The organism is Gemmatimonas aurantiaca T-27 (assembly GCF_000010305.1).
GTDB lineage: Bacteria > Gemmatimonadota > Gemmatimonadetes > Gemmatimonadales > Gemmatimonadaceae > Gemmatimonas > Gemmatimonas aurantiaca.
The window spans coordinates 459,723-575,065 of sequence record NC_012489.1; the positions used below are offsets into that span (position 1 = coordinate 459,723).

The 115,343-nt window shown below is 64.6% G+C and carries 101 protein-coding genes and 1 riboswitch (2 of these 102 cut by a window edge); of the genes, 37 read left to right on the forward strand and 64 right to left on the reverse strand.

Annotated features, from left to right (window positions below; genetic code table 11):
* On the forward strand, positions 1–1,266 hold the 3' portion of the coding sequence (locus GAU_RS02045; RefSeq protein WP_012681890.1) for a TldD/PmbA family protein. The gene continues 123 nt to the left of window position 1, outside the view; 1,266 of the gene's 1,389 nt are visible here — the last part of the coding sequence; its start codon lies beyond the left edge, outside the window; its stop codon occupies positions 1,264–1,266.
* A 125-nt stretch (positions 1,267–1,391) separates the two neighbouring features.
* Here the strand turns inward: GAU_RS02045 and GAU_RS02050 are convergent, their stop codons facing one another.
* From GAU_RS02050 to GAU_RS02135, 18 genes are all read right to left on the reverse strand, one after another.
* Positions 1,392–2,111 carry a hypothetical protein gene (locus GAU_RS02050; protein ID WP_012681891.1) on the reverse strand — a complete coding sequence of 240 codons (720 nt, stop codon included), beginning with the start codon at positions 2,109–2,111 and terminating at the stop codon, positions 1,392–1,394.
* Between the two features lie 110 nt (positions 2,112–2,221).
* Positions 2,222–4,390 carry a TonB-dependent receptor gene (locus GAU_RS02055; protein WP_012681892.1) on the reverse strand — a complete coding sequence of 723 codons (2,169 nt, stop codon included), beginning with the start codon at positions 4,388–4,390 and terminating at the stop codon, positions 2,222–2,224.
* 8 nt (positions 4,391–4,398) lie between these two features.
* The gene (gene hypE / locus GAU_RS02060; protein WP_012681893.1) at positions 4,399–5,478 is read right to left on the reverse strand and encodes a hydrogenase expression/formation protein HypE; all 1,080 of its coding nucleotides are present in this window, start codon (positions 5,476–5,478) and stop codon (positions 4,399–4,401) included.
* Positions 5,475–6,590, reverse strand: a complete 1,116-nt coding sequence (gene hypD, locus GAU_RS02065; protein ID WP_012681894.1) for a hydrogenase formation protein HypD — start codon at positions 6,588–6,590, stop codon at positions 5,475–5,477. The genes hypE and hypD overlap by 4 nt, the downstream gene beginning before the upstream one ends.
* On the reverse strand, positions 6,587–6,892 hold the full coding sequence (locus GAU_RS02070; RefSeq protein WP_012681895.1) for a HypC/HybG/HupF family hydrogenase formation chaperone: 306 nt from the start codon (positions 6,890–6,892) through the stop codon (positions 6,587–6,589). The genes hypD and GAU_RS02070 overlap by 4 nt, the downstream gene beginning before the upstream one ends.
* 2 nt (positions 6,893–6,894) lie before the next feature.
* Positions 6,895–8,091, reverse strand: a complete 1,197-nt coding sequence (locus GAU_RS02075) for an NHL repeat-containing protein (RefSeq protein WP_012681896.1) — start codon at positions 8,089–8,091, stop codon at positions 6,895–6,897.
* Positions 8,091–8,981 carry a NifU family protein gene (locus GAU_RS02080; RefSeq protein WP_012681897.1) on the reverse strand — a complete coding sequence of 297 codons (891 nt, stop codon included), beginning with the start codon at positions 8,979–8,981 and terminating at the stop codon, positions 8,091–8,093. The genes GAU_RS02075 and GAU_RS02080 overlap by 1 nt, the downstream gene beginning before the upstream one ends.
* A 5-nt stretch (positions 8,982–8,986) precedes the next feature.
* Positions 8,987–9,376, reverse strand: coding sequence for a hypothetical protein (locus GAU_RS02085; protein ID WP_012681898.1), 390 nt, complete (start codon positions 9,374–9,376; stop codon positions 8,987–8,989).
* Positions 9,373–10,578, reverse strand: a complete 1,206-nt coding sequence (locus tag GAU_RS02090) for a hypothetical protein (protein WP_012681899.1) — start codon at positions 10,576–10,578, stop codon at positions 9,373–9,375. The genes GAU_RS02085 and GAU_RS02090 overlap by 4 nt, the downstream gene beginning before the upstream one ends.
* Positions 10,575–10,931: a hypothetical protein gene (locus tag GAU_RS02095; protein ID WP_012681900.1), complete on the reverse strand. Its 357-nt coding sequence runs from the start codon at positions 10,929–10,931 to the stop codon at positions 10,575–10,577. The genes GAU_RS02090 and GAU_RS02095 overlap by 4 nt, the downstream gene beginning before the upstream one ends.
* Entirely contained in the window at positions 10,928–11,422 is a 495-nt protein-coding gene (locus tag GAU_RS02100; protein ID WP_012681901.1) for a hydrogenase maturation protease, read from the reverse strand. The genes GAU_RS02095 and GAU_RS02100 overlap by 4 nt, the downstream gene beginning before the upstream one ends.
* 21 nt (positions 11,423–11,443) lie before the next feature.
* Positions 11,444–13,069 carry a nickel-dependent hydrogenase large subunit gene (locus tag GAU_RS02105; RefSeq protein ID WP_156798862.1) on the reverse strand — a complete coding sequence of 542 codons (1,626 nt, stop codon included), beginning with the start codon at positions 13,067–13,069 and terminating at the stop codon, positions 11,444–11,446.
* A 41-nt stretch (positions 13,070–13,110) separates the two neighbouring features.
* A complete protein-coding gene (locus tag GAU_RS02110) occupies positions 13,111–14,082 on the reverse strand; it encodes a hydrogenase (RefSeq protein WP_012681903.1) in 972 nt (323 codons plus the stop codon).
* A gap of 163 nt (positions 14,083–14,245) precedes the next feature.
* Complete coding sequence (locus GAU_RS02115; RefSeq protein WP_012681904.1) at positions 14,246–14,887, reverse strand: response regulator; 642 nt, start codon at positions 14,885–14,887, stop codon at positions 14,246–14,248.
* Complete coding sequence (locus tag GAU_RS20220) at positions 14,884–16,560, reverse strand: sensor histidine kinase (RefSeq protein WP_012681905.1); 1,677 nt, start codon at positions 16,558–16,560, stop codon at positions 14,884–14,886. Before GAU_RS20220 ends, GAU_RS02115 begins: the two co-directional genes overlap by 4 nt.
* 19 nt (positions 16,561–16,579) lie before the next feature.
* Positions 16,580–17,293: a hydrogenase nickel incorporation protein HypB gene (gene hypB, locus GAU_RS02125; protein ID WP_012681906.1), complete on the reverse strand. Its 714-nt coding sequence runs from the start codon at positions 17,291–17,293 to the stop codon at positions 16,580–16,582.
* The gene (locus GAU_RS02130; protein ID WP_012681907.1) at positions 17,290–17,715 is read right to left on the reverse strand and encodes a hydrogenase maturation nickel metallochaperone HypA; all 426 of its coding nucleotides are present in this window, start codon (positions 17,713–17,715) and stop codon (positions 17,290–17,292) included. Before GAU_RS02130 ends, hypB begins: the two co-directional genes overlap by 4 nt.
* Before the next feature lie 12 nt (positions 17,716–17,727).
* On the reverse strand, positions 17,728–18,516 hold the full coding sequence (locus GAU_RS02135; RefSeq protein WP_041265170.1) for a DUF1641 domain-containing protein: 789 nt from the start codon (positions 18,514–18,516) through the stop codon (positions 17,728–17,730).
* Between the two features lie 121 nt (positions 18,517–18,637).
* Here GAU_RS02135 and hypF point away from each other — a divergent pair, with 121 nt between their 5' ends.
* Both hypF and GAU_RS02145 read left to right on the forward strand, forming a co-directional pair.
* Positions 18,638–21,217: a carbamoyltransferase HypF gene (hypF, locus tag GAU_RS02140; RefSeq protein ID WP_012681909.1), complete on the forward strand. Its 2,580-nt coding sequence runs from the start codon at positions 18,638–18,640 to the stop codon at positions 21,215–21,217.
* 5 nt (positions 21,218–21,222) lie between these two features.
* Positions 21,223–21,906 (forward strand): high-affinity nickel-transporter protein, encoded by a 684-nt coding sequence (locus GAU_RS02145; protein ID WP_012681910.1) that lies wholly within the window; start codon positions 21,223–21,225, stop codon positions 21,904–21,906.
* On the opposite strand, the gene GAU_RS02150 is transcribed toward GAU_RS02145, so the two are convergent.
* Positions 21,893–22,744: a GNAT family N-acetyltransferase gene (locus GAU_RS02150; protein WP_012681911.1), complete on the reverse strand. Its 852-nt coding sequence runs from the start codon at positions 22,742–22,744 to the stop codon at positions 21,893–21,895. The genes GAU_RS02145 and GAU_RS02150 overlap by 14 nt on opposite strands.
* Before the next feature lie 17 nt (positions 22,745–22,761).
* Here GAU_RS02150 and GAU_RS02155 point away from each other — a divergent pair, with 17 nt between their 5' ends.
* A complete protein-coding gene (locus tag GAU_RS02155; RefSeq protein ID WP_012681912.1) occupies positions 22,762–23,076 on the forward strand; it encodes a superinfection immunity protein in 315 nt (104 codons plus the stop codon).
* A 23-nt stretch (positions 23,077–23,099) separates the two neighbouring features.
* Here GAU_RS02155 and malQ read toward each other — a convergent pair whose 3' ends face one another.
* Entirely contained in the window at positions 23,100–24,560 is a 1,461-nt protein-coding gene (malQ, locus tag GAU_RS02160) for a 4-alpha-glucanotransferase (RefSeq protein ID WP_012681913.1), read from the reverse strand.
* 120 nt (positions 24,561–24,680) lie between these two features.
* Here malQ and GAU_RS02165 point away from each other — a divergent pair, with 120 nt between their 5' ends.
* Positions 24,681–25,631 carry a hypothetical protein gene (locus tag GAU_RS02165; RefSeq protein ID WP_012681914.1) on the forward strand — a complete coding sequence of 317 codons (951 nt, stop codon included), beginning with the start codon at positions 24,681–24,683 and terminating at the stop codon, positions 25,629–25,631.
* Positions 25,632–25,667: 36 nt separating this feature from the next.
* The gene (locus GAU_RS02170) at positions 25,668–27,656 is read left to right on the forward strand and encodes an ABC transporter ATP-binding protein (protein WP_012681915.1); all 1,989 of its coding nucleotides are present in this window, start codon (positions 25,668–25,670) and stop codon (positions 27,654–27,656) included.
* Here the strand turns inward: GAU_RS02170 and GAU_RS20225 are convergent.
* From GAU_RS20225 to GAU_RS02210, 8 genes are read right to left on the reverse strand one after another with little or no spacing between them, the layout of a single operon-like run.
* Positions 27,628–28,932, reverse strand: a complete 1,305-nt coding sequence (locus tag GAU_RS20225; RefSeq protein ID WP_052574188.1) for an MFS transporter — start codon at positions 28,930–28,932, stop codon at positions 27,628–27,630. The genes GAU_RS02170 and GAU_RS20225 overlap by 29 nt on opposite strands.
* 36 nt (positions 28,933–28,968) lie before the next feature.
* Positions 28,969–29,847, reverse strand: a complete 879-nt coding sequence (locus tag GAU_RS02180) for an ABC transporter permease (protein WP_012681917.1) — start codon at positions 29,845–29,847, stop codon at positions 28,969–28,971.
* A complete protein-coding gene (locus GAU_RS02185) occupies positions 29,844–30,953 on the reverse strand; it encodes an ABC transporter permease (protein ID WP_197526032.1) in 1,110 nt (369 codons plus the stop codon). Before GAU_RS02185 ends, GAU_RS02180 begins: the two co-directional genes overlap by 4 nt.
* Complete coding sequence (locus tag GAU_RS02190; RefSeq protein WP_012681919.1) at positions 30,950–32,548, reverse strand: ABC transporter ATP-binding protein; 1,599 nt, start codon at positions 32,546–32,548, stop codon at positions 30,950–30,952. Before GAU_RS02190 ends, GAU_RS02185 begins: the two co-directional genes overlap by 4 nt.
* Before the next feature lie 2 nt (positions 32,549–32,550).
* Positions 32,551–33,597 (reverse strand): BMP family lipoprotein, encoded by a 1,047-nt coding sequence (locus GAU_RS02195; protein ID WP_012681920.1) that lies wholly within the window; start codon positions 33,595–33,597, stop codon positions 32,551–32,553.
* A gap of 57 nt (positions 33,598–33,654) precedes the next feature.
* On the reverse strand, positions 33,655–34,872 hold the full coding sequence (locus tag GAU_RS02200; protein ID WP_169307564.1) for an LVIVD repeat-containing protein: 1,218 nt from the start codon (positions 34,870–34,872) through the stop codon (positions 33,655–33,657).
* A gap of 35 nt (positions 34,873–34,907) precedes the next feature.
* Positions 34,908–36,230: a hypothetical protein gene (locus tag GAU_RS02205; RefSeq protein ID WP_012681922.1), complete on the reverse strand. Its 1,323-nt coding sequence runs from the start codon at positions 36,228–36,230 to the stop codon at positions 34,908–34,910.
* 41 nt (positions 36,231–36,271) lie between these two features.
* Positions 36,272–37,777: a tetratricopeptide repeat protein gene (locus GAU_RS02210; RefSeq protein ID WP_012681923.1), complete on the reverse strand. Its 1,506-nt coding sequence runs from the start codon at positions 37,775–37,777 to the stop codon at positions 36,272–36,274.
* A gap of 117 nt (positions 37,778–37,894) precedes the next feature.
* On the opposite strand from GAU_RS02210, the gene GAU_RS02215 reads away from it, so the two are divergent.
* From GAU_RS02215 to GAU_RS02240, 6 genes are all read left to right on the forward strand, one after another.
* Positions 37,895–39,418: an L-aspartate oxidase gene (locus GAU_RS02215; protein ID WP_052574189.1), complete on the forward strand. Its 1,524-nt coding sequence runs from the start codon at positions 37,895–37,897 to the stop codon at positions 39,416–39,418.
* Positions 39,419–39,481: 63 nt separating this feature from the next.
* Complete coding sequence (gene nadA, locus GAU_RS02220; protein WP_052574190.1) at positions 39,482–40,492, forward strand: quinolinate synthase NadA; 1,011 nt, start codon at positions 39,482–39,484, stop codon at positions 40,490–40,492.
* Entirely contained in the window at positions 40,489–41,448 is a 960-nt protein-coding gene (gene nadC, locus GAU_RS02225) for a carboxylating nicotinate-nucleotide diphosphorylase (RefSeq protein WP_012681926.1), read from the forward strand. The genes nadA and nadC overlap by 4 nt, the downstream gene beginning before the upstream one ends.
* Before the next feature lie 5 nt (positions 41,449–41,453).
* Positions 41,454–42,395: a hypothetical protein gene (locus tag GAU_RS02230; protein WP_012681927.1), complete on the forward strand. Its 942-nt coding sequence runs from the start codon at positions 41,454–41,456 to the stop codon at positions 42,393–42,395.
* Between the two features lie 88 nt (positions 42,396–42,483).
* Positions 42,484–43,785, forward strand: a complete 1,302-nt coding sequence (fahA, locus tag GAU_RS02235; RefSeq protein WP_012681928.1) for a fumarylacetoacetase — start codon at positions 42,484–42,486, stop codon at positions 43,783–43,785.
* 47 nt (positions 43,786–43,832) lie between these two features.
* The gene (locus GAU_RS02240; RefSeq protein WP_012681929.1) at positions 43,833–44,528 is read left to right on the forward strand and encodes a response regulator; all 696 of its coding nucleotides are present in this window, start codon (positions 43,833–43,835) and stop codon (positions 44,526–44,528) included.
* 235 nt (positions 44,529–44,763) lie between these two features.
* On the opposite strand, the gene GAU_RS02245 is transcribed toward GAU_RS02240, so the two are convergent.
* Complete coding sequence (locus tag GAU_RS02245) at positions 44,764–46,626, reverse strand: acyl-CoA dehydrogenase family protein (protein WP_012681930.1); 1,863 nt, start codon at positions 46,624–46,626, stop codon at positions 44,764–44,766.
* Between the two features lie 183 nt (positions 46,627–46,809).
* Positions 46,810–48,531, reverse strand: a complete 1,722-nt coding sequence (locus GAU_RS02250; protein WP_041265174.1) for an Ig-like domain-containing protein — start codon at positions 48,529–48,531, stop codon at positions 46,810–46,812.
* 226 nt (positions 48,532–48,757) lie between these two features.
* On the opposite strand from GAU_RS02250, the gene GAU_RS02255 reads away from it, so the two are divergent.
* The 3 genes from GAU_RS02255 (at position 48,758) to GAU_RS02265 (ending at position 52,302) form a co-directional block, all read left to right on the forward strand.
* Positions 48,758–50,374 (forward strand): glycosyltransferase family 39 protein, encoded by a 1,617-nt coding sequence (locus GAU_RS02255; protein ID WP_169307565.1) that lies wholly within the window; start codon positions 48,758–48,760, stop codon positions 50,372–50,374.
* A 12-nt stretch (positions 50,375–50,386) separates the two neighbouring features.
* Entirely contained in the window at positions 50,387–50,782 is a 396-nt protein-coding gene (crcB, locus tag GAU_RS02260; protein ID WP_012681933.1) for a fluoride efflux transporter CrcB, read from the forward strand.
* 119 nt (positions 50,783–50,901) lie between these two features.
* Complete coding sequence (locus GAU_RS02265) at positions 50,902–52,302, forward strand: dipeptidase (RefSeq protein WP_012681934.1); 1,401 nt, start codon at positions 50,902–50,904, stop codon at positions 52,300–52,302.
* 29 nt (positions 52,303–52,331) lie between these two features.
* On the opposite strand, the gene GAU_RS20230 is transcribed toward GAU_RS02265, so the two are convergent.
* A complete protein-coding gene (locus GAU_RS20230; RefSeq protein WP_052574191.1) occupies positions 52,332–54,500 on the reverse strand; it encodes a methyl-accepting chemotaxis protein in 2,169 nt (722 codons plus the stop codon).
* Between the two features lie 288 nt (positions 54,501–54,788).
* Complete coding sequence (rho, locus tag GAU_RS02275) at positions 54,789–56,633, reverse strand: transcription termination factor Rho (RefSeq protein WP_052574192.1); 1,845 nt, start codon at positions 56,631–56,633, stop codon at positions 54,789–54,791.
* Between the two features lie 806 nt (positions 56,634–57,439).
* On the opposite strand from rho, the gene GAU_RS02280 reads away from it, so the two are divergent.
* The 4 genes from GAU_RS02280 (at position 57,440) to GAU_RS02295 (ending at position 59,545) form a co-directional block, all read left to right on the forward strand.
* Positions 57,440–58,033 (forward strand): hypothetical protein, encoded by a 594-nt coding sequence (locus tag GAU_RS02280; protein WP_012681937.1) that lies wholly within the window; start codon positions 57,440–57,442, stop codon positions 58,031–58,033.
* Positions 58,034–58,154: 121 nt separating this feature from the next.
* Complete coding sequence (locus GAU_RS02285) at positions 58,155–58,463, forward strand: carboxymuconolactone decarboxylase family protein (protein WP_083765816.1); 309 nt, start codon at positions 58,155–58,157, stop codon at positions 58,461–58,463.
* Between the two features lie 54 nt (positions 58,464–58,517).
* A complete protein-coding gene (locus GAU_RS02290) occupies positions 58,518–59,102 on the forward strand; it encodes a hypothetical protein (RefSeq protein WP_012681939.1) in 585 nt (194 codons plus the stop codon).
* 89 nt (positions 59,103–59,191) lie between these two features.
* Complete coding sequence (locus GAU_RS02295) at positions 59,192–59,545, forward strand: hypothetical protein (protein WP_041265175.1); 354 nt, start codon at positions 59,192–59,194, stop codon at positions 59,543–59,545.
* A gap of 303 nt (positions 59,546–59,848) precedes the next feature.
* Here the strand turns inward: GAU_RS02295 and GAU_RS02300 are convergent, their stop codons facing one another.
* On the reverse strand, positions 59,849–61,009 hold the full coding sequence (locus GAU_RS02300) for a polysaccharide deacetylase family protein (protein WP_012681941.1): 1,161 nt from the start codon (positions 61,007–61,009) through the stop codon (positions 59,849–59,851).
* A 41-nt stretch (positions 61,010–61,050) separates the two neighbouring features.
* On the opposite strand from GAU_RS02300, the gene GAU_RS02305 reads away from it, so the two are divergent.
* Positions 61,051–63,465, forward strand: coding sequence for a penicillin-binding protein 1A (locus GAU_RS02305; protein ID WP_012681942.1), 2,415 nt, complete (start codon positions 61,051–61,053; stop codon positions 63,463–63,465).
* A gap of 130 nt (positions 63,466–63,595) precedes the next feature.
* Here the strand turns inward: GAU_RS02305 and GAU_RS02310 are convergent, their stop codons facing one another.
* A complete protein-coding gene (locus tag GAU_RS02310) occupies positions 63,596–64,879 on the reverse strand; it encodes a DUF1501 domain-containing protein (protein ID WP_012681943.1) in 1,284 nt (427 codons plus the stop codon).
* A gap of 35 nt (positions 64,880–64,914) precedes the next feature.
* Positions 64,915–66,756 (reverse strand): DUF1800 domain-containing protein, encoded by a 1,842-nt coding sequence (locus GAU_RS02315; protein ID WP_169307566.1) that lies wholly within the window; start codon positions 66,754–66,756, stop codon positions 64,915–64,917.
* 145 nt (positions 66,757–66,901) lie between these two features.
* On the opposite strand from GAU_RS02315, the gene GAU_RS02320 reads away from it, so the two are divergent.
* The 3 genes from GAU_RS02320 (at position 66,902) to GAU_RS02330 (ending at position 70,878) form a co-directional block, all read left to right on the forward strand.
* On the forward strand, positions 66,902–67,441 hold the full coding sequence (locus tag GAU_RS02320; RefSeq protein WP_012681945.1) for a hypothetical protein: 540 nt from the start codon (positions 66,902–66,904) through the stop codon (positions 67,439–67,441).
* 217 nt (positions 67,442–67,658) lie between these two features.
* The gene (locus tag GAU_RS02325) at positions 67,659–68,216 is read left to right on the forward strand and encodes a hypothetical protein (RefSeq protein WP_012681946.1); all 558 of its coding nucleotides are present in this window, start codon (positions 67,659–67,661) and stop codon (positions 68,214–68,216) included.
* 565 nt (positions 68,217–68,781) lie between these two features.
* A complete protein-coding gene (locus GAU_RS02330) occupies positions 68,782–70,878 on the forward strand; it encodes an elongation factor G (protein WP_012681947.1) in 2,097 nt (698 codons plus the stop codon).
* 244 nt (positions 70,879–71,122) lie between these two features.
* Here the strand turns inward: GAU_RS02330 and thyX are convergent, their stop codons facing one another.
* Positions 71,123–71,890, reverse strand: coding sequence for an FAD-dependent thymidylate synthase (thyX, locus tag GAU_RS02335; RefSeq protein WP_012681948.1), 768 nt, complete (start codon positions 71,888–71,890; stop codon positions 71,123–71,125).
* An 80-nt stretch (positions 71,891–71,970) separates the two neighbouring features.
* Between thyX and GAU_RS02340 the strand changes: the two genes are divergently transcribed.
* A complete protein-coding gene (locus GAU_RS02340) occupies positions 71,971–72,459 on the forward strand; it encodes a MarR family winged helix-turn-helix transcriptional regulator (RefSeq protein ID WP_012681949.1) in 489 nt (162 codons plus the stop codon).
* Here the strand turns inward: GAU_RS02340 and GAU_RS02345 are convergent, their stop codons facing one another.
* Positions 72,460–74,118, reverse strand: coding sequence for an FAD-binding oxidoreductase (locus GAU_RS02345; RefSeq protein WP_169307567.1), 1,659 nt, complete (start codon positions 74,116–74,118; stop codon positions 72,460–72,462).
* Between the two features lie 112 nt (positions 74,119–74,230).
* On the opposite strand from GAU_RS02345, the gene GAU_RS02350 reads away from it, so the two are divergent.
* Positions 74,231–75,289: a phytoene/squalene synthase family protein gene (locus GAU_RS02350; protein WP_012681951.1), complete on the forward strand. Its 1,059-nt coding sequence runs from the start codon at positions 74,231–74,233 to the stop codon at positions 75,287–75,289.
* A gap of 164 nt (positions 75,290–75,453) precedes the next feature.
* On the opposite strand, the gene GAU_RS21715 is transcribed toward GAU_RS02350, so the two are convergent.
* The 10 genes from GAU_RS21715 to GAU_RS22580 form a co-directional block, all read right to left on the reverse strand.
* A protein-coding gene (locus GAU_RS21715) for an IS3-like element ISGau1 family transposase (RefSeq protein ID WP_156798865.1) occupies positions 75,454–76,625 on the reverse strand; the annotation gives its coding sequence in 2 pieces (ribosomal slippage) (positions 75,454–76,325 and positions 76,325–76,625; 1,173 coding nt in all).
* Positions 76,626–76,789: 164 nt separating this feature from the next.
* Positions 76,790–77,620 carry a hypothetical protein gene (locus GAU_RS02365; RefSeq protein ID WP_012681953.1) on the reverse strand — a complete coding sequence of 277 codons (831 nt, stop codon included), beginning with the start codon at positions 77,618–77,620 and terminating at the stop codon, positions 76,790–76,792.
* Between the two features lie 6 nt (positions 77,621–77,626).
* Positions 77,627–78,841 (reverse strand): hypothetical protein, encoded by a 1,215-nt coding sequence (locus GAU_RS02370; RefSeq protein ID WP_012681954.1) that lies wholly within the window; start codon positions 78,839–78,841, stop codon positions 77,627–77,629.
* A gap of 78 nt (positions 78,842–78,919) precedes the next feature.
* Positions 78,920–79,687 carry a zinc ribbon domain-containing protein gene (locus GAU_RS02375; protein WP_012681955.1) on the reverse strand — a complete coding sequence of 256 codons (768 nt, stop codon included), beginning with the start codon at positions 79,685–79,687 and terminating at the stop codon, positions 78,920–78,922.
* Positions 79,684–79,866, reverse strand: coding sequence for a hypothetical protein (locus GAU_RS02380; protein ID WP_012681956.1), 183 nt, complete (start codon positions 79,864–79,866; stop codon positions 79,684–79,686). Before GAU_RS02380 ends, GAU_RS02375 begins: the two co-directional genes overlap by 4 nt.
* 39 nt (positions 79,867–79,905) lie before the next feature.
* Positions 79,906–80,541, reverse strand: a complete 636-nt coding sequence (locus GAU_RS02385) for a ribonuclease H family protein (RefSeq protein WP_012681957.1) — start codon at positions 80,539–80,541, stop codon at positions 79,906–79,908.
* Positions 80,538–80,753 carry a hypothetical protein gene (locus GAU_RS22380; RefSeq protein WP_012681958.1) on the reverse strand — a complete coding sequence of 72 codons (216 nt, stop codon included), beginning with the start codon at positions 80,751–80,753 and terminating at the stop codon, positions 80,538–80,540. Before GAU_RS22380 ends, GAU_RS02385 begins: the two co-directional genes overlap by 4 nt.
* A 228-nt stretch (positions 80,754–80,981) precedes the next feature.
* Positions 80,982–82,136 (reverse strand): ArgE/DapE family deacylase, encoded by a 1,155-nt coding sequence (locus GAU_RS02395; protein WP_012681959.1) that lies wholly within the window; start codon positions 82,134–82,136, stop codon positions 80,982–80,984.
* Between the two features lie 2 nt (positions 82,137–82,138).
* Positions 82,139–83,119, reverse strand: a complete 981-nt coding sequence (locus GAU_RS02400; RefSeq protein ID WP_012681960.1) for a sugar kinase — start codon at positions 83,117–83,119, stop codon at positions 82,139–82,141.
* A gap of 9 nt (positions 83,120–83,128) precedes the next feature.
* The gene (locus tag GAU_RS22580; protein WP_052574195.1) at positions 83,129–83,944 is read right to left on the reverse strand and encodes a hypothetical protein; all 816 of its coding nucleotides are present in this window, start codon (positions 83,942–83,944) and stop codon (positions 83,129–83,131) included.
* 220 nt (positions 83,945–84,164) lie between these two features.
* Here GAU_RS22580 and GAU_RS02410 point away from each other — a divergent pair, with 220 nt between their 5' ends.
* The 3 genes from GAU_RS02410 to GAU_RS02420 all read left to right on the forward strand — a co-directional run bounded on the left by GAU_RS02410 (position 84,165) and on the right by GAU_RS02420 (position 86,507).
* Entirely contained in the window at positions 84,165–85,355 is a 1,191-nt protein-coding gene (locus GAU_RS02410) for a CaiB/BaiF CoA transferase family protein (protein WP_083765393.1), read from the forward strand.
* 124 nt (positions 85,356–85,479) lie between these two features.
* Positions 85,480–86,040 carry an RNA polymerase sigma factor gene (locus GAU_RS02415; protein WP_012681963.1) on the forward strand — a complete coding sequence of 187 codons (561 nt, stop codon included), beginning with the start codon at positions 85,480–85,482 and terminating at the stop codon, positions 86,038–86,040.
* A complete protein-coding gene (locus tag GAU_RS02420; RefSeq protein WP_012681964.1) occupies positions 86,040–86,507 on the forward strand; it encodes a hypothetical protein in 468 nt (155 codons plus the stop codon). Before GAU_RS02415 ends, GAU_RS02420 begins: the two co-directional genes overlap by 1 nt.
* 102 nt (positions 86,508–86,609) lie before the next feature.
* Here GAU_RS02420 and lpdA read toward each other — a convergent pair whose 3' ends face one another.
* The 3 genes from lpdA to GAU_RS02435 are packed head-to-tail and all read right to left on the reverse strand — an operon-like array spanning position 86,610 to position 89,465.
* Positions 86,610–88,022 carry a dihydrolipoyl dehydrogenase gene (lpdA, locus tag GAU_RS02425; protein ID WP_012681965.1) on the reverse strand — a complete coding sequence of 471 codons (1,413 nt, stop codon included), beginning with the start codon at positions 88,020–88,022 and terminating at the stop codon, positions 86,610–86,612.
* Between the two features lie 22 nt (positions 88,023–88,044).
* Positions 88,045–89,046, reverse strand: coding sequence for a DUF72 domain-containing protein (locus tag GAU_RS02430; protein ID WP_041265178.1), 1,002 nt, complete (start codon positions 89,044–89,046; stop codon positions 88,045–88,047).
* A gap of 56 nt (positions 89,047–89,102) precedes the next feature.
* A complete protein-coding gene (locus GAU_RS02435) occupies positions 89,103–89,465 on the reverse strand; it encodes a hypothetical protein (protein ID WP_012681967.1) in 363 nt (120 codons plus the stop codon).
* A 428-nt stretch (positions 89,466–89,893) separates the two neighbouring features.
* Here GAU_RS02435 and GAU_RS02440 point away from each other — a divergent pair, with 428 nt between their 5' ends.
* On the forward strand, positions 89,894–90,754 hold the full coding sequence (locus GAU_RS02440; RefSeq protein WP_197526033.1) for an alpha/beta fold hydrolase: 861 nt from the start codon (positions 89,894–89,896) through the stop codon (positions 90,752–90,754).
* Between the two features lie 82 nt (positions 90,755–90,836).
* On the opposite strand, the gene odhB is transcribed toward GAU_RS02440, so the two are convergent.
* Positions 90,837–92,066 carry a 2-oxoglutarate dehydrogenase complex dihydrolipoyllysine-residue succinyltransferase gene (odhB, locus tag GAU_RS02445; protein ID WP_012681969.1) on the reverse strand — a complete coding sequence of 410 codons (1,230 nt, stop codon included), beginning with the start codon at positions 92,064–92,066 and terminating at the stop codon, positions 90,837–90,839.
* A gap of 152 nt (positions 92,067–92,218) precedes the next feature.
* Between odhB and GAU_RS02450 the strand changes: the two genes are divergently transcribed.
* From GAU_RS02450 to GAU_RS02470, 5 genes are all read left to right on the forward strand, one after another.
* Positions 92,219–93,256 (forward strand): zinc-binding dehydrogenase, encoded by a 1,038-nt coding sequence (locus tag GAU_RS02450; protein WP_012681970.1) that lies wholly within the window; start codon positions 92,219–92,221, stop codon positions 93,254–93,256.
* Positions 93,257–93,277: 21 nt separating this feature from the next.
* Positions 93,278–93,502, forward strand: a complete 225-nt coding sequence (locus GAU_RS02455) for a hypothetical protein (protein ID WP_012681971.1) — start codon at positions 93,278–93,280, stop codon at positions 93,500–93,502.
* Between the two features lie 126 nt (positions 93,503–93,628).
* Positions 93,629–94,549, forward strand: a complete 921-nt coding sequence (locus GAU_RS02460; protein ID WP_012681972.1) for a mechanosensitive ion channel family protein — start codon at positions 93,629–93,631, stop codon at positions 94,547–94,549.
* 161 nt (positions 94,550–94,710) lie between these two features.
* Positions 94,711–97,224, forward strand: a complete 2,514-nt coding sequence (gene gyrA, locus GAU_RS02465; protein WP_012681973.1) for a DNA gyrase subunit A — start codon at positions 94,711–94,713, stop codon at positions 97,222–97,224.
* Positions 97,225–97,307: 83 nt separating this feature from the next.
* Positions 97,308–98,783, forward strand: a complete 1,476-nt coding sequence (locus GAU_RS02470; RefSeq protein ID WP_012681974.1) for a diguanylate cyclase — start codon at positions 97,308–97,310, stop codon at positions 98,781–98,783.
* A 7-nt stretch (positions 98,784–98,790) separates the two neighbouring features.
* Here GAU_RS02470 and GAU_RS02475 read toward each other — a convergent pair whose 3' ends face one another.
* The 12 genes from GAU_RS02475 to GAU_RS02530 are packed head-to-tail and all read right to left on the reverse strand — an operon-like array spanning position 98,791 to position 111,432.
* Positions 98,791–99,444, reverse strand: coding sequence for a histidine phosphatase family protein (locus GAU_RS02475; protein WP_041265179.1), 654 nt, complete (start codon positions 99,442–99,444; stop codon positions 98,791–98,793).
* Positions 99,444–100,250: an adenosylcobinamide-GDP ribazoletransferase gene (locus GAU_RS02480; RefSeq protein ID WP_012681976.1), complete on the reverse strand. Its 807-nt coding sequence runs from the start codon at positions 100,248–100,250 to the stop codon at positions 99,444–99,446. The genes GAU_RS02475 and GAU_RS02480 overlap by 1 nt, the downstream gene beginning before the upstream one ends.
* The gene (gene cobT / locus GAU_RS21730) at positions 100,247–101,941 is read right to left on the reverse strand and encodes a nicotinate-nucleotide--dimethylbenzimidazole phosphoribosyltransferase (RefSeq protein ID WP_052574197.1); all 1,695 of its coding nucleotides are present in this window, start codon (positions 101,939–101,941) and stop codon (positions 100,247–100,249) included. Before cobT ends, GAU_RS02480 begins: the two co-directional genes overlap by 4 nt.
* Before the next feature lie 26 nt (positions 101,942–101,967).
* A complete protein-coding gene (gene cobO / locus GAU_RS02490; protein ID WP_012681978.1) occupies positions 101,968–102,507 on the reverse strand; it encodes a cob(I)yrinic acid a,c-diamide adenosyltransferase in 540 nt (179 codons plus the stop codon).
* A complete protein-coding gene (locus tag GAU_RS02495) occupies positions 102,504–103,226 on the reverse strand; it encodes a cob(I)yrinic acid a,c-diamide adenosyltransferase (RefSeq protein ID WP_012681979.1) in 723 nt (240 codons plus the stop codon). Before GAU_RS02495 ends, cobO begins: the two co-directional genes overlap by 4 nt.
* Positions 103,213–104,295: a pyridoxal phosphate-dependent aminotransferase gene (locus tag GAU_RS02500; RefSeq protein WP_012681980.1), complete on the reverse strand. Its 1,083-nt coding sequence runs from the start codon at positions 104,293–104,295 to the stop codon at positions 103,213–103,215. The genes GAU_RS02495 and GAU_RS02500 overlap by 14 nt, the downstream gene beginning before the upstream one ends.
* 14 nt (positions 104,296–104,309) lie before the next feature.
* A complete protein-coding gene (cbiB, locus tag GAU_RS02505; RefSeq protein WP_012681981.1) occupies positions 104,310–105,302 on the reverse strand; it encodes an adenosylcobinamide-phosphate synthase CbiB in 993 nt (330 codons plus the stop codon).
* Positions 105,303–106,418, reverse strand: a complete 1,116-nt coding sequence (locus tag GAU_RS02510) for a YncE family protein (protein WP_012681982.1) — start codon at positions 106,416–106,418, stop codon at positions 105,303–105,305.
* A gap of 16 nt (positions 106,419–106,434) precedes the next feature.
* A complete protein-coding gene (locus GAU_RS02515; protein WP_041265180.1) occupies positions 106,435–108,567 on the reverse strand; it encodes a TonB-dependent receptor in 2,133 nt (710 codons plus the stop codon).
* Between the two features lie 53 nt (positions 108,568–108,620).
* Positions 108,621–109,436, reverse strand: coding sequence for an ABC transporter ATP-binding protein (locus GAU_RS02520; protein WP_012681984.1), 816 nt, complete (start codon positions 109,434–109,436; stop codon positions 108,621–108,623).
* Entirely contained in the window at positions 109,436–110,443 is a 1,008-nt protein-coding gene (locus tag GAU_RS02525) for a FecCD family ABC transporter permease (protein WP_012681985.1), read from the reverse strand. The genes GAU_RS02520 and GAU_RS02525 overlap by 1 nt, the downstream gene beginning before the upstream one ends.
* Positions 110,443–111,432, reverse strand: coding sequence for an ABC transporter substrate-binding protein (locus GAU_RS02530; protein WP_041265181.1), 990 nt, complete (start codon positions 111,430–111,432; stop codon positions 110,443–110,445). Before GAU_RS02530 ends, GAU_RS02525 begins: the two co-directional genes overlap by 1 nt.
* A 172-nt stretch (positions 111,433–111,604) precedes the next feature.
* A riboswitch (cobalamin riboswitch) is annotated at positions 111,605–111,814 on the reverse strand.
* A gap of 58 nt (positions 111,815–111,872) precedes the next feature.
* On the opposite strand from GAU_RS02530, the gene GAU_RS02535 reads away from it, so the two are divergent.
* Entirely contained in the window at positions 111,873–113,525 is a 1,653-nt protein-coding gene (locus tag GAU_RS02535) for a cobyric acid synthase (RefSeq protein WP_197526034.1), read from the forward strand.
* Positions 113,522–114,124, forward strand: a complete 603-nt coding sequence (cobU, locus tag GAU_RS02540; RefSeq protein ID WP_070104997.1) for a bifunctional adenosylcobinamide kinase/adenosylcobinamide-phosphate guanylyltransferase — start codon at positions 113,522–113,524, stop codon at positions 114,122–114,124. The genes GAU_RS02535 and cobU overlap by 4 nt, the downstream gene beginning before the upstream one ends.
* Before the next feature lie 63 nt (positions 114,125–114,187).
* On the opposite strand, the gene GAU_RS02545 is transcribed toward cobU, so the two are convergent.
* Complete coding sequence (locus GAU_RS02545) at positions 114,188–114,676, reverse strand: CoA-binding protein (RefSeq protein WP_197526035.1); 489 nt, start codon at positions 114,674–114,676, stop codon at positions 114,188–114,190.
* 14 nt (positions 114,677–114,690) lie between these two features.
* Here GAU_RS02545 and GAU_RS02550 point away from each other — a divergent pair, with 14 nt between their 5' ends.
* Positions 114,691–115,343: the 5' portion of a saccharopine dehydrogenase family protein gene (locus GAU_RS02550; protein ID WP_012681990.1), read on the forward strand. It continues 493 nt past the right edge of the window; the window shows 653 of its 1,146 coding nt (coding positions 1–653); its start codon is at positions 114,691–114,693; its stop codon lies beyond the right edge, outside the window.

Here is a 115,343-nt window from a genome sequence, read left to right on the forward strand (position 1 = left end):
GGTGCGCGTGCCGATACGCGCTTTGCGCTGAATCAGGTCACCACGTCGGGTGAAAATCAGGACACGCAGATCACCATCACCGCGTACGTGGGCAACCGTTCGGCCAGCGTGAACACCAACCGCCTCGACGAAGCCTCGTTGGCGGCGGCGGCCAAGCAGGCGCACGAGATCGCGAAGCTCGTACCGCCCAATCCGGAGCGCATGCCGGAACTGGGCGCGCAGACGTATCCGGCGTTCCGCGAGCGTGCGCTCGATATCCCCACGCCGGCGGAACGTGCGGCGGCGGCGAAGATCGTGACCGAGCTTGCACGGGCCAACGATCTGGTGGCCACGGGTTTCATCGAATGCCGCGCTGGCGCCACGGCACTGGCCAACTCGAAGGGGCTGTTTGCGTACGACGCGTCGGCCTCGGTGTCGATGACGGCGACGGTGCGTTCGCCCGATGGCACGGGTTCCGGCTGGGCGTGCACCGATGGCAACAGCTTCGGTGAACTCGATCCCAAGCAGCTCGCCGCCACGGCGGTGCAGAAGGCCAAGGATTCGCGCAATCCGGTGGCGATTGAACCGGGTCGCTACACGGCCATTCTCGAGCCGACGGCGGTGGGCAATCTGGTGCAGCTCATTCCGGGTGCCATGCAGGCACGAGCGGCAGACGAAGGCCGTTCGTTCTTCTCGAAGCCGGGTGGTGGCAACAAGATCGGCCTCAAGGTGGTCGACGAACGTGTCACGCTGCTCACCGATCCGGCGGACTCGCCGAGTCTGAGCGGTGGGTATGACAACGACGGTGTGCCACTCGAGAAGGTGGTGTGGATCGAGAACGGGCTCGTGAAGAACCTGAACTACGATCGTTTCTGGGCCCAGAAGCAGAACGTGCCGGCCACGCGTGCCGGTGGTGGTGGCTTCGGTGGCACGCGTTCACTGCGCATGCTGGGTGGCTCGTCGAGCATCGCCGATATGATCAAGAGCACCGAGCGTGGTGTGCTGGTCACGCGCTTCTGGTACATCCGTGGCGTCGATCCGCGCACGATTCTGTACACGGGTCTCACGCGCGATGGCACGTTCCTCGTGGAGAACGGCAAGGTCACGCGTCCGATCAAGAACTTCCGCTACAACGAAAGCCCGATCTTCTTCCTGAACAACCTGGAAGCGGTGGGCGGAACGATGCGCATCAATTCGTCGGAAAGTGCGTCGACGGGTGGCGCGGTGTTCATGCCGCCGATCAAGGTGCGGGATTTCAACTTCACGTCGTTGTCGGACGCGGTGTAATAAGGAAAGGCGTTTTATTTCTAGAGGAAACAGGGGGGAGTTGGAGAGATTACAGGAAGCAGGACTGCGCCCTGCGATCTCTCCAACTCCTCCCTGTTTCCATTTGATATCAGATCATTTCCGAACTAAACGGCGTAGACAAAGGCGCAGCCCACTTCCTGGGCCAGCACGTTGGCGAAAATGCCTGAGGGCTGCATGATCAGACCCGGGACGAGCATGCTCTTCGCCTTCTCGCGGGCTTCGGCGGGCGTCAGCTTGTCCTGCTTCTGCACCGTCGACACGATGCTGCGAAACGCCAGGTTGCAGCCCAATACGACCGCGCCCTTGGCGATCTGATTGTCGAGCATGTAGGTCGCAAAGGTGCCCGTTGGTGCGGGCGCGCCAGGCGTGGGCAACACGGGGTTGTACTTCATCGTCTTGCCGTCATCGCCTTTGAGCTTGTACTGCTTGCCGACGTTGTAGTTGGCCCAGAAATCCTGATTCATCGCCAGCGGAATGCCGCTGTGTCGAATCACGATGACCGGTGACAGGTCTGCCGCGGTGACCTTGAGTGCGTCGATGTACTGGGCGCCCCAGATGGCCGCGCGAAATACACCGGCACCTCCCGCAATCTCCGGCACGTCGAACATCGCCTTGTGTTTTGCGGTGACGCGCTTGGTCCAGGTCGTGTCCCAGGCTTCCTGCGGCGGCTGTTCGAACTCTGCGAGTTCTTCCGACAGGGACAGCAGCGCCGCACGCGGGCTGTTGATCGCACCGGCTTCAGCCTTGGCCAGCGAAGGAAGAGCCGCCAGGGCGGCGGCTGAGATGCCGGCCTGCTTGAGGAACGCGCGACGCGCAGAGGACACAGAGACTCCGGGGCGATGGGTCGGGCGGGATGCAATCCGCGGGGATCCCTGAATGATGATCGACCCGGGAGGCGTTGTCACGCGTTGGCAGCGGACACCGGATGCCCGGCTCACTCCGGCGCCTGTACCGCCCCCCAGCCACCGATGCTGACCCCGAGCCGAAGCTGTCGCGGCTCCACGGGATGGAAGTGCACGTCCTCCACGCCGCCTGCCGGTTCACCACGCAGCCGCGACGCATAGAAGTACTGCACATCACGGCCGCGACTGCCCAGCAGATTCAGCACACTGGCCGTGATACGCACACCCCGCACAGGTACGCCGAGACTGGCGTTCAGCAGCGTGGTGGAGCGCCCGCGTATGGAGTTGTCTTCGATGAGCGGATGCGCGCCGAAGTGCCGCAGGCGTACTACGCCGGTCGGGCCGACCGACCACGGCGTCCACTGCACGCCGGCGGCGATGACCGATTCCAGTGCGCCTGGCACCGACTGCGCTCCTGCGGGTTCGTCCAGGTAGCGGGCTCTGGTGAACGAGACATCACCATCCAGCGCCAGCGAACGAAGCGGGCGCCAGAAATTGGCCACCGTCACGCCGGTGCGTGCACTGCGTCCCTGTGGTTCGGTGGTGCCGGCGTCACCCACGAACAGCAGCTCGCTGTCGAGGCGGAGTGTCCAGAGTGATACGGTGGTGCGCAGATCGCGTGCGCCAGAGAGGCGTAGTCCCAATTCTCCGCCACGTGACCGGACGAGCGGGTCCACCGGGTCCACGGCATCACCGCTGACCGGGTCGGTGTGAATGGTGGTACCACGGGCATCGTTGCTGTGGAAACCCAGCCCACCTCCCACGTAGAGCTCCAGGGCGGTGGTTGGCGATACGATGATGGAGGCCTTCGGGCTGGCCAGCGTGGCGTTGCGCACACCGGAGTTTTCAGGACGGTCACTGACCACATCGAATCGATATCCATCGCCGCGCACACCGGCGGTGGTTCGCAGCCAGCGGTTCCAGCGGCTTTCGATGGTGGTCCACAGGCCAAGGCTGCCTTGCTGCACCAGATCGGCACGCACCATGTCGGTGAACGCACGGTTCTGTGTGCGGGCCAAGGAAACATCGGCATCGTCGAATCGGCCCTGCACGCCGTAACGCACCAAGTGCTGCATGCCACCCAATGGCAGGATGCGCTGCTGCTGGAGATTGAGACCGAAGATCGCGCGATCGTCGCGTTGGCGGATCTGATCTCCGCCGTCTTCGTTGTCGAGGTAATACGTGAAGTTCGAGAACAGTTCGAAATCGTACCGTACGGCATACGCCTCGAGTTGAGTGCGTGTGGTGCCGGTGGTGCGTGTCCAGTCGAGTGACAGGCTGTGGCGGGCCGTGGAGCCACCTAACGACGGGTCGATCTGCCCAAACCGGTTCACGGCGCCAACATCGACCACCCGCTCGGGGATCTGATCGGACGCGTTCCAGTGATTGAGATAGCTGAGCCCCAACAGCGACAGGCTCTGCTCGCGACCTTGCCACGAATACCGCGCCACGGCCGAACGTTTTGCCAGGCCCTGCGCCACCTGCCATGGGCCGTCATAGCCCTTGGCCTCGCCGCCAATCAGCATGGTGTGCGCACCACGCGTGCGACTGCCGGCCAGCACAGCGCGTCGATAGCCCCATGCCCCACCTTCAACCTGCGCCAGCGCCCGTGGCAGGGAGCGCACCAGGTTCAACGTGGCGCCACCGGCACTGCCGAAGTCTCCGAGCTCCGCGTAGTACGGACCAAGCGAATAGCTCACATGATCCACCAACTCCGGGATGAGCAGGTTGAGATCGGTGTACCCCTGTCCATGCGCGTGCGTGGGCAGGTTGAGTGGCATCGACTCGATACGCGTCTGAAAATCCGTGCCGTGGTCGAGATTGAATCCTCGCACGAACATCTGGTTGGCTTTGCCATCGCCGCTGTGCTGCGTGAGAATCATGCCCGGAACAGCTTCGAGCAGCTCCCCTTCGCGCAGCAGCGGCCGCTGACGGAGATCGACACGTCCGATACGGCCCTGCGCGGCGCTGGTCGCGAGCCCCACGAGATTGTCACGACGCCCGCTGATCTGCATGGTGCCAAGCTGCGTCGCAGAATCGCGCGCGGTGCGAGGCGCGGTGCGAGGCGCGGTGCGAGGCGCGGTGCGACGCGTGGTGTCGGTGTTGGCGCGTTGCTGTGCGTCGACCGTGGTCGAGACGGTGACGCAGGCCAGCGTCAGCAGCAGCGCCGGTCCGTACGCGCGAAGGTCGAGCAGAGGCATGACAGATATCAGCAGATCCGGGGTAGTTGTTCGCCGATGGGCGTGGTGATGACCCGACGCGCACCCAGTCCGGTGCGGGCCACGAGCATGCCCGGGTGGTCGGCCACCACTTCGCCGATGATGGCAGCATCGACACCCAGTGCATGGGCGCGCAGTGCAGAAAGGGCGGTGTTGGCCGCATCGGCCGGCACGATGGCCAGCAGCTTGCCTTCATTGGCCACAAACAGCGGATCGAGGCCCAGCACCTCACAGGCCGCGCGCACGGCGGGGCGAATGGGAAGCGCCCGTTCTTCGAGCATGATCCCGACATTGGCATCGGCCGCAATCTCGTTGAGCGACGTGGCCACACCCCCGCGCGTGGGATCGCGCAGCACGTGCACATCGGGCACGGCGGCCCGCAAGGCATGCACCAGCGTATGCAATGCGGCCGAATCGCTGACGATGGTGGTCTCGAACTCGAGCCCTTCGCGCTGGCTCATGATGGCCATGCCATGATCGCCGATGCTGCCGCTCACGAGTACGACGTCACCCACGGTGGCGCGATCAGGACCGATGTGCACGTCGTCATCCAGCACGCCGATGCCACTGGTGTTGATGTACACGCCATCGCCGTGACCGCGCTCGACCACCTTGGTGTCCCCGCAGACGATGCGCACACCGGCCTCACGCGCCGCACGGGCCATGTCGTGCACGATGCGGGCAAGCTGCGCCATGGGCATGCCTTCTTCGATGACAAATCCCACCGTGAGCACCAGCGGACGTGCCCCACTCATCGCGAGATCGTTCACCGTACCATGCACGGCCAGTGAACCGATCGTGCCACCGGGAAACTCCAACGGCTGCACCACGAACGTATCGGTGGTATAGGCGATGCGGGATCCCGGCAGCGTGAGCACGGTGGAGTCGGTGAGCGCACTGGTATCTCCCGGCGCAAACGCCGGACGGAACAGGTGTGTCACCAGTTCGGCAGACAATTGCCCGCCGCCGCCATGGCCCATCACGATGGTCGGATAGTCCCGCAAAGGCAGTGGGCAGCTCCATTCGTCGAGCGATACGGCGGTGGGCTGCTGCGCGACGGTGGTGGTCATCGCGAGGTCCCCGCGCGCTGCAACTGCACGGTGCGCCCATAGTTGAAATACGCGGCGCAGGCGCCTTCACTGGACACCATGGTGGCCCCCAGTGGGGTGCGGGGGGTGCACTGCTCACCAAACGCCGAACAGGTCGGAGGTTTGATGGTGCCTTGCAACACCTCTCCGCTCCGGCAGAGCGCAGATTCCTGCGTGTGGATGCCGGTCACGTCAAAACGATACTCGGCATCGTAGTCGCGATACGCCTCGCTGAGGCGCCACCCGCTGTTGGGAATCACTCCGATGCCTCGCCACGCGCGGTCGCTCACGGTGAACACTCGCTCCAGCAGCTCCTGCGCCGGACGATTCCCGTCGAAGGTCACCACACGGGCGTAGGCATTCTCGACCACGTGCTGTCCATGCTCGAGCTGGGCGATGGTGCGCCGGATGCCTTCAAGCACGTCCAGCGGCTCGAAACCGGTGATGACGATGGGTACACGGTGCATCGAAGACAGCGCAGGATACTGCCAGAATCCCATCACACTGCACACATGGCCGGCGGCGAGAAACGCCTGCACACGATTGGTGGGAGACCGCATGATGGCGTCGATGGCGGGCGGCACCAGCACATGGGAGACCAGCATCGAGAAGTTGTGCAGTCGCTCCAGCTTCGCGATGTGCACCGCCATGGCATTGGCCGGCGCCGTGGTCTCGAAGCCGATGCCGAAGAACACGACCTGCCTGTTCGGGTGCTGCCGGGCGAGTGCCACGGCGTCGAGTGGCGAATACACCACGCGGACATCGCCACCTTCACTCTTCACGCGGAACAGATCACGATCCGATCCCGGCACTCGCAGCATGTCGCCGAACGAACAGAAGATCACGCCGGGAGTCGCCGCGATGGCGAGTGCCTTGTCGATGACCTCCAGTGGTGTCACACACACCGGACATCCGGGACCGTGAATGAGTTCGACCTCGGGCGGGAGCAGTTGATCGATGCCGTTGCGCATGATGCTGTGCGTCTGTCCGCCGCACACTTCCATGATGGCCCATGGCTGTGTAGTCAGTTGACGGATCTCAGCGGCGATGCGCTGCGCGATCTCGCCATCCCGGAATTCGGCCAGGTATTTCATTGCAGGCTCGATGTTGGCAACGGACAGGACGGTGGAGGCGAATACACCTCGTCAGCCACTTCTCCGAGTTCTTCTTCGAGAATGCCCAGTGAGCGGAAGTGGTGCAGTGTCTCCTGAGCCGAGGCTTCATCGATGAGACTGATGGCGAACCCCACGTGTACGATGGCGTACTGACCGACGACGGCATCGGGCAGGTACGCGAGGCACACGTTCTTGGTGATGCCACCAAAATCCAACTTGGCCATACGCACCACGCCTTCATCGAAGATCGCGGTGATGCGTCCGGGAACGGCGAGGCACATCGTCAGGCTCCTGTCAGGGAGGGGCCACAGGTCGCCGAGAGCGACCAGAGCATCACGCGATTGTTGCCGCTGTCGGCGATCGCGAGGTGATTGTCGTGCAACCAGACGCCGTACGGCCAGCAGAGCGTGTCATCGGCCACGGCTGTCCACCGGTTTTCCCCGGCTGCGTCGAAGTTGAACTGACCGAACACTTCCTGCGCCGGCGTCTGCACGCCGCGACGGGGCATGCCATGCCAGCGCAGTAGGCGATTGTTGGCCGTGTCGGCCGTGATCAGGGTGTCCTGTCGGGCCGCCACGGCGTACGGGAAACGCAATCGATGTGCGCCTTGCGGACGATGTGGTAGTTCTTCGTTGTGCGTGAAGCCTTTCTGGCCCAGCACGAGATCGGCGGGCCGGTCGGACAGCGGCGCGGGAGTCCATCCCAGCACGCGATGATTGCCCGCATCGGCCACAAACAGCGTTTGGTCGTCGCCGCTGATCGCATGTGGCCAACGAAACGATGCGGCCGATGGATCGCCGCCGCGGTTTTCATCGCCACGTGTCGCATCATCCTGCCCCAGCACGACCTGCGCAGACTCGCCGGGTTCGGGGATATGGGGCCACCCCAGCACACGACGATTGCCCGTGTCGGCGATCCAGAACCATCCACCGGCCATCCCCAACCCATACGGCCAGTAGAGGGCATTGCCGGCGATGCTGCCACCGGCATTGGGCATGGCATCGGACACGGTCGGCTGGCCAATCGCGTACGAAGGCGGCGTATCGTTGCACGTGGGGATTTCGTTCCACACGAGGATGCGATGGTGCCAGGCATCGGCCACCAGCAGTCGTCCGTGGTGCACCAGCACACCGGTTGGCAGATGCAGGCCGTTGTCACAGCCGCGGCCACCGGCCGCCGGTCCTTCCGCGTGAAAATGTGGCTGCCCCAGTACCACATCTGCGTCCGCACCATCCTGTGACGGATGTCCGTTCCAGATGAGCACCCGATGGTTGCCCGAGTCTGCCACCACGATGCGCTCATCGTCGAACCACACACCACGCGGAGCGTAGAGCTGATTCGCGGTGGGCTGCGCCGAGGGGAGCGCGAGTCCGAACGGCGAGGCCGCACCGAGGCGACGTAGCGGCATCGACGACGACGGTGATGCGGATCGGGCCGTCTGTGTGGCGTCCGACATCGTGGACAGAGCGGGCGAGATCATCAGGTTGGACGCAGTTGCACCCGACCGCCGTCCACCCGCACGGGCAGCGCTTCGAGTTGCGCCTGTGGGGCGGAGAGACATTCACCCGTTCCGCAGTCGAACCGGAACCCATGCCAGGGACAGGTGATGGTGCGCGCTTCACGGTCCACCATGCCGCCATCAATGGGCAGTCCCATGTGCGCGCACTCATTCCAGTAGGCGGTGATGGCGTCATCGAGCCGCAGGATGACGATGCTGCGCCCGTCGGCCACTTCATGACGGTAAGGGCGCGCATCCTGCAGTTCTTCGAGCAGCGGACCGTCCACCCACCCATCACCACGCGGGGCGCGGGTGAGTGTCACGAAGGCGGCAGCGGCATCGGGTTCGTTGGGCACGACCTCGATGCGCGTGATTTCGGGAACCTGTTCCTTGAGCGCCTCCTCGATGCCATTGCGCAGTGTCACCGACGACATACTGCAGCCATTGCACGAGCCGGACAGCTTCACGAACACCGTATCGCTGGTGACGTCCACGAGCGTGACATCACCGCCATGGGACTGTGTGTACGGGCGAAGGTTCTCCACCACGCGGGCCACCCGGGTGCGCATATCGGCTTTCACAATGCCGTGCAGCGAGAGGAGCGCGTACACACCCGGATCGTCGATCAACTCGAAAAGCAGTTCCTTGCCACGGGGGTCCTGCTTGAGCGCACGCACGATGGTGGTGAGCCCCGCCTTGTGAAACGCTTCGAGTGCGTCCTTGAGCGCCAGGGCACGCGTGCGTTGATCGATGGGCATACCACGCACGTCGTCGAGCGTGCGTTGCACATTTGTGGCCAGTGTTTCGAGCGTGGCGTCGCTGGTACCGGAGGGCGATGCCGATGCGACCGGCAGAGGGGCGGTGGCTGTCATGACGCTCAGTCGACCACCTGGAAGGCCAACCGCTGCTCCAGCGCTTCCTCCGCCTTCGTGGACAGGATGGTTGCGAATCCCCGTCGTGCGGTGAGTTGCATCCAGTCGCCGATGGTCCGCGCCTGGCCGTGCAACATCGCGGCATCCGCGGCGGGCAGAGGACGCCGAGCGAGTGATCCGAGCACGAAGGCCGCCCCGGCGGCATTGTCGAGCAGGAAGTCGGTGAACAGGGCGGAGACAAATTCATCCACCCAGACCCCGTCGCTGTTCGGATCGAGACGCAGCCGCGTGAGCGCGGGCACGGGACCACCACAGCGCTGCTCGATGCGCTCGACAAAACGTTCGACGGCGGTGTTGAAGAAAAAATCGAACTGCTGCCGTTCGTGCACGTTCATGAAGGAACTCCGGCGGTGGAGAGTTGTCCGTTGATCAGTTCGAGCTGCTCCAGCAGTCGCTGCGCCGCGTCGGCTTCACCATGCCAGTGCAGCAGCTTGTGGGCCTCGGTGAGCTTCTCCACGGCGTGCCCGAAAATGCCCAGATGGGCGAGCGCGTTCCCCTGATTGGCCAGGATGCGGGCATACCCCACCGGATCCATGGCACGGGGGCGTACGGTCAACAGTTCTTCATAGGCTTCGACGGCCTGCATGAGATTCTCCTGCCGATGCCCCGACGGCATGTACTGCATGGCGTTGGCCATGTTGAGCATGGTGCTGGCCCATTCATCCGCGTTGGTTTCGCGATCGTACACGCTGAGCGCTTCGCGGAAGGCCTGTACCGCAACGGCGAGGCGCAGTTTGTCTCCAGCTTCCGACATCGGCATCGCGACATAGGCAATGCCCAGGTTGGACTGAATGCGCGCCCAGAGCAGTGGATGCGATTCACGATCGATGCCGGCACGCAGGGCCTGCTGATACAGTTGTGTCGCCTCGACGAGTCGATGTCGCCGCGATTCGGCGATCTGATGCACCACCAGCGCGTACCCACACAGCAACTCTGCTTGCAGGCCCGGCAGCGGAGTGTCCCCGGCCAGCGCAATCGCGTCCTTCCAGAGCGCTTCTGCCTGCTCCCCGGCCTCCTCGAGCCCGGCACGCTGGGCGAGTAGCTGCGCGGCGAGCAGCGGAGAGACCACCCGCGCCGCGGCGATGCCAGCATCGAGCTCGGTCGCCGACGCCGTGAGATCGCCGGTCTCCAGTGCATGGCTCGCGCTCACCAGACGTGCATGGCCCGCCAGTTCGCGATCGAGCAACGACCAATCCGGTTCGCGATATTCGTCGCCCAAGACAAAAGCCGCCATCCGTGTCAGCGCAGACAGCACAGGATCGCTCCCCGCTTCAGCCTGGGCGCGCTCTGCGGGTTCCCCGGACAGCACGTAGCGGTTGTAGTGCGCAAGCTGACTGTCCTGCGACGCCAGCAACGACAGCGCGAGATCACGGTCGTTGCGACACGAGGCTTCGAAGAAATGCCAGGCCTCGGGCCAGCTCTCGGGTGTTTCACCGCGGAGCAGCGCCGTCAGCGCGGGCTGATCCGCGTCCACCGCCGGCAACAGCAACAGGCCGGTGGGATAGGGAAACACGCCGATCGGTTGGGGGCGGATCATGAGATATCCGTGAAAGAGTGCGTCGTCATCTGCGTCGTCATCGACGAAGCCGGGACCAGCGCGACGCGCAGGGCGCCACGCTCATCGTCCCAGAATGCCGGCAGGTCGCCCGTGGGGCCGTCGTCGTGCAGGACCTCGCGTACGAGCACGCTGCGATCACCGGCCGGGTTGCGCTGCTTGAGCAACAAGCCACCACCGCCTGGTCCACGGGTGGGCAACAACCAGAGTTCATTGCCACGTGGCATGGCCAACAACGTGTCGGCGGGAAAGAAGCGCTGCGCGAGTGATACCGGCAGCACGAGGTATCCGTCACTGCGCAATTGCACCGTGAACGGCGTGGCGTTGGAGGTCATGACACGGCCTCCTGCACCGCGATGGCGGCATCCACTTCCTGCATCAACAGGTCGGCCACGCGATGCATGGCCGCATCGATGGCCGGTGAGAGCGGCGCACCGGGATCGAACTGGGCTCCTTCGATGAGCCACACGTCGATACGTGGCGGGTAGTCTTCCTTGAGCGCCCACCGCGCGAACGCCAATGCGTGATCCCAGCGAAATGCATGCAGGTTCACGCCGGCCAGCGGCGGGGTTTCCGCGTCACGCCCATCCAGTCGGAAAATCGCGCCGGGTTCGGAGCCGCTGCGGCAGGCGTCCACGATGATGACGTGTGGCACGCCCCGCATCTGAAATCCGACATCCATCCCGCCCGTTCCACCGTCGGCACAACGCACGCCGTGCGGCACCCCTCGATCCCAGAGGTGCCGCACGAGAATGGGGCCGACCGCATCGTCGCCGCGCAGCAGGTTGCCGCAGCCAACGATGAGTACGCGGACCGAATCGTTCATCGAGACCTCATGCTCCGCCCCTCAGCCCATCTCTCCTATGCGGAAACGGGAGAGCTCCTTGCCGGTCTTTTCGTCATAGGCATGCACCGTGCACACGAGGCAGGAATCGTACGAACGGGCCACATGTCCCATCTCGATCGGGTCGGTGGGATCCTGAATTTCGGCGCCGATGAAGGCCGCCTCCATGGGGCCATGACGGCCCAGGCGATCGCGCGGTCCGATATTCCAGGCCGTCGGGGTGATCACCTGGTAGTTCTCGATCTTGCCGTCGCTGAGCACGATCCAGTCGGAGAGCGATCCGCGAGCGGCTTCGGTGGAGCCAAAACCACGACCACTCTCGAGTTCCACCGGCTTGTTGTAGAACCGGTCGTGCAGGTCGATCTGGTCGAGCCAGGAACGCACGAGACGGAAGTACTTGGGTGCTTCGTGCATGCGCGCCATCACGCGGGTGAGGATGCTCGGTCCCACCGTTTGAATGGCGTCGAGAATGAACGGATCGTAGTCCTGATGCGCGGCGGCATCACCACGACCGGCGATGATCTGCCGCGCCAGCGGGCCGGCTTCGAGCGGAATCGCTCCCTTGCCGGGCACGTCGTACCGCGGCGACTTCGCCCAGGAATACTTGCCCTGCTTGTGGCCATCGAGCGGATCGATGGGATCGGTCTCACCCTGCCACGGATGCAACGACTTGTCACCACGATAGAACGAATGTGCGGTGTCCTCACGCACGTTCAGGTGATCGAAGTCGTGGAACGCCGATCCGTCGTAAATGCCGGCGCGGCTCATCAGCGCGGCGTTGCGCCCTTCCACCGTGGGACGTTCGTACAACTTGGGATCGAAGAACGTGCCGGTAGAGAGAAACGCGCCCACCCCCTGACCGTACTTGTCGAGACCGGCCCGTTGCGCGAAGCGGATGAACAGGCCGCAGTCGGAGTTGCGCTGCGATTCGTTCTCTTCGGCCCAGGCGAGCATGTCGTTCCAGCTCTTGATCTCAAGCCAGCGGTCGATGGAGCAGCCGAGCCACTGCTTTTCGAGCCACTCGCGCCGCCACATATCGAGAATGGCGATGGAGCGGGTCACGTCGGACAGCGACGGCGCGCACATCACGCCGCCCGGAATCATGAAGCTCGAGTGTGGCCATTGTCCGCCGAAGATCGCGTACACTTCCACCGGCTTGGCGGATAGCGTGACCCCTGGCTCGAAGCTCGTGCCGACAAAGGGCGCAAAACGCTTCACCACCTCGTCGTACTCGGGCAGGTGCGCGTACTTCTTGTTGATCAGGTCCACCGCAAACAGCGCATAAAACCAGCGCGGGATGGACAGCAACGTTTCACACGCCTGCGCGATGTTGCGAATGAGCGTGGCGTTGTGTGGCAGGTGCGTCTTCCACGCCGTGTCCAGCGCGTAGGCCGCCTTGTAGAGGTGTGAACCGCCGCAGATGCCGCAAATGCGCGGCGTGACGATGAGACCGGCTTGCGGATCCTTGCCGCGCAGGATGATCTCGAATCCGCGGAACATGCTTGCTTCGGTCCATGCATCCGTGACAACACCGTCGCGAATCGTCACGCGCAGGTCGAGATCACCCTCCACGCGCCCGAGAGGGCTGATGCGCAGGTCGGAGGGCATGGGCTGAGTCGCCGTGGCCATGGCTATATGCTCGAAATGGAAGGTGAGAGGAGTGAGGCGGCTCAGACGACGAACATGTCTTCCTTGCTCCACTTGGGCGCCGCGATGCGTGCGGCGGCCGCATGGGCCATGTACGACACGTGGTCGGTGCCGGTGGGCACTTCCTTCGGAATCGTGCCACTCACCTTCTGTGTCTTGAACACCGTGCCAGGCTTGAGATCATGGAACGGGAATTCGGGCTCGGTGCAACCGGTGCAGGGCATGCCGGCGCGAGTCTTCGATGACTGCCGGTTCCACAGAATGCGATTGCAAGGCGAGTGGGTCATCGGACCGCGGCAGCCGAGTTCGTAGAACAGGCACCCCTGACGCGTGCCCTGACCGAACTCCATGGTGCTCTGCTTGTACTCGAAGTACTGCACCCGCGTACAACCGGTCTGCGTGAACGTCTTGAAGAACGTCTGCGGGCGCTGCAGATCGTCGAGCGCGATATCGCCCGCTCGTCCTGCGGAGATGGCCACCAGGATCTGCGTCACCCAGTCGGGGTGTGTGGGGCAACCGGGGATATTCACCACGGGCAATCCCCACTTGGAGCGGAAGTCACTGCCCAGGAACCCGCCGTGTTTCCGCTTGAGATACTGCAGGCCAACGTTGTCGACCGGATTGGGCTCGGTGGCCGGGATACCGCCCCAGCAGGCACAATCGCCGAGTGCCACCACGGCCCCCGCATGCGACGCCAGCTCTCTCACCCAGTCCATCATCGGGCGATCGGCAAACATGTTGAACCGACCGGTCTTGTTGGGACCCAGGATGACGGTGCCCTCGAACACGAAGATGTCGAGCTGCCGCTTGCCGGACGCGAGATCATTGAGCATCTGCTTCACCGGCTCGCCCATCTCATAGCCGAGTGATGGATGCCAGAGAATGTCGATGCCGAAGTCAGTCACGAGATCGCACGCGCTCGGCTCTTCGGCATTGAGGAAGGACATCGTGTTGCCGGAACACGCACCACCCTGCAGCCACAGCACCGTTGCCATGTGAGGAAGTTCTCCGGGAAACAGCCGGTCACGCCGGCAGGGAATGGGAGAGGAGGGAGGGGCCACACCGTGCAGACACTGGCGTGGGTCGGTGTCACAATGCGAAGGCCGGCAACGCGCAACAATAGCAAGAACTAGGTAGGCGCCCGGTCGTGATGGTGACTCAGGTGGGCGTTTGCAGCACGATCAATCCCTGGCTGGCCGCGATGCGCACCAGCTCCACCTGATTGTGCACATTCAGTTTCTGCATGAGGTTGGCGCGGTGTCGCGTGGCCGTGTGTGGGGAGATGTTCAGTGCCTCGGCCACGGCACTGGTTGTCAGGCCATTGGCGATCAGTTGCAGTACTTCGCGTTCGCGCGCCGTGAGAGACACCGGGCGCATGCGGGACTCCTGCAGGCGGGCCCGGTCGATGGCTGCGGCGAGATAGCGTTGGCCCCGCAGCACACTCTCGATGGCAAAGAACAGCTCATCATCCATCGAGTCCTTGAGCAGGTAGCCATCGGCACCGGCGCTCAGGGCCTGTCCCACCAGGTGAGTTTCGTCGTGCATGGACAGCACGAGGACGCGTGTCGTGAGTCCTTTGGCCCGCACGCGTCGCAACGTCTCGAGCCCGTCGATACCCGGCATGTTGAGGTCGAGAATCACGAGATCCGGGCGCTCGGCCTCAATGAGCGGAACGGCGGCCTCTCCTGTGCCCGCCTCCCCCACGACATCGTGACGACCATCGAGGCGCAGCAACACGGCGAGTCCGCGGCGCACCAGCGAATGGTCGTCCACGAGTACGACCCGTGTCCGGGTGTTCATGTGAGCGGCAACTGTACCGAGACGACCGTACCCGTGCCGGGTTGGCTTGCCACATCACAGAGCCCTCCCAACTGATGCGCGCGCTCGGCGATACCGCGCAGGCCGAGGCCAGACTGTGACCGCGTGATATCGAACCCGCAGCCGTCATCGCTGACGCGCACGAGCAGGCGCTGCGCCGTTTCACCCACACTCACGCGCACTTCCGTGGCGCCCGCATGAGCGGTGACGTTGGTGAGGGCTTCCTGCACGATCCGGAACACGGCGGTTTCGTGCAGCGGGAACCGACGTTGATCGAGACCGTCCACCTCGAGATGCACCGCAAACCCGCCCCGTTGTTCGGTATCGTGCACCAACTGGGCGAGGGCCGCCGCGAGGCCGTGCTGGTCGAGCGCCGGAGGCCTGAGACGACGCGCCAATTGCCGAAACCGTGCGGTGGCCTGATTGACCTGCAAGCGCAGCTCATCGAGCGGTGCGCGCACGTGTGGCGTGTCCGATGGCAACACGCGCGACAGGACCTGCAAGGCCAACTTCACCCCGACGAGCGCCTGACCTGCCTCATCGTGCAACTCCCGTGCGATGTGCTGACGCTCTTCCTCGATACGGTCGGCGTGCAGGGCAAACAGTTGCCGCACTTCCGCGTTCTTGCTGGCCAAGGCGGTGACCAGGCGCGAGTTCTCGATGGCCATGGCCGTGGTGTCCGCCAGCGCCTCGAGAAACGACGCATCGTTCCAGGTGAACGGGGCTCGCTCGATCGTCCGATGCAGTTCCAGAAATCCCACGACTTGATGTGACGCATCGCGGAGCGGCACACACACGGCATAGTGCACACCGTCGTGGTCCACCAGTTCTTGGTCGCGCGCCGAATCGGCCGGGTAGTCGGCGGTGAGATAGGCAAACTCGTGTTCGAGCACACGTCCGGGGATGCCTTCCCGTCGTGCCCAGGTGCGCGGAAGACGTCGCCAATGGTTCTGACTCCAGTAGCTGGTGGACACCAGCCGTGTCTCGCCGTGTTCACCCACGCTTGTCAGTCCGGCATAACCACCGTCTGCCTTGAGGAAGCGCGAGGCATGTTCCACCATCTCCTGCACCAACGCCTCGGGCTCCCGGTGTCGGTGCACCGATCCGGAGAAGGCCAACAAGGCCTCCATGCCATTCGACCATTCGGCCAACCGACCCAGGAGCTCCGCGCGATCCACGGCCACGGCCAACTGTTCGGACACGATGGTGAGCGCCCGCAGCAGAATCGCATCGAAGGCATGCTCCGATCTGGCGGCGACGAGCAGCACGGCCAGGGGGTGCCCGGCATGATGCGCCACCGGCACGGCCACGACGCTGCCCCAACCCAGCATTTGCGGCGCCACGCAGGTGCCGGGAATGACGTCCAGGGCCTCGTTGCTGAGCAGGCACTCGCGGCGCGTGGCGGCCGTGTGCATGATCGCACGCAGCGTGCGCGTGGACTGTCGTTCCGGCAGCAGTGTGCTGCCCACCAACGCAGATACTTCGCCTTCATGCACCGACGCGATCGCGACCAGTGGCACCTGCAGACAGGTCGCCATGGAGGTGCACAGGAACTCCCGCAGCGTCGCGCCATCGGGCTCGCGCGCGAGGACCGACGCGGCCACGGCCACCAACTCGAGGGCGAGACCGTCCCGCTCGGAAGGTGTGCGGATCACGTGGCGGTGGGCAGCAGACTCAGTGAGCCGCAAGCCGTTGCGCGTGCCACTCGGCACGCCACTCGGCGCGTCGGGCATCCAACAGCGCGAGCCAGTCTTCGAGCCCGGCACCGGTACGCGAGGAGCAGGACAGCACCGGCATGCCTGGCCGAACGGATGCGATGGCAGCTTCCGCGGCTTCGCGGTTGAACTCGCAGGCCACGGCAAGATCGGACTTCGTGACCATCGCGATGTCGGCCGAGTTGAACATCGTGGGATACTTGAGCGGCTTGTCCTCGCCTTCGGTCACGGAGAGCAGCACCAGCCGCAGCGCCTCGCCAAGATCATACGAAGCTGGGCACACGAGATTGCCCACATTTTCCACGAAGAGCACCTCGATATCCTCGAGTGCCCATCCGTCGAGATGGGCATCGATCATCTCGGCCTCGAGGTGGCAGCGTCCGTGGGTGTTGATCTGCCTGACCGGCGCCCCGCTGCGCGCCAGGCGCTGCGCGTCGTTGTCCGTCTCCAGATCGCCGACCAGTGCTGCCACCCGCACGCCACGCTGGTGCAGCGCTGTGAGGGTCCATTCGAGGAAAGCCGTCTTTCCTGTTCCAGGACTCGACACGAGGTTCACCACAAAAACACCGGCGGCCTCGAACCGTGCGCGCAGGCCATGTGCCAGCTCGTCATTCTTGCGAAGAATGCCGGCACGCACGGCAACGATGCGCGACGTGGGCATGGTGGAGGTCATGCAGGGATCTCCGGCGCCTGGGATGCACCCAGTGCTGACGTGTCGTGGTCGATGGAATCGAAGTCGGTCGATGCACCGTCGTCGATTTCCAGACCGGTGATGTCCAACTCACGTCCCCTTCGGATATCGCCGCTCGGTGTATCACAGACCGGGCAACGGAATCGGTTGACTCCCGGCAACTCGTGAATCGCAGCACAGGGTGCGCAATGAATGGCAATCGGAATATCCTCGATCACCAGCCGTGATCCCGCGAGCGGCGTGTCGGCAGCCACCAGCTCATAGGAGAACAGCAGCGCCCCCGGCTCGATACCGGAGAGTCGTCCTATCGCAAGGTATACCACACGAACGGACGACGCGCCAAGCCGACGCGCTTCCGCACCGGCCACATCGACGATGCTCTGAGCGATCGACAGTTCGTGCATGATGTGAGTGGATCAGCGGCCAAGTTTTTGCCCGTACGCTTTCGAAGCGTGCAGGGCAAAACTGATCGCCCGATTTACGTCGGGATCACGCAGGGCGCGCAATAGGCCAAAGATCCCAATAGGCTTTTCCGCAGCCCGGGCTTCCCGAGCTTCCTCGTACGACTCGGCCGCCGAACGCCCAATGGTGCCAAGGACTTCGACGGTCTGTGGTTCGAGCATGCCGGAGCGCACCAGCGTCTGGCCAGCGGCTACCAGCGTCGGGAGCGCCGCGAGGAGCTCCTTGAGCTTGGCAAAATCGGGTTGTGACGCGGTCTTGAGTTCATCGAGATCGGCCGAGAGCGCCGTGGCGATGGTGTCTCCACGCCGCAGGAGGCCATCGATGGCTTCGAGCGTGAACGCGGCGAGTTCGAGTCGATCGAGCACGGCTTTCACGGCCTCGATCGTTTTTTCTTCGCCGAGACGTTCGACTAATCCCGAATCAATCAGTCGTTGAAATCCGGGTGTGGCTGATACGTCGGCGAGTTGCACGCCCACGCGGGCGAGCTGGGGAATGCGACTGATCACGTCTCCGGCGGCGGTGTCGTCACCGGCCAGGCGCTTCATATCGGCCACACTCTCCGCGACGCTTTCCGCCACGACGTTGGCGCGATGCAGAAAACCGTCCAACGCGTCCGCCACGAAGGCGAGAAGGTCGAGACGATCGAGCAGGCGGTTCAGTGAATCGATGGTCTTTTCTTCCGACAGGCGGGCCAGTAGCTGCTCCTGGGCAGCGCTGGATGCGGAAGGCAAGGCAGTCCCCATGCAGTCCCTCCGGAAACGGGATCGGGGTGAGGTGCGGCTACGTTATGTGCCGGCGCCGCCCAGTGTTATGGCAAGATCATGCTATTTCCAGCGAGGTTGCCCACCGACGACGTTAGCCCACATGGCGTTTCCCTCCGCGCAGACCAATTCCACCACACCGATCGCCACGACTCGTGTCGTGGTCCGTCTGCGCGGTACGGTACAGGGCGTCGGGTTCCGTCCTTTTGTGCATCGATTGGCCATTCGACTTGGGGCGCGCGGCGAAGTCCGCAATGTCGGGGACGGCGTTCTGGTGGAGCTCGAGGGTGAGCCGGGCGTGATCGAGCAGTTTCTCGCGGCCCTGTCGCGGGAAGCGCCTCGGGCGGCGCGCATCGAGTCGATGGAAGTCCACGCCGAGCAGCCGCAGGGCGTGAAAGGGTTCCGGATTGCGGGCAGTCGTACGCACGATGAGGCGATGCCAGGCAACGGGAAGGTGTTGGCGTTCGCACGCGTTGCGGCGGTGCCACCGGACCTGGCAACCTGCTCCGACTGCTGGCGGGAGTTCCACAATCCGGCAGATCGACGGTACCGCTATCCGTTTCTCAACTGCACCCAGTGTGGGCCACGATTCACCATCGTCATCGGCGTGCCGTATGATCGGGCGCTTACCACGATGCGGCGCTTCACGATGTGTGTGGCCTGTCAGCGCGAATACGACGACCCGACCCATCGTCGTTTTCATGCGGAACCCAACGCCTGTGCCGACTGCGGTCCGCAGGTCGCATGGTCGGTCGTGCGTCGTGCCGACACGGACATGCGCGAGCCTGCACTCCCAGTCGTTCACGCGACAGATGCGCGTAACGAGAACGCGTTGCGGGCTGCGTTGACGGTACTGCGTGCCGGTGGGATCGTGGCTGCCAAGGGGATCGGCGGATACCACTTGTTGTGCGACGCACGAAATGCCGACGCGGTGGCCCGGTTGCGCCTCCGCAAGGATCGGCCGCACAAACCGTTGGCAGTGTTGGTGGACACCCTCTCCACGCTGCGCACCTTCGCGGACGTGCGTGCATCGGCGGTGGTATCGCTGGAGTCTCCAGCGCATCCCATTGTGCTGGTGCCCACCTCCAAGGGGGCGGCGCAACCGCTGGCACACAATGTGGCGCCCGGACTCGATTCCGTCGGGGTGATGTTGCCGGCGTTTCCGCTGCACGCGTTGCTTGCCGCTGACGGTCCGCTCGTATGCACCAGTGGCAATCTGAGTGATGAGCCCATCGCCTGGCGTGATGTCGATGCGCTACGGCGTCTGGCGGTGCTGGCCGACGGATTTCTCACACACAATCGCGAGATTGTTCTACCCTGTGATGATTCCGTGGTGTCGATCGGTGACGACGGGCATGAACAACCCGTTCGCCGATCGCGGGGCTATGCGCCGTATCCGATCCCCGTCGCGGCCTCGTTGCCGGCATCCATCCGTGCGTCCGCGTCAGTGCTGGCCGTGGGAGCGGAACTCAAGTCCACGGCCGCATGGCTCGCTGCCGATCAGGTGACGCTGTCGAGTCATATCGGTGATGTCGGGAGCCCCGAAACCCTCGAGGCGCTGACGCTGGCCACGGGGCAACTCGAAGCGATGCACCATGGCCGCGCCGACGTGATCGCCTGTGACCTACACCCTGAATACCACTCGTCGCGGTGGGCCGCGGAACGCGCGCGGCAGTCGGGTGCGACGCTGGTGCGGGTGCAGCACCACCATGCCCATCTCGCGGCGTTGATGGCCGAACACGGGCTTCCCGGATCCACGCCGATTCTGGCCTGCACGTTCGACGGGACAGGCTGGGGCACCGACGGCACCGTGTGGGGTGGTGAAATGCTGCTCGGGGATTGCACGGGCTTTACCCGTGTTGCCTCCCTCACGCCATTCCCCCTTGCCGGTGGTGATGCGGCCGTGCGGCAACCGTTGCGTGGTGCGCTGGGGTTGTTGCACCGACACGGTCATGACGTGTCGGACAACGCCATCGCGCCAATGCTGCACCATACGGAGCTGACGTCGGAAGCACGTCGCCTGATGATCCAGCAACTGGAGCGCGGCATCGCCTGTGTGGAGACGTCCAGCATGGGGAGGTTCCTGGATGCCTGCGCCGTCCTGTGCGGCGGTCCGGCGAAGGTGTCCTATGAAGGACAGGCGGCGATTCTGCTGGAAGTGCTCGCTCGCCAGTATCCTGGCACACGCATGCGGGCCGGGTACAACATCGACGTGCACGAGGGACCGGCATCGTCGGTCAATCGCGACGGAGTGCACGCGCCGCGGTGGTTGATGAATCCCGCGCCGATGTTGCAAGCACTGTTGTGGGACATGCAGGCCGAAGTGTCTGCATCAAGGTCGTTGAATCGCACGCAGGACGCGTGGGCGGATGCCATCGCGCCGATTGCCTGGCATGTGCACGACGCGGTGGCCCGTGTGGTGGTCGATATCGCGCTGCGTGTTCGCCGGGACCACGGCACGAACCACATCGGCCTCACCGGTGGGGTCTTTCAGAATCAATTGCTCTCCACGCTCACGGCCCGTGCGCTCGAAACCGATGGCTTCGAGGTGCTCCAGCATCGTCGCGTGCCGTGCAACGACGGTGGCCTGGCACTCGGCCAGGCGTTGATCGCTGCGCACGCGACACAGAAAATGTCACCGACGTCATCGACGTCACGACTCACTCATCACCTGGCACGGTGACCGTCATGATCTCGCTCCTGCTGTCCGCCATCGGTGTCGGCTTTCTCGTCGGGTTTCGTCATGCTTTCGAGCCGGATCACCTCGCAGCGGTCACCACATTGGCCACACACGATGGTGGGCTGCGGCGCGCCGCACGGCTCGGTGTGTCGTGGGGCGTGGGCCATACCCTGAGCGTGGGATTGGTGGCGTTGGTGCTCATCGCACTCGGTGTGCAGGTGCCCGATCGGTTCTACGCGACGGCGGAACTCGGGGTGGCGCTCATGTTGCTGGTGTTGGGTGTGGGTTCCATCGTCGCCGAGTCGCGCCGACACCGTTCATCGCAGGGGCGGCCGCATCGTCTCGCGCACGATCAGATGGCGCATCACCACCATGTTGCCGTGGGGAGTGGATTCAAGGCGCAGTTGCGGGCGCTGGGTTTTGGCGTGCTGCACGGATTGGCGGGCAGTGGCGCGGTGATCGTGCTCATCATCGCTGCGGCGCCGAGCGCTCGTGACCGCACGTTCTACCTGCTGGCGTTTGGTGTGGGCACCGTGGCAGGGATGTCCCTGGTGTCCGCCCTGTCAGGGGCGACGACCAGTGTGGTGGGTCGGCGTCACGCAACCGCGGTACACTATCTGCGCCTCGGCGCGGCCATGTTGAGTGTCGTGGTGGGACTCATGCTCGGTGGCGGCGTGATCAGGGAGTGGTGATCGCTTCCGATCGCATCCACTTGACGCGGGAATAGACGATCCCGAATCCCGCGCGCTGGGCATTTTTCTGTGAGGTGGTGCCCGGCGCGGCTACCATCATGGCCAGATCACAACCGGCGTCGGCAGCAAACTGCAAACGGGCGTCGAGCAGTGCCCGCTGTGCACCCTGGCCACGTGCCGCCGGAATCGTACTGGCGCCGGCCAGCAGGGCCACGCCTTCGTGCAGGTGGAGTGCGCCCGCTGCCACAGCCGTGCCGTCGAGTTCCGCCACGAAACAATGCGTGTCGGCGGCTCGCGCGTTGACCTGCCCCAATGCGCGGATGAACGGCACCAGTTCAGCGCTTTCGCTGCTCCACCCTTCGGCCGACAGATCTGCCCAGCTATCAGCCTCGTCGAGGGTTGTGCGACGCACAACAAGCGGACGGTTGTGTGCCGAAGGGGTGTCGGCACTGCCGGAGAGCGTCTGACACAGCACCTGTGACCATTCGATCGGCTGATAGCCACGTGCGCCAAGCAGCGGGAGCACACCGGGATCGGCCATCACGCAGATCTCGTGCATCACCTCGCTGCCGCGTGATGTGAAGAATGTTTCCAGTTGCTCGAGCTGGGTTGGCGTCACATCGGAGAACAGTCCGAGTCCGAAGGTCTGGGTGAGCGGCGAGCCGACCCCGTCGAACATCGCCCAGGTGCCGTCCACGTCGCACCGGGTGGCGCCGAGTGCAGGGGTCAGCGAAGCACGGGCATCGACGAAGGCCGCGTTGGCGTGGGCTTCGCAGCGCTCCAGGCGGCGGGCGAGCACACGATCGGCAAGTATCAGCATCTCTGGGCTATGGGGCATGGTTCTATATTTACCTCATGATCCTGCTTCGTGTCACTCAAAGCCTCGACAGTGCATCGCGAACGGCGGCGTCTGCCGTCGAGGCGCCAGCGCCGTATTCGGGGGGTGGGTTGCCGAAGGGCGGCATCATGATCGTGATCAGCGTGGCGTTGTACATCCTGCCCACGTTGCTGGCCTGGAAGAGTGGGCACCCGCGCTTTCGCAAAATTGCCCTCGTCAATCTGCTGCTGGGCTGGACCGTGATCGGTTGGATCGCCGCCATGGTCATGCTGTACATCTACACACCTCCCCCCGATGGGGAAGTGGATGTGCCGCACATCCCTGGCCAGTAGGCCCGACGTGGTGCGCGGGGGGCTCAGCGTCCGTAGGTAGAGACCAGTCCGGCCAGGCGTGTGGTGATCGCTGGCGTGAGCTGATCCCACGAAAAACGAAATCCCCAGTTGCCCGCTTGGCGGCCGGGCAAATTCATGCGCGCCGCACTGCCCAGGCCCAGCACATCTTGCATTGGCACGAGCGCGGTGTTGGCCACAGACGCCAGGGCGGCACGCATCAACGACCAATGCATCTCGCCACCATCGCAGTCGAGGTAGCGCAGCGCGAAGGCCTTTTCGCGAGTGACCTCCTCGGCAGGACGTGTAGAGTCTCCGTCGCCGCTGGACATCCACCAGCCCACGGTGGTGTCGTTGTCATGAGTGCCCGTGTACACGACGCGGTTGCGCACCAGTCGATGTGGCAGAAACTCCGACGCTTCATCGGCAAACGCGAACTGCAGGATGCTCATGCCGGGAAAGTCGTACTGATCGCGCAGCAACTCCACTTCCGGCGTGATGACTCCAAGGTCCTCGGCCACGATCGGCAAATCACCGAGGGCATCGCGCAGGGCATCGAAGAGTGCGGCGCCGGGGCCGGTGCGCCAGACGCCGTGTATGGCGGTGGTGGCGTCACCCGGGACTTCCCAGTAGGCCTCGAAGCCACGGAAGTGATCGAGACGAATCACGTCGAACTGGGTGAGCGCGGCACGCATGCGCTCGATCCACCAGGTGAACCCGGTGTCGCGCATGCGTGACCATTCGTACAGCGGGTTGCCCCAGAGCTGCCCGGTTTCGCTGAAGTAGTCGGGTGGCACACCGGCCTGCGTTTCGAGCGATCCGTCGGCGTGCAGGGCAAACAGTTCCCGATGGGCCCATACATCGGCCGAGTCGTGCGCCACATAGATGGGCACATCTCCCATCAGTGACACGCCAGCACGGCGACACGCATCGTGCAATGCCGTGTACTGTTGATGGAACACGTACTGCTCTTTGTATGTGCGTTCGATGTCCGCCGCGTGTGTGGTGCGTTGCAGGATCAGCGCGTGCGGTTCACGCAGGGCCAGTGCGGCGCCCCATGTCGTCCACGACGCATGATGGTGCGCACGCTTGAGAGCCATGAACAGCGCATAGTCGGGCAGCCAGTGCTGCTGCTGGCGCACAAACGACTCGATGGCGTCGTCGAAGGGCAGCCCGTCGAGCCAGGTGGCCAGCGCTGCGCGCTTGGCATCGGCGACGGTGCTGAAGTCGACGATGTGCTCGGGAAATGTCCCCTGCCACCCTGGCACGTGGATCAGCAACGGGTTGCCGGCAAACGCCGAAAAACACTGATACGGGGAATCACCGTATCCGGTGGGCCCCAGCGGCAACACCTGCCACAGCTTCATGCCAGTGCGCGCGAGCCAATCGACAAAGCGGTGAGCGTCTGGACCGAGATCGCCAATGCCGCCGGCGCCGGGCAGGGACGAAGGGTGCAGCAGGACACCGGCGGCGCGAGGAAACGGCATGACTGGAAACTCGTTGGTGTTTCGGAGCGCCGCCAGCGGTGCTGCGCGGACGTAGGGGCCGCTTCCGACACCAGCGATGTGCGGTAACGTACGGGGAGTATGAATCCACTCCTTGTTTGCATGTCTGCGGTGTTGCTGGTCAGCGCCGCCCAGCCGCCTGCGTCCCGCGCCACCAAACCCGTCAAGCCATCCGGCGCGCCGTCGGGTCCGTCCACGGCCGATGTGCCGGCGACCATCGCCGGAGCGCTGATCGCGGCGGATCGTAGCCACGCGGCGGCTGCCCGCACACGCCCGCTACGCGCAGCCCTCGACGCGATGTTCGCTGACGGTGTGATGATGCCCGCACCCCGTGGCCAGATCCTGAATGGGAAGGCGGCCGTACTGGATGCCATAGCCGCGACGGCCGACTCTGCGGCACGGGGTAGCTGGACGCCCATTCGTGTAGGTCTTTCGTCGGATGGACTGCACGGCTTCACGCTGGGATTCATGGTGACCACGCGTGCTGATGGTGGTCGCAGTCAGTTCAAGTATCTCGCCTACTGGGTGAGGGATAGCGTCGGCAGCAACGCGCCGTGGCGTGTGGCCGCGTGGCGTCGTCGGGCCATCGACAGCAGTGTGGCCATCGATTCCACGGTGTTGCCTCCGATCCTTCCGGCGCGGTTGCAGGTGCCTCGCCGTGGCGCGGCACTGTTCACCACACTTCGCAAAGGTCTGATCGAGGCAGAAGCCGGTTTTTCGAACGAAGCGCAGCGGGTGGGAGTCGGGGCCGCTTTTGCCGCACTGGGTACGGAGGAGTCGCTGAATGTCGGATCGGTCAACGAAGGACGCTTCACGCGCGGCGCGATCGCGATTGCCCGCGCCGTGGCTGGCGGACAGGCGCTCGACGCGCCGAGCACCATCGTGTGGAGCGCCGACACGGCGTTGGTTGCCTCCAGCGGAGATCTCGGCATCACGTTTGGTGTCATCCGCCCCAAGGGCGTGCCCGCAGGCCAGCCGGCACCAGGTACGTCTTTCTTCACGATCTGGCGCCGTGCTTCGCCCACGGCGCCGTGGCGGTACATCGCCGAATAACCGCATCCACATTGGTTGCCACACCACCGGCCGACCATGAGTCAGACACCGCAGAAACCCGCCGCCGGATCGTCGCGGGCACGCTATCGCGATTTTGTGCAACAGTATGCCGCTGGCACACTGGGGGATCGCGCGCGCGACGAAAATCCGCCGAATAAGACACAGGCGGACGCGTCATCGAACAATGGCGCCAATGTGGAGGCAAAGGGCTGGCGCGCCAAGCTGCTGCATGGCAAACGCGGCGACTATCTGCGCGACTACCTGCGGTGGCTCGCTCCGCACCGAAAGCGGTTGGCCGTCGTGTGCGTACTCGCGCTGCTGTCGGCCGCGGCGCAGTCGGTGGAGCCGTTGTTCATGCGCTTCATCGTGGACAAGGTGTTGCTCGCAGAGATTCCGGCCGCCATCAAAGCTTCACGTCTCAACATGGCCGGCGCGGGGTTCCTGTTGCTGGTGGTGCTGTCGGCGTTCATCACCATCGGCAAGGACTACACGCAGCGCATCCTGAATGTGAAGGTGGTGTTGTCGCTGCGGCGGGCGGTGTTCGATCGCTTCATGCACTTACCGCTACCCACGCTGTGGAACATGAAAACCGGTGGACTGCTGTCGCGGTTGTCCGGCGATGTGGAATCCACCAGCGGTCTGTTGCAGATGGCCATCATTTCACCGTCGATTTCGGTGATGAAGCTGCTCATGGCCATGGGCGTGTTGCTGTCGCTCAATTGGCGCCTAGCCCTGACGGCGCTGGCAGTGATTCCGGGTGCGATGTTCATGAGCTTCACGTTTGCCAAGCGCATTCGCCCCATCTATCGCGTGGTGCGCCACGACTCGGAGCAGATCGACGGCCGTGTAGGTGAGGCGTTCAGCGGCATCCGTGTGGTGCGTGCTTTCCGACAGGAAGCGCGCGAGCTGCTGGCCTACATGCAGGGTCGACACACGGTGCTGCGCAAGGAACTGTTTGCCAGCCGCCGTGAGCTCGTGCTGTGGACGTCGTGGGGATTGCTCATCGCCATCGTGAATGTGGTCATCGTGTGGTACGGTGGGCATCTCGCGCTCCGCGGCAATGCCACGGTGGGCGATATCTTCGCCTTTCAGTGGTACACGTTCCTGCTAATGGGGCCTGTCTGGAACATCGTGAACTCCTTCAGCGAGATGCAACGTGCGCTCGCGGCCATGGAACGCGTGTTCGAAATTCTCGGCATGGCGCCGGACAAGCCCGACGTTCCTGATGCCACGGTAGCGCCTGAGGTCATTGACGAGATTCGTTTTGATCACGTGACCTTCGCCTATCACGAAGGCAAGCCGGTACTGCACGATCTCGATCTCACCATTCCCGGTGGCACCGTGGTCGCCCTCGTGGGACGCAGTGGCGCCGGCAAGACCACCGTGACCGATCTGGTGGCGCGTTTCCACGACCCCACGACGGGCGCCATTCTCGTGAATGGGGTGGACATCCGGCAGATGCGGCTGGCGAGCTATCGTTCCCGCCTGGCCATCGTGCAGCAAGAAGTGTTTCTGTTCGATGGATCGGTGCGCGACAACATCGCCTATGGGCGCCACCATGCGAGCGAAGAGGACATACTCAGCGCCGCTCGGCGGGCCAATGCCCACGAGTTCATCGAGCGGCTGGTGCATGGTTACGACACGGTGGTCGGTGAGCGTGGTGTGAAGCTGTCAGGGGGACAGAAACAACGCCTCGCCATTGCCCGGGCCATGCTTGCCGATCCGCAACTGCTCATTCTCGATGAGGCCACGAGCAATCTCGACACCGAGAGCGAGCAGCTCATTCAGGCATCACTCGCCGACCTGGTGACCGGTCGCACCACGTTCATCATCGCCCATCGGCTTTCCACCATCCGCCGGGCGGATCTGATTCTCGTACTGCAGGACGGACGGGTGGTGGAGCAGGGCCGCCACGAGGCGCTGATGGCGCGTGACGGCCTCTATGCGTCGATGGTCCGCCGGCAGGATGCGGGGATGATCGACGACTTCGATGCCATCACGACGCTGTCGGCTTCTCCGGCCTGATCATGCGTGGAGCATACTGTTCGAGATCCCGTCCCATGGCCAGTGTTGCGAGCACCAGCACGGCGCTGATCAGAAAGGGTGTGGGTTGCCCGAGTGAATCGTAGGCCGCGCCCAGAATCACCGGGAAGGCGACGCGGGTGATGCCCCCATACGTCTGTTGCACACCCATGTAGAGCCCACGTTCGGTGCTGCTCACCACACGCGACAGCATGGCTGTTACGCAGGGGAACGTGAACGCCGTGCCCAGCGGCAGCATGCCCACGGCCAGCGCCAGCGTGACGTAGTCATGCGACAACGACACACCGGTCAGGCCGATGGCGAGGAAGACCACGCCAATGCGACTGAGGCGCGGTTCGCCCACGCGGTCGACCAGTCGGCCGAGGATGAGTGCGCGGACCACCACACTGAGCACGCCGATGTACATGAAGAAGTAGCCGATCGTGTCGGCTGTGACGCCGAACCGCCAACCGAGAAACAGGGCCAGAATGGCGGTGGTGCCCTGAAACGCACCGATGGCGATGGCGTAAATCAGAATGAGTCGCGATGCCGGCTCATTGGGATGTGAAATCACGCGAAACACCGCTTCGCGCGAACTGCGTCGCACTGGCTTGCTGCCATCGGCAGCCAGTCCACCGGGTTTCCGGATTTCGTTCAGGTACTTCCGGGCGAAGGCCATGTTCACGACACACAGTGCCGCCGCCACGAGGCCCGGCGTGTGCGGACTCCAGTGCTGCACCCAACTGCCGATGACTGGCCCCAGTGCCACGCCGGCGTTGGTCGCCGCCGACAGCCACCCCAGACTCTTGGCGCGGTCTTCGGGGCGTGTGGCATCGGCTACGTAGGCCTGGATGACACTGACGGTGCCGCCGCCCGCGCCCTGCACGATGCGCGAGAGAAACAACAACCACAGGCTGTCGGCGTAGGCGAACACCACGTACGCCACAGCGCTCGCGCCCAGTCCAACCATGAGCGCGGGGCGTCGACCATATCGGTCACTGAACCGACCCCACAGTGGTGCGCTGAGCAACTGCGCCACACTGAAGGAGCTCACGAGCAGGCCCACCACAAATCCGCCCGCGCCGAGGTTTTCGGCGTAGAACGGCAGGAGAGGCAGGATCATCAACAGGCCCAGCATGTCGATGAATGCCGTGACCATCAGCACGGTCAGCTTGCCGAAGGCGGTCTTCCCGCCGTCGGCTGGCAATTCGTCGTCGATGTGGGGCTCGGACGGCCCGGGTGGTGCGGCGGGAGGGGGTGAAGCGGGAGAGTCGGACATTCATGCTCGCCGATGCGAGCGGACAGTGAGGAAGAGCTAGTCGGTCTTGCCGAGTGCGGCGGGGGCGACGCTGCGCCCCACGACACCGGCGAGGGCGATGATCGTGAGCAGGTAGGGGATCATCTCGACGAACTGGCTCGGAATGAGCTGAGCGCCCTGGAGCTGGATCTGGAGTGTTTCGGCGGCCGCAAACAACACACACGCCACGGCCACGCGTACCGGTTCCCAACGACCGAAGATCACGGCCGCCAGGGCAATGAACCCGCGACCGGCCGTCATGCCGTCGGTGAACTGGTGCTGATCGAGTGCGAGATAGGCACCACCCAGGCTGGCGAGCGAGCCGGCGATGAGCAGTCCCTTGAATCGCAGCGGTGCAACCGCCACACCGAGTGAGGCGGCCGCTTCCGGCTTCTCTCCAACGGCGCGTACGCGCAATCCGAATGGCGTGTGATACAACACCCATCCGAGTACCGGCAGGGCGGCCAATCCGATCCATACCACTGGGTTTACAAAGCTGGCGAGCATGGCATTGCTGATGCCTTCGCCGCCAAAACCGGGGACGCGGGGCGAATTGCTCGCGCTGTCGAATACCAGGCGCAGGAAAAACCGGGTGCCGGCCACGACAACGAGATTGATGGCCACTCCCACGACCACCTGATTGGCCTTGAAGCGCAGGGTGGCCACAGCCAGGACTGTGGTCACGATGGCGCCGGCAACCAGCGCGCCGACCAGCCCGATCCACGGCGAATTCCCGTAGTAGCTACCCAATGCGGCGCCAAATGCGCCTGAGAGCATCAACCCCTCGAGCCCCAGGGCGATGACGCCCACTCGTTCCGACATGACACCGCCCGCCGCCGCGAGCAGGTACGGAATGGCAATGCGGATGGTCTGCAGGAGGAACATCAGGGCCATCATGCGACACCCTCCGCGCGCGAACCACGCAGCGTATTCGCCGCGCGGGCTGCGGCGGCGCGCAGTTGCGTCTGTACTTCAGGCACGGCGGTCGCCACGGCGAGAATGACCACCGCCGTGAGGATATCGGTGAGCTGCTTGGGCACGATGGCGTTCACGGCCAGGCCACCCTGTGACAGCGTGGCAAACAACAGCGCCGATGCGAGAATGCCGATGGGATGGTTCCGGCCCACCAAGGCCACCGCGATGCCGAGGAAGCCTGCACCGCCGGCGAAGCCATCTTCGTAGTAGCCTTTGTACCCGAGCACGAAGTTCACCCCACCCAATCCGGCGAGCGCGCCGGAGAGCGCCATCGTCACCAGCAGGACGCGGGGCACGCGCACGCCACCGTACTCGGCGGCATCGGGCTGCAGTCCCACTGCGCGCAGCTCATAGCCGCTGCGGGTGTGGAACAGATACCACCAGGCTGCGACGGCGGCTGCCACGGCAAATAGCAGTGTGAAGTTGGCCGCACTGCCACGGAACATCGCAAATGCATCGGCCAGCCTGGGCACGGTGCCTGCGGCAATACCGGGCGTGTGCAGCGTTTCCGGCACATGTAGCTTGGCCGATACGAACCAGTTGAGCAGCGCCAGCACGATGAAATTGAGCATGATCGTGACGATCACTTCACTGGCGCCGAATCGTGCCCGCAGCACGCCCGGTACCGCGCCAACACCGGCGCCGGTCAGCATGGCCGCTGCGACACACACCGGGACGGCCACCACGGCCGGCACACCGGCCGGCAACAACAATCCCATCACGGCTGCGCCAAAACCGCCCGCAGCCAACTGCCCTTCGGCGCCCACATTGAACAGTCCCGCGCGCGCCGCGAAGGCAAACGCGAGACCGGTGCAGGTGAGCGTGGTGGTCTTGTAGAGCACCTGCCCGATGCCGTACGCATTGCCCCAGGTGCCTTTCACCAGCAGTGAGAACACGGCTGCTGGAGCTTCACCAAAGGTGAGAATGAGCAGATCGCCCACCACCGCCGCGATGCACAGCGCCACAATGGGCGGCAGTACGGCTTCCCAGATACCACGATCCACCCGCATGCCGGTATCCGTGCTCATGCCGCGGCTCCCGTCATGAACGGTCCAAGCAACTCGGCGCTGCACGCTGCCCGTGGCAATACGGTGGCAAACCGACCCCCGTACATCACGGCAATGCGATCGGACAATGCCAGCACTTCCGTCAGGTCCGCGCTGATAAGCAGGATGCCCTTGCCAGCGTCACGGGCTGCCCGTAGCTGCGCATGAATGAACTCGATGGCGCCCACGTCCACACCGCGTGTGGGTTGGGCAGCCAGCAACACGCTGAACGAGCGACCCATCTCCCGCGCGATCACGATCTTCTGCTGATTGCCCCCCGACAGTGCCCGCGCAGGGAGCGCCGGCATGGGAGGGCGAATATCGAAGCGCCCGATCTGCTCCTTCGCGTTGGCATCGATGGCGGCATGATCCAGCTTGCCACGCGTGCCAAAATGATGCTGCCGCCCGAGGATCAGGTTGTCGGCGATGGAGTAGTCAAGCACCAGACCCCGGCGATGGCGGTCTTCCGGAATGTGCGACAATCCACGATCGGCCCGCTCGCGCACGGACAGGGTGCCAAACGCCTGGCCACCCAATTCGATGCGACCACTGCGCACCGTGCGCAGGCCGGCGATGGCTTCGAGCAGCTCCGTCTGTCCGTTGCCTTCCACACCGGCGATGCCGAAGATCTCACCGGGCCGGATATCGAACGACAGGTCGTTGACCGCGGCGAGGCCACGATCAGAAACCACTTGAAGGCCGGTGATGCGCAGTGCGGGAGCCGCGGTTGGTGCCGCCGATGCATTCGCCGATGTATCGGCCGTTGCGGAATCCACCGGCGTGTCCACCGCGCCCACCGCTTCGAGATGCAATGCCACATCGCGTCCAACCATCGCGCGGGCAATCTCGCGTGGGGTCACCCCCTGCGTGGGAAAGCGCGACACGGTCGTACCGGCCCGCATCACGGTGATGTGATCAGATACGGCGATCACTTCGTCGAGCTTGTGCGTGATGAGTACCACGGTGCCGCCATCGTCACGCAGGGCGCGCAGCACGGTCCACAGTTCCTGCACTTCCGGCGGGGACAGCACCGCCGTGGGCTCGTCGAGAATGAGGATCTTCGCGCCGCGGTACAGCGTCTTGAGAATCTCCACGCGCTGGGCTTCACCGACCGACAGATCGGCCACCTTGGCGTGGGGATCGACGTGCAGGCCACACTTGCGACACAGCGATTCCACTTCGATGGCCGCGCGATGCAGGTCCACGCGCAAGCCGTTTTGGGGCTCCACGCCCAGCACGACATTCTCGGCCACCGTGAGCGTGGGCACGAGCATGAAATGCTGGTGCACCATGCCCACACCGGCGCTGATCGCTTCGGTGGTCTTCCAGCCGGTCACGTCGCGGCCATTCACTTCCACCGAGCCGGCATCGGGCGCATAGAGGCCAGCGAGCACCCGCATCAGCGTACTCTTGCCGGCGCCGTTTTCGCCCACGAGCGCATGGATCTCGCCGGTGGCGACATCCAACGAGGCGTCGCGATTGGCGACGACCCCGCCAAACGTTTTCACGACGCCACGCATGCAGATGGCCAATGGTTTCTGCGCAGCGGAAGCGGCGGTCGGAGCAGGAGTGGTCATGCTCAACGTCCTCCGCGTGTGCTGGGCACGGTGATGCGCCCGTCGATGATCTTCGCGGTGAGCGAATCGAGCGTCACACGCACGCTGTCGGGAATGAGGGCCTTGTTGTTGTCGTCGTACACATAGCCCACGCCTTTTTCGGCCAACCCGAATTGCTGCACACCGCCCGTGAAGTGGCCTTCTTTCACCGCCTTGACGGCCTGATACACCGACTCGTCGATGCCTTTCACCATGGAGGTGAGCACGAAACCCGGGGCTTCGCTGTACTGATCGGCATCCACGCCGATAGCCAGCTTGCCCGCCGTGCGGGCGGCTTCGAACACGCCGAGTCCGGTGGAGCCGGAGGCATGGAAGATCACATTGGCGCCTTGATTGTACATGGACAGCGCCATCTCCTTGCCACGCCCCGGATTGCGGAAGGCCTCCGGGGTCACACCGGCATAGTTCACGATGACTTCGCAGTCGGGGCACACGTGCTGCACGCCCGCCTTGTAGCCGGCCTCGAACTTGTGAATGAGCGCGATGTCCATGCCGCCCACGAAGCCCACTTTCTTGCTCTTGCCCACCAGTGCCGCGAGCGCCCCGACGAGGAAGGAGCCTTCTTCCTCGCGAAACTTGAGTGCCTTGAGGTTCGAGGGCAGCGGCAACGGGTTGCCATTGGCATCCGTCGGCAGCGAGAGATCCACGTCGGCAAAGCGGACGTTCGGATACTCCTTGGCCAGCGGCAGGATGTCGTCGGTGAAGATGAAGCCCACGCCGATCACGATATCCATGCCTTCGGCGGCCAGCAGCCGAAGCCCCGCTTCACGATCCGAGCCATCACCGGGCTCGATATAGGTCACGCGTGCCCCCAGTTCCTTCGCGGCCCGCATGCCGCCGAGGTAGGCACCGTCGTTGAACGACTTGTCGCCGCGACCGCCGACATCGAACACGATGCCGACATCGAGGCCTTCAGAGGTGTCGGCGACCGTGGCCCCGGAGGGCCGGACGGTGAGCAGCGCGAGATGGGCGAGGAGGAGCGCCCCGATCAGGAAGAGGGTACGGCGCATGGCACCGAAGGTTCGCCGTCGAACACGTTCTCGGGAAGGGCCGACACGCTCCGACTGTCAGCGTTTCGCCGGCGATGCCCGGAACAGGCCGTGCAGCATATCGCTGGCAAACACGCCCGTGGGTGTCCAATGCACGCCCCACACGTACACCGGTGCCGAAAGCCCCCCGGCGTACCGCGCCTTCCATCGGCCCATTTTCTGCAGATCGCAGCGGCCATCCGCTCCACGCTGACCGGGGGCACAATTTCCCAGATCCCCCCGCACATCGAGCACCTGCACGCCGCCATTGTAGTAGGCGGCGTAGGCAAACCCATTGGCCTCGTCCACCGAGAAGTTGTGCGTGCCCGCCCCCGGCATCGTGTAGAATGCCACCTCCACGGGCAGTTGGATGTTGCTGATGTCCACCACGTGGATATCGCCGCTGCTGGTTGAGCCGATCGAACCCGGTCCTTCCTGACCCACGAGCACGTACTGCTTGTTGCCGGTCACCGGATCATGGATCCACCACATGTTGTGGACCTGGCCCCCCAGCGTGGTGATGCGGGAAATCCGGCGGGGTTGTGCCACCGACCCATTGCCGGCGCCTCCGATATCCCAGATGCCCATGCCGTCGTTCCATTCGGCCGTGAACAACAAGCCGTCACGGACGAATACGTCGTGCAGATTGGGGCGGCCCATGGCCTGCGAGAACACCGTGCGCGGTGTGGCAGGATTGGACAGGTCGAGCACCACCAGGCGGGAAGCCACATTGCTTGACGGATCGACTACACAGAAGGCGTACAGCACGCCGTTCACCCGGGCGAGTTCGGCGGTGTGCACACCGTACTGCATCTCACCCCCCGTGGTGCGCACCAGCAGTTGTGGCTTGCGGGCATCGGCCATGGAGTAGATGGCCACACCGCCATTGGGATTGCTCTCGATGGCGACCAGCATGATCGAGCCGTCGTCCGACACCTGCACATCGCCGGTGGTGGACGCGTTCTCCACGATCACACTGTCCACCAGACGTGGCTGATCGGTGCTCACATCCCAGATCTTCACGGCATTGCCGCGGGCCACGGAGCGGATGCCCCAACTGCTGGTGTAGGCGGTGTTGCCGCGTACCCACAACTCCGACGTATACCGATCGGAGACGTTGCCTATCGCGACGTGTGTGAGGGTCGTCCCCGACCCCACCCCGAGCGCACCCACGGAGACCGGATCGCTGCCACACGCCGCCAGCAGGGCCCCGGTGAGCATTGCGGTGGCGGTCAGTACGAGTCTGATCGACGACATCGACACGAACGGGGTACGGGGCGAGCGCATCGGCATCAATGGGAATGGGTGGGTGACATGATACGGCCAAGGGCAGGATCCAGCACGCCGTATCGTCCCATGCGGGCGCGCATGGTGCCCACATGCAGGCGGGCCCCCACCGTGATGGACCATTGGGTGGCCGCCCCATAAAAATCACGCGGGACAAAAACGGCAGGTGTGCTCCGCGGCTGGGCGTGGGCTGCGACCGCCTCGAGAAACGGGACGAGACGCGCTGTGCCACGGCCAAACGCAGGAGCCGCAAGCTGTACCGTGCCAACCTGCCATCGTGTCACACCGACGATCTGCACGTCGAAGTGTCCGGTCTGCGTGCGAAACAGATCCAACAGGCGTGAACCCTCGGGACGGTCCGTCTGTTCGGCACGAGCCGCCAGCGACCATTCGCGCCACGCCGTGCGTCCCTCGGCCAGCATACTGTTGAACCGGAATACGGCGCGGTCGTTCAGCGTTTCATTGGTGCGGGCCGCTTCGATGAAGAATGTGTGGCGCGACGTGCCGCCATAGCGCAGCGAGGTGCTGTACTGCACATGATCGAAGGCGCCGCCCTGCACGAGCCCCGGGCTCTTCACGAATGCACGGCTGGCCTGCCATTCAACGTCGCCGCGTGGCAGCAGCGTGAGACGTGTGGTGTGTGAGTCGCCAAACCGCGACCAGCGCGGACCGGTGAACGGTCCCAAGGGCTCGTCGCCGTTGAAGCGTCCGTGTTCGAGCACCGCAGCCCGGCTGGTGCCAACACGTACCGCGCCCAGGACCTGCACCCGCTCGATGATCTGCGCGTGATGATGATTGACGGGATACTTCACGAACGTCCGCATCATCGGATCGTCGGTGCCGTACGGCGTGAATCCCTTGCCGGCCGACAAAGACATCTGCCACCACGATGGCGCGGGCGTGGAGGCCGTCATCATGGCTTCGTGCACGAGCGTGTGGGGATGCCGCCGGTCGATGTATCCCTCGCCGTACATGCCGGCGTTGAGTTCACCGCGCCGGAGGGTATATCCCTCGAAGTTGAGCGTGCCGGTGGTGCGCAGTGCGCCCCAGCGACCGCGCGCGGCGGTGATCGCCCCCATCAGATTGGGCTGGGTGAGATACCCTTCGGTGAGCCGTCGATTGGCAATGGCCGGAGACGCGGAAGTCACCGCTCCGATGGCCATGATGCCGAGCTCACCCGCTCGTCCAATGGAAGCTGGCGTCTGCGCGCGTATTGGTCGGGCCAACAGCAGGGACGCTGCGCAGGCCGTCAATACGACCTGGGCGCATGACAACGGGCGTGACCGTCGTCGGAGATTCTGCTCCGCGTCGTTCACGCCCGTCTTCATCGGTCGTCGATTCCCGCGGCTGCGGGACCGTCGATCACATGTTACTTGAGTGGCTTGTAGCGGTATCCGTAGATGCCAGCGCCCGTGGCCTTGATGACCACTTCCTTGCGCTCACCCTTCTTGATCGGGCCTGACGACTCCGTACCCGACGTCACCACATTGCCGGCGGCGTCGAGGAATTCCGCCGTCACGCTGTAGTTGCCGGCCGCGTCCGCGACCTGCTCGAGCGAGAGCGTCAGCGACGAATTCTGTGCGCCACGCGTGAAGCCGGCCACATCCACCTTCACCGGCAGCGCTTCCGCGATCGTCTGGTATTTGACCAGCGAATCGGTCCACGCCTTCTTCTCGGCAGGCGTCTTGGCGTTCTTCGTCAAACCCTGTGCGGCATAGGCGAACATCATCCAGCCATCGTAGTTGTTCGGATCGACCGCCACGAGCTGCTTGGCCGGCGCGAACATCTTGTCGAACATGTCCTTGCCGTAGTACGTGGCCGAAAGATTGCGAAGGGCATCGCGGCCGCTCGGATTCTTCTGCACCGAGGCTTCGAACAGCTTCAGCGCGTCGTCGATCTTGTTGGCACGCGTCGCGATCACACCGCCCATCGTCAGCGTGATGTCGTTGCCCTTGTCCGGGTTGGCGAGCAGGTCGGCATACACCACCGACATGTTTGCCGAATCCTTGGCGAGGGTCAGAGCATCCGACCAGCCCTGCATCAGGTTGGCCGCGTCCGGAGACTCGGGGTAAACCGTGAGCAGTTCCTTGAACGTGCCTGCGGCTTCCTTCGCCGTGGCCACCTGTTCTGCACCGCTCTGGCTCACCGCCAGTTCATACTGCGCCATGCCGGCGTAGTAGAGCGACCCGTTGCGCAGGTCCCGGTACGACGTGTCGGTGCCCGCGCGCTGCACGACATGCTGCCAGTGCGTGATGGCCGTCTTCTTGTCACCCTTCGAGTTGGCCACGTTGGCCAGCACGTAGTGCGGATACGGGCTCTCGTTGCTCACCATCATCGACCGCTTGGCGTAGTACTCGGCCGAATCCAGCTTGCCGCCGTTCGACGCGTCCAGCGCCGCACGGGTCAGCGCGAGCCAGGCTTCGTTCTGACGCATGCCGGCCACGTCTTCCTTGCACGCCGGCGCCGCGGCTTCGATGGCCTTGTACGAGGCATCGAGCTGCGCGATCACGTCGTACTTCTCCTGCGGGTTGCTCACAAATCCGAGCTGGCCGCGCGTGGGCGTATCGCCCATGCCCGGTTCCGTCGCCCACATCACCAGCGCCTGCGACAGGATGTAGTTGTAACCGGCGGGGTTTTTCGCGAAGCGCTCGGGCTTCGTGTCGAGCTCCTTCATCACACCCATCAGGACCTTCTTGCGGTCCTCGGGGCTCTGCGCGCTCTTGGCGCGATTGAAGGCCAGCGACTGGAGCGCGAGCTCTTTGGGATTGTTGGGATCGATCGAGCAGGCGGTGGAAACCCCGCCCGGCTGCGCCATAGCCAATGCCGGCAACAGCGACACAGCGGCCGCAAAACCGGCCAGGAACGTCGAACGCATGAGACTCCTCGAGAACGAAACGGAAAAGGCGGAACTGGCCGAAATCACATCCCGGTGCAACGGGTGTGCCGTCCAGGGGTTCAGTTGGGGACCCGATGACCTTTGATTGAAACTACTATGACCGACAGGATCCGCACCCGGTTCCTCGTGATTGGCAGCGGGGTCGCCGGATTACACACCGCCTGGCGAGCTTCGGCCCACGGACCCGTGACGGTGCTCACCAAGCGTACCCTTTTTGACTCCGCTACCGCCTACGCGCAGGGGGGGATCGCCGCCGCACTGGGTGCCGGCGACTCGCCCGATCTGCACCGGGAGGATACGCTCGCGGCCGGCGCGGCGCTGTGCGATTCCGAAGCGGTGCAGGTGCTGGTGGAAGAAGGGCCCGCCCGGGTCCGCGAACTCCAGGCCGCCGGGGCCCGTTTCGACCTCGATCCGTCCGGTGATTTCAAGCTGGGGAAGGAGGCGGCGCATTCCCGCCACCGGATCGTGCACGCCAACGGGGACCAGACCGGCGCCGAGGTGGCCCGGACCCTCGTCGCCAAGGTGCGCGAGTCGCCGAATATCGACGTGCAGGAGACCGCCCGGGTGCTCGACCTGCTGCTGGTGCAGGACGAGAGCGGGTTGCAATGCGCCGGGGTCCGCGCTTCCATCGCCGGTCGGCCGGTGGAGATCGTGGCCGACGCCACGGTGCTCGCCACCGGTGGATGCGGTCAAATTTTCCGATATACCACGAACCCTCAGGTGGCCACCGGCGACGGGTTTGCCATTGCCCACCGGGCCGGCGCCCGTCTGGCCGACATGGAGTTCGTGCAGTTCCACCCCACGGCCCTCGATACCCCGGAAAACCCGCTGGCCCTCATCTCCGAGGCGGTGCGTGGAGAGGGCGCGGTGCTGCTCAACGCCAAGGGGCAGCGGTTCATGACCAAGCGTCATCGACTGGCGGAGCTCGCCCCGCGGGATGTCGTGGCCCGGGAAATTTTCCGTGAGCAGCAGGCCCACGGGCGGGTGTTTCTCGACGCCACCAAGATGGGCGCCTCGTTTCTGACCCGGTTTCCCGGGATCTCGCAGCTATGTCGCGCCCGTGGTATCGACCCCACCCACGAACCCATCCCCGTCACGCCGGCTGCGCACTACATGATGGGCGGCGTGGTGACCGATCTTGCCGGTCGGTCGAGCATTTCCCGACTGTACGCGGTGGGCGAAGTGGCCCGCACCGGCGTGCACGGTGCCAATCGCCTCGCCTCCAATTCGTTGCTCGAAGGATTGGTGTTTGCCGAACGAGTGGCGCGCGATCTGCAGCAGACCCCGGAAGATCTGCCGGCGCCCGACGTGTCCGCCTGGTCGGTGCCGGCCCTCGACGATCGGGGAGCCGCCCAAGTAGTGGCCGATGAAATCCGGCAAGTCATGTGGGACTATGCGAGCATCGCCCGCACGGCGCCTGGTCTGCGGCGCTGCGTGGCCCTGCTCCAGCACCTCGGCGAGCGCATCGCGCCCGGTGCCACGGAGGAGCGCAACCTGCTCACCACCGCGCAACTCGTGGCAGAAGCCGCGCTGATGCGCAAGGAGTCGCGAGGAGGGCACTTCCGGAGCGATTTTCCCAAGACCCGCCGGAAATGGCAGGGTCGCCACATCACCTGGTAGCCATCACCTGGTCGCCGGCATGGCTGTTCACATGCTCGTGGCGCACCGCCTCCTTTGCAGTCCATGACGATTCTCGAAGCGCACTACGATCCCGCACTGGCCGCGGAAATCCGCGAACTCGCCAAGTCGCGCAATGCGGTGATCCTCGCCCACAACTACGAGCGTCCGGAGATTCAGGATGTCGCCGACTATGTCGGAGACTCGCTGGGCCTCTCGCGCGAAGCGGCCAAAACCGACGCCGACGTCATCGTCTTCTGCGGCGTGCACTTCATGGCGGAAACGGCCGCCATCCTGTCACCCACGAAGACGGTGTTGCTCCCCGACCTGGCGGCCGGCTGTTCATTGGCCAGCACCATCGATGCCGCGCAGCTCAAGGCGTGGAAGGCCGAACATCCCGGTGCCGTGGTGGTGGCCTATGTGAACACCACCGCCGAGGTGAAGGCCGAAAGCGATTACTGCTGCACGTCGGGCAACGCGGTGGAGGTCATCAACGCCATCCCGCGGGACAAGGAGATTCTGTTCCTGCCCGACATGTTCCTGGGCGCGCACGTGCGTCGGGAAACGAAGCGCGACAACATCCACGTGTGGATGGGCGAGTGTCATGTGCATGCGGGCATCGACCCGGAACACATCACCCGCACCCGCGCGCAGCATCCGGGCGCCGAGTTTCTCATTCACCCCGAATGCGGCTGCGCCACGTCGGTGGTGGAAGCGATGAGCGCTGGGGCGGTGGATCGCAACAACGCGCACATCCTGTCCACCGAAGGGATGATCAAGCGTCCGCAGCAGACGGAACAGGACACTTTCATCGTGGCGACGGAAATCGGCATTCTGCACCGGCTGCGTCGGGAGAATCCGTCCAAGCGCTTCATTGCGGCCAACGATCGCGCGCAGTGTACGTACATGAAGGTCACGACGCTGGCCAAGGTGCGCGACGCTCTGGAGCACCTGCAGCATCGCATCACCGTGCCCGAGGATGTGGCCGCTCGGGCCCGGATTTCGATCGAGCGTATGGTCTCGATCGGCGGTAATAGTGGAGTGAGCCCCTTCGGCCCCGAGGATCCTGGCGAATGACGTCCTACCACCCGCCCCTGCGGCCGACACCGCCGCACGGTTTTCCCGCGCCTCAACTGCGGGACATCACACCGCTCGATGTGAAAGCGGTGATGGCGCATGCTCCTGGCTTTCCGCTCACGGCGGCGCAGGTGACAGCCCAGGTGCGGGTGGCGCTGCAGGAAGACGAAGCGTTCAACGATGTGTCGACGCTGGCCACCGTGGTGAGTGATCGGCATGTGCGCAGCGCGGTCGTTGCCCGTCGAGAGGGTGTGGTGGCAGGAGTGGCGATGGCAGTGGAAGCCTTTCGTCAGCTCGACCCATCGGTGGCGATCCGGGTGGAAGCGGAAGATGGCGCGCGTGTGACCGCCGGCGCCCGCGTGCTGGCATTGACCGGTCACGCCCGCGGCATGTTGTCGGCCGAACGGACCGCGCTCAACTACCTGCAACACCTGTCGGGTATTGCCACCAGCACGAGTCGTTTTGTGCAGGCCATCGACGGCACGCGTGCCAAGATTCTCGACACCCGCAAAACACTGCCGGGATGGCGTGCGCTCGAGAAGTACGCCGTGCGCGCCGGTGGGGGGACCAACCATCGCATGGATCTGCGCAGTGGGGTGTTGATCAAGGACAACCACCTGGCCGCGATCGGTGGTGATATCAACATGGCGGTGTCGCGTGCCCGCCAACTCGCGATGCCGGGCACGCCCATTCAGGTGGAGTGCGACACACTCGAGCAGGTCGATGCGTCGCTGGCAGCAGGGGCGGACTGGATTCTGCTCGACAACATGTCGCTCGACATGCTGCGCGCCGCGGTACAGCGCTGTGCGACGCGCGCCATCACGGAAGCTTCGGGTGGGGTGTCGCTCGAAACGGTGAGGGCGATTGCGGAGACCGGCGTCGATCGCATCTCGGTGGGGGCCATCACGCATTCGGCACCGGCCCTCGATCTGGCCCTCGATTTTGACGGGCTCTGAGCCCCATGCCTGTACGTCTTCCTCCGCTCACGGAGCGCCCGGCCCGTATTCTCCTCGAAGGGCTGGTTGACTACGCTGGGTTGTACCCGCCGGCGGCGCTCACCATGCCGGCTGCCGTGCGCAACTACGCACACTATCGTGCCGGCGGCAGTGGATGGGTGCTTGGACGGTTTGTCTGTCCGGCAACCGCGCTGGAAACATTCTCCGAGTTGGCCGATCCGCTTCTGCCGCGCGATGCCGGTGCCATTCCCTGGCGATTGTCGGTGACCGGATCCGGTGATGTCGCTGCCGACATGACCGCCATCGCCGCGTTCAATGAACGACATCGGGTGTGTTTCGACGAGTGTGGCGCCATCGTCGACTGCTACGAGCTTAAGGCCGAAACACCCGACGACGTCGCGCGCATTCATGCCTCGGTGCCGCGTGAGCTGCTGACCTACATCGAAGTCCCGCTCGATGATCGGGTCCATGATCTGGTCGCGGCCGTCGCCCTCACCGGACGCCGCGCCAAGATGCGCGCCGGTGGTACCACGTCGGCGGCGTTTCCGGCGGCTTCCCGCGTCGTGACGTTTCTGCGCGCCTGCCTCGAACATCAGGTGACCGCCAAAGCCACGGCCGGACTTCATCATCCGCTGCGCGGCAGCTACCGGCTCACCTACGAACCCGATGCGCCCACCGGTCGCATGTTCGGATTTTTCAACGTGCTGCTCGCTGCGGGTGTGCTCGCTGCTGGTGGCACCGACGCGCAAGCCATTGGTGTACTCGAAGAGTCGAACGCCGAGCAGATCGTGATGGGTGATGCCGATGTGCAGTGGCAGGGCGAACATGGCGACCTGCGCCTCGATCGTCAGACACTGCAGCGCGTGCGTGAGCAGATGCTGGTGGGCGTCGGCTCCTGTTCATTCACCGAGCCGGTTGACGAGTCCCGCGCGCTCGGCTGGCTGTAGTCGCCCTCACACAGCGCGCACCCGCACACCGCTCATCGCACACAGCCTGCTGCGCTGTGTCCGTCCAAGTATCCCATTCCCGCTCCTGATGCCGTCTGTTCGCCAGTCCTGGGTCGCTTCCGCCAATGGCCACGCGGATTTTCCGCTGCAGAACCTGCCATTCGGTGTCTTCCGTCGCGCCGGCACGTCCGAGACGCCGCGTGTCGGCGTGGCGATCGGGGACGACATCCTCGACATCCCCGCCTGTGTTGCGGCGGAGCTGTTCAAGGCCTTTGGTGATGACGTGCAACACGCGGCGCGTGCCTGCGTCTCCCCTTCGCTGAATGCGCTGATGGGGCTGGGTGCGGCTTCGCGTCGTGCGCTGCGTGACGCGTTGACGGCGTTGCTGGCCAGTGATGTGGACGAGAACGCGCGCCAGATCGAGCAATACGCGCTGGTCGCACAGTCCTCCGCAGAACTCTTTCTGCCTGTCGAAGTGGGTGACTACACCGACTTCTATGCCTCGGTGCATCACGCCACCAACGTGGGTTCGATGTTCCGACCGGACAATCCACTGCTGCCGAACTACAAGTGGGTGCCGATTGGCTACCATGGTCGTGCGTCGAGCCTGGTGGTGTCGGGCACGCCCATCGCGCGCCCCTCGGGCCAGCGCAAAGGCCCCAACGATGCCGAGCCCACGGTGGGGCCGTCGCGCCTGTTCGACTATGAGCTCGAGCTTGGCGCCTTCGTGGGCACGGGGAATGCGCTGGGGACCACCATCGGCATCGCCGACGCGGAGTCGCATCTGTGGGGCTATTGCCTGCTGAACGATTGGTCGGCGCGCGATCTCCAGGCGTGGGAGTATCAGCCGCTTGGCCCGTTCCTCGCGAAGAACTTCGCCAGCACGATCGGCGCCTGGGTGGTCACGCCTGAGGCGCTCGAACCGTTTCGTGCACCGTTGGCTCCCCGTGCCGAGGGCGATCCTGCACCGCTGCCGTATCTCACAGACGAGGGGGATAGGGCGCGCGGCGGACTCGCCCTCACGGTCGAAGCATGGCTGCGGACCACGCGCATGCGTGAGGCCCGTGAGCCCGCTGTGCGGGTGTCCACGGGCAGCAGTCTCGATCTGTACTGGAGTTTTGCGCAGATGCTCGCCCACCACGCCAGCAATGGGTGCAACATGCGCCCCGGCGATCTGCTGGGCAGCGGCACCATCTCCGGTCCGGAGAAGGGGAGTCGTGGCTGCATGTTGGAGCTCACGTGGCGCGGTGCCGAGCCCCTCGAACTGCCCAACGGCGAGCGACGCGGCTTCCTGGAGGCCGGCGACGAGCTCACGATCACGGCCTTCGCCGAACGCGATGGTGCCGTGCGCATCGGTTTCGGTCGGTGCACCGGACAGGTGATCGGGTGATGACGCGCGCGCTTCCGTCGATTCTCTCCGCACCGTAGCTTGCGCGCATGCGTCCCGACCTGATCCGTGTCATTCTCGTCGCCGATCACCAGATCGTGCGCGCCGGCCTCAAGGCCGTGCTTTCCACTGCGAAGGACATCACCGTGGTGGGTGAGGGCGGCAATGGCAAGGACGCGCTCGCGTTGGCCGAGCGTCTCGATCCACATGTGATCGTGATGGATCTATCCATGCCGGACATGGACGGACTCACCGCCACGCGCGAATTGCAGAAGGTGAACGCGGGGCGCGTGCATCCGGCGGACGAACCGGCAACCCGTCGTGTGCTGGTGCTCACCATGCACACGGAAGACGAACATCTCGTGGCGCTGCTCGAAGCCGGGGCAGGCGGCTATCTGCTCAAATCGGTGGCAGACCGCGAACTGGTGGACGCCATTCGCACCGTAGCCGCCGGCGACGTGTACGTGCAACCGTCGGCGGCGCGTGCCTTGGCCCGTGGGCTCGCCAAACGCGAAGGCCATGCCGACGAGCGCGCACGTTTCGAAAAGCTCACCGATCGTGAGCAGGTCGTGCTCAAGATGGTGGCTGAAGGGTACACCGCCCCCGAGATCGGTGAGCATCTCACCATTTCACCCAAGACGGTCGACACGTACAAACAACGCATCGGTGAGAAGCTGGGTCTCACGCATCGCACCGACTATGTGAAGTTTGCGCTCAAGCTCGGGCTGCTGAAAAACGACGGCTGACCTTCTGCTCCATCCGATGTCTGCACGCTGTCATATCGAACGTGTCGCGCTGTACACACAGGGCGCGGTGCCATCCGAAACATCACAGCCGCCTGGTCCAATGATCCAGGCGGCTGAAACGTGTGAGTACTGCGCATCGGAGCGCCTCGAATGGCGCAAATGCAAGCAGATCTGTCGTGACTGTGGGCAGATCAACCGGAGTTGTGCAGACCTGTAGTGAACCGCCGGTGTTTGGTTAGCGCTTGGGGAGCGGTGGTTGTGTGCTCGCCGCCTGTTCATCCCGTACCAGGCTCCAGGTCCGCAGGGGCGGAATCACCACATCCAGCAGCACATCCGGTGACGCGTAGCCACCATCGGCGCGCACCTGCGCCGCCACGCTGCGCCGCAGGTCGTCGATCGTATCGCCGGTGTTGCCTTCGAGTTCGGTGAGGAAGCCACGAAACCGCCGGCCCGATTGCAGGCAGAACAGCTCCGTGAGCGCGATTTCGCGCGTGCAGGCGTCGGCACCGCGTTCGTCGATCAATCGTTGCGTGCGGGCCAGTGTGCTGGTGCGTGCATAGAGTTCGATGGCCATGTCCGCGAGACGTTCCACCACCAATTGCCGGTTCAGGATTTCCTTGCGGTGTTTCGTGATGGCTTCCTGCGTGGCCTTCGCCAGCTCCGCTGCGTGTTTCTCCACGTAGGTCACGTGCTTGCGAAACACATTGTGCCACGACGCTTCGAACCGGTCGCGCTTGCCCAACGCCGTCTTGACACGATCGGCTGCAAAACCCGACACCAGGACCCAGTTCTGAAACGGGTTGCGCAGCGCGCCAGCGATCTCCTTGAGCTCCTCGGCCGGACCCTGAATGCCGTTGAGCCCCACGAACAGACGCAGAATTTCATTGGCGCCTTCGAAGATGCGATTGATGCGTGTGTCGCGCAGATAACGTTCGTACGGCCAGGGCTTCACGAAACCGCGGCCACCGGCGAGTTGCACGAGTTCATCGGCCGTGCGCCACACCAGATCGCTGGCGTACACCTTGGCGCATGCCGCTTCGAGCGCTACGTCTACCACATCGCCATCCATCGCGGCCGCGAGCGCGCCAACCATCGACTCGGCAGCGTAGGTCTCACTGGCGATGGTGGCCATTTTGCGCTGCGTGATTTCGAAGTTGGCGAGCGGTCCGCCGAACTGCGTGCGCGCTTCGGCGTATCGTGTGAACTCGCCGAGCAGGCGCTTGCTGCCCTGTACGCAGCCTGACGCCAGTGAGAGACGGCCGCCATTGAGGGCGTTGACCGCCACCCGGAATCCCTTGCCCACTTCGCCCAGCACGTGATCATCGGGTACGAAGAGGTTTTCGTACACGAGTTCGGCCTGCGTGGAGCCACGGATGCCCAGCTTGTGGATAGTGCCGTCCACGCGGAACCCGGGCATGTCCGGCCGGATGATGAACGCGGTGGGGCGATGCACGATCTTGCCGTCGCGTTCGATCGGTGTCTGCGCAAAGGTCGCAATCACACCAGCGCGCTGCCCGTTGCCGATCCAGTGTTTCCGGCCGTTGAGAATCCAGCCGGTGCCATCAGGGCTGCGTTCGGTGCGCGAAACGATGTGCTGGGCGTCCGAGCCGGTTTCGGGTTCGGTGAGTGCGTACGCGGCGAGTGTTTCTCCGCGTGCCAGCATGGGCAGATAGCGCTGCTTCTGTGCTTCATTGCCGGCGATGACCACCGCTTTGCTGCCCAGGCCGCAGTGCACGCCAATCAACACGCCGAGCGATGCATCGATGGCGGCCACGGCGCCGAATACACGGGCATAGGCACTGGCCGAGAGGCCCAGGCCACCGTACGCCTTCGGAATACTGATAGCCAGCAGACCACACTCGGCAAACGCCTGAATCACCGCCTCGTCGATGAACTCCTGTTCGTCGAAGCGCTGTGGATCGATCAGGCCGCTGGTGACCATGTCATTGAGCGCGTCCACCAGGCGTTGCACGGTGCGCGCTTCATCCGGATCCCGCTCACTGAGCGGCGCAGGATACGGCAGCAGGAGCGCTTCGTTGATGTTCCCGGTGAACAGGTCACGCAGGAACGACGGCTTGGTGGCAGCGGGAGCGGACATGATGTCGTCAGCGGAGGGCAAGCACGCAATTGAACAGGCTCAGGCGTCGTCGCGGCGTACGCCGGTGAGCGGCAAGTGAGAGCGGGGCGTTCACACTCATCGTGGTGAACGCCCCGCTGCAAGATAGCTCGTGGAACCGCTATCGGTTCGCGCGTGTGGAAGCCACGCCGCGCGTTGGTCTGTTTACTGACGCAGGGGCGGCGTGGTGGGCGGCCGCTGCACGGTGACGACCACGACGCTGGGCTTGCCCTGCGGGCGATTGTTGCTGTCGAAGGTCTGCAGCGTGAGGCGTGCCGTGCCGATGGTGACGCCGGTGACGTTCACCTGCGTGGATGTCGAAACGGCCTGTCCGATCGCCACACCCGGGAAATCACTGGTCACCAGCACATTGCGGCCGATGAGGGTCCGACCCTGCGCATCCCTGAGCTGGATCGCAAAGGCGCTGGTGGTGCCCACGTTCACCGTGAACGTTTCGGCCACGACGATGGTGTCGACTGGTACCTGCTGAATGATCACCGTGGCTTCTGCGGCACGGCCATCCTGTGCTGCGGCCACGCGGATGACGACGGTGCCCGGCGCGATAGCCGTGACCAATCCGGTCTGCGAAACCGAAGCGCGGGTCGGATCCAACGTGAGCCATTCCAATGGGCGATCCGTCACTTCCACACCCGTGGAGTCAGTGAGGGTGGCGCGCAGTTGGGTGGTCTGCCCTTCGGAGACTGTCACCTGCAGCGGCGTGACGATCATCGACGCCAGAGGGATTCGCGTGACCGTGAGCGTGGACGTGTCGGCCACACCTTCGGCGGTCACGATGACACGGCCCGTTCCCAGCGCCAGGCCTGTCACTTCACCGAGCTGGTTGACGCGCAGAATGCTCGGATCGGGTGTCCTCCAGGTAACGGTGCGTCCCGGTGGAATGGTGCCATTCACCGAGTCCACGAGCACATAGCCCATCAACCGCGGAATGCCGATGCGGATGGAGCCGACCTTCGGAGATATCAACACCTGCGCAATGCGCGCATCGGCCGCTTCGACCGTCATGGTGCAATTCACGGACGGATTGTCTGCTGAAGCGGCGGTGATGGTCGTGGTGCCCGCACGTCGTGTGCTGACGAGCCCCGTCTGTGAAACCGTGGCCACCACTTCGTTGCTGCTGGTCCACACGATCTGGCGGCCCGTGACGGGCAACGAGCTGAGTGCAGAGTCGAGCAGCGTGATGGTCGGCTGCACATTCTGCGAAACGGTGACCTTGCTGGTCAGCGGCGACAGGCGGCAACTCTGAATCGGAATCCGTGTGACGAGCACTGCCGAGGTTCCCGAGATCTGGTCCGTTTCGGCCGAGATCACGACGTTGCCAGCACTGAGAGCAGTGACTCGGCCGCTTTGATCCACCGAAGCGATGGCCGAATTGCTCGAACCCCAGCGGAACGTGGCACCCGGAATGACGATTCCTGCCGCATTGCGAGCGACCGCCGTCAGTTGGCGGACGTTCGTTTCGCGCAGTGTGACCGCGGCCGGGGTCACCGCCACCTGATTGGCGCGTTCCGGTGTCACCGTCACCTGCACCGACGCACTCTTGCCATTCGCTTCCGCCGAGATCGTCGCCGATCCCACGGCGATTGCGAGCACGACACCTTCCGCGGTCACCGTTGCGACCGTGGGAGTGTTGGAGCTCCATGTGACCTTCTTGTTGCGGATCGTGTTCCCGTCGCAATCAAACGCCGTGCCCACAATCGGCGCGGAGCCGTTCACGGGCAGCGTGAGAGAGGTCGGAGCAACGGTGACCGAACAAGCCTCCTTGGGCTTGAGGTCGAGACAGCCGCCAAGGCCGACCAGAAACAGCAGGGCCGTTGACGCAGCAGCGCGCCGGGGAAATGACGCCACAAAAGGGGCAGCGACCCGCATGCAGGTCCGTCCTGTCATCAAAGAGTGAAGAGGGAGATCGTCCACGAACTCCCTGGAAATCTCGCGCCCTGCCGCCGCCCTCACTGTGAGGAAGCGCACAGAGCATACCAAGGGACGCTTGGCGGCCGGCAGCCGTAACTGTCACAGCGCCGGCACCTGCGCCATGCCGGAACCTGAGCGGCCACGGACGGGCGGGCAAGCGGCCCCACCTGCTACTTTCCACGTGATGCAGACCCCGGCCCCTATGCCGCGTTCCCTCGACGATTCCGCTCTTCCCGCGTCCACCGCTCGCGACTGGTTGCCGGTCGCCGGATGGGTGGTCGGAGCGTTGTTGCTGCGTACCGTGCTGGCTGCCCTGGTGCCGCTGCTCCCCGATGAGACCTACTACTGGGAGTGGTCGCGGCGCCTCGAGGCGGGCTACTTCGACCATCCGCCCGGTATCGCGCTGCTGATTGCGTTGGGCACCGCACTGGCGGGCCCGACTGTGGCCGGGGTTCGCGCTGGTCCGGCCATGGCCGCCTTGGTCACCCACATCGCCGCCATCGCCTGCGCCTGGTATCTGGCCGGACGTGGGCCAAGCGGTCTCGCCGCGGCCCGCCGCGCCGCGCCGCTGGTTGCGCTGCTGCCCATTGCCACGCTGGGCCTCGTCCTGGCCACGCCGGATGCCGTGCTGTTTGCCGCCGCCATGGTCGCGTTGCTTGGTGTGGAACGGGCACTCGCGGCCCCCATACGGTCCTGGCATGCGCTGGGCTGGTGGACCCTCGCCGGCGTGGGGCTCGGCGCGGCCTTCGTGGCCAAGTACACGGCCGTGCTGCTGCCCATGGGGCTCGTGATTGCCTGTCTGGTGCACCCGGCGCTGCGCCGCCGTTTCGCTGAACCCGGGCCATGGGTGGCCAGCGTGATCGCCCTGCTGATGTTCGCGCCCGTGGTGTTCTGGAATGCCATGAACGACTGGGTCTCGTTCCGGTTTCAACTGGGTCACGGCTTCAATCCCAGTGCTCGTGGCAACCCGCTGTCGCGCGAACTCGAAATGATCGGTGGGCAGGCCGGACTGGCGTCGCCCATCCTTTTTGTGCTGATGGTGATGGTCGTGGGGCTCGCATTGCGTGACGGCTGGCGCCTACGCGGCAGTGCCCAGCCCACGGATGTGAGCACGCGCCGCTTTGCACTCGCCGTCATTGCCACCGCGCCATTGGCGTTTTTTGCCATCAGTGCGTGGCGCCGTTCCGTGGAAGCCAATTGGCCGGCCATGATCTATCCCGGTGCGATGATGTTGCTCGCCACCAGCGAACGGCCGTGGGCGCTCGGCGCATGGTGGCGACGTGGGCTCGTGTTTGCGGCGTTTTTGCTGGTGGTGGTCACTGCGCAGGCTTGGCGTCCGCTGCTGCCACTTGCTCCGCGCAAAGATCCGATCGCACGGGCGCATGGATGGACCACGCTCGCGCAGGCCGTCGACAGTGCGCGCATCAATCCATTCCTGGATGGCACCGTCGATCAGTGGGTCTCTGCTGACCGCTATCAGGACGCATCCGAATTGGCGTTTCATCTGCTCGATCAGCCCACCGTGTTTGCGCTCAATCTGGGTGGACGCACCAATCAGTACGACGTGTGGCCCAGCGCGTACACGAAGATCCGACCGGGCGATGGGCTCGTGGCCGTGTTCGACGCCGATGCAAAGGGTGATTCCCTCGCTGCTGTGGTCGGGACCTGGTTCGCAGCCACTCGGCAGGGCGCGACGGTTTCCCTGCAGCGCAACGGTGGAGAAATCACCACGCGGCGCATCTGGTTGTATCGCATCGCCCGCGATGTCCCACGTGAGCGCCCCGTTGCCCAGTCGCGCTGATCTGATCGGTCCATGACATCAACACTCAGTCTTTCAGCCGTGCTGGTGGTCGCGCTGGGTGGTGCCTTGGGTTCAGTCGCTCGCTACACGGTTGGTGTGTTGTTGTTGCCGGCCAGTGGTGGTTTCCCCACGGGCACGCTCGTGGTGAATGTTGTCGGCGCATTTCTCATTGGATGTTTTGCGCGCCTCACGCTCACCAGCGAATCGGATCAGTTGTTGCGCCTCGCGCTCACGACCGGCTTCTGTGGTGGCTTCACCACCTTCTCCGCGTTGAGCGCCGAGACCATCGCACTGATGCAACAAGGCCGCACCGCACGCGCAGGGCTCTATGTCGTATCCAGCCTCGTGCTCGGTCTGGGTGCCACCGCGCTGGGGTACCTGATCACCAAGCCGCGCACCGCGCCCTGAAAGCCAACCAGCCCTTCTGTCCAGTCCTGCGGTTTTCGCGCGAAGCGCCGCTGTAAACCCTTTGTTCCTCCCCGATCCCTTTCCTCGGTGATTCACTCCAACCACCGAACCGAAAAGCCATGACCTCACCGACCATCCCCGCCGATCTCGAAGCCTGGTGCACCGCCAACGACCAGCGCGCCCTCGACGAGCTGTTTGCCTTTCTGCGCATTCCCTCGGTGTCGGCGCGATCGGAGCACAAGGTCGACTGCGCGACGGCGGCACAGTTTGTTGCTGACCGTCTCACACAGATCGGCTTCACGACGTCGGTGGAGTCCACGCCTGGCCATCCCATCGTGGTCGGCGAATGGCGTGGCGCGGGCAGCGACGCGCCTACGCTGCTGATCTATGGACACTACGATGTGCAGCCGGCCGAGCCGCTGGAGCTCTGGACCTCGCCAGCGTTCGAACCCACCATCCGAGACGGCCGCATCTACGCGCGCGGATCCGTCGACGACAAAGGACAGCTCTACCTGCACATCAAGGCGCTCGAAGCGCATCTCGCGACACGCGGTGCGTTGCCGGTCAATGTGATTGTGCTGGCCGAAGGCGAAGAAGAAGTTGGCAGTGTGAATCTGGAAGCGTTTCTCGAGCGCGAGCAGACACGTCTGGCCTGCGATGCCGTGGTGATCTCCGATTCCACCATGTTCGCACCCGGCATTCCGAGCATCCTGTCATCGCTGCGTGGCATGGCCTATCTCGAGATCACAGTGCAGGGAGCCAATGGTGACCTGCACAGTGGCATGTACGGTGGCGCCGTGGTGAATCCCGCGATGGCCCTGGCACGCATCCTGGCCACCATGCACGACCGCGACGGACGCATCGCCATTCCTGGTTTTTACGATGCGGTGCGCCCATTCCCCGATCACGTGCGTGCACAGATGCGCGAACTGCCGTTCAGCGACGAGCAGATGATGCATGAAGTGGGCGTCACAGCGCTCGGCGGCGAGACCGGCTACACCACGCTGGAACGTCTCTGGACTCGCCCCACCTGCGAAGTGAACGGACTACTCAGTGGCTACACTGGCGAAGGCGCCAAGACCGTATTGCCGGCGCATGCGATGGCCAAGGTGAGTTTCCGTCTCGTGCCCGATCAGGATCCCGCTGTTGTGGCATCCCTTGTGGACGCGCACGTGCAACGCGTCGCGCCAGCGGGTGTCACCGTGCACGTCGAACATCTGCATGGCGGACGCCCGTGGCGTGCCGATCTGCAGGGACCGATCATCGAAGCCGGCAAAACCGCGCTCGAAGCCGCCTTTGGCCGGGCACCGGTGATCACCGGGGAGGGAGGCAGCATTCCCGTGGTGGGTGACTTCGAGCGCATCCTGGGGGCACCAGTGCTGCTCATGGGCTTTGGGTTGCCGGGTGAAAACGCCCATGCCCCCAACGAGTGGATCAGTGTCGAGAACTACCAGCGTGGAACGAGAGCGGCGGCGGCACTCTACGAGGAGTACCGCCGCCACCATCACCATCAGAGTTGAGCCGGCCCGATCCCGCAGGGCGTGCGGTGTTAGAACGAACCCAGGATATCGTCTGACGAGTCGTCGTCGAACGGAATCAGTTCGGCGCCATTGACCGGGAAGACATCATCGTTGGCCGCGTTGGCTGAGACCGTTGCACGCACACTCTTGGCCTTTGGCTTCGCGGGCGCTGCACTGCGGGTCTTGCTCGTGCTGCGGCTCGCCGTGCTCGGTGGCGGGCTTGCCGCACGACGCGGGGCCGCCGGGCTCGGCGTCGCATAAGAGACTGGAGCCGACGCAACGCGCGTCTGTCCGAGCTCGAACTGCGAAGCCATGTCCTGCATCTCGGCCGACTGTGCCGACAGTTCCGCCGCCGCACTGGCCGATTCCTCGGCATTGGCCGCGGTGCGCTGCGTGAGGCCGCTGATCTGCGACATGGCCGAGGTCACTTCCGCGAGCTCCTTCTCCTGCTCCACCGCGCCTTCTGCGATGTTGTTCATGATCGTGGCGGCGCGCTGCACGCCGGTGCGGATCTCTTCGAGACGACGCGTGACACTCTCGTTGAGCTGCACACCCGTTTCCGCCTTCTGCACCGACTCTTCGATCAGCGTCGCCGTGTTGCGTGACGCTTCCGAGGCGCGGATGGCCAGGCTGCGCACTTCATCGGCCACCACCGCGAAGCCCTTACCCGCATCGCCGGCACGTGCCGCTTCCACGGCCGCATTCAGAGCCAGCAGGTTCGTCTGGAACGCGATCTCGTCGATGGTCTTCACGATCTTGGCCGTCGAGTCAGCCGAGCGCTTGATCTCTGCCACGGCCTGGGCCAGCGCCGTCATGCGCTCCACACCCTGCTCGGTGGTTTCCGTCACCTTCACCATCGCCGTACGGGCTTCGTTTGCATCGGCCGCGTTGGCCTTCGTGCGTTCGTCCACCACCGCGATGCGGTTCGACACCTGATCAATCGCGCCAGCCTGATCGGCCGCACCACTCGCCAGTTCCTGGCTGCCATCACCGATCTCACGCGCTGCTCCGTTCACCTGGCTGATCGCCTGGGAGAGTGAAGCGAACACTTCGGAGATATTCTCGAGCGCGAGGTTGAGCGATTCCTTGATCGCGGCATGCTCACCCACATAGTTGCCCTTCACGCGAGCCGAGAGATCCTTGGCCGCCACGCGCGTCAGCACATCCTTTGCTTCGACGATCGGCTCGATGACCGCATCGACCGTGGCATTGGTGCCGGCGACGAGCTGCGCATACGCACCCTGGAAGCGATCCGGGTTGCCACGCTTCGACAAGTCACCGTGCTTGGCCGCGTCGATGACCACATTGACTTCACTGACCACACCCTGCAGGGTGTCCGCCGCGCCGTTGATGCTGCGCGAGAGGACGTCGTGCTCGGAGCGGACTTCGACCTTGGCGCTCAGGTCGCCGCTGGCCAGACGATCCGCCGCGTGGGCCACACCGCCGATATACGACAGCATGTCGCGGAACGCCTCGGCCAGTTCGCCGATTTCGTCCTTGGACTGGATCTTCACTTCGACATCGAGATTGCCCTGCGCGATGCTGCGGCCCGTCTTCGACATCGAGCGCATGGCGCCGATGACACTGGTCAGCGTGCCCCATGCCAGCACGATCAGGGCGGCCAAGGCGACGACCAGAATCGCGCTGGTGCTGTAGAAGGACGTGCTTTGCAGGCCTACCGCAGTGTTGAATGATGCGTTGATCTGCTCGTTGCGGTCCTCGAGCTCGGCGTTGAGCTGTTTGGTGAGTTCCGCATACTTCGTCTTCGCCACGGTGCGCGCGCCCATCATGTCTTCCATGGCGCCCGTGATCATGCCCATGCTCGAAGACTTGCTCGCGGCGGCGTATTCCTTGAATGCGGCGTGCGTCTGCACCACGGCGGCCGAATCCGTGGTCGCATTGCGCGCCAACGAATCATTGATTGTGGCAAACTTCCGGACGATCGAATCTGCTGCTGAAATCGCCGCCGTATCGCTGGCCGCGACAGCGTCACGCACAATGCGCTGGTAGAGCTCCACCAGGTTCAACTGCTGACGGCTCTGTTCCAGCGCTGGCGAGAGATCCTGCCGAATGGTGGTCAATTCATGCTGCGCGCGGCGACCAAGGACGATCGTCGAGGCGAGCGTGATGAGGAAGCCGAGCGCGGCCACCACAGGGAGGGCCAAAATCTTGGCCCGCAGAGTCAAAGTACGAAACATGGATTCGCTGATTCGCTTCAAGGGACAGCACGGAAGGAATGGACGGCGTCGTCCAATACGGCACAATCAGGGGTATCGGACCATTGGCCCATGCACTTGAGCAAGTCGCATGAAGTGTCACATTGCCGGCCCGACTGTCACGTTGGAGCCGATGATGTGACGATACTCCCGGAGAAGGTCCCGTTGCGTGCCATCCGCATGATAGCCATGCAATCGGGCGGCCATTCCCGTGGGAACAACCGCCCGATGATATCGCACCGTTTCCTTATATATGGATGCTGCGCGTGCTCACAGTCCGTCGAGCAACGAATCGTTGTTGGTGGTGGCGGCAATGCGCTTGATCAGCCACTCCATGCCAGCCTGCGGTGGCAACTGATGCAAACCGCGGCGCAGCAGATGCACCTTCTCGAGCTGATCGGGACGATAGAGCTTCTCTTCGCGACGAGTACCGCTGGTGGCGATATCGAACGCCGGGAAGATGCGGCGATCAGCCAGCGAACGATCCAGCTTGATCTCGCAGTTGCCGGTGCCCTTGAACTCTTCGAAGATCACATCGTCCATGCGCGAGCCCGTTTCCACGAGGGCGGTGGCGATGATGGTGAGCGAACCGCCGCCATGTTGTGGGGCGATCATGCGCGCCGAACCAAAAAACGCTTTTGGCTTCTGCATGGCGGTGGCGTCGAGACCACCAGACATCGTGCGGCCGGTGCCACGATCCACCGTGTTGTGCGCGCGGGCGAGACGGGTGATGGAGTCGAGCACGATCACCACGTCCTTGCCCTGCTCCACGAGACGGCGCGCACGTTCGAGCGTCATCTCGGCCACTTCCACGTGACGCTTGGGCGGCATGTCGAAGCTCGACGCCACGACCTCCCCATAGCCCCACGTGATCATCTCACTCACTTCCTCGGGGCGTTCGTCCACGAGCAGGACGAGCAGCACAGCCTCGGGATGGTTGATGGACACACCTTCGACAATCGCCTGCAACAACGTGGTCTTGCCGGCGCGGGCCGGTGCCACGATGAGCGCGCGCTGGCCGTAGCCGATGGGCGCAATGAGATCGATGGCGCGGCGCGTGAGTTCGGGGCCGGTCTTGGCCGGACGTCCCGTCTCCAGGGTCAGCTTCCGGTCCGGATAGCTCGCCACCAGTGTGTTGAAATCGGGACGCTTCTCCAGCACGACGGGTGACCCGTCGTTGAGCGTCTGTACTTCGATCACGAGATAGCGACCACGATGATCGCGACCGTACGTGACTTCGAGGCGATCGCCGCGCCGCAACTGATGCAGGCGCACCAACGCCGGCGGCATGAACGGATCGGTGGGATCGGGCAGATAGCTGTTCTCCGGACGGCGGAGGAATCCGCCATCACGCGAGGGATCGAACCAGCCGGCCATCGTGCCTTCCACACCGATCGGTGCGGACGGCGACCCCTGTGACGGCGCATGCGACCCGGAGATCGGCGCACTCTCGTTCCCACCCGCTCCGCGACGGAAGCGATTGCGCCCGCGACGGCCATTCCGTTGACGGTTCCCGCCACGATCCTGGCTATCGAACCGATCCGACGACTCCCCCTGACGGTCGGGGCGCTCCGGACGATCGAACGCGCGCTCATTGTTGCGGTCCGGACCGCGGTCATGCGAACGATCGGCGGCAGGGCCTGTCGACTGATGACGATCACCGCCTGGTCCACGATTGTCCGGGCGGCCTCCGCGGCCACGGCGGCGGCCATTGCGATCCCGGCGATCCGGACGATCCTGCCGTTCGTGTCGGTCCTGGCGATCCTGCTGGAACGGCCGTTCCTGCTGAAACGGGCGCTCCGGTCGGGTGTCCTGACGCTCCGGACCATCGGTGCGGTCAAAGGCGCGGTCGTACCGGTTTGGCGCGTCCGGACGATCCGCCAGCGGTCGCTCCATGGACGCTTCGTAGCCACTGGGCGAGGGGTCGCGGAAGCTGGGACGACCTTCGGACGACCCGCCGCGCGACTCATGGCGTGTTTCGCTCCCGTTCTCCGCGCGCGGTTCGGGGCGGCTTTCGGTGCGAGGCTCGCTGCGCGGCGATTCGGCGCGCGGTAGTTCGCTGGTGCTGCTGCTCACATCTGTGCCGGCCGCTGCGCTACGGGTGGTGCGGCGCACGCCCCGGCGCGCGGTTGGCGCGGGGGCACTGTCATTGGTGTCTGCAGCAGTTGGTGCGGACTCGGCGTCCGCTGCCGGGCGTCGTGGCTGGCGCGGTCGGCGAGGACGGGGGGCGTCTGAGCCGCTCCCCTCCGCACTGAGGCCGCTGCCGCTCTCGCTACGGGATTCACTGGACGCGCGGCTGGCGGGCGCGTCGAGGTAGGGATTGTCATCCCCGACTGAGTCGGGGGCTGGCCGGGTGCGCGTGGTGCCCCGGCGGGAAGGACGTTTCGGTTCGGTCATTCGACTACTGCGAGTGATACGTGGGCTCCGAATCGTCGGGCGCGGCCCGATGGGCGGAACACGATGGGCGGAGCACGGCCCTGACACCGACTGCCGAAGCAGCGTGTGCCTGAGCCAACAAGACGGACACCCGGGGAAGGGTGTGGTCGCGCCAGAGGCGCTGGAAATGCAGGGTATTCAGGACGGGGTGGGTCGTGCCGTCGCTTCAGATGGAGAGGCGCAAGGGCCAATCCGGTACCGCGGGGAGGAGGCGTCATGCCTCCCATCGCTCGAATGGGCACCGATGGCGAACCAGTCGGGCCACGCCTCAGCGCATCAATATCGGGCGCCGGGCCATCACATGCTTCGAGGTGCTGCGCTACGATGCAGTTGAATCGTGTGGAGTATTGCGAGCCTTGGGCAATCGCGCAACCCTGCACCACGACGGTCCCCGTACGGGCTGGGTAACACAAACTGCGGTGTCAGCCAGGAAACACCGCAGACGTAGCTACCCCCACGGCCGGGCGGTGTGCCATGATTGAAGGATGATTGCCCCGATCAAGGATATCCCCGCCGCTCTCGCTGACGCGGTCGACGCCTACGAAGCGTCCGGCAACGTTGGCGCCCTGATGGAACGCCTGCACCATCTTCGTGATGGCACCATGCCGGACGCCCTGGTGGCCGCCGCCGAGCCCTGGTTGCACATGCCCGAGGTGGCGGGCCCGCTCTACGAACGGGTCGTGGAGGAGCAGCCGTCCAACGCCCGGGCGCTGGTGATTCTGGCCAACGCCTACTGGCTCACTGGTCGCGGCCCGGAGCAGGTGGGCGAACTCGCCAACCGGGCACTCGGCATCGACCCCTCCAATCGTGGTGCCTGGCATCTGTGGGCACTCACCGAAGCCAATCCGCGCGACCGTACCGTGCGGTGGCTGCAGGTGACGCAGCGCTTTCCCGAGGACCAGCTCGCCAAGGCCGCCTTGGCCGACAATGCGGCCTCGTTGGCCGCCAGTGAGCACGACCGGGAAGCCCTCGCCATGGCCATCACGGCCTACGAAGACCTTTGGGCGAGCTCGCCCACCGAGCAACAGCGCGCCGCACTCGAGACTGCGCTCACCACGCTACGCAACTACACCTTCTGAACCTCCGTGCCAGGCACGGTGTGAGATTTCTGTGACCGATACCACATCCGGCGCGCCGCACGACCACGGTCGTGGTGAAGAAAGCAACGCGCTGGCCGAGTTCCGGCAGTTCCGCGAGCGCATGAACACGCGCATCCTCGGCGAGAACAATCTCGTCATGAACCGCTTCTTCAATCTCGATGGGCGCGCCTACGAAGGCGGCGCACTCGACGTGAAGACGAAGGAGTTGTTGGGACTCGTCGCCTCCATGGTGCTGCGCTGCGATGATTGCATCACCTACCACATCGTGCGGTGCGGGGAAGAGGGGGTCACGCGCGACGAAGTGTTCGAGACCATGAGCATCGGACTGATCGTCGGCGGCAGCATCGTCATCCCGCACCTGCGGCGCGCGGTGGATCGATGGGATGAAGTGGAACGCATGCGCGGGTAGTTGGGTACGCGCGCATGGCCGTTGTGATGCCTGACCCTCACCCGGACATTGACAATGAAGACATGGATCCGTCACCCGCTGCGGTGGGCCGCACTGAACGTCGTGCTACTGCTGGTGGCGCATACTGCCGATGCGCAGGGCCTGACGATGGCGCTCGGTATGGGCAGTGGCAGCGGGGGTGACTTTGCCGAGCGCGAGTCGATAGCCGTGTCAGCCGCATTCGATCACGGCAAGGCTTTTGCAAAGCATGCAGCTCTTGTCTGGCGTGTCGGGAGCACAGCTACCCTACGTAATGGCAGTGACTTGGGCTGCGAGGTACGTGTGGGCGGTGGTGCATGTCCGCCTGCTGAACCGGATCTCTTCACGCTGCATGCGGCAGCCGGTGTGCGAATGGGTGCAGATCGCGCGTCCTTGGCGTTGTTCGCGGGCCCCGACTACTACGGGACACTGAATACACCTTGGGACGGCACTTCTGGCCTTGGCGCACTGTGGGCCCTCACCGGTCACATATCGATCGTCCGGAACGTGGCATTGGGCGCCACCGTCGAACAGCACTACGCGCGTTATCTGGGGCAGACGCTTCGTGTTTCGACACTGATGTTCGCTGTGCGACTCGGACCGACGATGTTCCCCCGATAGTCAGACGCGATAGCCTTGGTGTCGCAATCGCCCAATCTGATTGTCTGACCACCGCGAGCTGACGTCCGCTGATGAACAGGAGGCGTCCGATGGGTACGCGACGAAAGTGCTGGGGGCTGCTGTTGGCTATCGGAACGATTGCATCCAGCGCATGCAGTGACAACGAGGTCACGGTCTGCACGACGGAGCTGCGGGTCAGTTTTCCATCTGCACGCACCACGCTGCGGGCTGGCGATACGACGACCATTCGCGCGCAGGCCACAACGTGTGGAACCCGGGTTGTGCCTATGTCGTGGCAATACAGCGTGGGTGACACCGCGATTGCAAAGATCGATTCCCTGTCAGGCCTTCTGACGGCGCGAGCGAGTGGTACCACCAGCGTGCGCGCGAGTGGCAGCAATCCCATTGCGGTCAACCTGCTGCCGATCTCGGTGGTGCCGTAGTTTCTCCGCGATCAGAGACCGCTCTGGAATGCTGGGTGTAAGGATGGGGCAAGACTACAAGACGCGCGGAACCGCTCTGAAAGCGGTGGTGAACTGCTCATGAGGGGTTGAGTGGCATAGAGCCGCTCGCCTACCAGGTGTGGAAACCCAAGGAAGGGGATCACCTGTCCCCCACACCCATCCCAAAACGCGGTGAGCGCTTCATGCCCAGCTTCGATGGAGGCATAGACCCCGTCGGACTCTCCACCACGGTATGCGCACGCCACATGCGAATTCTTGATAGGCCTGCGACTGACGCCTTGGCTACGGCTTCGCGATGACCTTCGGATTGCCGTCCGACACAAATCGCGCACCCGGCCCGGGCTTGTCGAGCATGTCGAGTGTCGGTGTCAGCTTCGTGCCACCCTGCAGTGGCACGCGCGGCAGCGATGCCGGATTGAACGCCGGATCGTACGGGCTGCGCGCCGGTCCACCGGCCACCTGAAAGACCGCCTCGTGTTTGTACGTGACCGTGCGCTTCGCCTTGGCATCGTACCATGAACCCGAAAGTGTGAGCGCGCGATTCTTGGGCCACACGCCATACGGCAACGCCATGCCGCGCACCTTGTAGCCCGGGACCGCCGAATCGATGGCCATGGCGCCACGCGCGAACTGCTCCTGCACCACGGCATCGGAATACTTGTTCAACTGCGCGTGCCACAAGGTGTGATTGCACAGCTCGAAGCCTTGCTGCACCAGAAACTGCAGCTTCTGAAAGCGCCACGCCGATTTCTGTCCATCGATGCCCTTCTCGCCGAAGAACGCATGCCCTGCGGCAGCGGCGGGCAGCAGGCAGAACAAGCCTTTGGGCTTCCAGTCGGGATGGGTGCGAATGAAATCGAGCAGAATCCCCACCGCACTCGTCGGGTCCACGACGAGCTGACCGTTCTTCTCGATGTAGCGGAACTGACTGGGAGAGGCATCGTCGAACGTGAAGAGCACGGGCGTCTTGCCTGCGGGAATCGCGAACGTCTTGTCCAGAATCTCCGACAGGTTCACCGGCACATAGTCGCGACGGTGCAGCTCCTCCAATTCAGCCTTGAACCGCTCGCGGGACACCTTGTACGTGCCGTCTGCGTCCACCACCTGATGCCATTCGACGATGGGGAAACGCCCCATTTCGTTGGGCGTGCGTGGGCCGCTCGACACAGTCGGGGACGAGGCGCGCGGCGCCGCTCCCTGGGTGGGCTTGGAGGGCGCTGCCGGCCGTGGTTGGGCCTGGCTGGCACTTTCCACGCCCTGGCCACGTAGGACCGAGGACGACGGGGCTTCGGCCCCGGGCAACGACAAGGCACCAACCATCAACCCGGTCGCCGCTGTCCCACTGAGGATACGGGTGACGCGACTGGATGCAGCAAGGGATTCGCGGAGCCGCGCCGAAAGACTGGCGCGGAAGGACTCGGAAAACGTGTGCGGAAACGCCATGACGCCGATCGACTCACTACCAGGGTGCTGCCAGAACCACGATGGACGTGCAACCTAACGAATCGCCCGCTGAGACCGTGACACCCGAAGCGCCAGCCCGTACCGAATCGGTGTCGTGGCGCACGCGTTTAGCGCTGCGACGGCGCATGCGTGCCGTATTGGCATTCCTGTTTTCGCTTCCGCGAAAGCTGTTCCATCTGCTGCGCACCAATCGCAACGCCCGCCGTGTGGCGGCTGGTGTGGCGGTGGCCGGTGCGGTGTGGACCATGGTCATGGGCACCTGGTGGTGGAGCTGCGGCTGGCAGGGCTGTCCCACGCCGGCGCAGCTACAGGCCTGGCGGCCCACCGAAGGGGGGACACTGCTGGCGCGCGACAGCAGTGTGGTGTCCGCGCTGTCGGCCGTACGTCGGGTGAACGTGCCGCTCACGCGCGTGCCAGCGCATGTACAAGCCGCATTCATTGCCGTGGAGGATCGACGCTTTCATGCGCATGAGGGCGTGGACTGGCGCGGAGTGCTGCGCGCCAGTGTGAGCAATCTGCGCGCCGGCAGTGTGCGTGAAGGCGCCAGCACCATCACCATGCAGCTCGCACGCAATGTGTTCCTCGGCAATCGGGCCACCGAGCGTAGCTGGGGACGCAAGCTGCTCGAATGGCGCTATGCGCGCCTCATCGAAGCCTCGTTGACCAAGGAGCAGATCCTCGAGCGCTACCTCAATGCCATCTACCTCGGTAACGGGGTGTATGGTGTGGAGGCCGCGAGTCGTGACCTGTTCGGCAAGGGTATTGCCGATGTCACACTGTCGGAGGCCGCGTTGCTGGCGGGGCTGCCCAAGGCACCATCGAGTTATTCGCCGCGCAACGATCGGGTGAAGGCGCTGGCCCGTCGCGCCGTGGTGTTCGATGTGCTCGAACGGGATCAGGTGGCGGATGCCGCCACGTTGCGCGCGTCACGGCGTGCGCCCCTCAAGTTGTCCCGTCGGGAGTTCGTGCTCACCCGTACGGTCGATTCCTGGGCCGTGGAGGCGGTGCGCAGCACGCTCGATTCCCTGCGTGCTGCGGGCATCATCCCACGGGCGCTCAACGACGCGCAGTTGCGTGTGTGGAGCACCATCGATCGGCGTGCGCAGGTGGCGGCGGAACGAGCGGTCGCCGCAGGAGCTGCGCAAATCGATGACGAACGTTCGTGGAACGGCTTCCCAGTGCGCCGCAGTGAGGACCGCACACAGGGGGCGCTGGTGGCCATCGATCCAGCCACCGGTGCCGTACGGGCCATCGTGGGCGGACGCCGTCTCGAACGGAAGGGATTCAATCGAGCGATGCGCTCGCGTCGGCAGCCTGGGTCGACATTCAAACCGTTCGTGTATGCGGCGGCATTGATGCATGGTTTCACGCCGGCCAGCATGGTCGACGATGAGCCGATCGAAATCAACAGCGGCCGCGATATCTGGCGGCCGGCAAACTACGGTGATGAGTACGCTGGGCGTATCACGTTGCGTGATGCCCTGGCGCGTTCGGCCAATGCGGCCACGGTGCGTGTCAGTCGTGATGTGGGCGTGCCGGCCATCGCTGCGTTGGCGCGTGCGCAGGGTATCACGAGTGAACTGCCCCAGGTGCCCGCGCTCGCGTTGGGCGCAGCGGCGGTCACACCGTTTGAGCTGACCACGGCCTACGCGCCGTTCGCCAATGGTGGCATGCGCGTGACGCCGCACTTGGTGGAGCGGGTGGAGGACCAGTTCGGCCGCCTGTTGTGGGAACGCAAGGCGGTGGCCGCTACTCGTGTGCTGCAGGCTCCGGACGCGTTCCTCGTGACATCGTTGCTGGAAAGCGTGATCGATCGGGGCACGGGCCGCGCGGTGCGCGATGCCGGTATTCGCGGGCCCGTCGCGGGCAAAACCGGAACGACCAACGATGGTACGGACGTGTGGTTCGTTGGGTATACGCCCACGCTGGTGGCCGGCGTGTGGTTCGGAGTCGACAGCCCCCAGCCGTTGGGGTGGAACGCCTCCGGTGGCCGCCTCGCGGCACCGGTGTGGGCGCGATTTGTGCGCGATGGATGGCACAGCCCCGAGCAGGACACTCCCTGGCGTCCACCGGCTGGCATCGAATCACGTCAGATCGATATCGGCACTGGACTACTGGCCAGCGATTGGTGCGGGCCCTCACGTCGCGAGTACTTCCGCACCGGCACGCAGCCCAAGGGCTCGTGCGAAAGCGCCGTACCGTTCGCCATGCATGCCGAGGATCAGCCCGATTGGCGTCGTGGTGATGACATCGACGCCGACGAGTTGAGTGAGGCGATGGAAAACATCCTCGAGGTCACGCGTTCCAACGACAAGGTCCGCACCATCACCGACAAGGTGATGCGCGAGATCAAGCGCGCCGTTGAACGCGAGCGCCGCGATCGTCGTGAACGCGAACGGCGTGTCAGCGAGCGTGGCAACGACGAGCAACGCTAGGAACGTCGGGGGGAACACAGATCACACCAAAACAGAGCAGAGAGCACAGATACTGCAAAAAACGAAACCACTTTGTGTTGGTATCTGCGCGTCATCTGCCTGTTTTGGTGTGATCTGTGTTCCCCCGCTGTTACCCTTTGAGCACTCCAAGCCAGTTCTTCCGATTGCCTGCATAGCCCGGAAACAGCCGCGCCAGTTGGTCTGCACCGAGATGCCGTGATGTGACCTCGGAAAAGACGGCACGGAAGTCTGTGGTGAGCGCGAGGTCGCGTCCTTCGTACAACTGCTCGCGCGCCAGCCCCGGCCACGTGCCAAACACTTTCTGCGACGCGCCGAGTGAACCACCAATGACGAACATCGCGCCGGCGTGACCGTGATCCGTGCCGCCGGTGCCGTTCTGTCGAACTGTGCGACCGAATTCAGAGCAGGTCAGAATCACGACATCCTCCATGCGGTCGCCGAGGTCGGTTACGAGCGCGCTGATCGATTCGGAGAAGTCGGAGAGTCGGTTGGCCAGTTGCCCCTGTGCCGCACCTTGATTCACGTGAGTGTCCCATCCACCCACGTCGGCAAACGCCACTTCGAGGCCGACGTTCGACTTGATGAGCTGAGCGATCTGGAGCAGGCGCTGACCAAATTGCGAGCGCGGATACTGCACGTTGGCGGCGGCCGTGTACTGCTGCGGATTGGCCGAGCGCAGCACCTTGAGGGCTTCGAACATGTCGCTGCCGCTGCCGTGAATGAGATCGGCCGAGCCGGTGCGATATAGTGCCTCGAGTCGGCGTTCCGCGTCGCCCCCCGTGCTGCGAATGGAGAACTCGCTGATCGAGTTCATCGCTACTACCGGAGATGGTCCTTCCAGGATGCGCGGCGTCTGTGTGGTCATGGACACCGCCCGGAACGGCACAGTCTTGCCGGAATCACTCACGGCACACGCTTCACAGGTGCCTTGTACCGCGAGATAACGATTGAGCCAGCCGTCAGTGGTGCCTTTTTGGTCGGGCGTGCCCGTTTCCATGTAGTCCTGGGCATCGAAGTGCGACCGTGTGGCGCTCGGACTACCGACGGCGTGGATGGGAGCCAGCATGCCGCGGTCCCACAGCGGCTTGAACGACGCCAGCGATGGATGCAATCCGAAAAAACCATCGAGATCGATCGCACCTCCAGCGCCGTTTGCGCGTGCCGGCGCCCCGATGGCCAGTTGTGGGCGGGCGGCGTAGTAGTCGCGATCACCGAATGGCACCAGCACGTTGAGCGCGTCGGCGGCGCCGCGCTGGAAGAGCACGATGAGTGTCTTGCCACGGGCGGCACGCGGCAGCTCCATCGCCAGTGCCGTACGTCGCAGGAAACTCGGACTCAGCCCGAGTGTCACCAATGCCATCGCGCCGTTCTTGAGAAAGATGCGTCGATCCATGGAATCTCCAGGTGGTGCTGCGAAGGTCGGTCGGGTCAGCGGCGCTGGAACTCGGGCGCACCGAGAGCGAGGCCCACGATCTGCGCAAATCCCGCAGCAGCGGCTTGTCGTTTGGTGCCGGTGTTTCCGTTCATCGCGAACGAGGTGTCGCTTTCGCTGCCGCGCTTCGCGAGAAACGGGTTGGTGCCGGTGAGCAGTACCTGACGTGTGTCAGCGGACACCGCGCCGCCGAACAATTCCCGGATGACACCATCGACCTGCTGTTCTCGGGGAAGAGCGGCGAGTTCTTTCGATGTCGGCCACGCCGCCAGTTTGACGCCAGGCACGCGGCCACTCGCCACGGCGAGCCCGAAATTGATACGATTGAGAATCGCGCCGGTGTTCATCCAGGCATCACCGGTTTCGGGATATCCGTTCGGCGCCTGATGGCCGAAGATCGGTTGACCGAGTCGGCTTATCAGTTGGGCCGAACGTGGGGTCGAGTCGGGGGTGGCGTTCATCGCGCGCAGCGTGCTCACCACCAACTCGAATGGCGACTTCACCTTGGCGCGGTACGCATCGGCCGAGAAGAACTCTGGACTGGTCACGATGGTGCGCACGACCTCGCGGATATCGCCATTCGTGGCACGGAACGTGGCCGCGGCGCGTGTCACGAGGGCGGGTGGTGGTGAGTCACTGACAAAGCGGCGCGCCAGCTTGGTCGCGATGAACGTGGCCGTCTTGGGGTGACGGGCGAGCAGGTCCAGCACGGCTTCGCCTTCTTCGATCCCGCGGCCAGCGGGAAAGTGCTGTCCGAGGATCGTCTTGGCGCCGGCGTCATGCACCAGGGGCCGGAACACGAAGCTGCCGCCTTGCGCACCGCGATCGAGTGTCCATCCGGTCAGTGCGCGTGCGACTTCGATGACATCCTGCTGCGTGTAACCGCCATCGACACCAAGCGTGTGCAGCTCCATCAACTCACGCGCATAGTTCTCGTTCAGCCCGCGGCGACGTTGTGCAGTCGGAAGTACCGATGCCGGGCGTGGTGGTGCGGCTGTCGCGCGACGGGCCGCGGCCCGCGGATTGGGGGAGCGATTCTGCGTACGGGTGGTTTGCAGTACCGGTCGACCACTGTCGGCCACGCTCTGCCAGTTGTCGAGGTAGTACAGCATCGCCTCACTCTTGGCCACGGCACCCAGCAGATCGCGGAAGTGCCCCAGTGCGTGTGGGCGGATGACCTTCGTATCGAAGGCTGTGAGGTAGTACCGAGTGCGGTCCTTGCCGGAGAACACATTGAAGTGATTCTCCCAGAAATCGACCATCACCTCGTCGAGCTGTCGTTCGGTGAGTACCGCACGAGCGACACGGCTCGACGTGAGCTCACCAAGGAGGATGCTGGAACGCCGACTCTGTTCGCGGATGCGTGCCGAGTCCTCGGCGGTGATCACGCCATTGCGTCGCTGCAACTGCGCCAGCGCCTGTGCTGCCGGCGGATAGTCGGCATAGAGCGCTGCACTGGTTTTGCCCAGCGTTTCGTACGCCGCGAGAAAACCGGTCAGTGTGGTGTCGCCGAGGCGCTCTGGATGCAGTTGTCGATCGATCCAGCGGTCGACCCCCTGCGCACGCACCGCCGCCACATCACCCGGTCGCGGTCCGAAGGCGAGGCGATTGAGCGCATGCTGCACCTGCTGGTCGGCAGTTTGTTCGCGAGCCGCGATGTTTGCAGCGGCTGGCGAGGGGGCAGCCGACGTGCGTATCGGACGGGTGCCATCGGGCCCTGACCCAGCGGGGCCTGACCCAGCGGGCGCCGCACAGCCCACGAACAGGGGGATCGCGATGAAGGCGCTCACCCGACGGCGAAGTGCTGGTCCGAACAGCGCGGGATCACTTCGGTTCACGGCCTGCTCCGTTGAAGTCTTTCGTTTGGACGCGGCACTGTCGGACGCGTTAATGCATCTGGAATGGTCGTGTGTGTGCCACATCATCCAATCCGTGTCTGCCCGACGGCACACCGTCCCTCGTTTCCCGCCTTATCTTTCCGGCATGGCTGCCAAGCGATCGTCCATGTCACCTGCCGCGCTCTTCGATGCGGCCTTCGCCACTGGCACGCTCACCACCATCGGGACCGGTGGTGCACTGCTCGGGCTTGGGTGGCGCGAGGGTGAAGCGGGTCGGGTGTTTCGCCTGGCTGGTCGTGCATTGCTCGAACGGTTCGGATTTGCGTCCGGCACCGCGCCGCTGTCGTCCGTGGCGCTCGGCTACCTGCATCACCTCATGGTGGCCACCGCCTGGGGGGTGCTGCTGGCCTTGTGCGTCCTACCCTGGAGAGGGACAACACGTGTCCTCGTGACCGTTGTCGCGGCAGCAGGGTATGTGCTGTTAGTCACCACTGTGGTGCCTGCACCGTTGCGCATAGGCTACGCTGTGACGGGAAGCCTGCCTGGTGCGGTTCCCATCGGAGTAGCGCTCGCTGTGGCGTTGCTCAGCGGAGTGTGGCTTGCCGCTGCCGACGACCACACGGAAAGCCAGGGCGACAGCCACGGCGATCCTCTTGGTGACACCACAGCGCATGACCCGAGCTGATCCCGTGTCTGATTGGTGACTGTAGTCACCAACAGCTCGGTGTCGTGACACGTTTGCAACGCAGAGTGACGACAGTCGTCGGTCGGGTTCGCTGTGGCACCGACTATGCTGTACTCGACGTTGCAGTTCTCCCGGTGGGACGTCTTTTGTGCGTGGACGGCGTGCGTGACGAAGCGACCCCCCGGACATACCCATCATCTGACCCAGGAGGGATACCATGGACGTCCTCGTTCGACTCGAGGCTCGTCCGAGCGATTCGCCGGTACTCGCGCACGTGAATTCCATTCCCGTGCTTCCGTTCGGTACTCGCTCGCGTCGTGAAGTGGTGACGCTGTACGGAGAGGCAGACGCCCAGTCGTTGGCACTGGCGTTGGCTGCGACCGTAGAGAGTGAACGATTGGAAGCGGTGAACGCCGGAGTGGTGCGTCACCTTGGTGTGTGGCCCGACCGTGGTGCGGTCGGCGACTCGGCGTGGCGGGATGGCGCGACGGGACGCTTGGTCACGCAGGATCTCGATATTCCTTTGCTGACGCTGGAAGCTCGTGCGGTTGAGCTCCTCGGCGCCTGCGGCCCGACACTGCGTCGGGTGGCTGCTGGTCTGGCGATGCCCGACTGGCCCGAAGGAACCGAGCGTGCCCTGACCTTCTCGCTCATGTCCGCCACGGCGGCCAGCGGCGGCGCAGGCAGCTCGCTCGACGATGATGCCAAGGTAGAGAACTGGCTCGATTCGATTCGCCAGGCCGATGCCTTTACCTACGATGTGGAGGGAGACTGAACGGACCCTCGATTTGTCAGAAGAAGGACTGACGCGGGCAAGCGCTGGAGCGCTTGCCCGCGTCTTTTTTTGGGGGGGACTACGGGGGCTGGAACGACGGAAGCTGGGGGCACGGGAGCTGGTGGGACGGGAGCTGGGGACACGGGAGCTGGACCTACGGGGAAGCACGGGTAGCGCCTCCCCGTTTCCGCGCCACCGTGGGTTCCCGTCGTTCCAGCTCCCGTAGGTCCAGCTCCCGTAGGTCCAGCTCCCGTAGGTCCAGCTCCCGTAGGTCCAGCTCCCGTAGGTCCAGCTCCCGTCCCCCGCCGTCAGCCTTTCCCGTACCTCCCTGTGCGGCCCACCTCGCTTGCCCCCTCCGCTTCCTGCCCGCACGCTAAAGGCGGCCCCCTGCGGGCCCACGACCTCCACTCCGGGGGCCGCGACGTCCGAACCTTGCGGGCTCCTCCTGCCCCTGACGTCCTCGTGAGCGGCGGCGCGATTCCGGCCTCCTGCTGACCCGCGACTCCGGTGCACCGGCGCCCGCGCAATCCGTCCGTCGGCATCACCGGCGGTACGCGGAGGGACGATGCGCGAATACGACAGCGCCGGCATCAGAAACATCGCCGTGCTCGGCCACGGCGGCAGCGGAAAGACCAGTCTCGTCGACGCACTCTGCTTCGCCGCCGGATCCGGCAAACGACACGGTGCGGTGCGCGACGGAACCGCCCTCACCGATCATCTCCCCGAGGAAATCGAGCGCGGGTACTCCATCAGTCTTGGTTGCGCCTACGCCGAGTGGATGGACAGCAAAATCAATTTCATCGACACACCAGGCTCACTCGATTTTCAGGGTGAGACCATCGCCGGGCTCGCGGCGGCCGATGGCGCCCTCTGTGTGATCAGTGCCGCCAGCGGCGTCGAAGTGGGTACCGAGCGGGCCTTCCGCGCTGCCATGGCCAAGCAGGACCCCGTGCTCTTCGCGGTGTCCATGATGGACAAGGAGCACGCCGACTTCGATCGCATCTACCAGCAGATCAAGCAACGGCTCACGGCCAAGGTCATTCCCGTGGAAGTGCCGTGCGGCGAAGGCGCCGGATTTCGCGGTGTGATCAATCTCTTCACGCAGCGCGCGTACATGTACACGAGCGGCACGAAGGGGGAATACGTGGAGCAGGATATTCCGGCCGAATGCATGGAACGCTTCACGCGCTATCGGCAGGAGCTCATCGAAGCCATCAGCGCCACCGATGATGCGTTGCTCGAACGGTATCTCGAGGGGCAGGAGATCGATCGTGACGACGCCATTCACGGCATGAAAGACGCCATGGCCCGGCTCGATCTGTTTCCGCTCTTCTGTGTGTCATCCGACAGCATGATCGGCGTGCGCGCGTTGCTCACCGAACTGGTGCAGCTCATGCCGAACGCCTGGGAGATGGAAGAGATCCACGCGCTCACCGGAGCCGAAGGGCACAACACGGTGCAACTGCACGCCAAGGACGACGGACCGTTTGCCGCTCTCGTGTTCAAGACGCTCGCTGAGCCGCACGTGGGCGATGTGAGCTACTTCCGCGTGCTGTCGGGCAAGGTGGTGAACGGTCAGGACGTGTTCAACGCCACGCGGGATGGCACCGAGAAGCTGGGGCATCTGGCGGTCCCCTGTGGGCGTGAGCGGCTCGAGGTGAACGTGTTGCACGCAGGGGACATCGGCTGTGTCACCAAGCTGCGCAACACACACACCAACGACACGCTGTCCACGCGTGAACATCCCATTCGTTTGCCAGTGATCAGTTTTCCCGACAGTGTCGTGCACTTCGCCGTGCGCGCCACCGCCCGGGGTGAGGAGGACAAGCTGCAGCAAGGATTGCATCGTTTGCACGACGAAGACCCCACGCTCACCGTGCACTACAATCCCGAAACGCACGAAACCATCGTGGGCGGCATGGGTGAGCGGCACCTCGACGTGGCGATGGCCGTACTCAAGCGAAAATTCGGCGTGCAAGCCGAACTGTCGAAACCGCGCATTGCCTATCGCGAGACCATCACCGTGAAGGCCGAAGGGCAGGGGCGCCACAAAAAACAGAGCGGCGGACGTGGACAGTTCGGTGATTGCTGGATTCGCATGAGTCCCATGCCGCGTGGCGAAGGGTACATGTTCGACGATCGCATCGTGGGCGGCGTGATTCCGTCCAAATACACACCCGCGGTCGATCGGGGCGTGCAGGAAGCGGCGGCCCGTGGTGTGTTGGCCGGCTTTCCGCTCGTCGATTTCCGCGTGGAGTTGTACGACGGATCCACGCACTCCGTCGATTCGAACGAGATGTCGTTCAAGATGGCGGGCATTCTGGCCTTCAAGAACGTGGCGTCGAAGTGTCGTCCCGTCATCCTCGAACCACTCGACCTGCTCGAAGTATCCGTGCCCGATGGCTGGCTCGGCGATGTGCTTGGTGATCTCTCCAGTCGGCGCGGGCATATCCTGGGCACCAGTGCCGAAGACGGGCGCTCCACGATCCGGGCCGTGGTACCACAGGCCGAGCTGCATCTCTATGCCACGCAGCTCTTTTCACTGTCGCATGGTGACGCGCAGGTGGCGCGGCGCTTCAGCGGCTACGAGCAGGTGCCGCATGATGCCGCCCAGAAGGTGATCACGGAACACGCCCGTGATCTGGAGGCCGCCGAGGCGTGATGTGCCTGGTGATGCCTTTGTGGTGCGGTGATGTACCGCGGTGACGTGCCGCGGTGAAACACACGGGTGTCCCATGTGCACAACGGCACGCATCTCCATCGACGCGGATTGTCGCGTCGGAGATGCGTGCCGTGTGTCTTGCGCAAAATGCCGTGCGGTCAGTGGGGGACGATGTCCGTCGCCTCGGGTCGCGCCCTGTTAGAAGCGGACGACGGACTGCATCTGACGGATCAGCCCGAGATCATCACACCTTGTGGTACGAGAGCTTGGCCGCCTCTCGGCGGTCAGTGGCCGTGTAGATCTCGAAATCACTGAAAAATCCCGGTGCTTCGGCCATCAACACGCGCAGCACCGTCACCGCTGCACGGCGGATTTCGAGCTCCGCACCCTCACTCGAGCGCAGCTCGAGCATCGTGCGCCACGCGCGCGCATTGGCCGTCACGACGATTTTGGTCTCGGTCGCATTTGGAAGAACTGCGCGCGCGGCCTCGCGCGCCATCTTGCGACGATGCACTTTGTCGTCCACCCAGGCGTAGCGCGTCATCAACGACTCGACGAGAGCGACGTAGCTCTCGAGCGCGGAAGTCACCTGGGCCCGCCACGCTGCCTCCAGTGGCTCGTCGCCAATAATTGCCGGCGGCATCACGAACTGGGCGGCACTCTCATCGACGTAGCGCTGCGAAAGCTGCGAGTAGGCGAAGCCGGCACGATGACGCACGAGTTCGTGTGTCAGCGAACGACTGACGCCTTCCAGCAACAGTGAGTACGACGCGTGCTCCAGCACGCTGCCGTGTCCTTGCTTCTTGATGTTCTCGAGATATTCGCGTGTCGTGCGCCCGGCCGGATTGCGCTGGCTCATGTAGCAGAGTCGTCCTGCAAATTCTGCCAGGCGCTCTCCGTCCGTCGACTCACCGATCCACTGCACCGGCAGGTGTGCGGGGTCGGCGAACTGGGGACGGGCGAGTACCGTCACGGTGGGCTCGCGCAGGATCGCGGTGTCGGAAAGCGGCATCGGCAGGGTACGTAGTGTCGAAGTGAGTGGTCGGGGCAGTGCACGACCGTACACGAACAATTCTAGCCTTCTTTCGCGCAATGTCAGACCGAACCAGTGCCCCGCACAACTTGCAGCAGGAACTCCAGCAGACGCGTCCCTTCCGCTCCGACGCGCAGGAGGCGGCGCTCGCGCTGCTCCGCACCGCGTCCGTGGTGAGTCGGCGCTTCGCCCGTGTTGTCGAGCCCCAGGGTCTGAGCCTGGCGCAATACAACGTCCTGCGCATCCTCCGTGGCGCTGGCCCCGACGGGCTGCCGACGCTGGCCATCCGGGATCGCATGATCGACGAAGGGTCAACGGTGACCCGCCTGCTCGACAAGCTGGAAGCCGCTGGCCTCGTGACGCGCGATCGCAGCCGTCCCGACCGCCGTCAGGTGCTCTGCCGGATCACCCCGGAAGGTCTGACGCTGCTCACCACCCTCGACCCCGAGGTCGACGCGGTGGATGCGGCCGTCTCGGTCACGCTCACCGGCGACGAACGACGCACGCTGGTCGACCTGTTGGCCAAGATCCGCGCCGACGCCGAGTGATCAGGCGGGTGGCACCAGATCCAATCGGAACTGGTGCCAACGTCGGGAGCGTTCCACCTCGTCCAACGCCGCCCGAACGGCCGAGGGGAGGGGTGGTGCCTCGGGATCGTGGCGCAGCACACCGATCGGGTCGGTGTCTCCCGGATCGCCCAGGGTGATTTTGCACCCCGGGTTGAGTACACCGGCCGGGTCGGCGGCTGCCTTCACATTGGCAAAGGCTGCTCGTGCCTCAGGTGACCACACCCGGGGCAGCAGCGGAGCTCTGAGGCGGCCATCCCCGTGTTCGCCGGCCAGTGTACCGCCGAGGGACGCGGTCAACTCGCAGACCGTATCCAGTAGGCCGTGTACCCGATCCCGCCACCCAGCGGCCATCGTATCCACGAGCGGGTTCACGTGCGCGTGGGCATCCCCGGCGTGGCCAAAGATGACCCCCACCGTGTCGAAGCGGCGGAGTGCCTCGCGCACGCCGCGCACGTAGGCCGGAAACTGCTCCGGTGGTACGCAGCCGTCTTCGATGAACTGCATGGAGCGCAGTCGCGGCGCGAGCTGGGAGAGGATGGGGCTGGCGGCATGACGGAGCGCCCAGAGCTCCCGTTCGGATTCCTTGTCCCCGGCGTTTACTACGGAAATAGCGCCATGTGAGCGACAGAATGCGTTCATGATAAGCGCATTGTGCGCACATTCGTCGCGAGAGCCGCCCTCGACTTCCGTCAGCAACACCGCCTCGGCATCCGCCGGAACGCCCGTCGGGCCCCCGCGCTCGGCCACATCGAGAAACGTGCGGTCGAGCAATTCACAGGCCGATGCTCCCGCCTGGCGCGCCTCCACCGCACACCCGGTCGCCTCCTCGAGCGTGGCAAAGGTCGCCATCACCGTCGCCGTGGCGCCGGCGACTGGGGTCAGCGCCAGCTCCAGCTCGGTGAACAACGCCAGCGTGCCTTCGCTGCCCACCAGCAGATCCACCAGATGACCACCGGGATCGAGCGCCGCCGCCACGCCGTATCCTGACGATTCCTTTCGCACGCCCGGACGGCGGAAGACGGTCGGGTCACCGTGTGCGGAAAGCTGCTCGAGCGTCTGTGCCAGCCGCGCCACGGCCGGAATATTCATGGGCAGCGGCCGGTCACGATGCACCCATCCCTGGCTGCCATCGTCGAAAACGCAGTGCAGGCCACGCACCCAGGGACGCATCGCACCGAATCGCAGGGTGCGCGCGCCCGCTGCATTGGTGGCCGCCATGCCGCCCACCGTGCAGAACGCCCCACTCGACGGATCCACCGGAAAACGCAGGCCGGTCGCGCGGGCTTTGGCGTCCACGTCGGCTCGCAAAGCCCCGGCACCCACCCGCACCGAACGCGCGTCGACATCCACCTCTTCGATGGACGTGAATCGGCTCAGGTCGACCACGATCCCCGGTCCGATGGCACCGGCGGCCATGCCGCTGCCCGACCCACGGGCCATCAATCCGACGCCAATGGCCCGCGCCCATCGTACCAGCGTTGCCGCGTCGTCGGCATCGGCCGGTACCGCCACCGCCATCGGCACACAGCGCGCGATGCCGGCGCCTTCGGCGTACAGGGCGCGCGCCGGTAGGTCGGTGCGGAACGGGCCACGAAATCCCTCGGGGCCGGGCGACAGCAAGGCAGACGAGTCGGTCATGGTCTTGGAGTATGGTGCGGTTGCCGGGGCTTTGTGTAGTTCGTCGCCTCTCTGCTCATCGTTGTCCATCACCAGCCTTGCTATCTTTCTCGGCTACCCGAACCTCTCTGGAATGCCCCTTCCCGCCACCGTTACCGACGCGCTCGCCCGCCAGGACGCGGCTCGCTTCTGCGAAGCCATCCTTCCGGCGGTGTCGCGCACCTTCGCGCTCGGGATCAAGGTGCTGCCGGGGGACCTGGGGCAGGCGGTGCTCGACGCCTACCTGCTGTGCCGCATTGCCGATACGGTGGAAGACGCCCCGGGCATTGAGCCGGACGTGAAGGCCGCGCTGTTCGACGACTTTCTGGCCAGCTTCACCGATGCGGCGGCGTTGACGCGATTCACGGCCGGTGTGGAAGCACTCACCGGTGACCTCGCGCATCTCACACTCACGCGCAACACGTCGCTGGTGCTCGAACATTTCAGTCGTCTGCCACAGCGCACCCAGGATGTGGTGCGGCACTGGGTGGCTGAAATGTCGGTGGGCATGCGCAAGTTCGTGCTGCTGTACCCCAATGGCATTCGCATTCAGACGGTCGACGAATACAAGGAGTACTGCTACTACGTCGCCGGCACGGTGGGGTACATGCTCACCGATCTCTGGCACGAACATTCACCGAGCATCGGGGCGCAACGGTATGCCATCCTGCGCGAGCGATGCCGTGCCTTTGCCGAGGCGCTCCAGACGGTGAACATCCTGAAGGACGTGGCGGTGGACGCCGAGAAGGAAAATTCGGTCTATGTACCGCAGGAGCTGCTCGAGGCACATGGCAGCACGCAGAGCCGCATTCTCGCGCCGGAGCTGCTGTCGAAGAATCGCGCGGCCCTCTCGCAGTTGATTCAGCTCGCGTGGCACGATCTCGAGGAAGCGCGCATCTACCTGCTCGACATTCCCCGTCGCGCCGTATCCATCCGCCTGTTCTGCATTCTGCCCCTGCTACTGGCTTACGCCACCCTGCGCGACCTCGTGCAGAGCTCCGCCATGTTGCAGCCCGGGGGCTCCGTGAAAATCTCGCGCCGCGAAGTGAAATCCCTGCTGCTCACCGGTGCGATGCTGGCCATGAGCAACAGCGGCGTCCGCTGGCTGGTTGCCCGCGTGCGGCGGCGCAGTTTCGAGCTGGCGTTCGCCTGAGGCGGCAACAGCAACTGCAACAACAACTACAACAACCGGAACACAGAGAACGCAGAAGAAGAACCGCAATTGCACAGATACAACGTCAACATGAATGGCAATGGTCTTTGAGTAACTGTCTAGTCCTAGAATTTGTCTACACGAGATGAGGGACTTGGTCGGACTCAGGCTGCGTGCGTGAATACGTGTGCGGGGGTCTGCAGCTGGAGACTCCCGTGGAGGCGGACGGTGTTGTAGCGGTGAATGGCGTCGGCGACGGCCCGCTGAGCCGCTGGGAGAGACGGGAAGATCGCGTCGAGATCAAATTCGTCTTTCAAGATCCCATTGACGCGTTCGGCGATGGCGTTCTGATAGCAGTGATTCGCATCGGTCATGCTGGGTAGCAAGCGCGCGGCGGCGAGAGCCCGGCGATACGCGTGACAGCAGTACTGACTCCCGCGGTCCGAATGATGCAGCACGCCATCGGCCGCGCCGATCGTCTGGATCGCGTGGTGGAGCGCCTGCAGCGCACTGTGGTGCGAGAGATCCTGGCTCAGATGCCAGCCGACGATGCGGCGGGCATACACGTCGGTGACGAGAAACAAATACGCGAAGCGATCGGGCGCGAGGCGCAGATACGTACTGTCGCTCACGACCGCCTGACGCGGTCCCGTGATCTCCGCGTCCTTCAAGCGATTCGGCGCCACGACATACCCGTGCTTCGAATACGTGGTAAACGTCCGCCGCCGCTTGCGCGGCACGAGCGCCGCCGCCGCCCGCAGCCACGTGAAGAGCCGATCACGACCGACGGCCACGCCGGCGGCGGCCAAATGGGTGTGCAGTTTCCGCGTCCCGACGCGGGGCTGTGCCGCGCGCACCACGGCCACCTGCGCGAGCACTACCGCTTTCGACGCCCCGCGCTCCCCGCCCCCGACGCGGGCCGCACGTTTGTAGTACGCGTCGCGGGTGCGTCCGAGGCGCGCGCAGACGGCCCGGACGGGGAGGGCCCGCTCGTCGCAACAGGCCCGCGCGGTGTTGTACCAAAGCTTTTTTTTAGATCGGTCTTGTACACGCGGTTCGCTTGGGTGATGAGCTCGTCGTAGACCTGGAGGGTCAGATGCGCCTCGGTCAACGCCTTCTCGAGCGCGGCAATGCGCTCCTGTTCACTCTTCATCACCACCTCCACGACATCCCGTTTCGGTCGATACCGCCCGAACTCCTCCAGCCAGTGATGCACCATCGCCGCGCTGGTCTGCACGGTCCGGGCCGCTTCCCGCACCGACAGGTGCCCGGCTTCGAGCTCTTCGACAATCCGTTGCTTCAACTCGGGACTAAACTGGCGACGGCTGCGTTCCATACGTTAGCACATCTCCACAGGTGAGAGGATGTGTAGACGTTATTCAGGACGCGACATTTAGAGAGTTGTTAGCTGTATCTGTGTGATCGCAGTTTTCTTCTGCGTTCTCTGTGTTCCGGCTGTTGTAGTTGTTGTTGCTGTTGCAGTTGCTGGCCCTTCAGGCCTCACAACTGCCAGTTGCTCCCACCTTTGAGCATCCGGTCCAGTAACGAAGGTGGCTGTTCCAGCTTCCCCTGCTGCGCTTCATCCAGCAGGAATTCCACCCGGTTCTGCACTCGGGCCACGAGCGTGCGGAATCGGCGACGCACCGAGCGCCAGGTGAGCCACGAGCCCCCTGCCGCGAGCGCGGTGAGCACACCCACCGTGGCGATCGCAAATCCAGGCAGCACCAGCGAGAACACGAAGGCCGGAATGGCCACCGCGGCGGCGAGCAGGAACAACATCACGCTGATGACCATCGCCGACGTGCGCTCCGAACTCCGCGCGCCCGCCATCACCGCATCGAAACGCAGCACCGTGCGGCCCTCGTCCACGCGTGTGGCCGTCACCACCAGTTGATCGAGACGCACGAGATCAAAACGGCGACCACCCACGCCCAGCGAGCGCATGAAGTTGCCAATCGTATCCTGGCGTGGCTCGAGCATGAGCCGGTCCCCCGTGCGCCGGATCGGCACCATCATCTCGAGACGCGGCAACATGCCTTCCAGTCGTGCCAACAGTTCCGAGGGTGAGCCGGTGACCGTGCGCTGTGCACTCACCACCGACGGGCCCAGCGAAGAGAGCAGCGGGCCATTCTCCGGCTCCGCCAACACCACCTGCGCGCGCTCTTCGGCGATGGCTTGCCGCACGTGCTGGACATCCAGCCCGACTTCTTTGGCGATTTCCACCAGCCGCGCTTCGCTGATGGTGTCTCCGGGTTCAGCGGAGCCGGTCGTCTGCAATTCCGACGCGCGTGCCAGCACACGCTCCAGGGCCGTCCTCGGGAGTTCACTCATGACGGATCAGATGCCTCCCAACACGATGTCGATCTGCCGACGCAGGGCGTCGCGCATCACGGGCGAGAGGGAAAAGGTGCGCTCAAAGGTGGAGTTCACGGTGGCTGCATCGGCCGAAGGCGCCACACGCACGCCAGCCTGCAGGAGATAGTAGCGTTGGTATCCCACCAGCAATTCGGGGGCGAGTTTCGTGAGCACCATGCCACCGGCCACCACCTGCCCCGACGCCACTGCGCGGTCCGCCGTGCCCGTGCGCTGCTCGGCCGGCGTGACATTGTCTGCCACGACCGGCCCCACCAACGAACCGGTGGCTTCATGTGCGAGCACGTACAGCGCCTCGACCGCGTCTGCTGGGCGGCCCGGGAAAGGCACCGCCACCATCGTGCGCTGGGTTTGGCCCGGGCCCGTGCGCCCCTCGCCGCCCATGGGCAATGACAACACCAGGTCACCCTGACGCTGACCGGTGTTGTTCAGGAATCGCTCGAACTTGGCGCGATACTGCTGTTGCCACAGGCTGTCCACCGCCGTGATCACATCGCGCCGCTCGCGAAACACACGCAGATACTCGGCATCGAAGTACCGCACCGCCTCATCCTGCACACTGCTCAGGAACAGGCGAAGCCATTCACGATCGGTCGCTGTCTGGAAGAGTCCCGCGAGCTGCATCATGCGTCGCGCGGAGACTTCGTCCGAAGCCTTTCGTGGATCCCCCTCGAGCTGCAGGAATCGCTCGATGGTGCCTCGCATATCGGCCCACGAGTTGTAGTCGAACGCCAAAAACTGCGCCGACAGATACCCGCCGCGTTGCAGCCCACGGGCAAGCGTCTCGCGATTGCCGTCGAGTGCGGTCAGCACGTTGCGCTGGTTCTTCTGCACCGTGATCGAATCGCGATACCCGCGTCGATACAGAGGGACCACGGTGCCCGTATCCACGCTCACCATCGCAAAGGCGTGGAACCACAGATCCACATGCGAGAGGGTGCGCACCGGCCAACGCAGTGGCGGTTGCGCCACGCTTTCTGGTGTCGGCGATGCGGCACGCGACGGCGAACGGGTGTCAGGTGTGGTGGCTGGAGCAGCCCCCGGTGATTGTGCGGCGCGCGAGCCGCCTGCGCACGCCAGCATGGCGGGCAGCAGGGACACCATCAGCACCATGCGTGGCCAACCCCGACGCGCGGCGGGCAATTCGAAGGCTTCGAGAAAACGCGGCATCCCGGACATAGTCTCAATACACGCGAGGCCGCCCAGCGGATTCAACCCGCCGGCGGCCTCTCTTCAGGATCTCGGTCTTCTGGAAGCCTAGCTGCCGCGGCCGCAGGTGACGCAGTAGTGCCAGTTCGCTTCGAGTTCGGTGCTGCAGGCCTGACATTGCCGCTTGGTCAGGTCCATCCCGCAGTGCGGACAGAAAGTGATTTTCCGGAAATCCGGCAGTTGTCCGTCGCAGAATCGGCAATGGGCATGCGTGGCACGGGTTCCGCGCGCCGGTGTCACGCGGCGCGCATTGGCGGGACCCGCCACACTGCTCACGCCCGTCCCATGGTCCAGCGTGCGGTCCTGGGCGGGGGCGTGCCGGTGGCTCTGCATGCCACCATGTGTGTGGCCCGCGTGTTCAGACCCATGTCCGTGCGCGCACTCCGCTGAATGACTGGCTGCCTGCGCACGGGATTGACCTGACGGCGCGGGGAACACGTCCAGCGCCGCGGTAGACCGGCTGGCCCCGGCACCTGAAGTGTCACCCAATCGCAGCGACGTCGTGGCCCATTCGCGCACCAATGCCAGCGTGGGCGAAGGAAAAGCCAGCGCCTGCAGACTGGCCTGCTGCAATCCCGGATCGGTGCGCAGATACCCACGCTCTCCCGACACGAGACGCAACAGCGTCGTTTCGAACGCGTCGGGGCCACTGTCGGCCATTTCGCGTCGGACTTCGCGGTAGGGCAGCAGCCGCTCTTCGAGGTCGATGAGCGTGAATCCCTGCGTCAACAGGTGCGGGAACTGCGTGCGCACCGTACGCGAGAGACGAAAAGCCAGCCGATCCAGATCGTCCAGCGAGCGGGAAACCGTGGTCACTTCGTGTCGCCTGCGCCGTACCGGCCGTCCACGTCGTTCCCCATACGCTCACGCGTCTCGCCACCGACGCGCTCTACGAGCCGCTCGACGGCGTTCTTGTCGTGCTTTTGGGCGTCTTTCCAGCCATAGCCGTAACCAATGGCAACGCCAACCGCGAGAATGAAGAGGAACTTGAACATGAGCGTCCGGGGTGAGACCGACGCTCGAGCGTCGGCCAGCTATTGTTCCAGACGCGAGACAGGAAGTGGGGGTAACGCGGCCGCTGGCACGAACTGTTCCACCACGGGAAACGGCGAGAGTGGCTTGTTCCCCCGACCCTTCGCCTGCTCACCCGCCCACCAGCTCTCGAACTGGGAGGCCACCATGCCATCGGACCGGTCCTGCACGGCCGCTGCCCGGGTGGCGAGGTAGTTGGCATACTCGTTCTGCGGGTGCCCGGCGTGCCCCTTGACCCATGCCCACTGCGTTTGGTGGGTCGCGATCGCCGCCACGGCCTGCTGCCACAGCTCCACATTTTCCACCGCGCCATCCTTGCGACGCCATCCGCGCGACATCCAGCCGCGTACCCAGCTCGACATGCCGTCCACGATGTAGCGCGAATCGGTGGTGAACAGCACCGACAGGCGGTTGCCCTTGCGGGACATCGCTTCGAACGTGTCGATCACCGACCGCAACGCCATGCGGTTGTTCGTGGTGTTGGGTTCCGATGCCCACAGGTCGAAGCGCAATACTGTGCCGTCATTCTTGCGAAACTCGATCAGGGCGCCGAGTCCACCGGGGGTGTCGCCGCTCTTGCCGTTGCCGAGACACGATTCATCGGCGTACACCGCCACCAGAGGAAACTTCGCGCTCACCGCACCACCTCGAGGGCATCGATCTCGTCGAGCACAAGCTCGAGACGATGCCCCGTACTCGGGTGACGGGCCACGATGATCTCTCGACCGTTTGCTACGCGCAGGCGTTCCGGAATGACGATGTACTCCGTGCCGCGCCGCATGATGGTCAGGCGCGTGCCGTCGACGATGGCGCGCTCGAGTTGATCGTACTGCGTCGTGGAGAGCTGCATTCCCCAAAGTAATGGAAGCGCGTACCGGGAGCTGAGCGCCGCCAAGGGATCCAAGGGTTGCCAGCCGGCCGCAGCGCGGCGAAAGCCGCATGAATGAAAATGAACAAAAGAGAAACCGCCTTTTCTCTTTTCAGTCCCTTCGATTCCTGAGGTTTTCGCCGCGCAGCGGCCGGCCGGTAACCCTTTCGGTCCATTCCCCAATCCCTTCGCAGCCTCGAGATCGGCCCCTCACGTCCCCCACGTCGAGCACACCTGCTCGAGCACGGCCGTCGCCTGTTCGATCTGGGCGATCTCCACCCACTCGGTCGCCGAGTGCGCACGGGCAATGTCGCCTGGCCCGAAACACAGCGCGGGAATCCCGGCCTCGGCAAAGAGCGCCGCATCGGTCCAGCACGACAGTCCCTTGATCGCTCCTGGCAGGCCGGCACTGTGCGCCGCGCTGACTACCGCCTGCACCAGTGGCGCGTCGGCCGCGATGTCGAGCGGTGGTTGAGCGCAGGTCAGCGAGGCGCTCGCCACAAACTGTGGTCGCTCCACCTGCAGCGCAGCAATGGCAGCTTCCACTTCTTGCAGCGCCTGCACGCCGGTTTCGCCCGGCACCGTACGGCGCTCGATGCGCACATCACAGCGGTCGGCATACGTGGACCATCCCGTGCCGCCCGATATCATGGCCGCATGCAGCGATGCCCGGCCGAGCAGTGGGTGTGCGCGGGTGTGCAGGGTGTCCAGTTCGAAGCGGTCGAGCGCCGCGATGAGCAGCGCCGCGTGCCGGTTGGCATCGATGCCGACGTCGTATCGGCTGCCATGCGCTGCGCGACCCTGCACGGCAATGTCGATCCAGGCAAACCCCTTGTGGGCCGGTACCACCGACAGGCGAGTGGGCTCGGTGATGATGGCGCCCGTTGCCTGCAGTCCGTCGGCAAGCAATGCACGCGTACCAATGGAGGCAAACTCTTCGTCGCACACCGCCGCGATGATGACTTCGCAGTGCAGGGCACCACGTGCGGCCGCACGTGCCGCTGCCACACACATGGCGGCAATGCCGGCCTTCATGTCGGTGGCACCGCGGGCGTAGAGATTGCCGTCGCGGGTGATGGGAGAAAAAGGCTCGTGGGTCATGCCCTCCGTGCCCACCACATCGAGGTGCCCGTTGAGCACCAGCGGTGAACGGCCTACCGGGCCGATGCGCGCGATGACATTCGACCGCCCCGGTGCGACGTCCGACAGCGACACCGCAAAGCCCCATCCACTCAGGATGGACGCCAGCAACTCGGCACAGGCACGCTCACCGGGCGCGCCAGGCACGAGGTCCGGATTGCGGGAATCGACCGCGACGAGCGCTTCCGTCAGGACGACGGCATCGAGCGGGAATCGTGAGTGCACACCTACAGTCTAGGTAGATCGGCGCGCACCCGCACCCCATCACGGGCAACTCGCCACGTGAGCACTTGGCCCAACGTTGCCGCCGCGGTCTGGACACGCGCCGCATCGTTGGCCGACGAGCAGATCAGCACACTGCCACCGCCGCTGGCGCCCAGCGCTTTGAAGCCGGTGGCTCCCGCACGGCGCACCACACGCTCCAGTTCATCGATGCGGGGGGTGCTGATGCGCGGATGCAGCGATCTCTGGTATTGCCAATGTTCATCGATGCAGGACGCGAGCGATGCGACCTGTCCGGTGGCCAGGGCCTGATGCATCTGCCGCGCAAGCTCGGCCATGCGATCGAGCGCATCCACCACACGCGGCACACGATCGCGGTAAGCATCGAGCACCGCGCTGATGGTCTCGCCGGAGATTCGCGATTCTCCCGTGTAGACAAGCGTCAGGCACGACTCCAGCTCGTCGACACAGGCATCGCTCAGCGGAATACGCGTGGCCTCATTGGTGTGTGTGAACGACAGTCCCAGCGCACCACCGAAAGCGGCGGCATAGTGGTCCTGAAATCCACCGGCGACACCCAGTTCCTCCACTTCCACGCGCCGACTGCGCTCGGCCAACTCGGCCGCATCGCAGGTGGTATGGGTGGCGTGAGCGATGGCCGCCGCGAGCGCGACACCCACCGACGACGAGCCACCAAGCCCCGCGCCGAAGGGAAAGTCGCTGTGGATCTCGACGCGTGATGCTGTCAACCCGCTGTGGCGGAGCGCCGCCGTGGCGAGCGGATCGTGTGCTGCGGCACCCTGGGAAGGTGCTGACGCCACGGTCAGTGAGACGGTCGCGCGTCGCTCGATGGCGAGATTGCACACGAAACCACCGCGTTCGTGGGTGTACGGTGGCACATCCGTCCAGCCACCCCCGAAATCAAGACGAGTGGGCGCCGATGCAATGATCGGCTGCCCACTCGTCTGAAATTCAGGACCTGCCACGCCCCGGGCCTACTTCTTCTTGGCCGGCGCCTTTTTGGCGGGAGCCTTGGCCGGCGCCTTGGCGGCAGGCTTCGCCGGAGCCTTGGCCGGTGCTTTAGCGGCAGGCTTGGCGGGAGCGGCCTTGGCCGGTGCCTTGGCGGCGGGCTTGGCGGCTGCCGGCGCCTTGGCCGCAGGAGCAGCGGTCTTGGCGGCCGGTGCCTTGGCGGCGGGAGCAGCCGTCTTGGCTGGCGCCTTGGTCGCAGCCGGCGCTGCCTTCGCTTCGGCCTTCACCTCAGCCACTGGAGCAGCCGGGGCCTTGGGAGCCGCCTTGGGCGTCAGTGGCGCGAAGTGCACCTTGTCAGACGGCTTCTGCGGCTCGATACGCATCGCTGCGCGAGCTTCCAGCGCCGCTTCGGCGGCTGCCGCCGGAGCGGTCACCGCCTTGGGCAACTGACCAAGCGGAATCGGCTTTGGCGGCGGAGCCTTGGGTTCCGGCTTCGGCAGCGAGCCGTGCTTGGCGATGTAGGCCGCCTCGGCCTGCTGAATCAGGACATCCGCTTCTTCCTGATTCATCTGTCCGCGACGCACCATGTAATTGATCAGGTCGCGCGCGCTTTCAATGACGAAGGCGCTCAGGCCGGCGGCAGCACCGACGACATCGCGCATGGCGCCAGCCATCCGGCTGCCGGCTTCGAGGCTGATTTCATGGGCACGGGCAGCCATTTCGGCTGCGGTGTCCCGGGCGTCGGCCGCCCGGTGGCCGGGGCCACGGCGAGGGGCCGGAGCCGATGGCGGCGCGTCGCCGTCCGCCTGCGTTTCTTCGTCAGCCTGTGGAAAATCGGCCATGGGTGGAGCGCACTCCGCCAAACAGGGGGTGTGAGATGGTCGCTCGACCGCGTCGGAGAAGACAGCGTGAAAGCCACCGCGGGGTCCTAGAGACCACCGGAACGGGGTAACTATATGATTTTCAGTGGTCTATGCAAGGTGCGCGTAGGTGATTTGCGAGGTCGACTTACATATTATGCACCGAAGGGGGACTCGGCGGTGTGCCCCTGAAATTGAGCAAATGCGCAATAACGTCAGGTATATAGAGACATCAACAGATCACATAGGCGGCACTATAGTGTCTCAAAACCTGAAAGGCATCAAAGTTCTTGACCTCTCCAGGGTCCTGGCCGGCCCCTACTGCACCATGATGCTCGGTGACCTCGGCGCGTCGATCATCAAGGTGGAACGGCCGAACACCGGTGACGATACGCGCGGTTGGGGGCCTCCCTTCGATCAACGCGGGCAGTCCGCCTATTTCCTGTCCGCAAATCGGAACAAGTTTTCCCTCGCCGCCGATTTTCGGAACGCGGAAGATCTCGCCCTGGTCCAAAGTCTCGCGGCCGAAGCAGACATCATCATCGAAAACTATCTGCCCGGTGCATTGGCACGAAACGGTCTTGATAGTGACGTATTGATGGCAAAAAACAGTCGCCTCATTTGGTGCACCATCTCGGGATTTGGCCCGGATAGTCAGCGCCCAGGATACGACTTCGTCGCGCAGGCCGAATCTGGGTGGATGGCGATCACCGGTGAGCCGGAAGGCGAGCCCATGAAAGTCGGGGTCGCGCTGGTGGACGTGCTGGCCGGCAAGGACGCCGCGATCGGGATACTGGCGGCATTGGCGGGACGGGACGCTGCAGAGCGCCGCGGCGACGTGCTGCCGACGCCAGACCGCCGAGTGCAGGTGACGCTCGCCAGCTCTGCGGTGGCCGCGTTGGTGAATGTTGCGCAGAACGCGCTCGTATCGGGGGCCCCGACCAGGCGATGGGGCAATGCGCACCCGAACCTCGTCCCCTATCAACTATTTCACGCCACCGACCGCCCGCTCGTCATTGCCGTGGGGAACGACGCGCAGTGGACGCAGGCCGCGCTTGCGCTGGGATTGGATGACCTCGCGGGTGATGCCGCGTTGTCCACCAACGCCGGTCGGTTGACTCACCGCGAGCTCGTGGTCGGACGGATCGCGCAGCGTGTGCGTGAGGCGCCGGCGCAGCAGTGGATCGATCGTCTGGACGCGGTGGGCGTTCCTTGCGGACTCGTCCGTAGTGTTCAGGAGGCTTTGCATGACGTCACCGGCTCGGCACGCACGGGCGTTTCACCGATTCTGAATGGTCGTGTTCGCTTCGAGCCACCGTTGCTCGATGAACACGGCGTCACAATCCGGGAAAAACAGTGGAGTTCGTTCGACCTCGTGCCGATACCAGAGTGAGCACGCGTGTGACCTCTTCGCCATGCGCTCGTCATATGCACGAGACGAGCAGCAGGTTTGTGTCGAAGTTCGATCGGAAGGGGTGTCAATCCCGTGGATGCGGCGTTATCCTAGCGCCGTGCACATGACGGAACCCCAGCTCCCGCCGAACGACGTCGATTCGGACCAGGAAGTCATCGCCCGCGTAATGGCGGGCGACAGAGACGCCTTCTCGATGCTGATCGGCCGCTACAGTGATCCGCTGTATCGGCATGCTCTCGGAATGACGGGCAGTCCTGACGTCGCCGAGGACATTCTTCAGACGTCGTTCATCAAGGCCTATCACCATCTCGGTGAAGTCCGTGGTCGCTTCGACGCCTGGTTATTCCGGATCGTAGCCAACGGGTGCAAGGACTGGCTGAAGAACATTCGGCGCACGCATCTGAGCTATGACGAAGATGATCAGCCATCCGGCTACGCATCGCCTGACGAAGACCTCGATCGCACCGAACTGCGACAGGACCTCGACTCCGCGCTCGCGCAGTTGGCGCCATCGCTTCGGGAAGCGTTCATCATGAAGCACGTGGAAGGACGCTCCTACGAAGAAATGGCGGACCTGTTGGGGACCACTGTTGGTGCGCTGAAGATGCGCGTGCATCGTGCACGCGAAGCGCTTCAGGCCCTGCTCGAGGAGAAATACGCCTGATGCAACACCGCAACGAAGCTCACGACGAATTGGACGTGACCCGTGGCCTGCCGCGCGATATCGCGCCGCAGGCGGATCGTCCGCTGGCCGACCGCGAAGTGCCACTGCCGGGGCTGGGAGCATCGACCGGCGGTGCCGACGTCATCCACCAGTGGCTCGACGGCGAGGCCGCGGAAGCGGATGCCCGCCGCGCCGATGCCCGCCAGGTGGAATTCTGGAAGCGTGTCGACCAGGACACCGACCGCATGCGTCGCATGAAGACGCCGGCGCATGTCGCAGCCAGCATCATGGCTGCCCTGCCGCCGAAGCAGGTTGAGGCTCAGATGGCCACGGCCACCGCCACCGCGACGGTCGCGCAACTGAGCGCCAACACGCCAGAAGCGACCAGCACCTCGTTCGGTCGCAGTGCGATCGTTGGTGCGATCATGTTGGCGATTGGCATCGTGATCGGCCGCATGGTGCTCTGATTCGCCTCCGCGCGAAACACGAAGGGCCCGCGCACTCGCTGCGCGGGCCCTTCGTCGTTTCCCCACTCCGGGACCGCCAAACGCGAATCCCGGGACAGCCGCTTACATGTGCAGCGCGCGGCCGAGCGCACTGAGCGCGGCTTCCTTCACCGTCTCGCTGAGCGTCGGGTGCGAATGCACCGTGATCGCGATGTCCTCGGCGCTGCCACGGTATTCCATCGCCAGCACGACCTGCGCGAGGTTGTCGGCCACGTGTGGGCCGATCATGTGGCACCCGAGAATTTCGTCGGAGTCCTTGTCCACCACGAACTTCACGAAGCCCTGGGTCTCACCCATGGTGCGTGCACGACCGTTGGCGCTGAACGGGAACTTGCCCACGCGATAGGCACGGCCGCTGGCCTTCACTTCCTGCTCGGTGAGACCCACCGTGGCAATCTCGGGCCACGTGTACACCACACCAGGCATCGTGCGGTAGTGCATGTGCACCGGCTTGCCGGCGATCACTTCGGCGGCAATCACGCCTTCGTCCTCGGCCTTGTGCGCGAGCAGCTTGCCGCCCACCACGTCGCCGATGGCAAACACGTTCGGCAGGTTGGTGCGCATCTGGTCGTTCACGGCGATCTCGCCACGCTGACCGAGCGCGAGGCCCAGCGCAGCGGCATCCACACCCGACAACGATGGCTTGCGGCCCACCGAGACGAGCACATAGTCGCCGTCGAACGACAGCGCCGCGCCATCCTTCTCCGCGTGGATGGTCACGCCGTCGGCGCGCACGTCGGCACCGGTCACCTTCGTGCCGGTGTGGATCTCGAGTCCCTGCTTGCGCAGGATCTTGTCGGCTTCCTTGATCACATCGTCATCGTTGCCAGGCAGGATGGTGGGCGCGAACTCCACCACCGTGACCTTCGCGCCGAGGCGGCGCCACACGGAGCCGAGCTCGAGACCGATCACGCCACCACCGATGACGATGAGATGCTTCGGCACTTCGGGGATCTGCAGTGCGCCCACGTTCGACAACACACGCTGTTCGTCGAACGGGAGGAACGGCAACTGCACCGGCACGGAGCCCGTCGCAATGATCACGTGCTTGCCCTGCCACGATGTCACGTTGCCGTCGGTGTCCTTCACCTCGACGACATTGCCAGTCTTGAGCGTACCGAAGCCCTTGGCCCACGTGATCTTGTTCTTGCGGAACAGGAACTCGATGCCCTTGGTGTTCTGCGCGACCACATCGGTCTTGCGCGCCATCATGGCCGGCAGGTCGACAGTGGCACCTTCCACTTTCACGCCGTGCTCTGCGGCATGCAGGCGTAGCCACTCGTAGTGCTCGGAGCTTTGCAGCAGGGCTTTCGACGGAATGCACCCCACCGTGACGCAGGTGCCACCCAGCGTCTTGTCAGCTTCGATGCAGGTGACGGAGAAGCCCAACTGGGCTGCGCGGATCGCGGCCACGTAGCCGCCGGGGCCACCACCGAGGACGAGTACGTCGGCGGTCTGGGAAGTCGTGGAAGTCATGTACGAAAGATAAACGGCTTGCCTATCTCAGCAGGAAGCGTCGGGCGAGGTTGGCGATGGTCAGCGGGGACGAGCCTTCGAATCGGTTGTTGGCAATGACAAAGATCGTGGCGGCATGCGCCAATGCGCGGTCGATCAGGGTCAGGATATCGTCATGCCCCTCTGGAAACGCGTCCTGGATCCGGTCATACGGGGCGAACGCCTCGACGGCGTCGTTGAACGTGCGTCCGGGCCGCAGCAGCGCTCGCGCAATGGTGAAATCGGTCGTGAGGGCATCGTCGTGGAGCAACTGCGCCCCGATGGTCGGCATGTGCGTCCAGGCGTTGAACACATGCGCCACCTGGTGAGCTCGTAGCGCCGCGAAGTACGGCGGGGCGAGGTGCTGGGGCGTGCGGATCTCGACGGCGTACCGTGGTCCTTTGGGCAACGCCCCGAAGAATCGGTCGAGATGTTCCGCAAAGCCCGCGACGGTGAGGTGTGCTGAGCGGGGAATGGCCTCGAACTCGAACAGAAAGACGCCGGCATGTTCGCCCAGGTATTCGAGAGCGGGTCCGATCACCGCATCGACACACAGGGTCGGATTGAGCCAATCCGGGTTCCTGTCCGACGGCTGAAGCGGCGTGACGCCGAGCTGCCGCAGCATGTGATGGCGGGGGCTGTTCAGCGCATACGAGGTGATCTGATCCCAGACCTTCATCACGAGGGGGAAGCCGGCCGGCAATGCGTGCCGGTATTCCTCGAGTACCTCGGGTGTCGGTGGCCGATAGAAGAACGAATCCACGCCGACCGTCCGGAACAGCGGACAGCGCGCGTATTCGGCCAGCATGGGTGCCGTGGCCCCGGTCTTGGGATAGCTCCGCCGGTACACCATGCCAGACCACCCCGGATAGGTCCAACTGGACGTGCCGAATCGCAGCGTTGCCGGCAGGGCGGCCGCCAGTCTCGCGGCCTCCTGCATGAACTGCTCGTGGCGGTCGAGCGGTTCCTCGAACAGCGATGGCTGGAAGTCGTCAGGCGGCGGCATGCCCGCCATTGTAGGCGGCGTCCGACGGGTGGGCTACTGGTGAGCGCGCAACCGGGCTATCGGGCGACAGCGGCTGCGTCGAGCGACCCGTGGGCCACCACATCACCCGCCGCATCACGACGCCACCAGTGCCCCACCAGACGCCCACCTCGCACGCGCGCATCGAACATGAGCCGTGCACCTTCCACGAGACCGACCAGTGCGCGTTGAGCGCCATCGAGCAGTTGCACGGGCTCGGGTGCGGCATCAGCCACGGTAATCGACAGGCCCAGCAGTGGCACGGTGGCGCTGGTGGGCACCGTCTGGCCCGTGCGTGTCGGGTGCAGCGAGAAGCTCGTCGTCTCGCCGCCTTCGTCGGCGGTCAGCGCTCCCTGCCAGGGGCTGGAGAGCGACAGGGGAGCAAGAGAGAGCGGAGACATGAACAGAATTCCTGGCAAACGGGAGTTGCAGAACAGCGTCGAAGCGATCGGCGTCTGAAGCCTGTACCCATCAGACACTGCCACGCGTGACAAGGTTGGATGGGAAATCACGCTGTTACGCCGCAGTGACATGCGCGCAGTGCCTCCAGGCACTTGGCAACCGGACTTCCGACCGTACATTGCGAGAGAGGAGCGCGCAGTCTGGAGCCGACATCACACGCTCGGCATCCGTGACGTCATGCGTGCTCATAGCGTCCTGAAAGCAAAGGCTTCGGCCGTGCTTCGACTGATCGTCGGTAGCGGATCCAATCCTCGCATTGAAAACGCACGCTGACGGACCCCGACGTCCTTGGCAGAAATGCCTGGGGCGTCGTGGTGCATCTGGGGGTGATGTCACCCCGTGTTGTCTTCACCGGGGTTGATCACCGATGTCCGATTTTCAGCTCGACCTGCAGCGCGTGACCGTACCCGATGCCACCACACGAAGTGGCATCGTTCTCGCCGTGCAGCGCATTACGCTGCCGCGCACGACGCAGGCTGCGTCAGCCCGTCCGGCGCCATCCGCGTCCGCGGCAGCAGGCACATCGCCCACCATGGTGTTCCTGCACGAATCGCTGGGCTGCATCGAGACATGGCGCGAGTTCCCGGCATTCTTGGCGGAGGCCGCAGGGCTCGATGCCATCGTGTACGACCGACTGGGATATGGCCTGTCCGCACCCATGCCAGACACACCACGCGGGCTGGACTACCTCCACATCGAAGCCGAACGGTTGTTCCGCTTGCTCGATATTCTGGGCATCGGTGAGGTCGTACTGTTCGGGCACAGCGACGGTGGATCCATCGCATTACTGGCGGCAGCGATGCAACCGCAGCGTGTGCGCGCGGTGATCACCGAAGGCGCGCATGTGTTTGTCGAAGAAGAAACGCTGGAAGGGGTGCGTATCGCGCAGGCGCTCATGGCGAAGACCGATCTGCCGGTGCGGCTCGCGCGGTATCACGGTGACAAGGTGGCCCGTCTCACAGCGGCGTGGATCGACACCTGGCTGTCACCGGGGTTTCGGGATTGGAACATCGAAACCAGTCTCCGTGCCGCCCGCTGTCCGGCGCTCATCATCCAGGGAGAAGCGGACGAGTATGGCACGCCGGCGCAGGTGGAGGCGATCGTGAAGGGCTGGGGTGGAACGGCCGAAGCGCTGCTGTTGCCGGGCGCGCGGCATACGCCACATCGGGAGGCCACCAAGGCCGTGATGGCGGCCACTACGGCATTTCTGGCAACGGCACTGGCCTGAGCACTGCCACCAACGCACCAGCGGGGCACGGAACCATCGTTCCGTGCCCCGCTGGTGCATTGGTGCTTTGATGCGGTTCGTCTCAGAGCACCAGCATCGCGGCCGGATCTTCCATGAGCTCCTTCACGCGCACCAGGAACAACACGGCCTGCTGGCCGTCGATGATGCGGTGATCGTAGCTCAGGGCGATGTACATCATCGGACGGATCTCGACCTTGCCATCCACTGCGATGGGGCGGTCCTGGATCTTGTGCAGACCCAGAATGCCCGACTGTGGATAGTTGATGATCGGTGTGGACACGAGTGAACCGAACACGCCACCATTCGTGATGGTGAACGTGCCACCCGTGAGATCGTCCATCGACAGCTTGCCGTCGCGGGCACGCTTGGCCACCGCGCCGATGTCCTTGCCGATTTCCACGACGCTCTTGCTGTCGGCGTCCTTGACGTTCGGCACCACGAGGCCCGCGTCGCTGGCGACGGCAATGCCCATGTTGACGTAGTGCTTGTAGACGATCGAGTCGCCGTCGATCTGCGCATTCACCAGCGGATACGACTTGAGCGCGATGCAGGCAGCCTTCGCGAAGAACGGCATGAACGACAGCTTCACGCCCTGTTCCTTCTCCACGCGTTCCTTCATGCGCTCACGGAACGCCGTGATCGCCGTCATGTCGACTTCGTTGAACGTCGTCAGATGTGCCGTGGACTGCTGTGACATCAGCAGGTTTTCGGCGATGCGCTTGCGGCGCGTCGTCATCTTCTCGCGCGTCTCGCGGCCGGCCGCGGAGGTCGGTGCCTTGGCCGGGGCGGCGGCGGGTGCCGGTGCCGCCGCGGCGGCAGGCTGCGGGGTGCGCAACGCGTCGACCACATCGGCCTTGGAGACCACGCCACCACGACCCGTGCCGGCCACATCGGCCGTGTTCACGCCACTTTCGGTGGCGAGACGGGCTGCGGCCGGGGAGACCTTGGCGTCCGCCGAAGGCGCGGCAGCGACGACGGGAGCGGCCGCAGGGGCCGATGCCACCGGCGCAGGCGCCGCTGCAGGCGCACTCGCAACAGGCGCACTCGCGGCGGCCGCGCCGGCTGCAATTTCGCCGAGCACTTCGCCGACGGCGACGACATCACCTTCGCCTTTGGCGCGCGCCGTCAGCACGCCCGCTTCGAGCGCAGGCACTTCCACCGTGATCTTGTCCGTTTCGAGCTCAACCAGCGTATCGCCGACGGCAACAGCGTCGCCTTCCTTCTTGAGCCAGCGCGAGACGGTCGCCTCGACGATGGATTCGCCGAGAGGGGGAACCTTGATTGACGACATGAGGCGGAGCGATGAAGGAACAGTGTCGCGGAACGGGATCCGAACGTGGGCGTCGAATCAGGTCATGAACTCCGAAATATAGAGAGCCGCACACCCAAGCTGCCCACCCCCACCGCTGCTTTTGCGTCCGGGAATGTCACTAGATTGCGCGCATGCGAGCCTTGACCTTCAGCGCCTTTGGTGGCCCCGAGCAGCTTGTCGTGCGCGATGTACGCGAGCCCACCGTCACCTCGGCCGACGCGGTGCGTGTCCGGATACAGGCCGCCGCGCTCAACCGGCTGGATCTGTGGGCGCTCAGCGGCATCCCCGGCTCGCGGATCATTCCCGGCTGGCCCTTGGGTTCCGACGGGGCCGGCATCGTGGAGTCGGTGGGTTCGGCCGTGACCAGCGTGAAGGTGGGCGATCGGGTCATCATCAATCCGGGGGTCCTCGACCGCAATTGCCGGTGTGAGTACTGCCGGGACGGTGACCAGCCGCTGTGTCTGACCTATGGCATCCTGGGTGAGCACCTGCCGGGCACGCTGGCCGAGTTTGTGGTGGTGCCGGCGGCCAATCTGCGCACCATTCCGGACTGGATCCCCTGGGACATCGCGGCGGCCTTTCCGCTGGCCACCCTGACCGCCTGGCGCATGATCGTCACACGGGCCAAGGTGCGCCCGGGCGATCAGGTGCTGGTCTGGGGCATCGGGGGTGGGGTCGCGCTGGCCGCGCTGCAGATCGCCAAACACATCGGCGCCACCGTGTGGGTGACGTCCGGCAGTCCGCACAAGCTCGAACGGGCGCAGTTTCTGGGGGCTGACCACCTGCTCGACCATCGCGAGGCCGATCTGGGCAAGCGAATTCGCGAACGCACCGGCAAGCGCGGTGTGGATGTGGTGATCGATTCGGTGGGGGAAGCCACCTGGCCGCAGTCGCTGATCGCTCTGGGCAAGCGTGGCCGCCTGGTCACCTGTGGCGGGACGTCCGGCCCGATGGTGCAGGTGGATGTCCGTCGCATGTTCTGGAACCAGTGGAGCCTGATGGGCTCCACCATGGGCAACGACGCCGAATTCGATGCGATGACCGAGTTCTTCCGGCATGGGTCACTGCAGCCGCCGGTCGATTCGGTGTGGACACTGGAGCAGGCGCCGCTGGCCTATGAGCGGCTGGCCTCCGGCGCGCAGTTCGGCAAAGTCGTTGTGACGCTCTGATCGATCGGCCTGAGGGGCGTGATGACCGAGACCGCGCGATACACTGTCGATGAAGAGAAGGCCCTCAAGGCAGCGGTGTTGGCCGGCGAGCCGGCCACCTGTCCGCGCTGCGAGGTGCGCATGACCCACCGTCCCATCGGTGGCGGATCGTTTGGGCTGGGCTATCATCGGCAGCGGGAGTGGCTGTTGTGTCCGTCGTGCCGACGCAGCGCCATCTTCGACGTGAAACGCGGCACGCGGCTGTAGCCGTAGGATCACCAGGGGCGGTCATGGCCGGGGGAGGTTCCCTGAAAGGTTCCCCTGCGGTTCCGTCTCGTGTCCCACTAGTTTTGTAGCGATTGTTGCGCTCCGTAGCCTCTTCTCCGGATTCCCTTGTTTCAGCCGTTCGCGTCACCGTTTGCTGATTCCCTGCTGCTCGCCGATGCGGCGACGCAGAGCCCTGCGGGCACCACGACTGCGGCGAGCACGTTCTCGGAACGTCTCGAGCAGAGTTTCTCGCTGCTCAGCGAGTTCGTGCCGGCGCTCTTTGGTGCGCTGGTCATCCTGTTCGCGGGATACCTCGTTGCGAAGGTGGTGGAGAAGGGCACGACCCGGCTGCTGCGTCGACTGCGCCTGAATCAGTTGTTGGAGCGCGGCGGTGTCCTGCAGGCGGTGGAGCGTTCCGGCTCACACCTGAATCCGGCCAAGGTCATCGCGAACCTGCTCTTCTGGGTGGTGATGTTCGCGGTGCTGCTGGTCGCGGCCAGCGCCATCGGGCTCGACTCGCTCGCGAATGTCTTCACGGAGCTCATGAGCTACATCCCGAGTGTGATCGCGGCGATCGTGATCATCATTCTCGGCATCGTGCTCGGCGGATTCGTGGGTGGCCTCATCATGGCCTCGGCGGGCGGATTGTACGGTGGCCCGTGGCTGGCGCGCACCGGGCGGGGCGGCGTGATCGTGCTGGCCGTGTTCATGGCGCTGCAGGAACTCGGGATCGCCACTGACATCGTCACCACGGCGTTTGCGATACTGTTTGGCGCGGTGGCGTTGGCGCTGGCCTTGTCGTTCGGGCTGGGCAACCGCGACCTGGCGGCCGAGATCACACGCGAGTGGTATGAGCGCTATCGCGCCGAACGCCGGGCGATCGACGCCGAGGCGGCGGCGGAGGAAGCCGAAGAGTTGGCCGAGGCCACATCGGAAGAAGCCGCGGAAGCTGCTGCAGATGCGGCGGCCGAGGCGCAGGCGGTGGCCAAGGCGGCAGCGCAGGCGGCGGCCCGCGCAGGCAACGCGCCCCCCAAGGTTGCCCTGTAAGGCGGACACCAGGCCCGGGTGATGCCCGGGTGCCTGCGCAAGTCCCTGCAAGTCCCTGCAAGGCCCCAATCGCCGATTTTCGCCCATGTGATTCGGGGCAAACCGGTGGTTAAATTTCACTGGTTCCACCCGGATTGGCCGTACCTCCTGCCCGTCGTGACATGACCGCACCGAACGCCCGCGAACGTATCCTGCCGCGCCTCATCGACGAGGAGGTCAAGGAGTCGTTCATCAACTACTCCATGAGCGTCATCGTGTCGCGCGCCCTGCCGGACGTGCGCGATGGACTCAAGCCCGTACATCGACGTGTGTTGTACGCGATGAACGAGCTCGGACTGTTGCCGGGGCGTGCGTACAAGAAGTCCGCGACGGTGGTTGGGGACGTGCTCGGCAAGTATCACCCACACGGTGACAGCAGCGTGTACGACGCGCTGGTGCGCATGGTGCAGACGTTCTCGCTGCGCTACCCGCTGGTGGATGGTCAGGGCAACTTCGGCTCGATGGACGGCGACAATGCGGCCGCCTACCGCTATACCGAAGCACGCCTGACGCGCATGGCCGTGGAGATGCTCACCGACATCGACAAGAACACGGTCGATTTCGCCCCGAACTTCGACGACCGATTGGAAGAGCCGCGGGTGTTGCCCGCTGGTTTCCCCAACCTGCTCGTGAACGGATCGACGGGTATCGCCGTCGGCATGGCGACGAATATTCCGCCGCACAACCTGCGCGAAGTCATCAGCGCGGTGATTGCCCTGATCGACAATCCCGAGCTGGATGGGCCTGCGCTGCGCAAGCTGGTGAAGGGGCCGGATTTCCCGACGGGTGGCTACATCTACGGTCGTGCGGGCATCGCCGACTATCAGGACACGGGTCGCGGCCGCATCATCATGCGCGCGCGGGCCGTGATCGAAGAGAAGGAGTCGAGCGGCAAGTCGCAGATTGTCGTGACCGAAGTGCCGTATCAGGTGAACAAGGCCAAGCTCGTGGCGGACATCGCCGAGCTGGTGCGCGACCAGAAGCTCACGGGCATCTCCGCGCTGCGCGACGAATCCGACAAGGACGGCGTGCGCGTGGTGATCGAGCTCAAGCGCGATGCGATTCCGCGTGTGGTGCTGAACCAACTGTACAAGCACACCGCGATGCAGAGCACGTTTGGCGTCATCATGCTGGCGCTGGTGCCCGATCCGCACACGCGTCAGCTCGTGCCCAAGGTGCTCACGCTCCGTCAGTGCCTCGAGCATTACATCGCGCACCGTCATGAAGTCATCGTACGGCGCACGCAGTTCGATCTCGACAAGGCACTCGAGCGCGAACATATCCTCGAAGGTCTCAAGATCGCCGTCGACAACATCGACGAAGTGATCGCGCTCATTCGTGCGGCGTCGGATACGCCCACGGCGAGCGCACAGTTGCAGTCGCGGTTCGGACTCTCGGAGCGTCAGGCCGAGGCCATCCTCAACATGCGTCTCGCGAAGCTCACCGGTCTCGAGCGCGACAAGCTCGAGGAAGAGCTGGTCGAGGTGCGCGCGTTCATTCTCGAGATGCGTGGCATCCTGGAGTCGCGCGATCGCCGCATGAGCATCCTGAAGGGTGAGCTCATTCAGGTGGCCGAGACGTATGGTGACGAGCGGCGCACCGAGATTGTCAGCGACGAAGGCGAGTTCTCCATCGAGGATCTGATCGCCGAGGAGGAGATGGTGGTGACCATCACCCACGGCGGCTACATCAAGCGCACCCCGTTGTCCCTGTACAACCGGCAGGGGCGTGGTGGTCGTGGCAAGGCCAGCGCGGATCTCAAGGAACACGACTTCATCGAGCGGTTCTACGTGGCGAGTACGCACACGTACATGCTCATTTTCACCGATGATGGGCGGTGTTTCTGGCTCAAGGTGCACGAATTGCCACAGGCCGGGCGGAATACGCGCGGCAAGCCGATCGTGAACCTGATCAACGTCACACCGGACACCCGCATTCGGGCGATCGTGGTCACCAAGGAATTCTCGGACACGGAATTCCTGCTGTTCTGCACCCGGAACGGCACGGTCAAGAAGACGGCGCTGTCGCAGTACTCCAATCCGCGCGCGAACGGTATCAAGGCCATCAAGATCGAGCAGGACGACGAATTGATGGACGTGCAGGTCACGAGTGGCAACAACGACGTGGTGTTGGCCACCCGTCATGGCCTCTCGGTGCGGTTCCACGAAAGCGATGTGCGCGAGATGGGCCGCGATACCACCGGTGTGAAGGGAATCGAGCTGCGTCCGTCCGACCAATTGGTGGGCATGGTCGTCATCAAGCGTGAGGCCACCCTGCTCGTGGTCACCGAGCGTGGCCTCGGCAAGTGCAGCGAAGTGAGCGAGTATCGGGTCCAGAAGCGCGGCGGCAAGGGCATTCTCACGCTGAATCGCACCGTGAAGACGGGCGATGTGATTGCGCTGATGGAAGTCGTGCCCGAGGACGAGCTGATGCTCATGACCCGTCAGGGCATCGCCATCCGCAGCAAGGTGAGCGAGATCCGCGTGACGGGCCGTGCTGCCCAGGGCGTCAAGCTGGTGGCCCTGGACGATCTTGATGGGGTGTCGGCTGTGGCCCGCGTGATCCCGGACGACAAGGAAGGCGAAGGCGAGGGCGAAGAAAGCGGCGCCACCACGATGGAAGGCGACGCCGAGTAAGGCGTCGTCGCCATCGGGCGACGTGAAGCGGTGCCCGTCAGGACGCGCGCATTCGGCGCGCGTCGGTCTTTCGAGGAGTGGGAATGGCGACGTCGCGCATTCTGGTAGCCGACGACGACGAAGCGGTGCTGCAGTCCGTGACCTGGTTGCTCCAGGAGAACGGCTATGAGGTCATTCCCGCCAATGGCGGCGTCTCCTGTCTCGAGCAACTCGAGCGGCGCTCACCGGACCTGCTGCTGCTCGATATCCTCATGCCGGATGCCGACGGCTGCCAGCTACTCGAGCGCATCAAGTCGGAAGACCGCTGGCGGGACCTCCCAGTGCTCATGCTGTCGGCCCAGCCGCCGGAAGAGGCGTCTGTGAAATCTCTGGGCCTGGGGGCGGCGGATTTCATTCGCAAGCCTTACCGGCCCAAGGAGTTGCTGGCCCGTGTGCAGGCGCAGTTGCGTATGGGGGCGTTGCTGCGCTCCACGCGCACCGCGCTGCTCCGCACGGAAGAAGCCCTGGTACGGGCGCAGCAGGATGCGGATAGCCGGCGCAAGCTGGTGGACATCCTGCATGAAGTCACCGGCGATCTGTCCGTCAACGAGCTGTTTCACCTGCTCGTGCGTCGTGCGGCTCGTGCGCTCAATGTATCCCACTGTTCGGTGGTGCTGGCCCGACCGGGTGATGCACACGCGGTGGTCGTGGCGGCATTCGAAAACCCTTCACTGCAGCACCTGTCGGTACAGCTCGAGCGGTATCCGGAAATCCGGGCAGCGCTGGAGAGTGGGCAGCCCGTGCTGGTGGAAGACCTCGAAACGCACCCGTTGTACGAAGGGGTGCGCGAAGTATGGGGCATCGAAGGCATCGAGGTGTCGATCCGTTCGGTCATCGCGCTGCCATTTTCCGTCGATCGCGGACAATACGGCGTGTTCCTGGTGCGTCGTACGCGCGAACAGGAACTCTTCGGGCCGGCCGATCTCGAGTTCGCGCAGGCGGTCATCACGGCGGCGGTGGCCGTGATCCAGCGGGCGCAGATGGTGGAGAGCACCATGGCCGACAATGCCCGTCTCGAGCAGCTCGCGCAGACCGACCCGCTCACCCAGTTGCTCAATCGTCGCGCGTTGACGGAGCGTATCACAGCGGAGATGGAGCGGGCGCTGCGCTACGATTCCACGCTCGCGTTGCTGATGATCGACCTCGATCACTTCAAGAAGGTGAACGACACGTACGGTCACCTCGTCGGCGACGATGTGCTGCGGGATGTGGGTCAGCTCCTTGGGCACACGATCCGAGGCAGCGACATCACGGCGCGCTACGGTGGTGAAGAGTTTCTGGTGTTGTTGCCGGAAACCGACGATGCGGGCGCGGTGGCCTTCGCGGAACGCATTCGGGTGGCGATGGAGGAACATCCGTTCGCGCGGGATTCGATGGCCGAGCCACTCAAGCTGACGGCATCGATCGGCGTGGCGGTCTTTCCGGCCGCCCGGATCGAAAATGTCGAGGACCTGTTCGCGCGTGCCGATGCGGCGCTGTATCGCGCCAAGGCCGAAGGGCGCAACCGGGTGCGGATGTAGGCTGGGGTCAGCCCACCATCGCACCCAATCCGCGCGGGCGCTGCAATTCGACCACGGTCACACTGAGATGGTCGACCGGAATGTCGAACATTTTCGTGAACGGGATATCCCGTAGTGTGCACAACGCCGTGCGGATCCATCCGGCGTGCGACACCACGACCACCGTGTCGTGCGGCATCCCCCGAATCGAATCGAACACACCGTCCACGCGGGCGGCCAGTGCGGCCACGGTTTCTCCTCCCGGCGGCGCGTGCTGGGTCCACTGCGCCATCCATTCCCGCAGGGAAGCCCCTTCGGTCATTTCGAGCTCGTGCCAGTTTCGCCCGTCCCACGCGCCAAAGTTCATTTCCCGGAGACGTGCATCGATCACCAGCGGGAGTGCAAATGCCGATGCGATCGCCGCTGCCGTGTCACGCGCGCGGAGCAGGTCGCTGCTCATCACGGTGATATCGAGTGGACTGCCATCGGGACTGCGCAGGGCATCGGCCAGCGGGCCGTCTGCTGTCACCAGCGTGGCGAGTGACTGACGGCCACGATCCGACAGTGGCAGATCGGTATGCCCGATGCAGCGACCGTCGGCGTGTGATGCCTCGGCATGGCGCACCAGGATGAGGTGCACTGGACGCGACTCATCCTGGTCGACCGATTCGTCGGGGATCATCAGGAAAGCCAACCCCTCACAGGTGCAGCGGCGAGCATCAGATAGACACCTAGCTCCACAAGTTGATTCACGGCACCAAGGGCATCACCCGTGATGCCACCGATCCGCCGGCGGAAATAGCGTCCAGATGCCGCAGTGAGCAAGAGTGCAACGGCGACGGCGATCAATCCGGCGATACCCAGGCACACCACGGCCGTGATCACCGTCATCACCGTGGCCGTGAAAACCCGCCCCCGGTGTACGCCATCCACGAAGGGGCGACCCGCACTGGAGCGCTCACCCGGCGTCGCCGCCCGGACGTAGGGCAATACCCCAATGAGCCAGACACTGGCGCATCGTCCAAGGGTGTGCGCAGCGAGCAGCGCCATCGGGGCGCGCGCCACACCAAGATCTGCCAGCAGGACACACTTCAGAACAACGGCCAGGATCATGCCCACGAGGGCGTACGATCCCACCCGGCTGTCCTTCATGATCGTCAGCACTTGCTCTGCCGTCCACCCGCCGCCGAATCCGTCCAGGGAATCGGCCAGTGCATCTTCGTGAAAGGCTCCGGTGAGCCGCACGGTGGCGGCCGTGGAGAGCAGCGCGGCCACCAGCGGTGACCACCACTGGTGACCCAACAGGAACACGCCGGCACCGATCGCACCTACGACGATGCCCACCAGCGGAAACCACGCGGCCGATCGCGGCAGATCCGACAAGTCGTGCACGATCCACCGACCGGCCGGAATGCGGGTCATGAAGGTGAATGCGGCCGCCACGGCACGCCGTTCGGTGCCTAATGACCATCGGCTGGTGGCATTCACCGCCCGCTATCCTCGTGCGACGGTGCCTGTTCGCCAGCCGACACGCCGGCTTCCGCAAATGTGGCCATGTCGGACATGATTGCCGCCGCTGCCCGGAGCAGTGGTACCGTGAGGACCGCTCCCGATCCTTCTCCCAGGCGCATATCCAGTTCGAGCAACGGACGAAGGGCACGTCCGCTCAGGGCAGCAAGCGCTTCGATGGCAATGACGTGCCCTACTTCGGTGGAGCGGTGTGAAAGGAAAACACGACGGAGCAGTGTGCTGGAGCCCTCCGCACTTTCCTCGGCCATGTAGGCAGCGGCGAGTACGGAGACCGTGGAAATGAACCCGTCCACGAGCAACACCACCGGATGCCGGGAGGCTTCGAGTGTCGCACCGGCCATCGCCGCCAGCTCCAGTCCGCCGACACGACGCAGACACTCACGGGCGCTCTGCGCCGCGCGGCGGCTGCCGTGCAATGCGAGCGCGCGCGTCACCACATCGCGTTTGTGGGTGAGCGCCTCACCATGCACCCCCGTCCCCGCACCCACGGTCAGTTCGGGGGCACGTCCGGTCAGCGCGGAGAGCAGCGCCGCCGCTGCGGTGGTGTTGCCGATCCCCATTTCGCCGAGGCCCACCACGTCCATGCCGGCGCGTACGGCGCGTCGCACGGCCGATGCCCCGACCTCCAGCGCCTGGGCCAGTTCGTCTTCGCTGAGCGCGGCCTCGCGCAGCATGTTGCGTGACCCGTGGCGTACCTTGGCGTGTCGCAGTGATGAAAGTGCCGACAGATCGGCATCCACACCCACGTCGATGACTTCGACATCGGTGTCGTTGGTGCGTGCGAGCACGTTGATGGCGGCACCGCCACGCGCGAAGTTGCGCATCATCTCGGCGGTGACGGCACGGGGATAGGCGCTCACCCCTTCTTCCGCGATGCCGTGATCGGCGCCGAATACGCAGATACGCGCGTGGTCGATCCGCGGGGCGAGTGTCTGTTGCAGCAGCGCCAGACGTATGGCACAGGGTTCGAGCGCACCAAGGGCGCCGAGTGGTTTGGTCTTGCCGTCGATCGCCCGTTGTGCCGTGGTTTCCGTGACCGGCGGCTCGGCACGCACGGCCGCGTGGAATTGCAGCGTCTGCGCGTCGTCCACCGAGCAGGTTATCCACCAGGCATCGGCATTGGGCTGACGCAGGCTCCAGAAGTCGAGCGGCGACATCCCGAGTGCGTCGAGCAGCAGCACGCGGTTGAGGTGTCCATGCGCTGACACCAACACCGATTCTCCGGGGTGCTGGTGCACGATGCGACCGAGCGCCCGTAGCGCCCGCGTGCGCACTGCGGCCAGCGACTCACCGTCCGGAAACTCCAGCGACCAGGGATCGGTGCGCCATTGGGCGTCGGCCCCTGGCGGCCAGTCGGTCGGTGTGGTGCCCTGCCAGCGACCGTAGGACAATTCCGCCAAATCGTCGTCTACGGTTGCCGGAGGGATCGCGTCGGGCAACAGCAATTCACTGGTGCGGACGGCCCGTGTGAGGGGCGAGGTGTACGCGACGGAGAGTGCATCGAGCGCACCCGACGCCACCAAACGCGACCGCAGGCGTTGCACCTGTGCCTCGCCTTGCGCGCTCATGGGCACATCGAGTCGCCCCTGACACTGGCCGCTGGCGTTGTGTGCCGTTTCACCATGGCGCACGAGCAGGATGCGGGTCATCGGGTGGAGCGTTGGCGCGGTGGGGCTCACAGTTCGATGCCGGGCTGTGCGGGGATGCCCTTCTCACGATAGGGGTGCTTCACGAGATGCATTTCCGTGACGAGATCGGCCAGTTCGATCAGGGCCGGCGATGCGTTGCGGCCCGTGACCACTACATGCATCCAGGGCGGTCGGTTGCGCAGCACATCCAGCACCATGGTTTCATCCAGCCAGCCGTAGGTAATGCAGTAGGTGAGTTCGTCGAGGATGAGAATGTCGAACTGCTCCGACTCGATCACGGCCTGCACACGCTGCCAGCCCTTTTCTGCCAGTGCCCGATCGGCTTCGATGTTGTCGGACAGCCAGGTGAAGCCGTCGCCCAGTGGCACGATGTCGATGCCCAGTTCTTCGGCGGCGATGTGTTCCCCGTACCGCGTTTCCGCGCTCTTGATGAACTGGAACATGCCGATGGAGAACTTGTATCCGGCGGCGCGTACCAGGATGCCCAGCGCGGCGGTGGACTTGCCCTTTCCGTTGCCGGTGTTGACGAGCAGCAGTCCCTTTCGTGTGGCTCGATCGGTGCTCATACGTCGATGCCTCCCTGAGCCTTGATGCCTTGGTCTCGCAACGGATGTTTGATGACACGCATGTCGGTCACCAGGTCGGCTGCGTCAATCATGGCCTGCGAAGCATCGCGGCCGGTGACGACGACGTGTGTGCCCTGCGGGCGTTCTTGCAGGGTGCGGATCACTTCCGTTTCATCGAGCCAGCCCCACTTGAGCGGCAGGGTGAGCTCGTCGAGCACCAGCACGTCGTACGTGCCTTCGGTGATGTGACGGGCGCACAGCTCCCAGCCGGCGATCGCGCGATTCTTGTCTTCCGTGAGGTCCCGATCTTCCTTGCGGCGCTTGCCGGTGCAGCCGCCGCCCAGTGCCATGGCTTCGATACCCAGCACCCGTGCGGTGCGATGTTCACCGGTGTTGCCGAGACGCTTCACGAACTGGTACATGGCGGTGCTCATGTCACGGCCATACGCGCGCAGCATGACACCGAGCGCCGCGGTGGTCTTTCCCTTGCCGTGTCCGGTGTTCACGATGAGCAAACCATGGCGGTCCTTGCGCGGCGGGACCCGATAGGCGCCCGGACGTTTCTGTTTGGGCGTTGGCACCTTGCGTCCGTTGGCCGCCACGGCGGTCTTTGGCGCTGCGAGCGGATCGACGCGCGGTTCGAGTTCGTCGTCGAGCAGTTCTACGCGTGGTTCGAGGTCGTCTTCGAAGTCGTCGGGCAGCAGGTCAGGATGCGTCATGGGTCGACCGGGAGAGAGTGGAGCGAAACCGGGCAAGCGCCTCGATGAGGCGATCGTTGTCTTCAGTATGTCGGGCGGCCACGCGCACATGCGTCGGCAGACCGAAGGAGGTGCCATCCCGCACGAGCAGCGCGGCATGGTCGATCAGCCACGTGCGCGCGTGCGCCGCGTTCTGACATTCAACGAGGAAGTAGTGTGTGTCGCTGGCGAGAACGGAGAATCCGATTCCTTGAAGGGCCGTTCTCATGCGAACGGCTTCGTGGCGCAGCAGCTCCGTCGTGACCCGTGCATGGGCTTCCGCTTCATCAGAAAGCGCTGCGATAACCGCTGCTTGAGCCGCACCGGACGCGGCCCACGGGATGCGCACTGCTTCCAGCGCGCGAACAACCTCTGGAGATGCTACGCCCAGAGCGACCCGCACATTGGCCAGTGCGTGGTCTTTGGTGAGTGAACGCAGGTGCAGCACATGCGAGTGACCCGGCAATGCGGGTGTGCCGTGTGGTGCCGCGGTAAATCCGTCATACGCCTGATCGAGTACCAGCAGTGCGTCGACGGCTCTGCAGGCATCAGCGATGAGCTGCAGGGTGTGCAAAGATTCCTGCTGTCCGATGGGACTCGATGGGGAAGCGAGAAAGACCAGCTTCGGGCGGTCTGCAATGCGCCGCACCAGATCGTCGGTGGTCAGGGCCGTCTGGACCTGCGCTCCGCACAACTGCGCAGCTCGCGCATACTCGCCGAAACATGGTGCCATCACGAGAACGCCATCTCCTGGTTCCACGTACGCGAAACAGACCGCCTGAATGAGCTCTGCGGAGCCGGCGCCCAGAATCAGCTCATCGATCGGGCGATGCCACCGCGCGGCGGCGATGGCGCGGGCGTCGTGACTAGTGGGGTCGGGATACTCATCAACGGCACAATCGCGGATGGCGGCACGTACCACCGGTGCAGGCCCATGCGCATTCAGGCAAACGCTGAAATCGATCACGTGCCGTGCGTCGTGGTGCAAGGCGGCGCGTCCACCGTGGACCGTAGCGGCAACCTGCAGGACGTGCGAGCGAGCGCGAGGCATATCGATGACGCTCCTCAGGCCGAAACAGGGATGGAAAGCTCCACGCACATCACGGCGGCGAGCGATGCGGCGAACACCATGCGCCGGGCGCGCGTGATGTCGTGGGCGGTGGGAGCACGTCCTTCGGCGTTCAACACATACAGTCCGCGCTTTTCGAGTCGTATGCCGAGGGCGCCGGCCATGGTTGCCATCGGCCATCCCCCGTTGGGGCTTGGTGTGCGGGATGCGTCGCGGATACCACAACGCAGTGCCTTCCAGGGGGAAGCCATCGCACAAGGCGCCGCCAGTGCGAGCAGCGGTGCGCTCACCCGTGCCGGGAGCAGGTTCAACACGTCGTCCGAGCGCGCTGCAGATTTGCCAAACCACTCCAGCTCCGGCGTGCGATAGCCCAGCATCGCGTCGGCGGTGTTCACAAAGCGATAGGCATACGCCGCCGGTAAACCGCCCAACCGGTACGCCATCAATGGGCCCACCACGCTGTCGCTCAGGTTCTCGGCCAACGACGCGATGGCCGCACCGGCCACCTCGTCTGCGGAGAGTGCGTCGGTGTTGCGCGAAACCAGATGCCAGGACAACAGGTGTCTGGCCTGATCAAGGTCATGCCGTTCGAGTGCGACTCGCACGACATCGGCCGCGCGCAGCAACGAACGCACGGCCAGTGCCGGCTTGAGCAGCACACCTTCCACTGAAATGCGTCCCAATGTGGAGGGCAGTGTCGAGGCACCGGCCGTTGAGGCGTTTCCGAGTTGCGCGATGATCGCGGCTACGGCGCCGGCGATTGCTGTCGTGAGTGCGACACCGCCGGCGAGGCCTGCCGCCCCATGCCAGAACGCCTGGCGCGAGCTGTGGCCAGGCATCATGGATCGGGATTTTTGTGAGGCCCGGATGCGGCCGAGCCACCGGCCCATCCACACCGTCGGGTGTAGTTGGTCCGGTGGCTCGCCGAAGCCGAGGTCTGCGAGAAGCGCTGCGGTAGCCGCTCCTCGCACGGCGCCGGTGCCGATCACTCAGAACGTGCGGATGGCAAGGCTCATGGGGCCCGCGCCCACGGAGATGCTGTCCCGCAGTGCGAACGTGGTCGCGTCATACACAAACGCGTACGGTGCCAGCCCCTGCGACGTGCTGCCGAAGAACAACTGGTACAGGCGGCCCGTCGTGGCGGCGGCTGACGACGAGGCACCACGGCAGGCGTTGTTGCTGGCGCGCTTGGCGCACACCGGATCTGCCGGGCCACGCACGAACGCGCGGGTGCGCGTGTTCCACACCAGTGTCGCGTTGGAGAAGCTCGAGATGTATGCGAGACCATTGGCGTCGATCGAGATGTGGCCGGGGCCGACACCCATGTTGGGGATCAGGGCCACGCGCGTCATCGTGGCCGGATCGATGATGGCCATGCTGCCCTGCGCCACATAGTCGCCGGTGTTCAACACGTACAGCAGGCCGTCCGGACCAATCGTCGCTTCGTTCGGGTTCGTACCACCCGTCTGCACGGTGCCGAGTACCGCCATGGTGGCCGGGTTGATCGCGGTGACCACACCTTCGCCGATCGGTACGAAGTTGGCGAGGTTGCCCGAGATCGCGAGCACACGGCCGGCGGAGTAGGCCATCGCCGTCGGCGCGGGTGCGACATCCACCGTGCTGGTGATTTCGGTGGCCGTCTGGTTCACATAGAAGCGGCCGATCTTGTTGGTGTTGGTATTGGCCGCGAACACGGTGGTGTCATTGGCCCACACCGAGCCGGTGGCATTGCCACTCGGGAAGGTGAAGAAGCGTCCGACCGTGGCCGTCTCCAGATTCACGAGCGCGACGCTGGCCGCATTGCCGAGAGGTACCGCCGCACGGCGACCACGCAGCGAGAAACCGATGGGGGTGACCGTGGTGCTCGAGCCGAGCGGGATCTGCACGGTGGTGGTGGGCGAACCGAGCTGGAACATCGTGATCGACTTGGTGCCCGAATTGATCACGACACCGATCTCACGGTTGCCGGCGACACCACCCAGGAAACCCGGCGCCGGTGTGGGCTCGGACGGGCCATCCTCACCACACGCCGCGGTGAGAGCCAGCAATGCCATCGCCGCAACGCGGCGTGACGACAACAGATGACGAACGGTCAGGAGGCGCATCGAAGGGATCGGAAAGTCAGTGCGTGGGAGAAGAAACACGACGCACGCGGAGCGAGACGCTCCACAAGCGCGTGGGGAAGGGGTAGTCCACCAGCATCGCGGCGTCGCGATTGAAGAGATTCTCGACGGTCAGCATGGGCGAGAACGTCCAGCCGCTCCGGGTCGTCGAGGTGGAAAGCCGCACATCGGTCATGCGGTAGGGCGCGAGCGCATTGAGCGTGGAGCCCGGTGCCACACGGCGGGTGCCGACATGGCGTGTGATCACGTCGGCACGTGCTGCACCGGCGGTGATCGACGACTGCAGGGAGGCCGTGACCTGCGGGCGATACACGATCTGACCGGTGAGCACACCACCGGCGTACGTCACATCGGTGTGATCGAGTGTGCCCTGAAATTCGAGGTGGGCCGCGGGAATACGCAGCGCACTGCGGGTCTCCCAGCCACGGCGGCGCACATCGTAGTTGTTCGGGCTCCAGATGAATCGGAAATCGGGGAACCACAGGATCATGCCATCGACGTCGGCGCGAAACGCCGCCGCTTCGGCAACCCATCGCAGTGGACCTACCGACACTTCCCGGAGGCTCACACGCGCTTCCATGTCATGTTTCGTGCGCTCAGGACGCAACGACGGATTGGCGCGCACCTGCACACCTTCATGGAAGAACTGATCGGCGATAGTGGGCGGCGCAAAGCCAGCCCCGTACGACACACTGAGCGCTGCGACACCACGTTCCGCGCGCACCATCACGCGCGGCGATACGGCCATATCGGTGAGCAGCGAACTGTGATCCAACCGCAACGCAAAGTCGGACAGTAGTCGCGTGGGTCGTGATGCCCGTCCGAGTGCACGCTCGGCACGCGCATTGAACCAGGCACCGGCCAGTGTTTGTCCACTCGGCGCATTGGCCGCGAGGTTGTTGCTGGCCAACTCGAGATGCCGTATGTCGATGCCGGCCGATGTGGTCATGAGAGGCCATGCCGCAGTCGCGGACGACGTGACCGTCAGGCCATTGGCCGTGACCGTGTCGGCAAACGGCTGCCCAAATGGCGGCGTCGGATCGTTGTATGTGCCACGCTCACGGGTCACATCGGCAGCCGACGCGATCACCCACCGTGAGGGGCTCCACTGTGCGGTGAGTCCGCCACTCAGGCGCGAAAATTGTTGACGCCCCGACTGGGAGGGCTGGATGATCGTGCCGGCCATGCCGCGATCGGTGTTGCCGTACGTGCCGCGCACGGTGTACTGCTGCTGCCCGATATCCAGACCAGCGCTGCCCACCACCTGGGTGGTGGCGGCATCGGCATTGAGCCGATCGGCACGGCCGCCGCCGCGCACGGCCGGTACGGGATACGAGAAATCACCACGCACCGAGCGATGATCCACGCCCAGCGACACGGACCGCGTACCGCTGGCTCGCGGTACAGACGTACCCAAGGTACCAGCCACACCCCATTCGCCGAGCGCGCCACCGCGCACAAGCGCTGAACGTTCATGTCGCGAACGACGGGTGACGATTTCGATCACGCCCGCCATGGCGCGCGGACCATAGCGGGCCGACTGTGCGCCCGTGAGCACGGTGACGCGTTCGATGTTCTCGAGCGGAATGGCCGAGAGGTCGGCCGAGCCGGAGATGGCCGAATTGAGCGGCACGCCATCGAGCAGGATGAGCACCTGGTTCGACGAGGAGCCGCGTATGGACACCCGTGCCGGCTGACCCGGTCCACCAGATCGTGTGACCACCACACCCGGTGTGGTCTGCAGCAGGTCGCCAAGGTCGCGCTGACCGGATGCTTCTATCGTGGCCCGTGTGAACGTCGTGGCATTTGGCGCGACGGAATCGCGTTGCGCTTCGACTACCATGCGCTCCAACACGGGTGCCATGGGGCGCAGTGTGACATCGAGCTGCGTGACGCGTGCGTTCTGCACACTCGCATCGAGCGCGCGTTCGATGAAACCCAGGGCACGCACACGGACCACATACACCCGTGGCTCGAGACTGCGCACGAGGTAGGTGCCGTCGGCATTGGTACGGGCGCTGGTGCTCACGCCTTCCAGTTCGATGCGCGCATCGGCCACCGGGCGTCCGGTGCCTTCTTCGGTGACTCGCCCACGGACTTCACCAGCCACCTGGGCACGCAGTGCCTTCACGGGAGCCAGAGCGGCGATTGCGACGACGCAGAGTGTCCCAACGAGTCGCTGCCTCATGCCGCACCGCCCAAACTGGCCGAAGCGCCCTGTGGCACGACCTGCGGTGCACCATCGCGGTGCCACTCGATATCCACGGGCCATTCGTACACTTCGGCCACACGCTCAGCGGTCAACACCTCGGCCGCCGTGCCTGTGGCAACGATGGCCCCGTCGCGCAACAGCACCATGCGGTCGGCATAACGCGCGGCGAGGTTCAGATTGTGGGTCACCAGCACCACCGTCACACCATCCTCGCGCAGTCGACGCACCTGCTCGAACATGGCCATCTCGTGACGGATGTCGAGGTACGTGGTCGGTTCGTCGAGCACGATCACGCGGGTTTCCTGCGCCAGGGCACGCGCCACGCGCACGCGCTGACGTTCACCGCCGGAGAGCGTAGGTACCCAACGCGTCGCAAATTGCTGCACGTCACATTGCTGCATGGCGCGATCGATGGCCTGCACGTCTTCCTCACGCTCACGCTGCCACGCACCGAGATGGGCATACCGACCCATGGCCACCGTGTCACGCACCGTGAAGAGCGGTTCCACTTCTCCTTGCGGCACCACGCCGATCTCCCGGGCGAGCCGCTGCCGCGGCCATGCGCGCATCTCTTCACCACGGAAACGCACCTGGCCCTGCCCGGGACGCTCCACGCCCAGCAGCAACTGCATCAGCGTGCTCTTGCCGGCGCCGTTGGGGCCGATGATCACGGTGAGCAACCCGCTGTCGATGGTCAGCGTGATGTCGCGCAGCGTGGGCTGCGTCGCACCATGGTGGCGGAAGTGCACGTCGGTGAGCACCCACTCGGGGGCGGAGGCTGCGCGCATCACAGCACACGCTGGCTCGAGGGACGCCGCAACAACCACACAAAACACGGCACACCCACCAGCGCCGTCACCACGCCAATCGGTAACTCGTTGGCTCCAGCCACCGTGCGCGCGGCTGTGTCGGCCGCGACGAGAAACACGGCACCTGCCAATGCCGCCGTGGGCAGCAGACCTTGATTGTCGCCACCCCACAACAAACGCAAGGCATGCGGTACCACGAGGCCGACAAAGCCGATCGTGCCGCTCATCGCGACCGATACTGCCGTGAGCAGTGTGGCGGTGGCAAACGCGATCCACTTCACGCGCTCCACTTCTGCGCCCAGATAGGCCGCCGTGGACTCACCGATTGCGAGCAAGTTGAGTGAGCGGGCCAACCACAGCAGCACCAGAAACGCCGGGAACACGGTCACCGCCAGCACCGACACCGAGCGCCATGACGCACCCGAATGACTGCCCATCATCCAATAGATAGCGGTGCGCACCGACTGATCATCGGCGAACGTCAGCACCAACCAGATGCAGGCCACCAGAAACGATCCCACCACCACGCCCGCCAGCAACAGCACGCGCGTATCGAGACGCTGGCCAACGGAGTACGCGATGCGAAACACCAGGAACATCGCCAGCAGCGCGCCCACAAACGCCGCCGTGGGCAGCGCCCAGATGTAGCGCAGCGAATAGCCGCCCACGACACTGAGCACGGCGCCAAACGCGGCGCCACTCGACACACCCAGCACATACGGCTCGGCCAGTGGATTGCGTAGCAGCGCCTGATAGGTCGTACCACTCAACGCCAGTGCCGCACCCACCAAGGCGGCCTGAAACGCCCGCGGCAAGCGCAGCTCGTGCAGGATGTTCACGTACGTCGGGTCCCCTTCGCCCAACACGGCCTGAATCACCTGCGCGCTCGTGAGCTGGACGGCGCCGAGACGCAGGGCCAGCAGAAGCGTGAAGGCCAGCAGGGCCGCCAGCAGCGGAATGCGCCAGGCGAGGGAAGACAACCGCATCAGTTCTTCACCGCCGAATCACGCGATGGCGCTCGGTCGGGAATGGAATCCGGTTCCGCCACCGGCGACGGGAATTGCGGATGCATCGCACTGCGCAGCACTTCGGCCGCGAGCCCGATGTTGGGGCTCGGACGGCTGAGCAGGTCGGCCGGTACGGCCACTACACGTCCTTCGCGGATGGCCCGCAGGTTGCGCCACCCCTGCATGACCTTGAGGCGCGAAAGGGCCTGGGCCTTGAACTCCCCTACCGGCACCACCACCACATCCGGGTCGCGACGCACGATTTCTTCCATCGTGACGTTCGGCCAGTTCGTGGCGGCGTCGTCGAAAATCGAACGGCCGCCGGCGAGCGTGATCAGTTGCCCGATGAAGGTCTTTGGTCCTGCGGTCATCGGTGGATCGTTGAACACGACGTACATGACCGTCGGCACCTTGAGCGTCTGCACAGAACTGCGCACGGCTTCGAGTTGTGCACGCAGTGCGGTGGACACACGCTGCGCATCAGGGGTGTGACCAGTCAGCGCGCCGAGATTGGCGAGGCCGCGGAACACATCGGTGGTGTCCTGCGTGCGCAGCATGAAGATCGGGATGCCCAGCGCGGTGAGCCGCTCGCGGAATTGCTGGCGTTTGTCGGATTCCCACGACACCACCAGCTCCGGCTTGAGCGAAACGATCATCTCGATGCTCGGATCGACACTGCCGCCAACCAGTGGCAGGTGCTGCACCTCCGGCGCCACGTCGTAGCGCGTGCGCGCGATCAACTGTTCCGCGGCACCGAGCGCCAGTAGCGTTTCGGTGGCACTGGGAATGAGCGAAACCACCCGACGGGCCGGTTGTGCCAGCGTGACGGTACGGCCCGCATCATCGATCACCGTGACCGGTGCGGTGCTCGCGGCGGAGATCGCCGTTGAATCAGCAGCCGCGGCCGCGGCCTGTTGCGCGGTCTTGTCGCAGGCGACCAGCACGCATGCCGCACAGCCCATGGCCATAATGCCACGCCAGGTTGCACGAACGCGCAGAGATGTGTCGGAGCGCCTGCCTGAAAACACAAAACCCGTCCAGTCTCGGTGATCGAGAGGGACGGGGGCGGCAGACATCTATCGACGCACAATAAGGTGCATCAGACCGACGCGGACGGCCCCGCAGTCCTCCCTCGAGGATTTGCAGCGGGAACGAACGGCCGGTTTCCTGGCTCGAGGCGGTCGGCTTCTCCCTTCCCGGTGCATGCACCAGTGGGTGTTGCGCAGAAGTCGCTGCTAGCTGTCGTGTCCAAAGACACGGCAGAGCCTCATACAGTGGCGGGGCCGCGCCGGCATTGCACCGGCTTCCAACAAAGGCCCGTTCGTGACGATCGATTGTGAACTACTGAGATGTGCACGTTAGCGGCATCCCGATTCGGAACGCAAGCCCGTGGCATCTTGCGCGGTGGGTGACCACCGAAGATGCTGCGGGCATGACGGGAACACACGCGGCCAGGACGCAGGACATGCGGCAGGACACACATCACGAAGATGCTCACGGCAATGGACGTGAGTCTGCGGCGCCACTTGGCCTCGTGCTCATGGTGCAGGGCACTTCGTCCCACGCCGGCAAGACCACGGTGGTTGCGGCGCTGTGCCGGTGGTTCGCCAATGCCGGCTATCGGGTGGCGCCATACAAGGCGCAGAACATGTCGAACAACGCCGCGGTGACAGCCGATGGTCGCGAGGTGGGTCGCGCACAGGCCATGCAGGCGGTTGCCGCGCGTGTACCCGTGACGGTCGACATGAATCCGGTGCTGCTCAAGCCACAGAGCGATCGCACGTCCCAGGTGGTGGTACTGGGCGAACCATGGATCACGGCGGATGCCGTGGACTACTATGGCCGCAAGCAACACTTGTGGCCCATTGTCACGGACGCCCTCGATCGACTGCGCGCCGCGTTCGATGTGGTGGTGATCGAAGGTGCCGGAAGTCCCGCCGAGATCAACCTGGCGCAGTACGATATCGTGAACATGCGGGTGGCCCGTCATGCCAATGCGCCGGTGCTGTTGGTGGGTGACATCGAACGTGGCGGCGTGTTTGCCTCGTTGTACGGCACACATGCGTTGCTGCAACCCGAAGAACGCGCGCTGATCAAGGCGTTCGTGATCAACAAATTCCGTGGCGATCCTTCACTGCTCGACCCGGGATTTGCGATGCTGGAAGAGCGCACGGGGGTGCCCACGATCGGTGTGCTGCCGTGGCTCGATCTCCGCGATATTCCCGAGGAAGACGCCCTCGAATGGCGCTCGGCGACCGATCATGGAAACCCCGATGCCCCGCCGGCGGTGCTCGATATCGCCGTCATGCGCCTGCCGCGCGTGGCGAATCTCGATGAGTTTCAGCCGCTCATCAACGAGCCCGGGGTGCGTGTGCGATTTGTGGGTGATGCCGATTCCTTCGGTGCACCCGACCTGGTCATTGTGCCCGGTACCAAGTCCACGCTCGGGGATCTCGCCTGGTTGCGCGAGCGATCACTCGATGCCTGCATCCTGGCACATCGGGCGGAAGGTGGTGCGGTGCTCGGGATCTGCGGTGGTTTGCAGATGTTGGGGGAGCGCATCGTGGACGAACACGGCGTGGAACAGGTGGGTGAAGCCGAGGGTCTCGGACTCTTGCCACTTGTGACCCACTTCGAAGCGCGAAAGATCACCCGCCGTGTGAAGGCGCAGGTGATCGGAGCGCAGACACTGTTCGGTGCTGATCTGCGTGCGGCCGCGCCCTTCGACGCCTATGAAATTCACATGGGGCGCAGCACCTCCACAGAGCGTGGGCAGGCACCGTTGTTTGCGCTGGAGAGTGCACAGGGCCGCTCCCACGACGGATCATGTTCCAGCGATGGCTTGGTGGTGGGGACCTACCTGCACGGCGCGCTCGAGCATGCGCCGTTGCGTCGCGCGATGCTCACCCAGCTCGCTGCGCGAAAGGGGGTCGAGTTGCCGGCATCCGGCGCCGCCACATCGGTCGACGATGCCCTCGATCGTCTGGCCACGGTGGTGTGCAGCAATCTCGATATGGATGCGGTGTTCGACATGATGGGTCTGCGCGGCACGACAACATGAGTGCCGACACCACCAACATGAGTGGCGGGTCGGTGCGCCTGCTGCTCGGCGGCGTACGGGCCGGCAAGAGTGGACGAGCCGTGGCGCTGGCCGAAGCGCAGAGCGATGCGGCGCTGTTTTTTGTGGCCACTGCGCAGGCGTTCGACGATGAGATGCAACAGCGCATCGCCAATCACCAGGCCGAGCGTAGTGCCCGGTGGCGCACGATCGAAGCGCCCGTGTCGATCGTGCCGGCCATCGATGAGGCGTTGTCCGCGCCGCATCTGTTTGCCCGGCGCGTCGTGGTCATCGACTGTCTCACGCTGTGGGTCAGCAATCTGCTGCTCGCACGGGCCGACGACGAACTGCGTGACGCCGAGCCGTACGTGGCTCGCGAGGTTGCAGCATTGGTGACCTGCATGCAGCACCACGCCGATGTGCAGTGGGTCGTAGTGAGCAATGAGGTGGGGCTGGGCATTGTGCCGCACACACTGTTGGGACGTGCCTATCGTGACGCACTTGGACGTGCGAATCAGCTCGTGGCGGCCGCTGCCGGCACCGTGGAGTTGATGGTGGCCGGCATCGTTCTGCCGCTCAAAGGTCCATCAGAGCGGCACTGAATCGCGTCACTGGGGGCGCTTTGCCAGGGCGCTTTGCCAGGGCGCTTTGCCATGGCGCCGCGCTTAGCGCTTGGCCCGCTCGAGCTCGATGTATGTGCAGCGGTCCTGCACCACCAGCATGCCTGCCCGCGCGAAACGCTCGGCCGCTTCGGCGTTCCGAATGCCGAGTTGCATCCAGACCACCGATGGCTCGGCGGCGAGGATTTCCTCGACGTGCCCGGGAATGTCCTCTGATTTCCGGAAGAGCTGTACCATATCGGCGGCCGGATCGACGGTGGCCAGAGAGCGGTGCACGGGCACGCCCAGGATCTCTGTCACCTCCGGGTAGTACACGGGCACGGGGACGATGTCGAAGCCTTTCTGCTGCATGTAGGCGGGCACCGTATGGGCGGGGCCCCCGACTTCACGGGGTTTGATCCCGATCACCGCCACACGTTTGACCTGTTGCAGGATGTGGTCGATCTGTTCCGGCGTGTCGAGCAACCGTGCTCGCCAGTCATCCGGCCCCGGGGTTACCTTCGAAGGCATATCGTTCCGATCCAGCGTCTCCATACCGGAGTTCCTCGATGCGTGTGTTGGTTCTTGGCGCGGGGCTGCAAGGCACCGCGTGTGCGTTTGACCTGCTCAATGATTCACGTGTGAAGCAGGTCCTGCTGGCCGATCTGCAGTTGCCTGCACTACCCCGTTTCCTGCAGGATGTGGCAGGATCCCGTCTCGAGCCGCTGGCGCTGGATGTGCGCGATGAGCAGGCTGTACGCGCCGCCTTTGCGCGCTGCGATGGGGTGCTGAGCGCCATTCCCTACTATTTCAACGGCACGCTGGCCCGTCTTGCGGTCGAAAGCGGCGTGCATTTTGCCGACCTGGGCGGCAACACCGCCATTGTGCAGCAGCAGAAGCAGCTCGATGCCGAGGCCAAGGCCAAGGGGATCTCGGTCATTCCCGATACCGGTCTCGCACCGGGTATGGTGAATGTCATCGCGCAGCACGGCATCGATCAGTTCGATACGGTGGATTCCGTGAAGCTGTTCGTCGGCGGGTTGCCGCAGGTGCCGGAACCGCCGCTTGGCTACCAGATCGCGTATTCCATCGAAGGCATGGTGGACTACTACACGACACCGTCGTTGGTGGTACGCGGCGGACAGCCCACCACCGTCGATGCGCTCTCCGAACTCGAAACGGTGGTGTTCGATGAATCGGTGGGCGCGCTGGAGGCGTTTCA

Excerpts from the sequence above, each read along its gene's own strand:
- GAU_RS02055 (WP_012681892.1), bottom strand. The coding sequence starts at position 4,390 with ATGCCTCTGCTCGACCTTCGCGCGTACGGACCGGCGCTGCTGCTGACG.
- hypE (WP_012681893.1), bottom strand. The coding sequence starts at position 5,478 with ATGACCACCACCGTCGCGCAGCAGCCCACCGCCGTATCGCTCGACGAA.
- hypD (WP_012681894.1), bottom strand. The coding sequence starts at position 6,590 with ATGAAATACCTGGCCGAATTCCGGGATGGCGAGATCGCGCAGCGCATC.
- GAU_RS02070 (WP_012681895.1), bottom strand. The coding sequence starts at position 6,892 with ATGTGCCTCGCCGTTCCCGGACGCATCACCGCGATCTTCGATGAAGGC.
- GAU_RS02075 (WP_012681896.1), bottom strand. The coding sequence starts at position 8,091 with ATGATCTCGCCCGCTCTGTCCACGATGTCGGACGCCACACAGACGGCC.
- GAU_RS02080 (WP_012681897.1), bottom strand. The coding sequence starts at position 8,981 with ATGACAGCCACCGCCCCTCTGCCGGTCGCATCGGCATCGCCCTCCGGT.
- GAU_RS02085 (WP_012681898.1), bottom strand. The coding sequence starts at position 9,376 with ATGAACGTGCACGAACGGCAGCAGTTCGATTTTTTCTTCAACACCGCC.
- GAU_RS02090 (WP_012681899.1), bottom strand. The coding sequence starts at position 10,578 with ATGATCCGCCCCCAACCGATCGGCGTGTTTCCCTATCCCACCGGCCTG.
- GAU_RS02095 (WP_012681900.1), bottom strand. The coding sequence starts at position 10,931 with ATGACCTCCAACGCCACGCCGTTCACGGTGCAATTGCGCAGTGACGGA.
- GAU_RS02100 (WP_012681901.1), bottom strand. The coding sequence starts at position 11,422 with ATGAACGATTCGGTCCGCGTACTCATCGTTGGCTGCGGCAACCTGCTG.
- GAU_RS02105 (WP_156798862.1), bottom strand. The coding sequence starts at position 13,069 with ATGGCCACGGCGACTCAGCCCATGCCCTCCGACCTGCGCATCAGCCCT.
- GAU_RS02110 (WP_012681903.1), bottom strand. The coding sequence starts at position 14,082 with ATGGCAACGGTGCTGTGGCTGCAGGGTGGTGCGTGTTCCGGCAACACG.
- GAU_RS02115 (WP_012681904.1), bottom strand. The coding sequence starts at position 14,887 with ATGAACACCCGGACACGGGTCGTACTCGTGGACGACCATTCGCTGGTG.
- hypB (WP_012681906.1), bottom strand. The coding sequence starts at position 17,293 with ATGACCTCCACCATGCCCACGTCGCGCATCGTTGCCGTGCGTGCCGGC.
- GAU_RS02130 (WP_012681907.1), bottom strand. The coding sequence starts at position 17,715 with ATGCACGAACTGTCGATCGCTCAGAGCATCGTCGATGTGGCCGGTGCG.
- GAU_RS02135 (WP_041265170.1), bottom strand. The coding sequence starts at position 18,516 with ATGGGGACTGCCTTGCCTTCCGCATCCAGCGCTGCCCAGGAGCAGCTA.
- hypF (WP_012681909.1), top strand. The coding sequence starts at position 18,638 with ATGGCGTTTCCCTCCGCGCAGACCAATTCCACCACACCGATCGCCACG.
- GAU_RS02145 (WP_012681910.1), top strand. The coding sequence starts at position 21,223 with ATGATCTCGCTCCTGCTGTCCGCCATCGGTGTCGGCTTTCTCGTCGGG.
- GAU_RS02150 (WP_012681911.1), bottom strand. The coding sequence starts at position 22,744 with ATGCCCCATAGCCCAGAGATGCTGATACTTGCCGATCGTGTGCTCGCC.
- GAU_RS02155 (WP_012681912.1), top strand. The coding sequence starts at position 22,762 with ATGATCCTGCTTCGTGTCACTCAAAGCCTCGACAGTGCATCGCGAACG.
- malQ (WP_012681913.1), bottom strand. The coding sequence starts at position 24,560 with ATGCCGTTTCCTCGCGCCGCCGGTGTCCTGCTGCACCCTTCGTCCCTG.
- GAU_RS02165 (WP_012681914.1), top strand. The coding sequence starts at position 24,681 with ATGTCTGCGGTGTTGCTGGTCAGCGCCGCCCAGCCGCCTGCGTCCCGC.
- GAU_RS02170 (WP_012681915.1), top strand. The coding sequence starts at position 25,668 with ATGAGTCAGACACCGCAGAAACCCGCCGCCGGATCGTCGCGGGCACGC.
- GAU_RS20225 (WP_052574188.1), bottom strand. The coding sequence starts at position 28,932 with ATGTCCGACTCTCCCGCTTCACCCCCTCCCGCCGCACCACCCGGGCCG.
- GAU_RS02180 (WP_012681917.1), bottom strand. The coding sequence starts at position 29,847 with ATGATGGCCCTGATGTTCCTCCTGCAGACCATCCGCATTGCCATTCCG.
- GAU_RS02185 (WP_197526032.1), bottom strand. The coding sequence starts at position 30,953 with ATGAGCACGGATACCGGCATGCGGGTGGATCGTGGTATCTGGGAAGCC.
- GAU_RS02190 (WP_012681919.1), bottom strand. The coding sequence starts at position 32,548 with ATGACCACTCCTGCTCCGACCGCCGCTTCCGCTGCGCAGAAACCATTG.
- GAU_RS02195 (WP_012681920.1), bottom strand. The coding sequence starts at position 33,597 with ATGCGCCGTACCCTCTTCCTGATCGGGGCGCTCCTCCTCGCCCATCTC.
- GAU_RS02200 (WP_169307564.1), bottom strand. The coding sequence starts at position 34,872 with ATGTCGTCGATCAGACTCGTACTGACCGCCACCGCAATGCTCACCGGG.
- GAU_RS02205 (WP_012681922.1), bottom strand. The coding sequence starts at position 36,230 with ATGAAGACGGGCGTGAACGACGCGGAGCAGAATCTCCGACGACGGTCA.
- GAU_RS02210 (WP_012681923.1), bottom strand. The coding sequence starts at position 37,777 with ATGCGTTCGACGTTCCTGGCCGGTTTTGCGGCCGCTGTGTCGCTGTTG.
- GAU_RS02215 (WP_052574189.1), top strand. The coding sequence starts at position 37,895 with ATGACCGACAGGATCCGCACCCGGTTCCTCGTGATTGGCAGCGGGGTC.
- nadA (WP_052574190.1), top strand. The coding sequence starts at position 39,482 with ATGACGATTCTCGAAGCGCACTACGATCCCGCACTGGCCGCGGAAATC.
- nadC (WP_012681926.1), top strand. The coding sequence starts at position 40,489 with ATGACGTCCTACCACCCGCCCCTGCGGCCGACACCGCCGCACGGTTTT.
- GAU_RS02230 (WP_012681927.1), top strand. The coding sequence starts at position 41,454 with ATGCCTGTACGTCTTCCTCCGCTCACGGAGCGCCCGGCCCGTATTCTC.
- fahA (WP_012681928.1), top strand. The coding sequence starts at position 42,484 with ATGCCGTCTGTTCGCCAGTCCTGGGTCGCTTCCGCCAATGGCCACGCG.
- GAU_RS02240 (WP_012681929.1), top strand. The coding sequence starts at position 43,833 with ATGCGTCCCGACCTGATCCGTGTCATTCTCGTCGCCGATCACCAGATC.
- GAU_RS02245 (WP_012681930.1), bottom strand. The coding sequence starts at position 46,626 with ATGTCCGCTCCCGCTGCCACCAAGCCGTCGTTCCTGCGTGACCTGTTC.
- GAU_RS02250 (WP_041265174.1), bottom strand. The coding sequence starts at position 48,531 with ATGCGGGTCGCTGCCCCTTTTGTGGCGTCATTTCCCCGGCGCGCTGCT.
- GAU_RS02255 (WP_169307565.1), top strand. The coding sequence starts at position 48,758 with ATGCAGACCCCGGCCCCTATGCCGCGTTCCCTCGACGATTCCGCTCTT.
- crcB (WP_012681933.1), top strand. The coding sequence starts at position 50,387 with ATGACATCAACACTCAGTCTTTCAGCCGTGCTGGTGGTCGCGCTGGGT.
- GAU_RS02265 (WP_012681934.1), top strand. The coding sequence starts at position 50,902 with ATGACCTCACCGACCATCCCCGCCGATCTCGAAGCCTGGTGCACCGCC.
- GAU_RS20230 (WP_052574191.1), bottom strand. The coding sequence starts at position 54,500 with ATGTTTCGTACTTTGACTCTGCGGGCCAAGATTTTGGCCCTCCCTGTG.
- GAU_RS02280 (WP_012681937.1), top strand. The coding sequence starts at position 57,440 with ATGATTGCCCCGATCAAGGATATCCCCGCCGCTCTCGCTGACGCGGTC.
- GAU_RS02285 (WP_083765816.1), top strand. The coding sequence starts at position 58,155 with ATGAACACGCGCATCCTCGGCGAGAACAATCTCGTCATGAACCGCTTC.
- GAU_RS02290 (WP_012681939.1), top strand. The coding sequence starts at position 58,518 with ATGAAGACATGGATCCGTCACCCGCTGCGGTGGGCCGCACTGAACGTC.
- GAU_RS02295 (WP_041265175.1), top strand. The coding sequence starts at position 59,192 with ATGGGTACGCGACGAAAGTGCTGGGGGCTGCTGTTGGCTATCGGAACG.
- GAU_RS02300 (WP_012681941.1), bottom strand. The coding sequence starts at position 61,009 with ATGGCGTTTCCGCACACGTTTTCCGAGTCCTTCCGCGCCAGTCTTTCG.
- GAU_RS02305 (WP_012681942.1), top strand. The coding sequence starts at position 61,051 with ATGGACGTGCAACCTAACGAATCGCCCGCTGAGACCGTGACACCCGAA.
- GAU_RS02310 (WP_012681943.1), bottom strand. The coding sequence starts at position 64,879 with ATGGATCGACGCATCTTTCTCAAGAACGGCGCGATGGCATTGGTGACA.
- GAU_RS02320 (WP_012681945.1), top strand. The coding sequence starts at position 66,902 with ATGGCTGCCAAGCGATCGTCCATGTCACCTGCCGCGCTCTTCGATGCG.
- GAU_RS02325 (WP_012681946.1), top strand. The coding sequence starts at position 67,659 with ATGGACGTCCTCGTTCGACTCGAGGCTCGTCCGAGCGATTCGCCGGTA.
- GAU_RS02330 (WP_012681947.1), top strand. The coding sequence starts at position 68,782 with ATGCGCGAATACGACAGCGCCGGCATCAGAAACATCGCCGTGCTCGGC.
- thyX (WP_012681948.1), bottom strand. The coding sequence starts at position 71,890 with ATGCCGCTTTCCGACACCGCGATCCTGCGCGAGCCCACCGTGACGGTA.
- GAU_RS02340 (WP_012681949.1), top strand. The coding sequence starts at position 71,971 with ATGTCAGACCGAACCAGTGCCCCGCACAACTTGCAGCAGGAACTCCAG.
- GAU_RS02345 (WP_169307567.1), bottom strand. The coding sequence starts at position 74,118 with ATGACCGACTCGTCTGCCTTGCTGTCGCCCGGCCCCGAGGGATTTCGT.
- GAU_RS02350 (WP_012681951.1), top strand. The coding sequence starts at position 74,231 with ATGCCCCTTCCCGCCACCGTTACCGACGCGCTCGCCCGCCAGGACGCG.
- GAU_RS02365 (WP_012681953.1), bottom strand. The coding sequence starts at position 77,620 with ATGAGTGAACTCCCGAGGACGGCCCTGGAGCGTGTGCTGGCACGCGCG.
- GAU_RS02370 (WP_012681954.1), bottom strand. The coding sequence starts at position 78,841 with ATGTCCGGGATGCCGCGTTTTCTCGAAGCCTTCGAATTGCCCGCCGCG.
- GAU_RS02380 (WP_012681956.1), bottom strand. The coding sequence starts at position 79,866 with ATGTTCAAGTTCCTCTTCATTCTCGCGGTTGGCGTTGCCATTGGTTAC.
- GAU_RS22380 (WP_012681958.1), bottom strand. The coding sequence starts at position 80,753 with ATGCAGCTCTCCACGACGCAGTACGATCAACTCGAGCGCGCCATCGTC.
- GAU_RS22580 (WP_052574195.1), bottom strand. The coding sequence starts at position 83,944 with ATGGCCGATTTTCCACAGGCTGACGAAGAAACGCAGGCGGACGGCGAC.
- GAU_RS02410 (WP_083765393.1), top strand. The coding sequence starts at position 84,165 with ATGCGCAATAACGTCAGGTATATAGAGACATCAACAGATCACATAGGC.
- GAU_RS02415 (WP_012681963.1), top strand. The coding sequence starts at position 85,480 with ATGACGGAACCCCAGCTCCCGCCGAACGACGTCGATTCGGACCAGGAA.
- GAU_RS02420 (WP_012681964.1), top strand. The coding sequence starts at position 86,040 with ATGCAACACCGCAACGAAGCTCACGACGAATTGGACGTGACCCGTGGC.
- lpdA (WP_012681965.1), bottom strand. The coding sequence starts at position 88,022 with ATGACTTCCACGACTTCCCAGACCGCCGACGTACTCGTCCTCGGTGGT.
- GAU_RS02430 (WP_041265178.1), bottom strand. The coding sequence starts at position 89,046 with ATGCCGCCGCCTGACGACTTCCAGCCATCGCTGTTCGAGGAACCGCTC.
- GAU_RS02435 (WP_012681967.1), bottom strand. The coding sequence starts at position 89,465 with ATGTCTCCGCTCTCTCTTGCTCCCCTGTCGCTCTCCAGCCCCTGGCAG.
- GAU_RS02440 (WP_197526033.1), top strand. The coding sequence starts at position 89,894 with ATGTCCGATTTTCAGCTCGACCTGCAGCGCGTGACCGTACCCGATGCC.
- odhB (WP_012681969.1), bottom strand. The coding sequence starts at position 92,066 with ATGTCGTCAATCAAGGTTCCCCCTCTCGGCGAATCCATCGTCGAGGCG.
- GAU_RS02450 (WP_012681970.1), top strand. The coding sequence starts at position 92,219 with ATGCGAGCCTTGACCTTCAGCGCCTTTGGTGGCCCCGAGCAGCTTGTC.
- GAU_RS02455 (WP_012681971.1), top strand. The coding sequence starts at position 93,278 with ATGACCGAGACCGCGCGATACACTGTCGATGAAGAGAAGGCCCTCAAG.
- gyrA (WP_012681973.1), top strand. The coding sequence starts at position 94,711 with ATGACCGCACCGAACGCCCGCGAACGTATCCTGCCGCGCCTCATCGAC.
- GAU_RS02470 (WP_012681974.1), top strand. The coding sequence starts at position 97,308 with ATGGCGACGTCGCGCATTCTGGTAGCCGACGACGACGAAGCGGTGCTG.
- GAU_RS02475 (WP_041265179.1), bottom strand. The coding sequence starts at position 99,444 with ATGATCCCCGACGAATCGGTCGACCAGGATGAGTCGCGTCCAGTGCAC.
- cobT (WP_052574197.1), bottom strand. The coding sequence starts at position 101,941 with ATGACCCGCATCCTGCTCGTGCGCCATGGTGAAACGGCACACAACGCC.
- cobO (WP_012681978.1), bottom strand. The coding sequence starts at position 102,507 with ATGAGCACCGATCGAGCCACACGAAAGGGACTGCTGCTCGTCAACACC.
- GAU_RS02495 (WP_012681979.1), bottom strand. The coding sequence starts at position 103,226 with ATGACGCATCCTGACCTGCTGCCCGACGACTTCGAAGACGACCTCGAA.
- GAU_RS02500 (WP_012681980.1), bottom strand. The coding sequence starts at position 104,295 with ATGCCTCGCGCTCGCTCGCACGTCCTGCAGGTTGCCGCTACGGTCCAC.
- GAU_RS02510 (WP_012681982.1), bottom strand. The coding sequence starts at position 106,418 with ATGCGCCTCCTGACCGTTCGTCATCTGTTGTCGTCACGCCGCGTTGCG.
- GAU_RS02520 (WP_012681984.1), bottom strand. The coding sequence starts at position 109,436 with ATGCGCGCAGCCTCCGCCCCCGAGTGGGTGCTCACCGACGTGCACTTC.
- GAU_RS02525 (WP_012681985.1), bottom strand. The coding sequence starts at position 110,443 with ATGCGGTTGTCTTCCCTCGCCTGGCGCATTCCGCTGCTGGCGGCCCTG.
- GAU_RS02530 (WP_041265181.1), bottom strand. The coding sequence starts at position 111,432 with ATGGCCATGGGCTGTGCGGCATGCGTGCTGGTCGCCTGCGACAAGACC.
- cobU (WP_070104997.1), top strand. The coding sequence starts at position 113,522 with ATGAGTGCCGACACCACCAACATGAGTGGCGGGTCGGTGCGCCTGCTG.
- GAU_RS02545 (WP_197526035.1), bottom strand. The coding sequence starts at position 114,676 with ATGGAGACGCTGGATCGGAACGATATGCCTTCGAAGGTAACCCCGGGG.